We start from the raw sequence: 112277 nt of genomic DNA, 5'->3' as shown, positions 1-112277 counted from the left end.
AGGCGTCGTGAAGTCGAAATATGGCGATTGGGAAATCCGTTGCGAAACGCCCGCCGGCGCCTCCGCGGAACAGTGCGCGCTGATCCAGAGCGTCGTCGCCGAGGACAAGAGCAACGTCAATCTCGTCGTCATCGTTTTGAAAACGAGCGACGGCAAAAGCCGTCTGCTGCGCGTGATCGCGCCCCTCGGCGTGCTGCTTCCGAACGGCCTTGGTTTGAAAATCGACGAAACGGACATCGGACGCGCCGGCTTTGTCAAATGTCTGCCAACCGGTTGCGTCGCTGAAGTCGTGATGGACGACAAGCTGATCGATCAGTTGAAGAGCGGCAAGACGGCGACCTTCATCATTCATCAGGTGCCCGAGGAAGGGATCGGCCTGCCGCTCACTCTTCAAGGCTTCAAGGAAGGCTATTCGAAACTCCCCTGAAGGAGCGCGTTCGCTTAGATGAAGACAGCTTATGCAGGTTGGGCGATTCTCGCCCTCGCCGCGGGTCTCGCCGCGCAAGACGCCGCCGCTTTCGAATTCCCGAAGGTCGGCGTGCCGGAAATGCTTGGGGGCGGGCAAAGCGCGCCGCAGACGCCCGGCGCCACGACGGATTGTCCCGTCATCGTGATCGAGGACGGCGCGCAAATGATCCGTTCGCCGGCCGGCGCCGACGCGGCCAATGTGCATCACCAGGTGTCGATCAAAACGACCGCGCGCGAATGCATCGTCGACGGCGCCAATTTGACCGTCAAGGTCGGCGTCGAGGGCGACGCCATGCTCGGCCCCACGGGCGCGCCCGGCGCTTTCGGCGGGACGATCCGCGTGGCCCTGCGCCGCACCAAGGACGATTCGATCGTCACGACGAAGAACTACCGCGTAAGCGCGACCATTCCTTCCGGCGCCGCGCGGGCCGACTTCCGTCTGCTCCCGGATCCGATCACGGTTCCCTCGGCCGCGAAGGCCCAGGAAGAATATGAAATCCTCATCGGCTTCACCGAAGGCGCGGCGGACCCGGTCGCCAAAAAGAAGAAGGGCCGGCGCTGACGCGCGCGGCCCCTCAATAGTTTTTCTTTTTCGCTGCGTTCAGTTCGAGACGTAGCGCGCGCGCTCCGCGAGCGACTTCACCTCGTTGATGCCGGCCGCGACGAAGTCCTTGCCGGCGACGCCCTTGCTCAGAACGCGCTCGGCGACCTTCACGGCCGCGTCGGCGGCGGCGGCGCGCACTTCGGCGGCGGCCTGCGCCTCGGCCTGGGCGATCTTCTGCTCGACCTGCTTCACGCTGCGCGCCATGAATTCGTCGAGGCGGCGCTTGCCTTCGGCGGCGATGAGCTCGGCTTCTTCCTTGGCCTGTGCGACGATGGCCTTGGCCTCCGCCTCGGCTTCCTCGCGCTTCTTCTCGAAGGAGGCGAGGAGCGACTCGGCCTCGGCGCGCAGGCGCTCGGCCTCGGCGAGCTCGCTCTTGATGCGGTTGATGCGCGCATCGATCAGCGCGGCGAATTTTGAATGGGCGCCGGCCCAGAGCAGCACGAGCAGGAAGATCGTGAAGCCGACGGCGACGTAGAATTCCGCGTCGAATTGCATGGAACGCGTCTCCTCAGTTCACGGATTTATATTCGGCGGCGAGCTTCGCCCGATCCGCCGGAGCGCCGGTCAGCTTCTCGACGATCGACGCGGCCGCGTCGAGCGCGATCGCCTCGACATTGGCGAGAGCGGAGGCCTTGGCGCTTGCGATGCGCGCCTCGGCGGCGCGGATCTTCTCGGCGGCGTCCGCCTCGGCGCGGGCGCGCTGAGCGCTCGCCGTGTCGGCGATCTTCTGCTGGGCCTCGCGGCCGATCGTCTGCGCCTCTTCGCGGCGCAGGCGCAGATTCTCGTCATTGGCGGCGGCGGCGGCCTGGGCCTTGGCCTGCATCTCGCGCGAGGCGTCGAGATCGGCGGCGATCTTCTGTTCGCGGTTCTCGATGATGCCGCCGACGCGCGGCAGCGCAAGGCGCGACATGAGAATGTAGAGGAAGCCGAAGATCAAAGCGAGCCAAACGAGCTGCGGCGCGAAATTCTCGGTCTGGAAGGGCGGGAAGACGCCTTCGTGATGGGCTTCGCCGCCCGGCGCGCCCACGGACTCATGCGTCGCGGGAGTTTCCTGCTCGGCCTCGGCGGCTTGCGCGGAGGCGGCCTGGGCGGAAGAGATGATCGCCATGGACATGATCCAAAATCTTCGACGCGGCGCGCGGTTTTCAAACGCGAAGCGCCTCTACGGGGCGTGCGGCGCAAGGCGCGGCATGAAGCGCGCGCCTTGCGAAATCTCAGGAAAGGCTCAGGCCTTCAGATACAGCAGCAGCGCGATGACGAAGGCGAAAATCCCTAAGCCTTCGGCGAGCGCCGCGCCGATGATCGCGTTGGTGAACTGGGAGGCGGCCGCCGACGGATTGCGCAGGGCGCCGTTGACGAAGTTGCCGAAGATGAGGCCGACGCCGATCGCCGCGGCGCCGGTGCCGATGGCGGCGAGACCCGCGCCAACCAGTTGCATTTCAGTAGCCATAGGACTCTCCTGCTTGTTTGGGCGACGTTTATTGTTGGATGTTTATCAGTGGCCCGGATGAATCGCGTCGTTGAGATAGACGCAAGTGAGGACGCTGAAGACGAAGGCCTGCAAGAAGGCCACGAGCAGCTCCAGCGCATAGAGCGCGACGATGGCGAGCAGCGGAATCGGCGCCAGCGCCTGATAGACGCCGCCGGCCGCGAGCAGCAGCACGACGAAGCCGCCGAACACCGCGAGCGTCACATGGCCCGCGAGGATGTTGGCGAAAAGACGAATGGAGAGCGACACGGGGCGCGACAGGAAGGAGATGATCTCGATCGGCACGAGGATCACCAGCACGGGCAGCGGCACGCCATGCGGCACGAAGAGGTTCAGGAAGCCGAAGCCGTTCCGGTAGAAGCCGTAGGCGGTCACCAGCAGAATGACGAAAAGCGCGAAGGCGCCGGTCACGACGATCTGGCTCGTCACCGAGAAGGTGTAGGGGATGAGGCCGATCAGATTGGAGATGAGTATGAAGGAGAAAAGCGAGAAGACGAAGGGGAAGAACTTCATCCCTTCCTTGCCGGCCGTCTGGCGCACCGTATTGGCGACGAATTCGTAGAGCATTTCCGCGAGCGCCTGGAAGCGGCCGGGCACGATCGCCTTGCGCGAGGTCGCGACGACCATCAGCAGCACGACGCCGAGCGCCGCGAGCAGCATGTAAAGCGAGGCGTTGGTGAAGGAGGTCTCGAAGCCCGCGATCTCGTGCGGGAAGTAGCGGTGCAGTTCGAATTGTTCGATCGGATTCGGCGCGGCCGCTGCTTCGTTGCTCATCGTCCCTGCCCGGGCGTCTCCGCCCGGCCCTCGATTGACGGCGCAAAATGCGCCCTAGGTCTCGTTCCGATCGCGCCCGCTCAAGCCTTGGGCTTCGCGACGCGATAGATGTTCCAAAAGCCGGCCGCTATGCCGAGACCGAGAAGCACGATCATCAGCCAGGGCTTGGTGCCGAGCCATTCATCCGCCTTCCAGCCGATGAGCCCGCCGACCAGCACCGCGCCCGCAAATTCGGCAAAAGCGTTGAGCCCGACGCTCAGCGCCTTCGACAGCCCCAATCGCTCGGGCGGCGGCGCCTCCTTGGCGAGTCGCTCTTCCTCGCGCTGCTTGAGCGCCGCGTCGAGCTTCTCGAGCCGCGCATTGAGCGCGTCCTGTTCGGCGTCCCGCTTGTCGTCCTCGTTCATCGGCTCTCTCCGTCGCGCCGGGAGGGGCGCGCAAAATGAACGATGGCCGGGACGGCTTGTTCGGGGGATTGTCTTATGCTTTTGGGGGCGGCTTGACCGAAAAAACCCGGCCTCGCGGCCAAGCCCTTTCGAGCCGGGCGCAACATATTGACGGGCCACGGCGAAGTCAAGGCGGCGGCCGTTTGCGCAAATAGATTGTTTTCGAAGTAAAAAGTCCGATTGCGGCGATTCGCGCGGGCTGAAACTTTGTGCATTTGCGAAGGGCGGAAGCCTCCTTTGCATCGTCGCGGCGTTGGAGATTCGATTATTCGAAAGCGTCCTCGAAATTTTCGCCGCCGCAAAAAACGCTTTCAATCAGATAGATTGCCGGACGACGGCGCTTTTTGATCCGTTCGAGGATCCGCCGTCCCCCATTCGCCGACATGCGCCTTGAGGCGGAGGCCCGCCGCACGCGCTTTGCGGTAGATTGGGACGAACGCCTCTATCGGCTGCGCCGCCTCATCGCCGGACAGGTCAAGCGTCTCGAACACCCCAAGCTCGAGAAGGGGAGTCGCCCAGCGTTCGATAGCTGCGATGCCGCAGTGGCCGTGAGATGCCGAGTTGTGGAACCCAATCGATGTCCGGTCCGCCAGCCCGATGAGCCTCTTGTAGAGTTCTCCAGACCGCCTGAGCGGAGCCCTCGTAGAGAGTTATGCTCCACACATCCTCGCCCACTTCGAGGCGCGTGACGCCATCCTTCCGCGCTTGAACAAAGGTCGCTTCGAGCGCCAGGGCGCGACCCGCGGCGCCAGCGAAGAGGGCTGAGAACTTCTCGTCCGCGAAGGCGTGCATCTCGGCCATTGAGCCGAGCACCCGGTCCACGGGGGCTATATCGACACCGGTCCTCTCACGTAGAAATGCCCGATCGCCGCCCCCGATTCCATGGATGTGGAAATCAGCTTTCGGAGCACGGCGAACGGCTTCCCGGTCACCGACTTCGAGCGCGGTCGCGAAATCGCTGGACATGGTTAGCCTGACCTGAAGGATTTACGGCGCCTTTGGCTGGCGAGTCGAAACTCAAACTGAGACACTGTCCAAAGACCGCGTTTCGCCTCGTCAACTCGCCAGCGCAAATTTCTCCGCCTGCTCCAGATCGACCGAGACGAGCTGCGAAATGCCGCGCTCGGCCTGGGTCACCCCGAAGAGCCGGTCCATGCGGGCCATGGTGATCGGATTATGGGTGATCGTCACGAAGCGCGTGTCGGTCTTCTTGCGCATTTCGTCGATCAGGTCGCAGAAGCGCTCGACATTGTAGTCGTCGAGCGGCGCGTCGACCTCGTCGAGCACGCAGATCGGCGAAGGGTTGGTGAGGAACACCGCGAAGATCAGCGACATGGCGGTGAGCGCCTGCTCGCCGCCCGAGAGCAGCGACATCGCCGCGGGCTTCTTGCCCGGCGGACGGGCGAGAATGTCGAGACCCGCCTCCAGCGGATCGTCGCTTTCCACGAGCTGCAGCTCCGCCGAGCCGCCGTCGAAGAGAAGCGTGAACAGCTCCTTGAAATGGGCGTTGACCTTGTCGAAGGCGGCGAGCAGGCGCTCGCGGCCCTCCTTGTTGAGGCTCGCTATGGCGGCGCGCAGCTTCTTGATCGCCTCGGCGAGGTCGTCGCGCTCGGCGATCATTTTATCGCGCTGTGCGTCGACTTCGGCGAGTTCGTCCTCGGCGCGCAGATTGACGGCGCCGAGGCGCTCGCGATCGGCGCGCAGGGCCTCTAACCGCTTCTCGATCTCGGCGATCTCCGGAAGCTCGTCGCCCGCCTTCACGCCCGCAAGATTGGCGAGCGCGGCCGGGGTCGTTTCGAGATCGTGCAGGATGGCGCGCTCAATATCGGCGGCGCGCTGCTTCGCCGCCTCCAATTGCGCCTCGCTGCGGGCTTTTTCCTCGCGGGCGGCGCTCATGGCGTCAAGCGCGGCGCGGGCGGCGCGGTCGGCTTCGGCGAGGCGCGTCTCGGCGCGGGCGCGTTCATCGGCGGCGTCGCTGCGGGCGGCCTCGGCGTCCGCCAGGGCGTTCATCAGCGCGCGGCGCTGGTCCAGGAAGGCGTCGGGCGATTCGGCGAGGCGCTCCTGCTCCTCGCGCGCCGATTCGAGACGCTCCTCCAGCTCGCCGAGCCGGTCCTGGGCGCGGTCGCGGCGTTCCGCCCAGGAGGCGATCTCGCGGAGAATCGCGTTGACTCGGGCGGCGCGGGCGTTGGCCTCGTTGCGCAGGCTCGTGAGCGCCGCGCGGGCCTCGCTCGCCTGGGCGCGCTCGACCATGGCGCGGGCGCGCAGGCTTTCCAGCGCCCCGGCGAGGAAGGCCGGCTCCTCCAGCGCGTCGAGCTCGGCGGCGAGATTGTCGCGCTTCTGCGCGGCCTCGTCGCGATTCGCCAGCGTCTGGGCCTTGGCGGCCTCCAGCGCGGAAAGGCGCTGGCCGATCTGGGCGAGACGGCGCTCGGCGGCGTTGTGGCGCTCGCGGGCCTCCTCCAGCCGGGCGCGGGCGCGCCGCTGGGCGTCGCGCGCCTGGGCGTCGGCCATGGCGGCGAGCCGCGTCGCCTCGCGTGCGGCCTCCTGCTCCTCGGCGAGGGCGTCGGCCTGGGCGCGGGCTAACGCCGCCTCGGCGCGCAAATCGGCGAGGCGGTTTTTCTCCGCAAGGCGGCGGGCGGCGGGGGTCGGCGCTTCGGCGGCCTGGGTGAAGCCGTCCCAACGCCACAGATCGCCCTCCTTGGAGACGAGCCGCTGGCCGGGCTTCAGGAGCTTGCGCAGATTTTCGCCCTCGACGCGCAGCGCCACGCCGATCTGGGCGAGGCGGCGGCGCAGCGCCGGCGGCGCCTCGACCATCTCGCCGAGCGCGCGCACGCCGGGCGGCAGCGGCGGATCGCCGGCGCCGGAGGTCAGCGCCCAATGGGCGGGGGCGGAGGTTTCGGCCGAGGCGTCGAGATCGTCGCCCAGCGCGGCGCCGAGCGCGGTCTCGTAACCCTTCTCGACCGTCATGCTCTCGACGACCGGCGCCCAGAGCCCGCCCGAGGCGGACTGAAGCAGGTTTTCGAGCGTTCGGACCTCGGTCTCCAGCCGCTGGGCCCTCAGCGCCGCCTGCTCCACCGGCTGGCGCGCGGCCGATTCGGCCTCGCGCGCGTCGCGCTGGACCTCTTCCGCCATTTGCGCGGCCTCGTCCGCCGCGCGCGCCTCTTCGGCCGCCATTTCGAAAGCTTCGGCGAGGCGGGCGGCCTCCTCGGCGCCGCCGCCCTGGCCTGCGATCAGCGCGAATTCCGTATCGAGCCGGGTGAGTTCCGCCTCGAATCGGGCGACGCGGCCGGTCTCGTCGCGCAACGCCGATTCGAGCGCGCCGCGGCGGGCGTTGACGCCGGCAAGCTGCTGCTGCGCGTCGGAAAGCTGCGATTCGGCCTCGGCCAGCGCCGCCTCGATCCCGGCGAGGCGCTCTTTCGCCTCGGCCTCGCGTTCGCCGTCGGACGAATCGGCGCCGATGAGCTCGGCGCGCTCCTCCTCCAGCCGTTCGGCGACCTGCGCGGCGTCCTCGATCAAGGCGCGCTCGCGTTCGAAATCGCGCATGAACTGCTCGATCTGGCGCGCCAGCTCGGAAATGCGCCGCCTGGCGCGCTCCTCGTCGGCCTCCAGCGCCTGGCGCGCGGCGACGAGGCGGTGCATGGCTGCCCCGGCCTCGGCCTCCTTCTCGCGCAGCTTCGGCAGCTCATGGGCGGCGATGGCCTGCAGCTTCGCGGCCTCGGCCTGCGCCAGCGTGCGGGCCTGCACATTGGCGATGTCGGCTTCGAGCTTTTGCGCGGCGTCGCGCAGGCTGTCGGAGGCGATCTGGTAGGAGACGAGCGCGACCAGCGCCTCGTTCTGGCGGATCCTGCCAGCGAGCTCGCGATAGCGCGCGGCCTGCCGAGCCTGGCGGCGCAGACTGTCGCCCTGGCTCTCGACCTGTTTCAGAACGTCCTCAAGGCGCGTAAGATTTTCGGAAGCCGCATTGAGCCGCAGCTCGGCCTCGTGACGGCGGGTATGGAGGCCCGCGACGCCGGCGGCGTCCTCCAGAATGCGGCGGCGCGCCTGGGGCTTGGCCGAAATGATCTCGCCGATCTGCCCCTGCCGCACCAGCGAGGGCGAGCGGGCGCCGGTGGCGGCGTCGGCGAAGAGAAGCTGCACGTCGCGCGCGCGGACTTCCTTGCCGTTGACGCGATAGGTCGAGCCTTGCTCGCGCTCGATTCGGCGCGTGACCTCGATCGAATCGGCGTCGTTGAAGGCCGCGGGCGCGAGACGCGCGGAATTGTCCAGAACAAGGCCGACTTCCGCGAAATTGCGCGCCGCGCGCGAGCCGCCGCCGGAGAAGATCACGTCGTCCATGCCGGACGCGCGCATGTTCTTGTAGGAATTCTCGCCCATCACCCAGCGCAGGGCCTCGACGAGATTGGACTTGCCGCAGCCATTCGGCCCGACCACGCCGGTGAGCCCCGGCTGGATCAGGAAGTCGGTCGGTTCGCAGAAGCTTTTAAAGCCCAGAAGCCGCAGGCGCTCGAATTTCATGACATAAAAATGCGCCACAAAAGAATGACGAATGCAAGGAAGCCCCCGCAATATGTTGTGGGAAGAACGACAGGCGCCGGGAGCGCGGCCTATCGGAAGGCCGCCGCGTTTTCGGGCGCGCCCCCGGCGCCGTCTTTTTCCTGTTGCAATGCACGGGCGCGCCCGAAAAAATGCGGGCCGGCGGGGTGAATCGCCGCGAGGTCGCGCCGATATCGGGCGGAATCGCCCGATCACGGAAAACGCGATGGATTTCAAGGTTCAGAGCGCGTTTTTCACAATAGCCGGCTTTCAACCGGCGCGCTCCAAAGGCCGCTAGTCGAGGGATAGATTGTTGGCGACGGCTTCCTGCTGCGACGAGGATCTCTGGGTTTTCGGCTATGGCTCGCTAATGTGGCGGCCGGGCTTCGATTACGCCGAAAGCGCGCTCGCCTGGATCCATGGCTATCACCGCTCGCTCTGCATCTTTTCCCATGTGCATCGCGGCACGCCGGAGCGGCCGGGGCTCGTTCTCGGCCTCGACAAGGGCGGCTCCTGCCAGGGCGTGGCCTTCCGCGTCGCCGCGAGGAATCGCGAGAAGACGATCTGCTATCTGCGCGAGCGGGAGCTCGTGACCTCGGTCTATCTCGAAAAGACGATCGGCGTCCGCTTCGCGGAGGGCGGCTGCGTCAACGCTCTGGCCTATGTCGTCGATCGCAGCCATTGCCAATATGCGGGTCGCCTGCCCTTTGACGAGATGACGCGGCTTGTCGCGGAGGGGGTCGGGATCAATGGCGACAATCCCGCTTATGTCCGCAATACCTACGAGCACCTCCTCCAGCTCGACATTCACGACGCCGAGTTGGCGGAGATCGTGCGGCGCCTCGACAAAAGCTCCTGCCGCGCCGCGCCGGAACAAAAAAAGGCCGGGGCAAGCCCCGGCCGCTAAAAGACTCGCAATGCGCGAACGCTTCACCCTTCACGCCAAGCGGAACCGACGCTCACGCAACGCCTCGAAGAACAAAGGACGCACGCAACAGACGCAACGCCACGCAAAGCTCAGTTCAGCAGCGATCCCGCAAGATCGCGGATCGCTGCGGCGTCCGGGCAAAAGTGAACATGCCATTCAGCGACGCCGAGCTCCTGGGCCAATTCGCGAAGCGCGGGCGCGCGACGGCCCTCGCCGGCGGAGAACAAGCAGACCGGCCGCAGCGCCGCCCCGTCCCGCGCCACGCCGATGATTGCGCCATTCTCGACATCCGAAACGAAACCCTCTTCTCCGCGCTGGAAAACGGAACAGACATAGCGGCGGCCCGTGACTCCGCGCCAGGAGAAGAAACGGCCGCGCAGCGAATCCGAGCCCGCAAGCGAGTCGAGTTCCTGCCCGCGGGTCGCCAGCGCCCTTCCGGCGCGGCGCAGAGAGGAAGCCGAGAAAGTGTAGCGTTGCATGACGACCCTGCCAGGGAGCGAAACTAGAACATGTTTAGAACAAACACAGCACAAAGTCAAGGCGCGCCCGCCAGAGCCCCGGGTTCCTGGACAAAGCCCCGACGGGCGCGCGCCGCGTCGCGAGAGCTTGCGACGCAAGACGGTTACCCGTCTCGCCCATCCTTATGCCCGGCGCCGCATCTCAAGAATGTGCGCCAACGCGCATGACGAAACTGGAACGCAACCATTGAACCTTACAGATGGGGGAGCCGCCCCCTGTTTCAAGCTGGAACACAGCGGAGCGCGACTGCGACATTTATTCGCATGAGTCAACATGTTTTTTGTAATCTTGCACAAAAAGCCTCATCTTTGGGCGCCCAAAGGCGCGAATTTCCGGTTTTCAGCTCCTTCCCCTGGGGATAAGCGGAGAGTCGCCCGCTCCTGCGAGGCGAGGCCCGGGAGAATGGAGCGCAGCGAGTTGATTGCCAACGCCGAACGGCGCGAGCCGCCTGAAGCCGGTCGCGCGCCGGCCGAAAGCTTTATCATCGTGGTCAATCCCGACGCGGGCGGCGAATGCCGGCGTCTCGCCTCCGCCGTCGCGGCGGAGCTTGCGGCGCGCGGCCGCCGCGTCGTCGTCGAGGACGCCGTCCGGCAGGGCCATATCCGCCGCCTCGCGGAAGCGACGCGCGCCGACGCGCTGCTCGTCGCGGGCGGCGACGGCTCGATCAACGAGGCGGTGCGCGGCCTTCTCGCCCGGCCCGCCCCGCGTCCGGCGCTCGGCGTCATTCCGCAAGGCACGGTCAACGTGCTGACCCAGGAGCTCGGTCTCCCCGAGGAGAGCGCGGCGCTCGCCGAGATTTTCGCGCGCGGCGGGACGAAGCCGCTCCATGTCGGCCTCGCCAATGGCCGGCCCTTCGTGCTGATGGCCTCAGCCGGCCTCGACGCGGCGGTCGTTCAATCGGTCGATCTCGGGCTCAAGAAGGCGCTCGGGCGCTTCGCCTACGCCATCGCCGCCGCGAAAATTCTCGCGCGCGGCGATTTTCCGGACATAGAGGCGGAGACCGACGCCGGGACGCTGCGGGCGAAATGCGTCGTGGTCGCCAAATCGAAATATTACGGCGGGCGCTTCGTCATCGACGCCGCGGCGGATGTGACGCGGCCGGGCTTGAGCCTCGTCGCGCTGACCGAGATTTCGCTCGGCGCGACGCTCGCCCTCGTCCGCTATTTCGCAAGCGGCCGGCTCGACGCGGCCGGGCGCATCCGCAAGCTCGCGGTGCGCAGGGCGACGTTGCGCGGCGGCGCGGCGCAGATCGACGGGGACTATCTCGGCCCGACGCCGGTCGATATACGCGAGGCGGACGAGACGCTCGACATTCTCGCCTGAGGTCGAGGAGCCTCAGGCGTTCGCGCCGCCGCCGGCCGTCTTCAGCCAGGCGGCGCCGCAGGCCTTGGCCAGCTCCCGCACGCGCAGAATATAGCTCTGGCGCTCGGTGACGGAGATGACGCCGCGCGCGTCGAGCAGGTTGAAGGCGTGGCTCGCCTTGATGCACTGGTCGTAAGCCGGCAGCGCCATGCGATGCATCTCGTCGCCCGAGCCCGCGCCGAAATCGAGCAGGCGCCGGCATTCCGCCTCCGCGTCCTTGAAGTCCTCGAAGAGCTTCGCCGTGTCCGCGGCTTCGAAATTATGGCGCGAATATTCCTGCTCGGCCTGAAGGAAGACGTCGCCATAGGTCACCTTCTCCGTCCCGACCCGGCCGTTGAAGTTCAGCTCCATGATGCTGTCGACGCCCTGCAGATAGCAGGCGAGGCGCTCAAGGCCGTAGGTCAGCTCGCCCGCGACGGGCGCGCATTCGAAGCCCGCGACCTGTTGAAAATAGGTGAATTGCGAGACCTCCATGCCGTCGCACCAGCATTCCCAGCCGAGCCCCCAGGCGCCGAGGGTCGGGCTCTCCCAATCGTCCTCGACGAAGCGGATGTCGTGCAGCTTCGGATCGATCCCGATCGCCGCGAGCGAAGCGAGATAGAGATCCTGCAGATTGGCCGGCGAGGGCTTCAGGATCACCTGGAACTGGTAGTAGTGCTGCAGGCGGTTGGGATTCTCGCCATAGCGCCCGTCCTTGGGACGCCGGCAGGGCTGCGCATAGGCGGCGCGCCACGCCTTGGGGCCGAGCGCGCGCAAGGTCGTCGCCGGATGGAAGGTGCCCGCGCCCATCTCCATGTCATAGGGCTGCAAAATGACGCAGCCCTGCGCCGCCCAGTAATTCTGCAGGGTGAGGATGAGGTCCTGGAAGGAATCGGCGGGGCGGAGCGAGATCATGCGTTTGTCCGGTGAAGCGGCGTCGCGCAACGGTTAGGGGCGCCGCCGCCGCCCGTCAATGCCGCTTTCCCGGCCCCGCCCAAGACTCCCCAAAGACCCGCAAGACCCCCGGGGGGCGGCGCTCGCGGCCGGATCGGCCGGGAGGCGGGCATGGCCGAAATCCGGGTTCAGAATTTCTTCACGATCCTCGAAATCGACGAAAAAACGCGCTTTTCGATAAATCCCCCGTAAACCAATCCTAAAGCTCCCCGGCGCTAGCGTCGAGCCATGCGTAACATGGTCTCGTATCCTCGCGTTTTCGCGCCTCGCGGCGTCCGCCGGATCGTTCCGGCGCTCGGCGCGCTGCTCACCAGCGTGCTCGCCGCCGGCCTTCTCTTCCCGCAGAGCGCGGTCGACCCGGCTCCGGAGGCGGCCGAAGCCGCGCCGAGCGCCGGCGGGATCGGCCTGCGCGGCTCCTATCTCTCGGATATCGGCCCGCATGCGCCGGGCGCCTTCGCGCCGCGCGGCGCATGCGCGAAACCATACAATGTCTTCGTGGCGCAGGCCGAGGCGGCGGCGTCCGCGCCCGCCGGGAGAGGCGGCGACAGGACCGCCCTGGCGCCCCTGCCCCCGATGCGGCCCGCCGAATGGCGGACGACGCTCGCCGAATCCGCGCCCGTCTATGCGGATGTCCCCATGCCCCCGCGCCGGCCGGCCGAGCTTTCCGTCGCGCTGAAGCCCGAGGCGCCCAGGGAGCAGCGCCATGAGACGGCGGCGGCCCCGGTCCCCGCCGAGCCGGTCCCGCCGGCGCCTTTGCCCGCCCCGCGCCAGATCGCGCGGCAGGACGCCCCGGCCGCGCGCACGACCATCGTGCCGGCGGCGCCCGCCGACCATCGCGGCTTCTTTGAAAGGCTCTTCGGCGGCGCGCCCCAGGCCGCCGCGCCGCAAGCGACGAGCCGCCGCGAAATGGCCTATGCCTCGACCAATGACGCAGGCGGGCTTTTCGGCGGTCTGCGCAGCGCCGTCGCGCCGGCGAATCCCGCCGCGCGCTACGACCGCTACACGGCCGTCTACGACATTTCCGCCCGCACGGTTTACATGCCGGACGGCACGCGGCTCGAGGCCCATTCCGGCCTGCGCGAGCATCTCGACGATCCGCGCTACGTCCATCTGCGGATGCGCGGCCCCACCCCGCCGCATCTCTATGAGCTGACGCCGCGCGAGGCCTTGTTCCACGGGGTCGAGGCGCTGCGGCTCAATCCGGTCGGCGGCGGCGGCGCGATCTACCATCGCGCCGGCCTCCTCGCCCATACTTACATGCTCGGCCCCAATGGCGACTCGAATGGCTGCGTGTCCTTCCGCGACTACAACGCCTTCCTGAACGCCTATAAGCGCGGCGAAATCCGGCGCCTTGCCGTCGTCGCCCATATGTAACATACTGTTACAAATCGTTTTTCATGATCGGACGGCCTCTTGGCCGTCCATCGAAGCGCCCGCTCACAGCCAGGATTTCGCCTAAATCCAGCCCAAGCAAGGCCGCGATGCTTTTCCAGAGTGTTGCTGCGGCGTTCTTGCGCGCCCGAAACGACGGATCGGAGCATTGATTCGCTCACCATGCCCCCGATCGCGGTCGAAAGGCGCAACGCAAAGATCACTCGGGGGCGGATCGTGAAGAACACCAACACGCTACATGGCTTCTTGTCTCGCGATCGCGGCCGGCTCCTCGCCTATACGGTGCTGGGCGCGGGTTCGCTTTCCCTGAGCTTGCTCGCCTGCTGGCACGGCTTCCGTCCTCGGGTTTCACCCGCGCCGTCGATCGCCGCCGCGCCGCAGCCGGCGCCGGCGGTCAATCCTTACGGCCCGATGGTGGTCGGTCTCGGTCCGTGGGCCCGCACCGCCGCCGCCGCGCCGCCCGAAACGGAGCCCGCCCGGCAGGCCGCCGCGCTCGACGCCAAAGTCGAACCCGCCGCGCCGGCCCCGCAGCAGCCGGAGACCGTCGCCGAAGCGGCGCCCGCCTATCCCGAAGCCGACGTCCCGCTGCCGCCGCGCCGCCCGGCCGAGCTGAAAAATCTCGCCAGCCGGACGGCGGAGCCCGTCCCGATGCGCGAGGCCGCGCTTCCCGCGCCGCCCGCCCAGGCGCCGGTCCCGGGCGACAATCGCAGCTTCTTCGAGAAGATCTTCGGCGGCGCCGGCGCCGGGCAGCAACAGCAGGCCGCGCAGCCGCAGCCCGCGCCGACGGGACGCAACGCCCGTCGCCAGCAGCCGGCGCCCATGCAGCAGGCCATGGCCTATGCGCCGCAGGAGCCGGCCAGCGGCGGGCTCTTCAGCGGCCTGACCAGCGCCGTCGCGCCGGCCGCGCCCGCGCAATCGGTCACGACCGGCCCCGCCTCGCGCGCCGGCGACGGCACGGCGGTCTACGACATCTCGGCCCACACGGTTTACATGCCGGACGGCACGCGCCTGGAGGCGCATTCGGGCCTGCGCGAGCATCTCGACGATCCGCGCTTCGCGCATATCCGCATGAAGGGCCCGACGCCCCCCAGCGTCTACACGCTCTCGCCCCGCGAAGCGCTGTTCCACGGCGTCGAGGCCCTGCGCCTCACGCCGATCAGCGGCAACGTCTATGGCCGCGCCGGCCTTCTCGCCCATACCTATATGCTGGGCCCGAACGGCGACTCCAATGGCTGCGTTTCCTTTCGCGACTATCAGGCTTTCCTGAACGCCTATAAGCGCGGCGAGGTGAAGCGGCTGGTCGTGGTCGCGCGAATGTAAGCCGCGCCTGCGCGCGGCTCTTCGAAGCCAACCTTCCGGCGGCGTCCTCGTTTTATCGAAAACCTCCGATTTTAGCCCAAAGGCGCGCTCGACCGCGCAGGAAGGAGACGCATATCTCTCCATGCGTCCCAGCGATCAATCGGGCGCGCGGGAGGTTGATATGCGGCGGCTGTGGCGTCTTCTCTTGCCTCTCGCCTTCTTCGCGGCGGCGCCCGCGGACGCGACCGTGCGCGTTCACATCGATCTCTCGCGCCAGCGCATGCATGTGGCCTCGTCGAGCGGCAGCTATAGCTGGCCGGTCTCGACGGCGCGGCCGGGCTACCGGACGCCGCGAGGAAGCTTCTCCGCGCGCGGGCTGCAGCGCATGCATTATTCCAGCAAATATGACAACGCGCCCATGCCGCATTCGATTTTCTTCTCCGGCGGCTACGCCATCCATGGCACTTATGCGACGCGCGCGCTCGGCCGTCCGGTCTCTCATGGCTGCGTGCGGCTGTCGCCGGGCCACGCCGCCGAGCTTTACGGCATGGTGAGACGCGAGGGCGCGCGCATCACGATCGGCCGTTAGCGCCGGCGCTTTGGTTCGATCGCGGAAAACGCGACCGAACCCAAAGTCGGAGCGCGCCTGGCGGAAGGCCGCTTCGCGCTTTTTCGCCGCGCGCTCCGGGATTTTGCTGGCCTCCGGAGCGCGCCCCGCGTAAATGAGCGCCCCGCGGCGCCGGCGCCTGGCTCGGAGAGGCGATCTCATGCATTTGGCCGAGTTGAGGCTCTTCATCGAAGACGCGCCCATTGGCGCCGCGATGTTCGACCGCGAAATGCGCTACCTCGCCTTCAGCCATCACTGGCTCGTCAATCACAGAATCGAAAGCATCGCCCTCGGCCGTTCGCATTACGAGGTTTTCCCGGAAATTCCCGAGCGTTGGAAGGAAGTGCATCGCCGCGCCCTCGCCGGCGAGACGATCCACCAAAGCGAAGATCGTTTCGAACGCGCCGACGGCTCGACGATCTGGCTGAAATGGGAGACGCGCCCCTGGCGCGACGCCGACGGCGCGATCGGGGGCGTCATCATCTTCTGCGACGACATCACGCCGCGCAAGCATGTGGAGGAGGCGCTCAAGAAGGCGCTGGCGCGCCAGCGCCTCGCGCAATCGGCGGGACAGATCGGCATTTGGGATTGGGAGATCGAGCTCAACCGCACCTATCTCAACGACGAATGGTATCAGATCTACGGGCTGACGAGAGGAGGGCCGCTGACCTACGAGGATTTCGTCGCGCGCGTGCATCCGGAGGACCGCGCCAAGGTCGAGGAATCGACCAGATCGGCGCTCGCCGGAAAAGGAGCGATCGATCTGGACTTCCGTATCCTGCGCGCCAATGACGGCGCGCTTCGCTGGGTGAAGTCGAGGGGCGAAGCGCAGTTCGACGCAAAGGGCAAGGCGGTCCGCGCCATGGGGGCGGTCTACGACATCACCGAGCGCAAGGAGATGGAAAGCGCGCTGCGGGAAGCCGATCGGCGGAAATCGGAATTTCTGGCGATGCTCGCGCATGAATTGCGCAACCCGCTGACGCCGATTAGCAACGCCATCAACGTGCTTGGGCGCATGACGGGGACGAGCGGCCGCGCGGCGGACGAGAAGATGCGCGCCGTCCTGGAGATGGCGCGACGGCAGGTCGACCACCTCTCGCGCCTCGTGAACGACCTCCTCGACATGACGCGCATCAGCCACGGAAAGATTTCATTGGAGCGCAGGGAGGTCGATCTCCTCCAATTGCTCGCCCATGCGGTGGAGCTGACGCAACCAGCTTTCGACGCCAAGGGCCATACGCTCGTGACGGACCTTCCGGCCGCGCCGCTGACGGTCTTCGGCGATCCCGTCCGCCTGACGCAAGTCCTCGCCAATCTGCTCAACAACGCCGCGCGCTATACCGACCATGGCGGCCGGATCGAGCTGGCGGCGCGGCGGGAGGACGACGAGGCCGTCGTGACCGTGCGCGACAATGGGCAGGGGATTCCGCCGGAAATGCTCGGCTCGATCTTCGAAATGTTCACGCAAGCCGGCCCCGGCGACGTCGCCGCCCAGCGCGGTCTCGGCGTCGGCCTCGCGCTGGCGCGCCGCCTCGTGGACATGCATGGCGGAAAGATCGAGGCGAAGAGCAAGGGGCCCGGGCGCGGCAGCGAGTTTACCTTGAGGCTTCCGCGCCGCACGATTGCCGTCAGGGACCCGCTTGCCTAGATGTGTGACGGCCGCCAAGGTGGTCGCGATAAAGACATAGGGAGGAGACCATGCATAAGTCCGCTTTGGCCGTCGCCGCGCTGCTGGCGACGAGCGTCCCCGCTTCGGCGGCGACCTGGCTCGTGACCGAGGAGAATACCGGCGGCATCAAGGGCGCCCAGGGCTCCTGGACCGTCAAGACCGAAGGAAGCAAGGTCAGCGGCGAAGCCTCCATGCAAATGGGCAACGGCGCCCCGCTCACCTATAAATTCGAAGGCGAGGCCGAAGGCGCCAATTACACCATCGCCCTCACGGACCGCACCGACGGCAAGAAGGGCTGCGTCTGGAAGGGCCATCCGCCGGCAAGCGGCGGCGCCCAGAGCCGCGGCCTCGTCGGCTATGTCGAATGCGAAGGCGCCAAGCTCATCATCCGCGCGAGCATCGTGGAGTAGAGGCGAAGCCCTTCTCGAATCCGCCGGGTCACGCTGCGCGATCCCCTATCGCAGCGTGATCGAGGGCGCTTTCTCTATCCGGACGCATCGTCCGAGGAATCGGCGCGCCCGCATCCGATCTCCTTAATCATGTAGAGGGCGCCCGGCCCGTAACTTTCCAGCTTCCCGGCAAGCCTGTCCTCGGAGACGGCTTCGAAGCCCATTCCGCGCCAGAAGCCGTCTGTCCCGCCGACAGAGGCCAGTGCGAAGCAAGCGAGGCCCTCCTTTCGGGCGACCCCGCTCAAACGCCGAATCAATCGCGCCGCGGCTCCGTATCCCCGCGCGGCGGGCGTCGCCGCGACATCGTGCAAGTAGAGGCAATCCGGCGGCGAGGGCAGCCTTTTCAGAAAGGCGTCGAGCGGCGGAATCTCATAGAGCTTCCAGGGATGGGAGATGCCGTAGCCGGCGAGCGCGCCGTTCAGCTCCAGCGCAAAACAGCCGGCGGGAAACAGACGGAATTTCTCCTCGAAAACCTCCCGCCGCTCCGGCAAGTCCGGATGGACGCTTCCGGCGACGCGGCAGACATCCGCGAGATCGTCCCGCCGCATCCCGCGCCAGACGGGCGCCGTGCGGTCAGCTTCCACGTCCCGCGCGCTCACGCCACCCGCCCCTCCAGCACCGCCGTCGGCGCTTTCGAGCCCTTCACTCCCGTGACCAATATCCGCGCCGCGGGCGCGCCGGGCTTCGAATAGACCGGCTGCACCGTCACGCCGCCGAGCCGCCCCCGCGCCGCCGCGAGGCACTCGTACAGAGCGTCGGCGCGATGGATCATGGCGAAGGTTCCGCCGGGGGCGAGCAAAGCAAGCGCGCCGCGCACCCATTCGGCGAGAGGAACAGCGGCGACATGGGCGCGGGCCCTGGCCCGGTCAGGCGTCACGCGCACCCGGCCTTCTTCGTAAAAGGGCGGGTTGGTGAGCACCAGGGCGGCCCTTTCATCGGCAAGCCCGGAGGCGCGGCGGGACTTGGCCGAGGTCACGTCCGCCTCATGCACGGCGACCCGCGCCGAGAGCCCGTTCAGCGCGACATTCTCCCGCGCCAGCGCGCAGCTCTCGGGGTCGATCTCGACAAGGCCCACGGCCGCGCCCGGCGCCAGCGCGGCCGCCATCAACCCGACCGCCCCCGCCCCGGCGCCGATATCGAGGATCAGCCCCGTCTGGTCCGGCGGCGTGAGGGCCGCGAGCAGCGTCGCGTCATGGCCGGCGCGATGGCCCCGTCCCTGTTTGAGGCGCAGCCGCCCGCCGAGAAAACCGTCCGCCTCGTCGCCGCTCATCGCCCGGAAAGTCCCATGTCGCCCTTTTTTCCACAATCGCAAAATTTTTGCCGGCCCGCCCCGCTCTCGGCGCGGCCCCCGGCGCGCCGGCGCTTTCGCGGCGCGCGAACGGAAATCTTCCGCGATCGAATAAGATTTTAACCTTTCGCTTAACCCTGCGCTTGGCGCCGCCGTGGCAAGAAGTCGCGGCGCTTGGGGCCAAACCCTCGAAATCACAGGTTCGCCATGACGATCCGCCTCTATGGCAAAGTTAAAGACGACGGCCTCGTCGAAGAGGCGGAGCTCGGCAGAAGGCTCGGCGAATTGGCGCTCTGCTGCCGGGGACTCGAATTCGCCATCGGCGATTTCTGCGCCGGCGCGGAGGACGACTCGGCGCGACGGCTCGCCTTGCTTGCGACGCGCGTCGCCGAGCAGAGCGAGAGGCTCGCCCGCGCCATCGCCGCGTCGGCGCGGGAGCCTTTGAATTAGGCCTGCGCTCGTCAAAAAAGGTCCCGCCGGCGCCTTGCCCGGGCTGCGACTTGCCGGTAAGTGCGCAAGGACGTAAATTCCCGGCCGTTAAAAGTTTAGGCCGTAGGGGGGCCCGTGGGTATAGTCATTCCGCTCGAAGAGAAGAAAGCCGCGGGCCTCGACAGCCTTCTCGAACTGATCCGCCCGGACCTCGAGCGCACCAATCAGCTCATCATCCAGCGCACCGGCTCGGACGTCACCACGATCCCCGAGGTCGCGAACCATCTGATCTCGGCGGGCGGCAAGCGCCTGCGGCCCATGCTCGTGCTCGCCACCGCCGGCATGTGCGGCTACAAGGGCGACGGCCACCTCAAATTCGCCGCCGGCATCGAATTCATGCACACGGCCACGCTGCTGCATGACGACGTGGTGGACGAGTCGAACATGCGCCGCGGCAAGATCGCCGCCCGCATGCTCTGGGGCAACCAGACCTGCGTGCTCGTCGGCGACTTCCTGCTCGGCCACGCCTTCAAGATGATGGTCGAGCCGGGCATGATCCCGCCGCTCACCGTCGTATCGCAGGCCGCCGCGGTGATCGCCGAGGGCGAGATCCTCCAGCTCAACGCCGCCAAGGACACGACGACCACCGAGGACGCCTATATGGGCGTCATCCGCCGCAAGACCGCCGAGCTTTTCGCGGCCGCGGCCGAGGTCGGCGTCATGCTCGCCGGCAAGCCCAAGGCGGACGAGGCCGCCGCGCGCAGCTACGGCATGAATCTCGGCGTCGCCTTCCAGCTCATCGACGACGCGCTGGACTATGGCGGCTCCTCCGCCAAGCTCGGCAAGAATGTCGGCGACGATTTCCGCGAGGGCAAGATCACGCTCCCCGTGGTGCTGGCTTTCCGCCGCGGCACGGACAAGGAGCGCGAATTCTGGCGCCGCACGCTGGAAAAGGGCGAGATCAAGGACGGCGACGTCGAGACCGCCTGCGGCCTGATGAAGAAGCACAAGGCGCTCGACGACACGATCGAGCGGGCCGCCCATTACGGCGCGATCGCGCGCGACGCGATGGAGATCTTCCCGGCCTCGCCCTGGAAGAACGCGCTGCTCGAAGTGGTGGATTTCTGCATCGAGCGCGTCTACTGACGCGCCGAAAAGGAAGAGAAAAACGCCGGCCGAGCGTCGCTTGAGGCCGGCGTTTTTACGTCACGACTTCAGGCACTCGGCCTTGAACTGCTTCTTCGCTTTGCCCTTCAGGGCCTTGGCGGCGGCCTGCTCGCTGCAGCTCTTTTCCTTGTCGGCCTTGGAGACCGGGGTGGCCGGGGCCGCGGCGGGAGCGGCGGTCTCGGCGGTCGGAGCGGCGGCGGCGCCCGTTTCGGCGGCCTTCGGCGCGATTTCCGCCGGCGGCTTCCACACGGTCTCCGCATGAGCGGAAACGCCGACAAGCAGCGCGGCGCAAGCGCCGGCGGCGAAAACAATCTTGATGCTCTTCAACATAACGTCTCTTTTTCGTTGCAGAAGCCGGCCGCGCGGCTTCACGACTCTCCCTCGGCCGTCGTCTTGCGCGCGGCGGCCGGGGCGAGACTATGACATTTTGGTGAAAATGTCTCGGCGACGACCGGCCGATCCGGGAAACGCCCGCGACGTTTCCTTCCACCGGCGAACCGTGAGAATCGCGGCGAAAGCCGAGAGGAACAGGCGCAAAAAGACATGGGCCGGCATGACGCCGTATGATTTCGGGCCTTTCGAAGGGCGGCCGGTCCCGCGCGGGCCCGCCGGCTCATTGCATTCGACGTCCAGATTCATGTAGGTCATGGCGAATTCCCACTCGCAAAGCCGCTCTGTCGGGCTTTAAGGCTAACGGCTCAAATCTTGCCGGGAGCTTGCGCGAATGACGCGGTTTGCGGCGCGGAGGGACGCGCGAGGGCGCAAGGACGGAAGATGGTCGAGCCGAGGAAAAGCAAAAGGGCGCAATTTGATCTGTCCGCGACGCCGCCCGTCGCGGAGCGGCGCCCGTCGCGGAAAGTCACCCATGGCCGCGCGCTCGACGACCCTTACGCCTGGCTCGCCGCCGAGAATTGGCGCGACGTGCTGCGCGATCCAAAGGCGCTGCCGAAAGACATCGCCAAACTGGTGAAGGCCGAGAATGATTATTGCGCCAGGGTCGTCGCGCCGCTGAAGGAACTGCGCGAGACCCTCGTCAGGGAGCTGCGCGGCCGCATCAAGGAGGACGATGCGGACGTTCCGGACAATGACGGGTCCTATGCCTATTACGGCCGTTTTCGCGACGGCGCCGAGCATCCGCTCTATTGCCGCACGCCGCGCGGCGGCGGCCCGGAGACCGTGCTGCTCGACGGGGAGGCGCTGGCGAAGGGTTGCGATTTCTTTGACATTGGCGAGACGGCGCATTCGCCGGACCACGCCCAGCTCGCCTGGAGCGTCGACGATATGGGCTCCGAGCTCTACGCCATCCGCACGCGCGCTTTCGCTGACGGGATCGACCGATCCGACATTGTGAGGGACACGGACGGCTCCGTCGTCTGGAGCGCCGACTCCAAGTCGTTCCTTTACGTCCGCGTGGACGAAAACCATCGCACCGCGCAGGTCCGCCGCCATGAGGTCGGCGCCGATCCGGCGACCGACCGGCTGATCGTCGAGGAGAAAGACGGCGCCTGGTTCGTGAGCTTGGAGGAGAGCCGTTGCCGGCGCTTCGCGATTGTCGCCATTCGCGGCCATGACGCCTCCGAATGCTGGCTCGTCGATCTGCGCGACGCCAATTCCGCGCCGCGCCTCGTCGCAAAGCGCGAGCCCAGATTGCGCTACGACGTGGAGCCGCATGGCGATCTGCTTTACATCCACAACAATGCCGACGGCGCCGACGATTTCCGCCTTTCCGTCGCGCCGCTCGCCGCGCCCGGGCGCGCCAATTGGCGGGACGTCGCGCCGCATAGGGCCGGCGCGATGATCGTCGCCTTCACGGTCTATGCGCGCTATCTCGTCTGGGCGGTACGCGAGAATTCGCTGCCGAGCGTCATCGTGCGCGATCTCGCGACCAATGAGGATCACGCCATCGCCTTCGAGGAGGAGGCCTATGCGCTGGGGCTGGATTCAGGCCTCGAATTCGACACGGACACGCTGCGCTTCGTCTACGCCTCCATGACGACGCCGGAGGAAACCTACGACTACGACATGGGCGCGCGCACCCGCACGCTCCGTAAGCGGCAGGAGATTCCTTCGGGCCATGATCCGAGGAACTACGTCACGCGCCGGCTCTATGCGGCCGCCGACGATGGCGAGCGCATCCCGGTCACGCTGCTGCATCGCGCCGATTTCGCGCCGGGCGGCGCGGGCGCGCCGCTGCTGCTCTACGGCTACGGCGCCTATGGCCATTCGCTCGCCGCGGATTTCGACGAGGACGCCTTGTCGCTGGTCGATCGCGGCTTCGTCTATGCGCTCGCCCATATACGCGGCGGAACCGACAAGGGCTGGGCCTGGTACGAGTCCGGCAAGCTCGAGAAGAAGACGAATACATTCTCCGATTTCATCGCCTGCGCGCGCCATCTGATCGCGGCCGGCTATACGCGCGAGGGCGCCGTCGTCGCGCAGGGCGGTTCGGCCGGCGGCATGCTGATGGGCGCCGTTCTGAACGAAGCGCCGCAGCTTTTCGCGGGCGTCATCGCCGGCGTGCCCTTCGTCGACGTGCTGAATACGATGCTGCGCGACGACCTGCCGCTCACGCCGCCCGAATGGCTCGAATGGGGCGATCCGATCGCGGACGCGGAGGTCTATGACCGCATCGCCGCCTACTCGCCCTACGACAATGTGCGCGCGCAGAATTATCCGCCGATCCTTTCCATCGCCGGCGTGACCGATCCGCGCGTGACCTATTGGGAGCCCTTGAAATGGATGGCGAAGCTGCGCGCGACTATGACCGGCGGCGGGCCGGCGCTGCTCCATACCCATATGGGCGCGGGCCATGCCGGCGCCTCGGGGCGCTTCGAGGCGCTGGCGGATACGGCGCTGGAATACGCCTTCGCGATCGCATGCGCGCACCGCGCCGGCGGTTAGAAACCAGGATCGCAACTCCCGACAGATTCGAGTCTCGAGCATGAGCCACTCCGGTCGCGGCCTCGACCGCTTCGCGCACCTCGTCCATCGCTACTTCATCTGGATCGTCGTCGCGTCCTATGCGGCCGCGGCGCTCGCGCCCGCCGCGGGAATCGCCTTGCAGAAGACCCGCCTCCTCGACGTCGGCGACGGCGACCGGCATGTGACGGCGACGGCGACGACCCTGATGTTGTTCCTGCTGCTCTTCAATGCGGGCCTCGGGACCAACGCCCGGGAAATCCGAACGCTCGCCCGCACGCCCGCCGTGCTGGCGGTCGGCGCGCTCGGCAATTTTCTCGTGCCGCTGACGTTCATCCTTGCGGCGAGCTTCCTGCTGGGCCGGTGGCACAATAATGACGAGACGCAGCAAATCCTCACGGGTCTCGCCTTTGTCGCCGCCATGCCGATCGCCGGGGCGTCGACGGCCTGGGCGCAATCGGCGAACGGCAACATGTCGCTGAGCGTCGGCCTCGTGCTGACGACGACGGCGCTCAGCCCCCTGCTCACGCCGGCCGTCCTTCACGCCGTCGCCGGCATGACGACCGGCGACTATAGCGAAGACCTTCACGAGCTGGCCGCGAGCGGGTCGATGAGCTTTCTCGGCATGTGGGTGCTTGCGCCGTCCGTGCTGGGCGTCTCGGCGGGTCGCCTGATCAGCGAGGCGGCGTGGGCGCGCGCCAGGCCTTACCTCAAATTGTCGAACTATGCGATGGTCGTTCTGCTCAACTATTCGAACGCCTCGCTCTCGCTGCCCGAGGTCGCGGGCAATCCCGACATGGACTTTCTGGCGCTCATGCTGGCGGTCATTCTCTTCCTGTGCGTGACCGCCTTCGCCGCCGGCTGGCTTTGCGCGCGCGCCAGCGGCGCCGACGGGGAGGAGACGGCGTCGCTGACCTTCGCGCTCGGCATGAACAACAATGGGGCGGGGCTGTCACTCGCCTCAACCGCGATGCCGAACCACGCCGGCGTGCTGCTTCCCGTCATCCTCTATAATCTCGCGCAGCATTTCGTCGCCGCCATCGTCGACCGCGCATTTTTCCAGCAAGGCGGCGCGGGCAAATCCTGACGCTTACATGGACGGCTTCCTGCGCTGGATCTCCTCCGGCGGAAGCCATTCGCGTCCCGCCTGGGTGCCTGGCTTCGCCTCGATGCCCGGCGCGCCGGCCGCCGTGCCGCTGGGACCGGAGACCCCCGCGGGAGAGGCGTGCTCCTGCGCCGCGGGGTTTTCCTTCTGCACCACCGTCGGCGGAATCACATTGGTGCCGGCGGCCGGCCCCGACGTATGGCCGATGTCTTCCGCGGCGGCGGAAGGCGGCGGCGCCTGTTCTGTTTCCTCGTTCAGCGCCGGCTTGATCTCCCGGGGCGGCTGGCCCTCCATTCGAGGCGGATTGGGATCGCCCTGGTCCTGCGCCCGGTCCTGCGCGAGCGCGGGCGCGATGGCGCCCGCCGACAGCAACAAGGCGCCAATCAACAGCTTCTTCATGACGGTGACTCCTGCCCTCGCCCCGAGTGAATCCGTAAAGCGCTAGATGGGAGGGCGGGCTTCTCCGGCAAGAAAATATCGCCTCGCGCGCGCTTTTCGTTTACTCAGCTTCGCGGGAGGAAACGAACATGGCTATTGAAACGAAACATCCGGAAACGCTTGCGCTCCATGCCGGCTGGCGCGCCGATCCGACGACCGGCGCCGTCGCCGTTCCGATCTATCAGTCCACGTCGTTCCAGTTCCGCGACACCGAGCACGCGGCCAATCTCTTCGCCTTGAAGGAGCTTGGGCCGATCTATACGCGCATCGGCAATCCGACGACGGACGTTCTCGAACAGCGTCTCGCGGCGCTCGACGGCGGCGTCGCGGCGCTCGCGCTTTCCTCGGGACAGGCGGCCTCGGCCTTCGCGGTTCAGAACCTCGCCAAGGTCGGGGACAATATCGTCTCCTCCACCGATCTCTATGGCGGCACCTGGAATCTCTTCGCCAATACGCTGAAGGACCAGGGCGTCGAGGTGCGCTTCGTCGATCCGGCCGACCCGGAGAATTTCCGCCGCGCCATTGACGACCGCACGCGCGCCTTTTACGGCGAGACCCTGCCCAATCCCAAGCTGACGGTCTTCCCCATCGACGAGATCGCGGCGATCGGCCGCGAATACGGAATTCCGCTCATCGTCGATAATACGGCGGCGCCGATCATCGCGCGCCCGCTCGACCACGGCGCGGCGATCGTCGTCTATTCGACGACGAAATATATTGGCGGCCACGGGACCTCGATCGGCGGCGCCATTATCGACGGCGGCAATTTCGACTGGGAAAAATTTCCCGCGCGCCAGCCGGCGCTCAACACGCCGGACCCGAGCTATCACGGCGCCGTGTGGGTCGAGGCGGTCAAGCCCCTGGGGCCCATCGCCTATATCATCAAGGCGCGCACGACATTGCTGCGCGATCTCGGCTCCTCGCCCTCGCCTTTCAACGCCTTCCTCACATTGCAGGGCGTCGAGACGGTGACGCTGCGCATGGAGCGCCATGTCGCCAATGCGCAGAAGGCCGCCGATTTCCTCGCGAGCCGCGGCGAGGTGACGAAGGTGATCTATCCCTCGCATCAAACCGGCGAAGCGCGGAAGCGCGCCGATAAATATCTCAAGGGCGGCTACGGCGCGCTGCTTGGCTTCGAGCTGAAGGGCGGCGCGGAGGCGGGACGCCGCTTCATCGACGCGCTGGAGATGTTCCACCACGTCGCCAATATCGGCGACGCGCGCAGCCTCGCCATCCATCCCGCGACGACCACGCATTCGCAGCTCTCCGAAGAGTCGCAGCTCGCGAGCGGCGTCACGCCCGGCTATGTGCGCCTCTGCATCGGGCTGGAGCATATCGACGACATCATCGCCGATCTGGAGAAGGGGCTGAAAGCGGCGGGAGCGTGAGCGGCCTTTTCAAGCAAGAGCGGCGCGCCCTTCCCCCTCTCCCCGCAAGCCTAGCAGATTCACACATCTGTGTTGGTTAGCGGCGGCGTTGGTTGGGTGACGGCGATGGCGTATTTTCCGTGCTGGAATTTGAGCCATCCGGCGAGCATGACGACGGGGCCGGGTTTTCCGTAATAGCCGGTCCAGCCGCCGAGGCGGGCGAGCACCCAGGACGCATAGGCCAGGGACCCTCGCGGATGTGGGTTCTTCTGACGCTGCGTCTTGCCTTCGAGGGTGGCGCAATAGGCTTCCAGCAGCGGTTGGTCCTTGGGCTCGAAGGCGTCGAGGAGCGGGCGCAGACGTTGCGGATCGCCGCCGTCCCGGGCGTGGACGAGTTGTTGGATCGTCACGGCCGCGATCAACGTCGCGGCCGCCAGGGTCTGGCGCGGCGCGTCGTCTTCCATCCGCACGGCCTCGATGTCGAAGCCGCCGGTCTTCATCGTGCGGAACAACTGCTCGATCGCCCAACGGCGTCGATACAGATCGACGACCTCGAGCGCTTGCGCGAGGCGGTCGACGGGGCGCGTCGTGATCAGACGCCAATGGACGTTTTCGCCTGGGGGCGGGTCGATCTCGCGCACGTCGACGAGATGGACCGCGATCGTCGAGGGGTCGTTCTGGGCCGCGCCGTTCCGGGGCCGCGCGAGATCAAAGCGCCCATGCCGGACGGCCAGTGTCGCTTCGCGCGCCGGCCGTCCGGGCCTCGCCGGAAGCGACAGCGTCGCCCGCCCGGCCTCCTCCAGCGCATCCAGGCGCGCAAACAGCCGCTCGCCATCCTCCAGCGCGCGGTCCTGCGCGGCGCGCACGAGGAGGTGAACTCCCGGCGGGCGCCGCGCGAAGGCGGAATAAATATCGCTCTCGCGATCGGCCACGACCGTGACCTCGCGCGCCAAAGCGCAAACTTTCGCCGCCGCCGCCGCGCCCTCCAGCCAGCGCCGGCTTTCCTTGTCCTCGATCGGCCGCTGACGCCGATCCGCCTTGCGTCCCGTCGCGCGTTCAAGGAACTGCGCGTGCGCCAGACCCACGATCGAACCGTCCTCGGCGTCGACGACGAGGGTCGGATGCAGATAGAGCCCGCCGCCGCCCTCGGACTTGACGACCGTCGTGTCCTGTATCGCCAGGACCGCGCGCCCGGCGCAACGCGCCGACGCGCGCGCGGCCGCCGTGGCGAACATCTCCGCGCCGGTCACCGCCCGATTGCGAAGAAAGCGCGTGATCTTAATCTCACCGGCCCGGTCGCCGCCGAGCCGACGAATGCGTATGCCCCCGCCGCCCTCCGCCACCAGCCGGGAAAGCAGAAAGGCCCCCCTTTTTCCAGTCGCGCGTCGCCAAAGCGACCCAGCGTCCGTCCGTCCATCGTCCGTCCCTCCGATTCCTTCAAATGGAATCAGACGCCCAGGCCACATGCAACCAAGATGTGTGAATGCGGTAGCCCCGCAAGCGGGGAGAGGGCTGGGGTGAGGGGCGAAGCCGAGTTAGCAATCGCCGGTTATTTACCGGACACAACAGAGGCGGCCGATGAGGCCTTGCCCCTCACCCTGACCCTCTCCCCGCGCGCGGGGAGAGGGAATGAGACGCCTCATTTCACCTTTACCGGATAGCCGGCCACCACCAGCGCCACATGCGCGGCGATCTTCGCGACCTCCTGATGCAGCAGGCCGGCGGCGTCGCGAAAGGCGCGGGCGAGCGCGTTTTCGGGAACGATCGACAAGCCGACTTCCGGCGACACGACCACGGTCGGCGCCTTGCGCGATCGCAGCGCCGCGACCAGCGCCGCTCGGTCCGCCACGAGATCGGCTTCCGCAAACATTCTGTTCGAGAGCCAGATCGCCAGGCAATCGATCATCAGCGGCGCGTCCGGCGGCGCGTCGCGCGCCGCCTCGGGCAAGCGTTGCGGCGCCTCGATGGTGCGCCAATCGCCGCCGCGCCGCGCCTGATGCGCCGCGATGCGTTCGCGCATCTCGTCGTCGAAAGCCTGCGCCGTGGCGATATAGAACCACGGGCCCGGATGCGTCATGATCAGCCCTTCGCCATAGGCGCTCTTGCCCGACCGCGCGCCGCCGAGGATGAAGGTGAGATGCGGGTTCTCGATCATGCGCGGCCTCTGCGTCCCAGGCGAACCCCGTCCTTGCGAGGCGCGCAAGCGACGAAGCAATCCACAGTCGCGTTGGCCGCCACTGGATTGCTTCGCTTCGCTCGCAAGGACGGTTGACGCCTATTCATCGGCGGCCTTTCCGAAAGGCGCTTGCGCCAGCAACCGTCCTTCCCTGTCGAAGACGATGATCTCCAGCGCAGTATCGGCGGGGCCGAGCGCCCTAGCCGCCGTCTCCCACGCGCCGCGCGCGACGGGCGCGGCGAGATCGACGCCTTCCGCGCGCGCGATCAGCAAAGCGTCGAGCGCGCTATTCGCATGCTTCACGCGGGCGACGGTTTCATCATCCGCCCCGGCGCCGCGCGCGGTCTCCGCGAGACGCGCGAAATCGATGCTCGAGCGCCCCGAATGCAGATCCAGCCGCCCCTGGGCGAGCTTCGTCATCTTGGCGAAGCCGCCGCCAATGGTGACGCGGCGGACCGGATGGGCGCGCAGATATTTGAGAAACCCGCCGACAAAGTCGCCCATTTCGATCAGCGCCGCCTCCGGCAGATCGTGGAGCTTTCGCACGGCGGCTTCCGAGGTCGAGCCCGTCGTTCCCGCAAGGTGCGTCAGACCGCTCGCGCGCGCGACGTCGACGCCGCGATGAATGCTGTCGATCCAGGCGGCGCAGGAGAAAGGCGTGACGATTCCCGTCGTGCCCAGGATCGACAGGCCGCCGACAATGCCGAGCCGGCCGTTGAGCGTATGCTTCGCCATCTCCTCGCCGCCGGGAACGGAAATCTCGATCTCGGCGTCCGCGCCAACGCCGAGCTTGCGCGCCGCCTCCTCGATCGTCTGGCGCATCATCCGGCGGGGCGCGGGATTGATGGCGGGCTCGCCGGGCGGCAAGGGCAGGCCCGGCCGCGTGACGATCCCCACGCCTTCGCCCGCCTTGAAGGTCACGCCGGCGCCCGGCGCCGCGCGGCGAACGGTCGCTCGGATCAGCGCGCCATGCGTCACGTCGGGATCGTCGCCCGCATCCTTCACCACGCCCGCGCGCGCGAAATCCTCGCGTCTTTCGCATTCCGCCAGCGCGAAAGAAACCCGCCGGCCCGAGGGCAGCGCGATCTCCACCGGATCGGGCGGCGGCCCGTCGGCGACGAGCGCCTCGAAGGCCGCGCGCGCCGCCGCCGTGGCGCAGGCGCCGGTGGTCCAGCCCCGGCGCAACGGTCGATCTTTGGACGCTTCCGTCATGCGCCTCCTTTAGCACCCGGCGCGACAGGGACCCAACGATCCGCTACAAGGGGCGCCGGATTCAGGAAGCAGGGAGCTTGGCCCATGAAGCGCAGCCTTTCATCCTTCTACGCCTTCGCGGCGCTCTCGGCGGCGGAGGCCGGCGGCGCGTCGGCTTTCACGCTCAGAAGCCCCGACATCGCCGAGGGCGGCAGAATCGACATGAAGCATGTCTACGACTCCTTTGGCTGCACGGGAGAGAATCTCTCGCCGGAACTCATATGGAGCGACCCGCCGGCGGGCGCGAAGAGCTTCGCCGTGCTGGCGCACGACCCTGACGCGCCGACCGGCGGCGCCGGCTTCTGGCACTGGCTCGTCGTCGACATTCCGCCCGATGTGCGCGGCCTCAAACGGGGCGCGGGCGACGCCTCTGGCAAGAATCTGCCAGCCGGCGCCCATCAGCTCGAGAATGATTTCGGCGACCAATCCTATGGCGGCCCCTGCCCGCCGCCCGGCGCGCCGCATCGCTATATCTTCACCGTCTATGCGCTGAAGATCGAGAAGCTCGGCGACGCCGCCCATGGCCGCACCGCCATCGCCGGCTTCACGATCAACGCCAATGCGCTGGCGAAGGCCTCGATCACCGGGCTGTTCGGACGGTGACGGATTGACGCGCAGAATCGTCATTGCGAGCATTTTTCTCGAAGTCGGGCATGCCCGACTTCGCAAAAGCGCGAAGCCATCCAGAGGGGCAATGGCCGCCTCTGGATCGCAATGACCGCCCATGTCCTTCGCGGTCGCCCTCCTCGCGCTCGCGATCGAAGCGGGCGCCGGCTATCCGGACCGGCTTTTTCAAGCTGTCGGCCATCCGGTCACCTGGTTCGGCGCGCTGATCTCGACGCTGGACAAGCGCCTTAATCTTGAAACCGACTCCTTCGCGCTTCGCCGGGCCAAGGGCGCCGCCGCGCTCGCCGCGCTGCTCGCGACCGCGCTCGTCGCGGGAATGCTTGCGGAAAGCCTCGCGCGCGCCCTGCTCTTCGGCGCGCTCGCGCTCGCCCTCCTCGGCTCGACGCTCATCGCCCAAAGAAGCCTTCACGACCATGTCGCCGCCGTGGCGCGGGGCCTGTCGGTCTCGCTCGAAGACGGCCGCCGCGAAGTGGCCAGGATCGTCGGCCGCGACGTGACGCAGCTTGACGAGGCCGGCGTCGCGCGCGCGGCGATCGAGAGCCTCGCCGAGAATTTCTCGGACGGCGTCGTGGCGCCGGCGCTTTTTCTCGCCGCCTTCGGCCTTCCGGGCGCCCTGCTCTACAAGGCGGCGAACACCGCCGACAGCATGATCGGCCACAAATCCGAGCGCCATCTCGCTTTCGGCTGGGCGGCGGCGCGATTCGACGACCTTCTCAATCTCGTCCCGGCGCGTCTCGCGGCCGGGCTGATCGTCGCGGCGGCCTGGGCGGCCGGCGCCGAGGCGCGCGAGGCCGTCGAGACGACCCTGCGCGACGCAAGCAGGCACGCCTCGCCCAATGCCGGCTGGCCGGAGGCGGCGATGGCCGGCGCGCTCCGGCTTGCGCTCGGCGGGCCGCGCGCTTATCGGGGAAGGCGGGTCGACGGGGCGACGCTCGGCGGAGGGACGCGGGAGGCGACCGCCGAAGACATTGGCCGCGCCCTGACAATTTACAGATGCGCGGCGGCCGGGCTTTGGCTTATGGTGCTCGCCGGCGCGCTTGGAAGCGCTAGATAGGTTGATTTTCAACCACAATCCAAAGACCCCCGTTCTCCTTGGGGCGGGGTTGAGCTTGCCCTTTCATTTTTCTGGATATCAAATATTTTAGATGGGAATTGTGCAGCGCAACATCGGGGAGTGGCCAGGGGTGTCGGGAGAAGCGTGATTATGGACCGTATGTCGTACCATGTATACGAAATGCTGCATCTGGCCTTCGCGCCCGCGCGCGCGGCCACCGACGCGCTGCTGCATACGATCAAGAGCCCGCTCAACCCGCTCTATCACACCTCGCTCGGCCGCAGCATCGCCGCCTCCGCCGAGCTCTTCGAGCGCATGACGCGCCGCTACGGCAAGCCCGTCTTCGGCCTCGACTCCACAAAAGTCGACGGCGCCGAGGTCGAGGTCGTCGAAGAGATTGTCTGGATCAAGCCTTTCTGCAGCCTCCTGCGCTTCAAGCGGCAATTCGGAGACGACGCCCCGAGGCAATCGAAGCTCCTGATCGTCGCCCCCATGTCGGGCCATTACGCGACGCTTCTGCGTGGAACGGTCGAAGCCTTTCTGCCGAGCCACGACGTCTACATCACCGACTGGGCGGACGCGCGCACCGTGCCGCTGATCGAGGGGTCCTTCGATCTCGACGACTATATCGATTATCTCGAGGAGATGCTGAAACATCTCGCGCAGGATGGAATCCCCGTCCATACGCTGGGCGTCTGCCAAGCCTCGGTGCCGCTCATTTGCGCGATCGCCGCGATGGAAGCCGCGGACGATCCGGCCGCGCCGGATTCGATGATCCTGATGGGCGGGCCGATCGACACGCGCGTCAATCCGACGGCGGTGAACAAGCTCGCGGAAAAGCGCGGCATCGAATGGTTCCGCCGCCATTGCATCCATACCGTGCCCTTCCCGCATGCCGGCATGGGCCGCGACGTCTATCCGGGGTTCCTGCAGCTTTCCGGATTCATGGCCATGAATATTGAGCGCCATGTCACGGCGCATATGGAGATGTTCAACCATCTGGTCGAAGGCGACGGCGACTCCGCCGAGAAACATCGCGATTTCTACGACGAATATCTCGCGGTGATGGATTTGACGGCGGAATTCTACCTGCAAACCGTCGAGCGCGTCTTCATCCGGCACGAAGTGCCGCTGGGCCTGCTGCGCCATCGCGGCGAATTGATCGACCTGAAGAAGATTCGGCGCACGGCGCTGCTCACGGTCGAGGGCGAGAAGGACGACATTTCCGGCGTCGGCCAGACGATCGCCGCGCAGGATCTGTGCTCCGGCATTCCCCCCGCCCGCAAGGCGCATCACCTGCAGGAGGGCGTCGGCCATTACGGCGTCTTCAACGGCTCGCGCTTCCGCCGCGACATCGCGCCGCGCATCGTCGCCTTCACGCGGGAAATGGAGAAGGTGGAGGCGTAACGCCATCGCTTCGCGACGACGCTCACGGAGTCATTGCGAGGAGGCGAAGCGACGAAGCAATCCAGGGGCCGCGATATCGCTCTGGATTGCTTCGTCGCTTCGCTCCTTGCAATGACGGAGCGCGCGCAAATCCGAACCGGCATGACGCGCGACGCCGCTTACAACGTCGGCGCCAGCCCCGCCTTCAAATTCTCGCGCGCGAGCTTGATCACAAAATTCTTCGTGCTCTCATCGGCGAGCCAGGCGTCGACGCGCGGATTGGCGAGATGTTCCGCGCCCGTCTTCTCAAAGGTCTTGAAGGACGATTGGAGATATTGGGGCAGCGTCAGAAAATCGCCGACCGAATGGGCGAGATGGTGGTTCTGCAGCTTGAAGAGATAGCCGCCCTGCGCGCCGAAAACCTTGGCGACCGCCGGATAGACCGGGAAAATCTCGGCGCGCGCGAGATCGTGAATTTCGTAATAGCCGAAATCCGTCTGCGGCGGCTTCAGCCCGGCCTTTTCCCACATGCGCCGCGCAATGTCGAAGAGCACGAAGCTTTTCGGATGCACGATGCTGTACATGAAGACGCCGCGCCGCGACCAGTTCATGAGATCGGTCGAGAAATCGACGCCGTAGAGCCTGGCGTTCTCGAGGAAGCCGGTCGCGGCTTCGTTCCACAGATCGAGATAGCCGAGCGCCTGGAAGACATTTTCGTTGAAGGCCGCGCGCGTCTCCTCCAGCGTGAGTCCGGCGCGATAGCAGAAGAGGCCGACCGCGGAATGATAGGGACCGAGCGGGCCGAAGATGAAGCCGTGCAGCGGCTCGGATTTGTCCTGGATGTAGATGAGATCGGGATGGAAGGCCGCGAAAGTGACGGCCGGCGTCTTGATCGCCTTTCTGGGCAGGCGGCGCAGCAATTCCTCGGAGTCGCCGCCGCCGCGCACATGGCCGGCGAGAAAATCATGCGTGAAGACGTAATCGTAGGTGTCCAGCGTCTTGACCAGCATATCCATATTGGCGACGCGCGAGCGCCCGATCGCCGAGAAGTGATCGACCGTGGTGCTCGGATCCATGACCTTCATGGCGTAGGCCAAGCCGAAAGCCTGACAATTGCCGAGCACCGCGATGCGCGGACCCGTGCTGCGCAGCGTCCGCCCCGTGAGCCTCGCCAGGCGCGGCTCGACCGCATATTGGCGCCACGACTTCAGAATCTGCTTGTCGATCTGGGAAAACATAGGGGCATTCACCGGTTTGGCCGCGGCGCGACATGTCGTCCGGCCTCGGGCTGGTGACAAGCGGCGGCGCCGCGTCTATGGTCCGCACACAAGCGACGGCGCGCCAAGAGCGCTGCAGAAGTCCGTTTGCGACGATCGATTCTCATCGACGAGGAGTTTGCCCTTGGCGGACAACCCCTATAGCTCCCTACCCGACCATCGTTTCTGGCGCAAGGCTGTGACCGGACTGCCGCCTTTCGCCATCGATCCGCTGATCTCGACGCCCTTCAAGATCGCGCGCGACGACCGCGTGGCGACGGCCGGAAGCTGCTTCGCACAGGAGATCGCGCATCGCCTCCAGACGAGCGGCTACACCTATTATCTCGCCGAAAAGCCGCCGGAGGGCATGACCGCCGCGGAAGCGCTGCGCCGCAACTACTCCATGTATTCCTGCCGCTACGGCAATTTGTACACGACGGCGCAGTTCCGTCAGCTCATCGAGCGCGCCTATGGCGAATTCACGCCCGCGCTCGATTACTGGAACCGCCCCGAGGACGGCCGCTTCGTCGACGCCTTCCGCCCGCGCATCGAGCCCGAAGGCTATGAGACCGTCGAAGAAATGCGGGCCGATCGCGAGAAGCATCTCGCCGCCGTGCGCCATATGATCGAGACGATGGACGTCTTCGTCTTCACCTTCGGCCACACGGAGACATGGCGCCACAAGCCGGACGGCGCAATTCTGCAGCTCGCGCCCGGCGTCGCCGGCGGGACGTGGGATCCCGACGTTTATGAGTTCTACAACATGACGGTAAGCGAGGTCGTTCGCGACTTCCTCGCCGCCGTCGACCGGATACGCGCGGTCAATCCCAAGGTTCGCATCGTGCTCAGCGTGTCTCCCGTGGGCATCATCGCGACCTATGAGGACCGCCATGTCGTCGTGTCCAACACGGCGGTGAAATCGATCCTGCGCGCCGCCGCCGACGAAGTCACGCGCGCAAGGCCGAACATCGCCTATTTCCCGTCCTACGACCTCGTGAACGTCTCGCCCAACGCCGGACGCTTCTACCGGGACGATACAAGACGCATCAATCCGCATGGCATCGACCGCACGATGAAGATGTTCTTCGATCATTTCACCGACAAAGCGCGCGAGGAAGCGGCGGTCAGATCTCTCAAGGTCGACGTCGCCGCCGAGGCCGAAGCCAGCGCCCGCGTCGTTTGCGACGAGGAAGCAATCGAGTCGGCGTGACCCTTTTCTCCCTCTCCCCGCAAGCGGGGAGAGAGTTGGAGTGAGGGGCAAGGCGACAGGGACAAAGCTCGTTGCGCTCACCGCCGCCGAACGCCCGGCTATCGGGGAACGGCTTCGCCCCTCACCCTGGCCCTCTCCCCGCGAGCGGGGAGAGGGAATGATTTTCACCCAGCAGGAAATAGACAATGATCATCGGCTCGCTTGCTCTTGCCGCCGCCGGCGCGTTCACCGGCGCGTCTCTCTACGTCAATTATGTCGAGCAGCCCGCGCGGCTGGCGCTCGGCGACGACGCGCTCATCAAGGAATGGGAGCCCTCCGACCATCGCGGCTTCATCGTGCTCGCGGGATTGGCGGCCATTGCCGCATTATTCGGCTTCATCGCCTATCGCGAGCTGAACGACGTGCGCTGGGCGCTGGGCGCGCTGGTCATTCTGGCGTCATGGCCCTACACCTATTGGGCGATCGTGCCGCTCAACAATCGCATACTCGGCCTCATCGCCGCCGACGCCGCGCATGACGCGCGGCAGGTGATCGATCTTTGGGGCAAGCTCGAAATCGGCCTCACGGGCATTGGCGTGCTGGCCGTTGCGATCTTCGTCTGGGCGGCGGGCTGAAGAAGCGCTTTCCGCTGATGGAGCGGTTGCGGCGCCTTTCTTGAAGAGCGGCATTCATGACTTATGATCTCGTGGTGATTGGCAGCGGACCGGGCGGCTATGTCTGCGCGATCCGCGCCGCGCAATTGGGCCTGAAAACCGCCATCGTCGAGAAGGACGCGACCTATGGCGGGACCTGCCTGAATGTCGGCTGCATTCCCTCCAAGGCCTTGCTTCACGCCTCTCATATGTTCGAGGAGGCCGGACACGGCCTCGCGCCGCTCGGCGTGATCGTCGAGCCGCCGAAGCTCGATCTCAAAGCGATGATGAAGCACAAGGCCGACACTGTCGGCGCGAACGTCAATGGCGTGGCCTTTCTCCTGAAGAAAAACAAGGTCGACGCCTATCGCGGAATCGGACGCCTCGCAGGCGCCGGCAAGGTCGACGTGACCGGCGCGGACGGCGCGATCCAGACCATCGAGACGAAGAACGTGGTCATCGCCACTGGCTCCGCCGTGGCGCCGCTGCGCGACGCGTCCGGCGCGGAAATCCCGATCGACGAGAAGATCGTCGTCTCGTCGACCGGCGCGCTCGCTTTGGAGAAGGTTCCGCAAAGGCTCGTCGTCATCGGCGCGGGCGTGATCGGGCTCGAGCTCGGCTCGGTCTGGCGCCGCCTCGGCGCCGAGGTGACGGCGATCGAATATCTCGACCGCGTGCTGCCGGGCTTCGATCTCGAAGTTGCGACCCGCTTCCAGAAGCTTCTCGAAAAGCAGGGCTTCGCCTTCAAGCTTTCGTCCAAGGTCACCGGCGTGACGCGGAAGGGCGACGGCGTCGTCGTCTCCTATTCCTCCATCGACGGCGCGACCTCTGACGCCGTTGCGGCCGATGTCGCGCTCATCGCGACGGGGCGCATTCCATATGCGCAGGGGCTCGGGCTCGAGGAGGCGGGCGTCGCGCTCGAGCGCGGCCGCGTCGTCATTGACGATCATTTCGCGACCAGCCTTCCCGGCGTTTACGCGATCGGCGACGTCGTGCGCGGGCCGATGCTCGCCCATAAGGCCGAGGACGAAGGCGTCGCGGTCGCGGAAATACTGGCCGGGCAGGCGGGACATGTGAATTACAACGTCATTCCCGGCGTCGTCTACACTTCGCCCGAAGTCGCTTCGGTGGGGATCACCGAGGAGGAAGCCAAGGCGAAGGGCCTCGACGTCGCCATCGGCAAATTCCCCTTCTCGGCCAATGGCCGCGCGAGGTCCATGCGCGAGACCGAGGGCTTCGTGAAGTTCATCGCCGACGCCCGGACGGACCGCGTGCTGGGCGTGCATATTCTCGGCGCCGGCGCGGGGGAGCTGATCGCCGAGGCCGCCGTGCTGATGGAGTTTTCAGGCTCATCCGAGGATCTGGCGCGCACGTGCCACGCTCATCCCACCATGTCGGAGGCGATGAAGGAAGCGGCGCTCGCCGTCGCCAAGCGGGCGATCCATATCTGAGGCCCGGCTGAAAGCCGGGCGACGACGGCCGCCCGCCATCCTCGCCCTCATGCTGAGGAGGCTCAGCAGGAGCCGTCTCGAAGCACGAGGGCGAGTTCCAGATTTCGGGAAATGAAGGTTTCCTCGTCCTTCGAGACGCCGCCTTTGGCGGCTCCTCAGCATGAGGAAGCCTTCACGCGATCGCCCGGCTGGAGGCCGGGACCTTGGGTCTTGCCGATCAAGCGATTACATTCCCGCGAGGGCCGCAGAGAAGGAACGCCCGGATGGAAAGAGTGAAAGCGCTGATCGGCGCGCTGAAGCCGCGCCTCGCCCGCGCCTTCTGGTTCACGCTCGCGCTCATCTTCCTGGTCGAGAGCTGGCTATGGGACAATGTCAAGGAATGGCTGCGCCGGCTCGAACGAGCCTTGGGACTGGAGAGGCTGGAGCGCCGGCTCGAAGCGGTGGTGGCGAAATCGTCGCCGCTGACGGCGCTCGCGCTTTTCGCCGTCCCCGTGATCGGCGTGCTGCCGTTCAAAGTGGCGGCGCTCGCGCTTTTCGCGCGGGGACATTTCCTGCTCGGCGCGATCTTCATCTTCGCGGCGAAAGCGCTGACCCTCGGCGTCGAGGCCTTCCTGTTCGACATCTGCCGCGACAAGCTCCTGCAAATGCAGTGGTTCGGGCGCATTTACGTCATCGTCCTCGATATTCGCGCCTGGGCCTCCCTGCTGGTGAAGCCCTATAAGGCCCGGCTCGTCGCGCTCATCCGCGAGATCCGCGCCTATGCGGGGCGCCACATCGGCGGGGATGGCGCCGAACTGACGCGGAAAATCGCGCGGCTTCGCGAATTTGCGAGGCGGAAACGTCCCGTCTGACCTATTCGCAGATGGCGTAGCCGAAGCAGAAATCCGCCTCGGCCTCGGCGCTGGATTTGAAGACGGACGACGCGCTGGCGAAGCTCGCCGCCAGCAGGAAAAGCATCAATCCAAACAATGCGGCTTTGCTCATCGTTTCCTCCCACCCATCCGCGCCTCGAAATAAGCGTGCGCTGGAATATGAAGGGGTCGGCGAGCGCTGCCGCCCAACGCGCGGCCAGGCCGCCCCTGGCCTAGTTAACGCCGATCATCCATTCTCGTTCCTGGCGGAAGCGCAAAGCGGCGCTCAGCGGCAGATCGCATAGCCAAAGCAGACGTCGCCCGGATCGGCATGCGCGCTCGTCACCGCATAAGCGCCAGCCCCGGCCAGTTCGAGCGCAAGGACAATGGCGACCGCGAGGAAAACGCCAAGACCAGCCGTCTGTTTCATAGGAACCTCCCTTTTTCGTCTTCGCCGCCCATTGGCGACTGTCGCGACATTAGGAGGACAAGGCGGGCGCGGCGGTGCGACGCCGCACGTCGGGCGACGGGAACGCGGCGAAAAAGCGCGAGCCGAGCAGGCGCGCAAAAGAAAGAGCCCCTCTCCCGCGCCGGGAAAGGGGCTCCTCGAAAACGGGCCGCGAAAGGCTTAGATGACCACGACCTTCGTGCCGACCTTCACGCGGTTGTAGAGGTCGATGGCGTCGATGTCGCGCATGCGGATGCAGCCCGACGAAACGCCCTGGCCGATCTTCTCCGGCTCATTGGTGCCGTGAATGCGGTAAAGCGTGTCCTTGCCGTTCTGGTAGAGATAGAGGGCGCGCGAGCCGAGCGGATTGTCGGGGCCGCCCGGCAAGCCGCCGGCGTCGGCGGTCGGCTGCAGATGCGGCCAGCGCTCCAGCATGTCCTTCGGCGGAATCCAGCGCGGCCATTCCTGCATCGCGCCGACATAGGCGCGGCCAGTCCAGCCCATGGCGTCCTGGCCCGTGGCGACGCCGTAACGCACCGCCTTGCCGCCCGGCATGACGTAATAGAGGAAATGCGCCCGGCTATCGACGATGATCGTGCCGACGGGCTCCTCCGACTTGTAGTCGACGAGATAGCGGTCAAATTCGGCGCCGATCTGAGCCTTGGGCGCGAGCGCCATGAACTCCGCGTCGCGGCCGGAGAGCTTCGGATCAGGCAGGGGGGTTCCGCTGTAGCAGCCCGCAAGGGCGAGCGCGGATAGCGCTGTCACAAATAAAAGCTTTGAATACATTACAACGCTCCTTTCCGCCGCAAGACCCGGTTCTTGAAAAAGGCTTACCACGAACTTGCCCGAGACAATCCGCCTCAGCGTCACGTAAGGGCCAATATTCTCCCGGTGTTGCCAGGGCGCCACGGAGTCGCCGCGCGCAAAAAACCGGCATTGCGCGCGCAAGGCGCTTGACGTCTTTCATTTTTCATAGACATGGGCCAGAAAACGGCGGAAATGGAATGCGGGCCGCGCAAGCGGCGACCCGCAAAGCGGCGGTCTGGTGAAAACCCTTCTTTTCACGCATGCGAGCGGTCTCGACCACGAAATGGGCCCGGGCCATCCCGAGCGGCCCGATCGCCTGCGCGCCATTGAACGCGGACTCGAGGCGGAGCGCTTTCAATCCCTTGTGCGCGTCGACGCGCCGAGCGCGCCGCTCGAGGCCTTGCTGCGCGTGCATCCGCAGGCTTATCTCGACGCGCTGGAGGAGGCGCAGCCCCGCGAAGGCTACGCCGCGCTCGACAGCGACACGGTGATGTGCCCGAAAACGGTCGCAGCCGTCTGGCGCGCCGCCGGCGCCGCCGTCGCGGCCGTGGACGAGGTCATGACCGGCGCCGCGGACACGGCCTTCGTCGCCGCGCGCCCGCCGGGGCACCATGCGGGCGCGCGCAATCCGATGGGTTTCTGCTTCGTCAACAATGTCGCCGTCGCGGCGCGGCACGCCCTGGCGGCGCATGGGGCGGAGCGAATCGCCATCGTGGATTTCGACGTCCATCACGGCAACGGCACGCAGGACATCTTCTGGTCCGAGAAAAACGTCTTGTTCTGCTCCACCCATCAGGCGCCCTTCTATCCCGGCACGGGCGGCTATAACGAGACCGGCGAGCACGGAACCATCGTGAACTGCCCTTTGCTCGCGGGCTCGACGGGAGACGCCTTCCAGGAAGCGCTCCTCGACCGCATCCTGCCCCGGCTGCGCGATTTCAGCCCGGACCTCATCCTCGTCTCCGCCGGCTTCGACGCGCATGAGCGCGACCCGCTCGGCGGCCTGCGGCTCACCGAGAAGGATTTCGGCGAGGCGACCAAGCGCCTGATGGACGTCGCGGACCGGAAATGCCGCGGCAGGATCGTCTCGCTGCTCGAAGGCGGCTACGACCTAGAGGGCCTGAGCCGCAGCGTCTCGGCCCATATTCAGGCCCTGATGGGCGCCTGAGACGGCGGGGCCGCCCGTTCGGCCGCCGCCTCCGCCGCGAGATGGGCCATTTCGGCGCGCGCCAGAATGTCGATGAGCTTGGCGCCTTCCTCGCGGGGCTGCTCCTCCTCGCGCGGCTGTAGACGCTGCTGCCGCGCCGCCTCCAACGCGCCGGCCGTCACCTGGCTCGCGGCGCGCTCCTTCTCCAATTGCTCGGCGAGATCGCGGATCGATTGTTCGAACTGCGCCTTCTGGTCGGCGAAGCGGCTCGTCTCGGCGTTCAGCCGCTCGCCGGCGAGCGCCGCCTTCTGCTCGGCCTTCTCCAGCCGCGAGGCGAGATCGCGCATGGCGCGGATCAAGGCCCGCGCGCGCTTGCCCAGCCTTGCGTGAGCGCGGCCGCGCGATTCGAGCTTTTCCTTCACCTGCGCGGCCTCGGCCGCGATCGACTCCGAATGTTCGGAGAGCCGCAGCAGCTTCTGCTCCATCTCGGCCGCCTGGCGCTCGCCCAGGCGGCATTGCTCCGACTTCTCCTGCAACGCGCTTCGCGCCTCGGCGAGAAGGCCCTCGGCGGCCTGGGCGCGGGTGGTCTGCTCCCGCAGCCTGGCCTCAAACCCGGCGAGCCGCCGGCGGTCGTCCTCCTTCTCCGCCCGCCACGCCGCCTGCGCATCCGCGAGATTGGCCTGCAGCATTTCGGCGCGCTGGCGCATGAAGACGGTTTCGTCCTGCGCGGCCGCAAGGTCGCGCTGAAGCTCCGCGACGAGCGCGTCGTTCTTGGCGACGGCGCCTTGCAGGTCCTCGACCTCGCCGCGCAAATGATAGGCCTGGGCGCGCTCGGCCTCGTAGACGTCATGGAATTGCGCGCCGATATTCTGGGCGTCGCGCAGATCCGCTTCGAGCTTTTCGATGCGGCCCTCATTGAGATGCAGGATGGCGCGAAGGCGTTCGTTTTCGGACTGGAGCAGGCTGTTCTCCGCCCGCGCCTCCTCCCGCCCCTCGTAAAGCGTGCGGTTCTCCTCCTTCGCGTCGGCGAGCGCGCCCTCGACCATCGCGGCCATCATGCCGCGCTCGACCAGCGCCGCATTGGTCGCCTCTCGGGCGGAGAGGATATGGCCGATCCAATTGGAGATCTCGACGAAGCGCTCCCGCACCTGCGTCAGCTCCTCGATCTTCTGGACGAGATCGATGCAGCGATTCTTGATCTCCTCGTCCTCCGCGCCGATCTGGTCGAGAGTCCATTCCGGCAGCGGCGGCGGCCTTTGAGGCTCGGCCTGCGCATGGCCGGACCATTGCGCGAGACGCGCAAAGGCCGCGGCCGTGTCCGACGACGCGTGAACGGGGGCACGGAGATGATTGTTCATCGCAAGCTTTCCCCTTTCGCCGCGGCGTCTCGCCCGGGCGCCGTTCGGCGGCTTCCAGTGGGTCCGAAAGCAAGAATATTCGGGAAGCCGGAGGGGACGGAATTTGGCCTTTCGGCTATGGCCGATGCCGCAATTGACCCGGCGCGGCGGGCGCATCCGATGAAAATACTTAATCCAACCGGACAAGGAAAAAGCCGCGACGCTCGACGGTCGCGGCTTTTTTTCAAAAACTCGGTCGCTCGGGGCGCGCGGCCCCGGCGGCTCAGCCCTGGCGCGCCTTATAGCGCTTCTGGACCTTGTTGATGACGTAGACGCGGCCCTTGCGGCGCACGATCTGGTTGGCGCGGTGGCGCGAACGCAGGGATTTCAGAGAATTGCGGACTTTCATCGGTCTATCCTCGGCAACAGAACACTGGCCGGGATAACGCCCAGCGCCTCGTTGGCCGCGCATATGCCAAATTTTGCGCCGCCGATCAAGTCGAAACCGCCCGCTCAGAAGAGGACATTGGCGAAAAACCTCAGATTTGCTCCCGGCAGCAGCGTCTCGTTCTTGCGGAAAGAGACGCTGTTGCGAATGTCGTCATTCAGCAGATTGTCGCCGACGAGTCCGACCGTCATCTCCTTGCCCCAGGCGCCGTCCGGCGCAAGCGGCGCCCGATAGCTTACTTCCGCCCGCAGGAGATTATACCCCTTGGTGGGCGTTTCGCCGGTCAAGGCGACGTCGTTCTGCGCGAAGGCGTGCAGCAGATTGGCCCGCGCCAGCCAATTGGCGTCGCGCCAATAGAGGCCGCCGCCGAGCCGCGCGGGCGGAATGCGGGGGACGTCGCCGCCGCTCGTGAAGCTCGCCCGCACGACGTCGAACTGATTTTCCACGCCGAGCGTCCCGCCCAGGAGCGGCGCGACGTCGAGCTGGCTCTGGAACTCCGCGCCGCGGAAGACGGCGTTGCGCTGGGAATAGACCGCGAGGCGCAGATCGCCCTCCCCGCCGATCGCGCAACTGGCGAAATCGGCCTCGCAGACGGGCCCCGCAAGATTGCGGAAGATGAAGCCATCGAAGCGCGTGACGTAAAGCGCGGCCTCGAAGCGGAACGGTCCCGTCGCGCGGCGCAGGCCGAGTTCGAGCGTCTTCGCCTTTTCGACGCCGAGATTCGGATTGCCGACGTCGAAGGTTCCGGTCGCCTCATGGACGCCGCGCGAAAGCAGCTCCGGCGCGCGCGGCGCGCGCTCGACATATTGCGCGGAGAGGCTCGCGACCAGATCGTAAGGCAGGTCGTAGAGAAGGCCGAGGGCGCCGCTCGCCGGGGCGAAGCGGCGATTTCGCGCGATCGGCGTCGCCGGATCGACGAGGAAGTCGGGCAAGGAGCCCGTCGCCTGCGCATGCTCGATGCGGCCGGCGAGCTGCATCTTCAGCGCGTCGGCGAGCTTCAGCTCGTTGAAGAGATAGCCTGCGACCGCCTTCGTGCGGTTCGGATCGTAGAGTCCGCCTTCCAGACCCGGAGAGGTGAGGAACTGATGCGTTCCCTGCACGCCGACGGCGCTAGTCAGCGTCCCGAAAGGCAGCGCGATCGGCATGAGCTGCGTTTCGACCCGAACCTCCAGATCCTTGTTGGTGAAAATTTGCTGAACGCCGTCGAATCCGTCTTCATTGGCAAGTTCGCGATGCTTGTAATCGGTCAAGCCCGCCCAGAAGCGGATCGTGTCGACATAGGCCGACTGAATGCGGAATTCGCCCTTGCCGGAGACGCGCGTCTGGCGCATCTCGATGCGGGTGTTCGTTTCCGTCGGCTCTATGCCCGGAATGCGATATCGGCTGTCATACCGCGTGACCGCGAAGCCGACAAAGCCGCCGCTCGGCAGGAGATAGCTCGCGCCGAGCGACGCGCCGCCCGAGCGGTTCGACGAATTGGGCTGGCGGCCGGCGACATAAGGCGGCGGCTCCGGCGGGAAGAGATAGGGATAGCCGGGGATGCGATAATCGCTGGCGCGCCGGCCATGAATGTCGGCGTGAACGAGGAAGTTTCCGCGCCCCGCGTCGAGCAGAGTCGCGTCTTCGAGCAGATTGTCGACCGTCGCGATCGCCGCGCGAGTCTCGATCTTTGCGCAGCCCCTATCGCGAAAGACGGAGTCCGCGGCGCAGGGCGGCGCCTCGGGGATGCGGTTGTTGGCGACGTTGACGACGCCGCCGATCGCCTGCGAGCCCCAGCGAAGCGTCGCGGGTCCGCGCACCACCTCCACTTGGCTCGCGACGAGCGGATCGAGCGGCGCGCCATGGTCCTCGCCCATCTCCGAGACGCCGCTCGCCCCGACGCCGTTCTCCTGAATCCGGACGCGGTAATTATCGAGGCCCCGCACGATGGGACGGCTCGCCGCGCCGGGCGCGAAGCTCGAGCTCGTGATCCCGGGCCTGGCAAAAAGAACGTCGCCGAGAGTCGTTCCGGTCGAGGCCCGGAGCTCCTCATTCGTCACGACGGTCACGGCGGCGAACTGATCCGGCGCGATCGCCAGCACGCCGCGCGGCGCGGCGGCGGCCGGCGCCGGGGCGGACGGCCCGACCGGCGAGGCCGCCGCGGAGCGAGCCGGCGCGGCGGAGGGCGCGCGCGCCTGTTCGACCCCAGGGGCGGGACGCCGTTTGATCGGGCTCGCGGCGCCGACCTCGATCGTGGGGAGGGATTGTTGGGCGGCGGCGGGCGCGATCAGGCCCAGCGTCCCCGCAAAAAAGACGACGGTTCCCCAACGCGCCTTGACGTCAATCCCCCAGCCCATAAGCGCCTCCTGATATGTAATGTTATAACACTCGCGTTATAATATTACATGCCCTGGCGCGGTCAAGAGCGCCGGGCGGCGTTCGGGAAGGACGAGCCCCCTGCGCGGTGGGCGCGGGCCTCGGCCGCTCAGGCCGCCGCCGCCACGAATTTCTCCCACCCCGCCGCGCGGAGCTGGCAGGCCGGGCATTCGCCGCAGCCATAGCCCCAGTCGAAGCGCTTGCCGCGCGCGCCGAGATAGCAGGTGTGGGTCTCCTCGACGATGAGCGACACGAGCGCGTCGCCGCCGAGCTCCCGCGCGAGCTTCCAGGTCGCCGCCTTGTCGATCCACATCAGCGGCGTATGGATTTCGAGATCCATCGCCATGCCCAGCGTCAGCGCCCGGCTCAATGCGCGGATCGTTTCGTGCCGGCAGTCGGGATAGCCGGAATAATCCGTCTCGCACATGCCGCCGACAAGATCGGCGACGCCGCGCCGATAGGCGAGGGCCGCCGCGAAGGTGAGGAAAAGCAGATTGCGTCCCGGCACGAAGGTCGTGGGCAGACCATCCTCGCGCAAGGCGATCTCGACATTGCGCGTCAGGGCCGTATCGGAAATGGCGCCGAGCGCTTCGATCGAGACGGTATGGTCGTCGCCGAGCCTTTCGCGCCATTGCGGCGACAGGCGGGCGAGCCCGTCGCGCAACGAAGCCCGCCTATCGAGTTCGACGCGATGGCGCTGCTTATAATCGAAGCCGACCGTCTCGACGCGCCCGAATCGCGAGAGCGCCCAGGCGAGACAGGTCGTCGAATCCTGTCCGCCCGAGAAGAGAACAAGCGCCGATCCGCGCTCGAATTGATCTTGATCGGAGGCCATGGCGGGTCGCTTTCCGGAAGGCGATTGCGCGGATGAGGGGCGTCGCCGGCCTCATTCTACGTCCGCGCCCGAAGCCTTCAAGCGCGCGCTGCGCGTCATGGACGCGCGCTCGACATTCATCGTCGGCGCCGCCGGAACGACAGGCGCCAGGCTCAGGCCGCGACATGCACGAAATTTGTGCGTGGTTCCCGAGCGCTCTTTCCCGCGGGCCAATGTTTTGAAGCTCATTGTATCCGCAGGCGAATCCCAAGCCGGAGCCACAGCGCAAGCTTCCGCGCGAGCCCTTGCGAGGGAAGATTTGCCGCGATTGGCGTTGCCGCAGCCCCAGCCGGGCACAGTTTACGAACTGTTCAGCAACCGCCAAGGAGGCGAAGATGGGACAGTCCAGCTATAAGGGCTTTGCGTCGATGGATCACGAGAAGCATCTGGAGATCGCCCGCAAGGGCGGAAGATCGGTGCCCGCCGAAAAACGCAGCTTCTCCCAGAATCACGACTTGGCGGCGGAAGCGGGGCGCAAGGGCGGACAGAACGTCGCGGCGAAGGACCGCAGCTTCTTCCGCGACCGGACGCTCGCCGCGACCGCCGGCCGCAAGGGCGGTCATGCGTCGCACGGCCATCGGCCCCAGGGGTAAGCGCCCCTTTGCGCCAATTTACGGAGCGCTTCGAGCGCATTCCGCGAATGGGAAACCGTCGCGAGGAGAATGCGCTCCGGCGCCGTCGAGGAAGGCGCCCTAGCTAGGCGGCGGGACGGCGGGCGGCCTGCTGCTGGGACGGCGTGTCGAATTTCGGCAGAGCGTTCATCACGCGCTGCGGCGGGAAGATGACGATGGCGTCCGTGCCCTCGCGCACCTTCGATTTCAGCATGAACTGACCGCCATGCAGCTCGACGAGGCCCTTGACGATGGGCAGGCCGAGGCCCGTGCCTTCGTCCGCGTTCTTCTGCGCCAGCGCGCCGCGGCCGAAAGACGACATCACCACGGCGATTTCCTCTTCCGGAATGCCGGGGCCCGTGTCCTTGATGGCGATATATTGGCCGCCCGTGCTGGTCCATCCCACCTTCAACGTCACCTGGCCGCCCTGCGGCGTGAATTTGATGGCGTTGGTGAGAAGGTTGAGGATCACCTGACGCACGGCGCGCTCGTCCGCCCAGATGCGCGGCAGACTGGGCTCCACGGATTCGATGAGCTTGATGTCGCGCTTCTGCGCGCGGATCGTCAAAAGGTGCCGGCATTCCTGCGCGATATTGACGAGCGACACGCTCTCTTCCTTCAGCTCGTAGCGGCCCGCCTCGACGCGCGACAGATCGAGAATCTCATTGATGAGCATCAGCAGATGCTGGCCGCTCGAATGAATGTCGTTCGAATAATCGCGATAGGCCGGATTGGCGTGCGGACCGAAAAGCTCGCCCTTCAGCACCTCCGAAAAGCCGAGAATCGCGTTGAGCGGCGTCCGCAGCTCATGGCTCATGGTGGCGAGGAAGCGCGATTTGGCGAGATTGGCCTCCTCCGCGCGCCGGCGCGCTTCGTCCATATTGGCGTTCGCCTGCTCCAGCTCCGCGATCAGCTCGCTTTTCTCCGCGCGGAAGAACAGGCTTTCCGAGGCGAGCTGGTGGAAGCGCCTGGCCAGGACGTAAACGAACACCTGCGTCGCCACGATCGTCGCGAGCAGCGCAATGAAGGCGTCGCCGCCGCGATTGACGAAGGCGATATATCCGATCGCCGTCAGCGAGCCGGGCGCGATGGCCGCGTAGACCGCCGCCGGCACGGTCGCCGCAATCATGGCGTTGTAGGCCGACGACAGCAGCAGCATCACGATGACGAGCGTGCGCGCATTGGGATCCGTCGCGTTGAGCAGCATCGCCGCGACGCCGGCCCAGACGACCCCATGCGCCAGCTCGGCGCCGACGAATTTCGTGCGCCATTGCTTGACCGTCACTTTCGCGTCGTCGAGGGCCTGAAGATTCTTGGCCGTTCCGTAGCAGAGGATGAGGCTCGAAAAGGCGAGCACGAGCCAGATGATGACCCTTTGGGCCGGCAGCCAGTAGAGCGCCAGGAACGACATCATCAAGATGAGCGCCACCGCCGAGACCGCGGAATTGACCCGCGCGTCGGCATAGGCGCGCAGCAATTCGAGATCGGCGCCGCGATGTCCCGTGTCGGATGTCGTCAAGCGTTCGCGCGCCTGGCGCACCCGGGCGCCGAGGCGACGCTTCTGCGTCGCCGTCTGCGGATCGAGGCCGCGGCCACGCTCGATCATTTCAGCGGTGATTTCACTCATTCTTCACACGCGCGCAAGGCGGAACACAACTGAAACGGACGACCGCGATAATCGCCAGGAAACATTAACAGCCCACTCACAAATCGCCACGATTTGGACCATATTTACGTTCTCCGACCAAGAGGAAAGGCATGATTCTCTACGACTCGCCGCTCGCGCCGAATCCGAGGCGCGTGCGTATTTTTCTCGCCGAGAAGGGCGTCGCCGTCCCGACGCGCGGCGTCGACCTGATGGCGCTGGAGCATATGCAGCCGGATTATGCGCGCATTAACCCCATGCGCGCGGTTCCGGCGCTCGTTCTCGACGACGGCGCCGCGCTCACGGAGACCGTGGCGATCTGCCGCTATATCGAATATCTTCATCCCGAGCCGCCGCTTCTCGGGCGTGACGGCCGCGAGCGGGCCTTCGTGGAGATGTGGCAGCGGCGGATGGAATTTTCCCTCTTCATGCCGGTCGCCTTCGCCTTCCGCCACAGCCATCCGAGGCTCGCCGTGCTGGAGAACCCGCAATTTCCCGAATTCGCGGAAAGCCAGCGCCCGCGCGCGGTCGCGGCGATGCGCTTTCTGGACGGAGAATTGTCGGGGCGCGAATTCGTGGCCGGAGACGCCTTCACGATCGCCGACATCACCGCCTTCGTGGCGCTGGAGCTGACCAGGCTGGCGCGAATCGAGATTCCGGCGGAGCTGCCTCATCTCTCCCGCTGGCGGGAGGCCATGGGCGCCCGGCCCAGCATGGCGGCCTGATGGTGGGCGACGCGGCGAAAAGGCTGGAGGCGCTTGCGGCTCGCATCCGCGCCTGCCGCCATTGCGCCGAGGCGCCCGCGCCCCTGCCGCATGAACCGCGCCCGGTGCTCCGCGTATCGCCGACCGCGCGGCTCCTCGTCGCGAGCCAGGCGCCGGGCAATCTCGTCAATCAGACGGGCATCCCCTTCAACGACCCCTCCGGGGAGAGGCTGCGCGACTGGATGGGCGTCGATCGCGACACCTTCTACGACGTTTCCCGCATCGCCATTGCGCCCATGGGCTTCTGTTTTCCCGGCAATGACGCCGCCGGCGGCGATCTTCCGCCCCGCCCCGAATGCCGCAAGCTCTGGCACGACAAGCTCTTCGAGGCGCTGCCGCGGATCGAAACCGTGCTCGCCATCGGCCGCTACGCGCAGGATTATCATTTCGCGCGGCTCGGCCATGATCTGCGAAAGGGCGCAAGCGTCTCCGAGACGGTCGCCCGCTGGCGGGAATTCCAAAGCGCACGGCCGCTGATCTTCCCCCTGCCGCACCCCTCCTGGCGCAACACGGGCTGGTTGAAGAAAAATCCCTGGTTCGAGTCCGAAATCCTGCCCGCCCTGCGCGCCGAGGTCGCGCGGCTCGTCAAAAAGCGGGATAAGAGGACGTGAGCGTCGTCGCCGTCGGAAGTGGACCGCGCGCCGTCGCCCTCGGCAATGAACGGCCCTTGGCGCTGATCGCCGGCCCCTGCGCGCTCGAAAGCCGCGAAATGGCGCTGGAAGTCGCCGCGGAGCTGGCGCGAATTTCCGACCGCCTCGGGATCGGCGCCGTCTTCAAGGCGTCCTTCGACAAGGCCAACCGCACGAGCGGCGCGTCGCAACGGGGGATCGGCATGGAGACCGGCCTTCGGATCTTGGCGGAAATCAAGGAAACGACCGGCCTGCCCGTTACGACGGACGTGCATGAGAGCTGGCAATGCGCGCCCGTGGCCGAGATCGCGGACCTGCTGCAAATACCCGCCTTTCTCTGCCGGCAGACGGACCTCATCGTCGCGGCGGCGCGCACGGGCCGCCCCGTGAACATCAAGAAGGGGCAGTTTCTCGCGCCCTGGGACATGGCGCACGCCGTCGCGAAAGCCCGGGCGGCGGGCGCTGGCGGCGCGCTCGTCACCGAGCGCGGGACGAGCTTCGGCTACAACGCCCTCGTCGTCGACATGCGGGCGCTCCCCATTCTCGCCGAGACCGGCGCGCCGGTGATCTTCGACGCGACCCACGCCGTGCAGCAGCCGGGCGGACTCGGCGCGTCGTCGGGCGGCGAGCGCCGTTTTGCGGCCACGCTGGCGCGCGCGGCCGTGGCGGCCGGCGTGGCGGCGCTCTTTGTCGAGACCCATCCCAACCCTGACGCCGCCGTCTCCGACAGAGAAACGCAGATTCCGCTGCGGGAGCTGGAGGCGATGGCGGCGGAGCTGTCGGCGTTCGACCGGCTGGCCAAAAGAAGCGTCCCGCGCGGGCGGGACGAAGCAGGCTAAGCGAACGCCTTCAGCGGGTTTGGGCCAGGGCCGGCCCCGGCGCGTCCGAATAATCGGTCAGCCAGCCGACCGCGATGATGACGAGACCCATGGCCGCGAAGAAGGCGAAAGCGGGCTCGACGCCGCGAAATTCGGGGAGGAACGCCACGGCCAGGAGAGCCGGGCCGACGATCCTCTCCACCCAGCCATGAATCGGGAAGGGCAGCCGGCGAATGAGCCCAAGCGGGAAATCCGTGACGAGCGTCATGGCGAGATGCACGGCGGCGAGCAGCCAGGCGAGCATGGCCGGCGCGCCGCCGAAGCCGAGAACGATCGGCGCAGCCAGAAACAGAACCACCGTAAGATAGTCCAGATAGCCATGCGCAAGCGGCGTGATGCGTTTCATGATCTCTCTCCCTCTCGGATTGGAGCGGACGACGTGAAACGCTAGGGCCTCCCGCTCTTCCCGTCTGTCATCCCGGTTACAGAGCCGGCGGCTTCCCGCCCGCGACCGACCGGAGGGCGGCGTGGTTGACGCATATCATATCGCGCCGGTAATCGAGCGCGCCGCGGCGTCGCAAGGCGCCCATGATCTTGGCCACGACGGGGCGGGCCGCATGGACGAGATCGGCAATATCCTGCTGGGTGAGCGGGATATCCAGGGAATAGCCATGCGCGCAGGGCGCGCCGAACATGAGCGCCAGTTCGTAAAGCGTCTCGACGATCCGGACTTCGACCGTCTTCGTTTCGCGGTCGATCAATTTGCGCTCCGCCCGCTCTCGCGCCGTCTCGAGCCCGGCGCTCAGAAAGGCCGCGAAAGGCGGATCCTCGCTGACAAGGCGCGCGACCTCCGCCGGCGCCAGCCTGACGACGCGGGCCTCGCCGATCGCGGTCGCGGCGCAATTCGAGGTTTTCCCGGGCGAAACGCCGCCGAACAGGCTTTCCGGCCCCAGCACGGCGATTGTGAGCTGGCGGCCCTGATCAGTGACATGCGAAAGCTTTACGGCGCCGCTCAGCAGGCAAAACAGCCCGGCGAGCTCGTCTCCCTGCGCGTGAATCGTCTCCTTGTCGCGAAAGGCCGTGACGAGCAGCGACGGCGCGATCAGCCGCCAGGCCGCAATTCTCGCTTCCGCCGGCATCCGTCCCGCTCCGAAATCCCAGCGCCGCATCCAGGGGTCGTCCGATCACCCGCGCCCGCGATAGGGCGGAACGCCCTGATCCGGCAGCCACAACCCCTCGGGCGCGGGTCCCGTCTGCCAGAAGACGTCGATCGGGATTCCGCCGCGCGGATACCAGTAGCCGCCGATGCGCAGCCATTTCGGCTTCATGGCCGCGACGAGGTCGCGGGCGATGCGCATGGTGCAGTCCTCATGAAAGGCGCCATGATTGCGGAAGCTCCCGAGATAGAGCTTGAGCGATTTGGACTCCACCAGCCATTCGCCCGGAACATAGTCGATGACGACATGCGCGAAATCCGGCTGGCCGGTCACCGGGCAGAGGGAAGTGAATTCCGGGGCGGTGAAGCGGACGAGATAGGCCGCGTCCCTGTGCGGATTGGGCACGAGGTCGAGCTCGGCCTCGTCCGGCGAAGCGGGCAGCAACGCCTTTGCGCCGAGAAGCAGCGCGCCTTCATGGGTCTTGGTCATGAGGGCTTAAAGATAACGCCCCGCCCCGGCCGTCAAGCGGGCGCTCAGCCCCCCTTTCGTCATTGCGAGCGGAGCGAAGCAATTCAGAGCCGCCGCGCCGCCCCTGGATTGCTTCGTCGCTTGCGCGCCTCGCAAGGACGGGCGCGGCGAAACGCGCCTACGGGTCCCGGTCGTCGGCGCATTCGCCGGTGCGCAGCGTGATCGGATGCGCCGTCATCCAGCCGGAGAGAAAGCGGTTGCCGTCGGCCTTGAGCGCCGCCTGCATTTCGGCGCGGATGATCTCCAGCCATTTCTGCCGCCGGTCGGGCGTGTTCATCTCCGCCGGCACGCCGAGATCGATGGCCTTGACCGCGAACTGGAAAGGCATCGTATGCCAGAAGGCCACCGCGCCCCCGCCCTGCATCGCCTCGACCGCGCTCTCCGGCGTTTTGGCGAGCTTCTCCTGTTCGGCGACAGGGACGGCGTCAGGCTTGCCGTTATGCGGCGTGGCGATGACGACGCCGTTGCGGAAGAACATGTTGGTGACCGCGCCCTTGCGCTCGGCCGCCAGATTGCCGCCGATGACGAAGGTCGCGCTCGACTTCTCGACGGCGCATTTCACCATGCGGTCGAAGCACGCCGCGACGCCCGACATATGGGCGTTGCAGCCGGTCTCGATCCATTTCGCCATGGTCTCGGGCGCCACGTCGAGAATATAGGCGACGCCCTGGGGATATTCGCAGCGCTGCGCCAGCGCCGCGGGCCAGCCGAGGAAATCCTCCGAAACGGGCGCGCAGCTCCCGGCGCGGACCGGCGATTTGTCCATCGCCGCCTTGACCGCCGCGACATGCTCCGCGGTCTGCGCCCACGCGCCGGGCCCCACGGCCGGGCCCCAGAACGCAAGCGCGGCGGCGGCGAGCGCGAGCTTTCTCCTGTCGAACGCCATGTTTCTCTCCCGCTTTCCAGTATTGGCGAGGCCGCGCGGGGCTTTTCTGCGCTTTGCTGTTCGCAAGAAGGCTTGAAAACCGACCGTCGTCTCGCGTTTTTCTTTGATAAAGCTCAAGTTAGCGGCCCCTGAGCGCCAGTCAACCGCTTTCGGCGCCGGGCCTTTGCCGGGATGCCGCGGGCTTTCCCGGCGCGCCGGAGGGAAAGCCGCGCTAATCCGTCCCGTCAGGCTTTTCCGCGCCGCCTAATAAGGCTAAAAGGCGGCGCTGCTCCGCGCCGCATCATAAAGAGGCCCCTATATGACCGAGATCATCGACATCCACGCCCGTGAAATTCTCGACTCGCGCGGGAATCCGACCGTCGAGGTCGATGTGACGCTCGAGGATGGGTCTTCGGGCCGCGCCGCCGTTCCCTCCGGCGCCTCGACGGGCGCGCATGAGGCTGTGGAGAAGCGCGACGGCGACAAGAGCCGCTATCTCGGCAAGGGCGTGCTGCAGGCCGTCGACAATGTGAATGACGAGATCGCCGGCGCCCTGCTCGGCCTCGACGCCGAGGATCAGGTCGGCATCGATCAGGCGATGATCCGGCTCGACGGCACGCCGAACAAGAGCCGGCTCGGCGCCAACGCCATTCTCGGCGTCTCGCTCGCCGTCGCCAAGGCGGCCGCCGAAGCCGCCGCCCTTCCGCTCTACCGCTATGTCGGCGGCACGCAGGCGCGCGTCCTGCCCACGCCGATGATGAACATCGTCAATGGCGGCGTCCATGCGGACAACCCCATCGACTTTCAGGAATTCATGATCATGCCGACGGGCGCGGAGAGCGTGCGCGACGGCGTTCGCTGGGGCGCGGAGATATTCCACACGCTGAAGAGCGCGCTGAAGAAGGCCGGGCTTTCGACCTCGGTCGGCGACGAGGGCGGCTTCGCGCCGAACCTTCCCTCCGCCGAAGCCGCGCTCGACTTCATCATGAAGGCGATCGAGGACGCGGGCTTCAAGCCGGGCGTCGACGTGCATCTCGCGTCGGACTGCGCCGCGACCGAATTCTTCAAGGACGGCAAATATGTCTATGAAGGCGAGGGCGTGACCCGCTCGATCGACGAGCAGGTCGCCTATCTCGCGAAGCTGGCCGAAAGCTATCCGATCGTCTCGATCGAGGACGGCATGGCCGAAGACGATTGGGAAGGATGGAAGAAGCTCACCGACGCCATCGGCAAGAAGACGCAGCTCGTCGGCGACGACGTTTTCGTCACCAATGTCGATCGCCTGTCGCAAGGGATCAAGGGCGGCGTCGCCAATTCGATTCTCGTGAAGGTCAATCAGATCGGCTCGCTCACCGAGACCATTTCGGCGGTCGATATGGCGCACCGCGCGGGCTACACCAGCGTCATGTCGCACCGCTCCGGCGAAACGGAAGATTCGACGATCGCCGATCTCGCCGTCGCGCTGAACTGCGGCCAGATCAAGACCGGCTCGCTCGCCCGCTCCGACCGCACCGCCAAATACAACCAGCTCATCCGCATCGAGGAAGAGCTGGGCGACGCCGCGATCTATGCCGGCAAGAGCGCGCTGAAGGCGCTGGCGTAAGCTAGTTCCCTCTCCCCGCACAGCGGGGAGAGGGTTAGGGTGAGGGGCGAGGCGTCAATACAAGCGCCTGCGATAGCTTCCGCTCTATAAGACAGATTTTCGTTGGGCTTTGCCCCTCACCCCTACCCTCTCCCCGCGCGCGGGGAGAGGGAGTATGGCCCGCCATGGAAAAAACCTTCGATCCCGCGTCCATCGAGTCCCGCATCCGCGATGTCTGGGAAGGCGCCCAGGCCTTCCGCGCCGGCCGGCCCGAACGCGCGTCAGCCGCGCCCTATTCCATCGTCATTCCGCCGCCAAACGTCACCGGCAGCCTGCATATGGGCCATGCGCTTAACAACACGCTGCAGGACATTCTCGTGCGCTACCACCGCATGAAGGGCCTCGACGTGTTGTGGCAGCCGGGCACGGACCATGCGGGCATCGCCACGCAGATGGTGGTCGAGCGGCAGCTCATGGAACATCAGGAGCCCGGCCGCCGCGAGATGGGCCGCGAGAAGTTCCTCGAGCGCGTCTGGGCCTGGAAGGCCGAGTCCGGCGGCAAGATCGTCGAGCAGTTGAAGCGGCTCGGCGCCTCCTGCGACTGGTCGCGCGAGCGCTTCACGCTTGATGACGGCCTGTCCCGCGCCGTCGCCAAGGTCTTCGTGCAGCTCTATCGCGACGGGCTGCTCTATAAGGACAAGCGCCTCGTCAATTGGGATCCCGTGCTGCACACGGCGATCTCCGATCTCGAAGTGCTGCAGCAGGAAGTGAAGGGCCATCTCTGGCGCTTCAAATATCCGGTTGTGGACAATGCCGGGAAAGAGACCGGCGAATATGTCGTCGTCGCGACGACGCGCCCGGAGACCATGCTCGGCGACACGGCGGTGGCCGTGCATCCGGAAGACGAGCGCTACAAGTCGCTCGTCGGCAAGAAGCTGCGCCTGCCGCTCGTCGGACGTTTGATCCCGGTCGTCGCGGACGAATATTCAGACCCCGAAAAAGGCACGGGCGCGGTGAAGATCACGCCGGCGCACGACTTCAACGATTTCGAGGTCGGCAAGCGCCACGGCCTGCGCCTCATCAACGTGCTCGACGCGCAGGCGCGCATGGCGCTCGGCGCCAACGCCGAATTCCACGAGGGCGTCGAGCCGTCCGAGGAGCTCGCGGCGACCGTCGCGGCGCTCGACGGCCATGACCGTTCCGCCGCGCGCAAGCTCGTCGTCGAGATGATGGAGGCGAAAGGCCTGCTCGACGGGATCGACGAGCACAGGCACATGGTTCCGCATGGCGACCGCTCGCAGGCGGTGCTGGAGCCGCGCCTGACCGACCAATGGTATGTCGACGCCAAGACGCTCGCGCAGCCGGCGCTCGCCGCCGTGCGCGAGGGCGCTACGGCCTTCGTGCCGAAGAATTGGGAAAAGACCTATTTCGACTGGCTCGAAAACATCCAGCCCTGGTGCGTCTCGCGCCAGCTCTGGTGGGGCCATCGCATCCCCGCCTGGTATGACGCCGACGGCAATGTCTATGTCGAGGAGACGGAAGAAGCCGCGCATGTCGCGGCGCGCTCGCGCACCGGCGCGGATGTGGCGCTCACGCGCGACGAGGACGTGCTCGACACTTGGTTCTCCTCCGCGCTCTGGCCCTTCTCCACGCTTGGCTGGCCGGACGAAACGCCGGAGCTCGCGCGCTTCTATCCGACCAATGTCCTCGTCACGGGCTTCGACATCATCTTCTTCTGGGTCGCCCGCATGATGATGATGGGCCTGCATTTCAGGAAGGAGATTCCCTTCCGCGACGTCTATATCCACGCCCTCGTCCGCGACGAGAAGGGCGCGAAGATGTCGAAATCCAAGGGCAACGTCATCGACCCGCTGCATCTCATCGACGAATATGGCGCGGACGCGCTGCGCTTCACGCTCGCGGCGATGGCGGCGCAGGGGCGCGACATCAAGCTCTCGACGCAGCGCGTCGAAGGCTATCGCAACTTCGCGACGAAGCTGTGGAACGCCTCGCGCTTCGCCGAGATGAACGGCTGCGCGCGCGTTTCGGGCTATGACCCGCGCGCCAACAGGATCACGCTCAATCGCTGGATCGTCGGCGAAGCGGCGCGCACGGCGCGCGAGGTCTCCGCCGCGATCGACGCCTATCGTTTCAACGACGCCGCCGGCGCCGCCTATCGCTTCGTCTGGAACGTCTTCTGCGACTGGTATGTGGAGCTGTCGAAGCCGCTCCTGACCGGCGCCGACGGCCCCGAGAAAGAAGAGACGCGCGCGACGACCGCCTTCGCGCTCGACCAGATCTATGCGCTGCTGCATCCCTTCATGCCCTTCATCACCGAGGAGCTGTGGGCGATCAAGGGCGCGGAAGGGCCCGCGCGGGAAAGCCTGCTCGTCCTGGCGCAATGGCCGTCGCTGGAGGGCCTTGAAGACGCCGAGGCCGAAAGCGAAATCGGCTGGGTGGTCGATCTCATCTCGGAGATTCGCTCCTTGCGCGCCGAGATGAATCTCAACACCGAGACGGAGCTTCTGCTCATCGGCGCCGACGCGGCGTTGCAGGCCCGCGCGACGCGCTGGGAGGAGACGATCCGCAAGCTCGCGCGCCAGTCGAAGATCGGCTTCGCCGACGCCGCGCCGAAATCCTCGGCGCAGATCATCGTTCGCGGCGGCGTGGCCGCGATCCCGCTCGAAGGGGTCATTGACCTTTCCGCCGAGAAGGCGCGCCTGGCCAAGGAAATCGGCAAGCTCGAGGGCGAGGTGAAGAAGGTCGACGCCAAGCTCGGCAATCCCGGCTTCCTCGCCAAGGCGGACGAGGAAGTGATCGAGGAGCATAAGGAGCGTCGCGAAGAAGCGCTGGCGCGGATCGAGAAGTTGACGGCGGCGCTGGCGCGGCTGGGGTAAACGCTCGCCCGCTTGCGCGGTCGTCGCCTTCATACACAGCGCGAGCCACGTTTCCCTCCCCCTTGCGGGGAGGGACCAAGGGTGGGGGTCGACGATCTAGATCGTGATTGGGGCTCCCCCACCCTGCCCTCCCCGCAAGGGGGAGGGAAAGTCCGTGGCCTTCATCAAGGCTGCGGACCGCTACCCTCCCGAACCATGACCGTCATTGCGAGCGGAGCGAAGCAATCCAGAGCCGCGGCGTCGCCCCTGGATTGCTTCGTCGCTTGCGCTCCTCGCAATGACGGGAAAGGGCCTCGCATGCCCGGTCGGAGCCGGCCGGGAACGGCCCAGTCGATTGCCGCCATTGCGCGCGGAGCGAAGCAATGACGGAAGACGACGCGGCAAGTCGGCGCTACAATGCGGCCATGACCCTCACGCACAAACCCGTCGGCCCCGGCTCTCACGTCTTCCTTGTCGACGGCTCGTCCTTCGTCTTCCGCGCCTATTTCCAGTCGATCCGGCAGGACGCGAAATACAATTATCGCTCGGACCGCCTGCCGACCGGCGCCGTTCGCCTCTTCTGCACGAAGCTTCTCCAATTCGTGCGCGAGGGCGCGGCCGGCATGACGCCGACCCATCTCGCCATCATTTTCGACAAGAGCGAGAATTCCTTCCGCAAGGAAATCTACCCCGACTACAAGGCGCATCGTTCCGAGCCGCCGGAAGACCTCGTTCCGCAGTTTCCGCTCATGCGCGCCGCCGTGCGCGCCTTCGGCCTCACGCCGATCGAGCAGGACGTCTATGAGGCCGACGACCTCATCGCGACCTACGCCGCACAGGCGCGCGAGAAGGGCGCGGACGTGCTCATCGTCTCCGCCGACAAGGATCTGATGCAACTCGTCGGCCCCGGCGTGACGATGTACGACCCGGCGTCGGGAACGGCGGGAGCAAAGGGCGCGCGCGAGGAGCGGCTGATAAAGGAAGCGGAGGTCGTCGACTATTTCGGCGTCACGCCCGACAAGGTCGTGGACGTGCAGGCGCTCGCGGGCGACTCGACCGACAATGTGCCCGGCGCCAAGGGCGTCGGCGTCAAAACCGCCGCCCAGCTCATCAACGAATATGGCGATCTCGACACGCTTTTGGAGAAGGCGCCCGGCATCAAACAGCCCAAGCGCCGCGAGGCGCTGACGGACCCGGAGGCGGTGAAGCTGATCCGCCTGTCCAGAAAGCTCGTGGAGCTGGTGCGCGACGCCCCGGTGGAGACGAAGCTCGAGGATTTGGGCCTTCATCAGCCCGACGCGGCGAAGCTCGTCGCCTTCCTGCAGGCGATGGAGTTCACGACCATCACACGCCGCGTCGGCGAGCTTTATGGCGTGGACATCCACGAGATCGAGCCCGATCCGCATTTCGTCGGCGCAGCGGGCTGGCGCGCGCGCAATGGCGAGGTCGATCATGCGGCGGCTCCGAAGCCGGCAGAACGGAAGGAGCCGGCGGCCCACAAGCCTTTCGCAGACGGCTACGCCCCTTCATCGCTCGCCGCCGCGCGAAAGGCCGAGGCCCTCGCCTCGAAAATCGACCGCTCGACCTATGAGACGGTCATGTCGGTCGAGCGGCTCGACCAATGGATCGCCGACGCGTTCGAAGCCGGCCTTGTCGCGCTCGACACGGAGACGACCTCGCTCGACCCGATGAGTTGCGAGCTCGTCGGCGTGTCGCTCGCGCTCGGACCGGGCCGCGCCTGCTATATTCCCGTCGGCCATCGCGAAGGCGGGCATGACGACCTTTTCGGCGGCGCCGATCTCGTCGCGGGGCAAATCCCGCTTGAAACCGCAATCGGGAAACTCAAGCCGCTTTTCGAGGACGACGCCGTCCTGAAGGTCGCGCAGAATATGAAATATGATCTGCTCGTGCTCTCGCGCTACGGCGTCGCCGTCGCGCCGATCGAGGACACGATGCTGATCTCCTACGCGCTCGATACGGGGCGCAACAATCACGGCCTCGACGAGCTGGCGAAGAAGCATCTCGCCCACGAGAACATCACCTTCGCGCAGGTTGCGGGAACGGGCCGCAATTTCATCGGCTTCGCGCGCGTGGCGCTCGACAGGGCGACGGAATACGCCGCCGAGGACGCCGACGTGTCGCTGCGCCTGTGGCGCGCGCTGGCGCCGCGCCTGCCCGCCGAACATAAGACCGCCGTTTACGAGACGCTGGAGCGTCCCATGGTCGAGACGCTGGCGCGCATGGAGCGGCGCGGCGTCGCCATCGACCGCCAAATGCTTTCGCGGCTCTCCGGCGAATTCGCGCAGGACATGGCGCGTTTCGAAGCGGATATTTTCGAGCTGGCGGGCGAGAGCTTCAATCTCGGCTCGCCCAAACAGTTGGGCGACATTCTCTTCGGCAAGATGGGCCTCCCCGGCGCGAAGAAGACAGCGACCGGCGCCTGGTCGACCTCCGCCAGCGTGCTCGAGGATCTTGCGGCCGAGGGCAATGAATTTGCGCGCCGCATCCTCGACTGGCGCCAGCTCTCGAAGCTCAAAAGCACCTATGCCGACGCCCTGCCCGGCTTCGTGAACAAGGAGACGGGCCGAGTCCATACCTGCTATTCGCTCGCGGCGACGACGACGGGGCGTTTGTCTTCGTCGGAGCCGAATTTGCAGAATATCCCCGTGCGCAACGAGGCGGGACGCAAGATCCGCAAGGCTTTCATCGCGGCGCCCGGCCATGTGCTGATCTCGGCGGACTATTCGCAGATCGAATTGCGGCTGCTCGCGCATATCGCCGACATACCGCAATTGAAGAAGGCCTTCGCGGACGGGGTCGACATTCACGCCATGACGGCGTCCGAGATGTTTGGCGTGCCTGTAAAGGACATGCCGCCGGAAGTGCGCCGCCGCGCCAAGGCGATAAATTTCGGCATCATCTACGGCATTTCCGCCTTCGGCCTCGCCAATCAGCTCTCCATCCCGCGCGAGGAGGCGAGCGCCTATATCAAGAAATATTTCGAGCGCTTTCCCGGCATTCGCGACTATATGGACGCGACGAAAAAAACGGTGCGCGAGAAATTATGCGTGACGACCATTTTCGGCCGCTCGCTGCATTTCCCGCGCATGTCGTCGGCGAACCCGTCCGACCGCGCCTTTTACGAACGCGCCGCGATCAATGCGCCGATTCAAGGAGCGGCCGCCGACATCATCCGCCGCGCCATGGTGCGGATGGATGAAGCGCTGGAAGATGCGGGCCTGAAAGCGCAAATGCTGCTGCAGGTGCATGACGAGCTTGTGTTCGAGGCGCCGGAGAGCGAGGCGCAAGCGACGATCGCGGTGGCGCGCCGCGTGATGGAGCACGCGCCGCTCCCCGCCGTGCAGATGAGCGTGCCGCTGCATGTCGACGCGCGCGCGGCGAAGAATTGGGACGAGGCGCATTGAGGGCGGCCGCTCAGATTCCCGGATCGACGCCCCGCGCCGGCAGTTCCTTCTTCTCCTCCAGCCCGTAGGTGTAGCGGGTCCAGAAGCGCTCGTGAAAATAATAGAGCGCGAAGATCGCGATCATTTCGACGCCGGTGATCTCCGCCGCGAGCGAGACGTCATGGACGAAGGCGTTGACGATCGCGAAGGTGGAGACGCTCGCCGGCGCAAGCCAGGAGAAGGCCTTGGCGAGGCTGCGCTGGCGGCTCGGCCGATAGCTCTCCCGCTCGATCTCGACCCCTTCCATCGAGGCGTAGCTGAGGTCGGCCAGCGGCGCCTCGGCGCGGCGCTCGGAGGCCGCGACCGCTTTCACCATGCCGACCGCCACGGTCTCATTAGTGATGCGGTCGATGAGGATGAAGCCGCCCGTCTCGCGGTTCTCGACATAGGGATCGCAGGCGACGACGGTCTCGAGCGAAAGTTTCGCCTCGCCGATCTCGTTGAAGGCGAGCGTTTCGCCCGCCGCGATCGGCGCGGCAAGTCCGGATTCGATCTCGATGCGGGACTCGACCTCGCTCACATTCGCGGGCGTCGTCCTTGTCCCGATCTTCAGCAGATAGCTCTTGCCGGTGGCGAGCGGCTCCCGCACGAGCCAGAGAATTTTCGCGTCGAGCCGGTCGCCGACTTTCGCGGGAGACACGGGCGAGGAGAGAAGATCGCCGCGCGAGCAGTCGATTTCCTCCGCGAGCGTGATCGTCACGGACTGGCCGGAGACGGCGCTTTCCAGATCGCCGTCATAGGTGACGACGCGCGAGACGCGCGTGTCTCGGCCCGAGGGCAGGATGCGGACAATGTCGCCCGGGCGGATATTGCCGCCGCTGATGAAGCCCGAAAAGCCCCGGAAATCGAGGTTCGGACGATTGACCCATTGCACCGGCATGCGGAAGGGCGCGATGCGCATCACATCCTCGACCGCGACGCCTTCGAGATAGGTCAGCAGAGGCGGGCCGTCATGCCAGGGCATGTTGGCGGCGCCGTCATGCACGAGATTGTCGCCGTCCTTGGCGACGAGCGGCAGGACATAGATGGAAGCAAAGCGCAGATGCTTCGCGAATTCCCGGAAATCCGCCTCGATCTTGCGAAAGACGTCCTCGCTATAGCCGACGAGGTCCATCTTGTTCACCGCGACCACGACATGGCGCACGCCGAACATCGAGGTGATGACGCTGTGGCGGCGCGTCTGCGGCAGGATGCCCTTGCGCGCGTCGACGAGCAGGATGGCGAGATCGGCCGTCGAGGCGCCGACCGCCATATTGCGCGTATATTGCTCGTGGCCGGGCGTGTCGGCGACGATGAATTTGCGCTTGTCCGTCGCGAAATAGCGATAGGCGACGTCGATGGTGATGCCCTGCTCGCGCTCGGCGGCGAGGCCGTCGACGAGCAGCGCGAAATCGAGATCGTCGCCCTGCGTGCCGTGCTTCCTGGAATCGGCTTCGAGCGCGGCGATGAGATCGTCCGGCGCGAGATCGGCGTCATAGAGCAGACGGCCGATCAGCGTGGATTTGCCGTCATCGACCGAGCCGCAGGTGATGAAACGCAGAAGCGGCTTGTCGGCGGCGTGACGCATGGCGACCGGCGCGGGCGCGTCGAGAACCTCGGCGCTCTGCATCAGAAATACCCTTCCTGCTTCTTCTGCTCCATGGAGCTGGACCCGTCATGGTCGATCAGGCGGCCCTGCCGCTCGGAGGAGCGGCTCTCGCGCATCTCGGTGATGATCTCGTCGAGCGTCTCGGCCTCGCTCTCAATGCCGCCCGTGAGCGGATAGCAGCCGAGCGTGCGGAAGCGCACCATCTTGCGCTCGATCGTCTCGCCCGGCTCAAGGCGCATCCGGTCGTCGTCGACCATAATCAGCGTGCCGCTGCGCCGCACGACGGGGCGCTCCTTGGCGAAATAGAGCGGCACGACGGGGATGTTCTCGCGCGCGACGTAATCCCAGATGTCGGCCTCCGTCCAATTGGACATGGGGAAGATGCGCAGGCTTTCGCCTGGCGCCTTGCGGGTGTTGTAGAGGCGCCAGAATTCGGGGCGCTGGTTCTTGGGGTCCCAGCGATGCTGCGCCGTGCGGAAGGAGAGCACGCGCTCCTTGGCGCGCGACTTCTCCTCGTCGCGGCGCGCGCCGCCGAAGGCCGCGTCAAACTTGTATTTGTCGAGCGCCTGCTTCAGCGCCTCCGTCTTCATGATCTCGGTGTGCAGCTTCGAGCCATGGACGAAGGGATTGATGTCCATCTCAATCCCTTTGGGATTGATATATTCGATGAGCTCCAGCCCCCATTCCTTGACGATCCTGTCGCGAAACTCGATCATCTCGCGGAACTTCCATGTCGTATTGACATGGAGCAGCGGAAAGGGCGGCTTGGACGGATAGAAGGCCTTCCGGGCGACATGCAGCATCGCCATGGAATCCTTGCCGATCGAGAACAGCATCACCGGCTTTTCGCATTCCGCGACAGCCTCGCGCATGATGTGGATGCTCTCGGCTTCGAGACGATCGAGATGGCCGAGCGAACGTGTCGGAAGCGCGCTCATCCAAACACCTCCGGAGAGGCGGGCTTGGAAGGCGCGGGGCCGCGGCGGAGAACGCCGTCCTCGCCGACATGCAGGCCGCATTCCTTCTTGTCGTCCTGCTCCCACCACCAGCGGCCGGCGCGTTCGTCCTCGCCGGGCTCTATGGCGCGCGTGCAGGGCGCGCAGCCGATGGAGAGGAAGCCCTTGGCGTGCAGCGCGTTCACGGGAATCGAAAATTCCTGCGTCGCGTCCACGATGGCGTCGCGCGTATAGTCGATGACGGGGTTGATCTTGAGCACCTTGCGTCCGGCGTCGAAAGCGATGAGCGGCGCGTCGGCGCGCGCCGCGGATTGGTCGGCGCGCAGGCCCGTGATCCAGCCCGAGACGCCGTCGAGCAGGCGCGACAGCGGCTCGACCTTGCGCACATGGCAGCACGCCTTGCGCGCCTCGACGGATTTATAAAAGCCGTTGACGCCCTGCTCTTCCACGAGCGCCTCCAGCGGCGCGGCCTGCGGATAGGCGGCGCGGATGCGGCGCGCGTAGCGGGCCTCGGTCTCCTCCCACAGCGCATAGGTCTCGGGAAAGAGCCGGCCCGTGTCGATCGTCGCGACGTCGATGTCGAGTTCCTGCGTGAAGATCGAATGCGTGATGAACTGATCCTCGACGCCGAAGCTCGTCGTGAAGACGATGCGGCCGGGGATGAATTCGCGCACGAGCCGCAGGCGATGATCGAGATCGAGCGGCGCAAGGCGGGGCGCGAGAATGTCAGCGATGGAAGCCGTCATTTCCCCGCCGCCTTTCGCCGCGCGTCGAGGATGGAGCCCGCCGCGACATAGCCGCGCTGATAGGTGCGGGAATAAGCCGCGCGGGCCGCTTGCCACTGCGCTTCGTCCTGCCGCTCGGCGAGATCGTCGGGAATCTCGATCGTGTCGAAGCCGCAGCCGAGCGCATGGGCGTATTGATCGGCGAGAATGCGCCCGCTCGCGCGCAGCTCGCCATCGAACCCCGCGCGACGGATCAGGCCCGCGAGCGAAAAGCCGCGACCGTCGGCGAAAGCCGGAAAGGCGATCTCGACGAGTCGGAGACGCGGCAGCGCCGAGGCGAGCGCGGAGGGCTCGGTCGTGTTCGGAATATTCACGCCCAGGGAGACGCCCTCGGGAAGATGGGCGAGCGCGTGCTCCAGACGCGCGAGCGACACCACGACCTTGCCGCTCTTCGGCAAAGCCTCTTCCTCCGCGAGGCGGCGCCAGCCGTCTTCGATGAAGCGGCCGTCAGATATCAGCGCCATCTTCGCCCTCCCGACGCAGCACGTCCTTGAAGCGGGCGTGGCCGATGCGCCGCCATGTTTCGATGAAGGTCTCGCCCTCCTGGCGCTCGGCCAGATAGAAGTCGACAATGTGCTCGATCACGTCCGGCGCCTGCTCCGCCGTCACGCCCGGACCCAGTATCTCGCCGACATGCGCCGAGAAGGTCGGATCGCCGCCAAGCGTGATCTGATAGGATTCCTGGCCTTTCTTTTCGAGGCCCAGAATGCCGATCGCGCCGACATGATGATGGCCGCAGGCGTTGATGCAGCCGGAAATCTTGACGCCCAGCTTGCCGATGCGGCGCTGGCGCGAGAGGTCCGAGAAGCGCTTGGAGATCGCCTGCGCGATGGGAATGGAGCGCGCCGTGGCGAGCGAGCAGTAATCGAGGCCCGGGCAGGAGATGATGTCCGAGACGAGGCCGGCGTTCGCGGTGGCGAGGCCGGCGGCGTCGAGCGTCTTCCAGAGATCGAAGAGATCGTCCTGCTTCACATGCGGCAGAATGACGTTCTGCTCATGGCTGACGCGCAATTCGCCGAAGCCGAAGCGCTCGCTGGCGTCGGCGAGAACGCGCATCTGCTGCGACGTGGCGTCGCCGGGAATGCCGCCAATGGGCTTCAGCGAGACGGTGACGATGGCGTATCCCGGAACCTTGTGGGGCGCGGCGTTGACGTCCACGAAATTGCCGAAGGCCGGATGCGCGACGCGCTCGGTCCGCAGCTTCGCGGATTCCGCCGGCAGGGCGTCATAGGGCGGCGGCGCGAAGAAGGCCGCGATGCGCTCGAACTCGGCCGGATCGTAAGAGAAGACCGAGCGGTCCATCGAGGCGAATTCCGCCTCGACGGCGGCGCGCACCTCGTCGATCCCCTTTTCGTGAACGAGGATCTTGATGCGCGCCTTGTATTTGTTGTCGCGGCGGCCGAAGCGGTTGTACACGCGCATGATCGCTTCGAGATAAGCAAGGAGATCGGCGCGCGGCGCATAGTCGCGAATGACCTTGCCGACGAAGGGCGAGCGGCCGAGGCCGCCGCCGACGACCACCCGATAGCCGATCTCGCCCGCATCGTTCTTCACGATCGCCAGGCCGACATCGTGAACCATGATCGCCGCGCGATCATGGTCGGCGCCCGTCACCGCGATCTTGAATTTGCGCGGGAGGAACGAGAACTCCGGATGGAAGCTCGACCATTGGCGCAGGAACTCCGCCGTAGCGCGCGGATCCTCGATCTCGTCCGGCGCGACGCCGGAAAAATGGTCGGCCGTGACGTTGCGGATGCAGTTGCCGGAGGTCTGGATGGCGTGCATCTCGACCTCGGCCAGCGCCTCGAGAATGTCGGGCGTGTCGACGAGCTTCGGCCAATTATATTGAAGGTTCTGCCGCGTCGTGAAATGGCCGTAGCCGCGGTCATATTTGTCGGCGATGTCGGCGAGGCGGCGCATCTGCCGCGCCGTGAGCGTGCCATAGGGAATGGCGACGCGCAGCATGTAAGCGTGAAGCTGAAGATAGAGGCCGTTCATCAGGCGGAAGGGGCGGAACTCTTCCTCCGTCAGCGACCCTTCGAGGCGCCGGCGCACCTGCTCGCGAAACTCCGCGACGCGCTCCTTCACGAAGGCCGCGTCATATTCGTCGTAGCGATAGGTCGTCGTCGGGGCGTTGGGCCGCGCCAGACTGGGATCGTGAGCGGTCATTTACGCGGCTCCTCGCGCCTGCTTGCCGAGATCGCGGCGCACGCTCGGCCCCTTGATGCGCATCTTTTCGCGATAATGCAGCGGCGTCGGAACGCCGTCCGCGCCAACTTCCACATCGGCGAGATAGACGTCGACGACGCGGTTGGCGGCGATCTCGGCCTTGCCGAAAGCCTCCAGCGCGCCGGCCTCTTCCTTATCGCGCGCGACGCGCGCGCGCCGATGGTCGCGCTCCCAGCCCTGTTGTCCCAGGAACATCACCTCGCCGTCGGCGAGATCGGAGGCGAGCAGGATCTGCGGGTGCTTGAGCGCCGGCATCACGTCTCCTGCGCCAGTTTGAGCGAGAGGCCGCTCATCTCGTCCGACCAGACGATCTGGCAGGACAGGCGGGAATTTTCGTAGAGCATAGGCAATTCGTCGAGTTTCTCCAGCTCATCCTCGCGCGGCGGCGGGACGCGGGCGGCTGATTTGGCGTCGAGCACGACATGGCACTCCGCGCAGGCGAGCGCGCCGCCGCATGTGTTCTCCATGCCAATGCCATAGTCGCGCAATATTTCCATCAGCCGCCATCCTTCGACAGCCACGAGCTCATGAACGACGCCGTTGCGGTCTTCGACGCGCAGGAAGGGCGTCTCAGGCTCCGACGGCGTGGCGGGCGGGTCGACGACAATGTCCAATGCAATACTCATGCGCTCGTTTCATTCAGGGGCGTCCGCGTCGCGACGCGGTGGCGTTCTGTATTTCGAACGGGTAGATACTCTAAATCGCCCGGAAGTCAATTCACCTCCAAAAAATGCTTTATTCCGCTTTTCACTCTATGAAGTTGTGAAAATCCTGCGAGCTCAAATTCGCAGCTGGGACATGACAAGCGCCCATAATCTATGTTTGTTAAGAATCGGGTGACCAATCGGAACGGCGGCGCGCAAGCGCCATAGGAGACCGCATGGTAAAAAGGCCGATCAAAACCACGAAGGAAACGCCGTCTCCGAAGCGGGAGCCGGAACCGCGTCGCGAGGTCAGGGAAATCGCCCCCGCGCCGCCGCAATCTTCAGGAGCCATTATGAAACCAACGGTCATTGTCGTCGGCGCCGATAAGGGGGGCGTCGGGAAGACGACAATTGCGCGAGCCGTTCTCGACTTCATCTCCCTCAACAATATCCAGGCCCGCGCCTTCGACACGGAGACGCCGCGGGGCACGCTCTACCGTTTCCATCCCGAGGAAACGATGATCGTCGATCTGACGTCGACCGCCGACCAGATGAAGATCATCGACACGCTGAACGCGTCCCAGGCCAGGGTGAGCGTCATCGACGTGCGCGCCGGCGGCTTGAGCCCCGCCCTCGAGGCGCTCGACGAGATCGGCTTCTTCGACGCGGTGAAGGCGGGCGAGTTCCGCTTCATCCTGCTGCATGTCATCGGCCCGTCCATCGCCTCGCTCGAGGAGATCGCCGAGATTGCGCCCTATATGACGGACGCCAATTATTTCATGGTGAAGAACCATGTGAACGATACGACGTTCTTCGAGTGGGACCCGCAGACTCACGCGAAATATTTCGAGGACGTGAACACGACGGGCGAGATCACCATCCCGAAGCTCGGCGAACTGGCCTATGAGCAGGTGGAGCTGGCGGGCACGCCCTACTCGACCTTCATCGCCAATCAGACGGCGGAGGGCGAGCCGGCGGAGCATTCCTTCGTCCTGCGCGGTTATGTCCGCACCTGGCTTGCCCGGGTCGCCGACGAATTCGAGCGGGTCGGCCTCCTCGACCTCATCAACGGCGCAGGCAAGGGGCGTTAAGGCGAGGGCGGCGCCGCCCTCGCCCGCGAGGAATAAATGAGCCGCCGCACCCTCGTCTTCTTCATCTGCTCGCCGCACTCCCGCACTGGCGTGACCACCGCGGCGCGGCTCCTGACCGACTATTATCTCTCGCGCGGCGTGCCGGTCGAAGGCTTCGACACGGATTCGCGCGAGCCCTGCTACGCCCTGCGTTTTCCCGGCCTGTCGCAAGTCGTCGACATTTGCGACGTCAAGGGACAGATTTCCCTCTTCGACCGGCTCCTCCTGGCCGACGACACGCCCAAGGTCGTCGATGTGTGGAGCCGGTCCTTCGACCAGCTCTTCGCGACCATCGCCGAGATCGGCTTTCTCGAGGAGGCGCGCCGCGCCGGGGTCGAGCCGATCATCCTCTATCAATCGGACAGCTCGCAGACGGCCGCCAGCAATGCGCGGATGCTGAACACGACCTGGCCGGATCTGTGGATGACCGTCATCCACAATGAGGGCGCCGCCCCGCTGGGGCCGGACGCGCTGCAATTCCTCTCCCGCTATCCCTCGCGCGGCAAGCTCGTCATCCCGCGGCTCGAAAGCGCCATTGCGCGGTCGCTCGACGATTTCGATCTTTCTCTCTCGGCCTTCCTGCAGAACCCGCCCGCCTCCATGTCGATCGTCGTGCGCGCGGCGCTGAAGGCCTGGCTCCTCCCTATTTTCACCCAACTCCAGAGTTTCGAATTGCGCTTCGATCTGCAGTCGAGCGAATTCCTGCGATAAGCCAGGCTGAAAGGACGAGGCCGCCCATGGAATACCGAAAGCTCGGCCTCACCGACCTCTCCGTCTCCGCCATCTGTCTGGGCTCCATGACCTGGGGCCAGCAGAATACGGAGGCCGAGGGCCATGAGCAGCTCGACTACGCCGTCTCGCGCGGCGTGAATTTCATCGACACGGCGGAAATCTATTCCATCCCGCCGCGCCCCGAGACCCAGGGCTCGACCGAGCGCATCATCGGCTCCTGGCTCGCCAGGCGGAAGAACCGCGACAAGATGATCATCGCGACGAAGGTCGCGGGGCGCGGCGAGGCGCGCTGGCTGCGCGAGGACGGCGCCGGCACGGTCCTCGACCGCAGGAATATCCATTACGCCATCGAGGGCTCGCTGAAGCGGCTGCAGACCGATTATGTCGATCTCTACCAATTGCACTGGCCCGACCGTTCGCTGCCGCTCTGGGGCGCGGGCGGCACGATCTATCGCCGGCCCTCGAAACGCGCCGAAGTCCCCATCGAGGAAACGCTCGACGCGCTGAGCGATCTGGTGAAGGCCGGCAAGGTCCGCCATGTCGGCCTCTCCAACGAGACGCCCTGGGGCGTCGCCCGCTTCCTGCGCGCCGCGGAGCTGGGCCACGGCCCGCGCGTCGTCTCCATCCAGAACGCCTACAATCTCATCAACCGGACCTTCGAGACGGGCCTCGCCGAATTCGCCGAGCGCGACGCCGTCGGGCTGCTGGCCTATTCGCCGCTCGCGCAGGGCTATCTCACCGGCAAATATCAGCGCGGCGCGCGTCCGCCCGGCGCCCGCACGACGCTGTTCGAGCGCGCCCAGCGCTATGAGAAGCCGGGCGTCGAGACGGCGATCGACGCCTATCTAGCGCTCGCGACGGCGCTCGGCGCGGACCCGTCGCAGCTCGCCATCGCCTATGTGACGTCGCGCCCCTTCGTCACGTCGAACATTATCGGCGCGACGACCATGGCGCAGTTGAAGACGGATTTGGATTCGATCGATTTGAAGATCACGCCGGAGATCGAGGCGCGGATCGACGAGATCCACCAACTCCACAGCAATCCGGCGCCCTAGCAGCGGCCGCAGCCGCTCGTCCTTGCGAGCGCCACGTCACGACTCCGGATTGCTTCGTCGCGCAGCCCCCGCACTGACGCCGGAAGCCGTCATTGCGAGCGGAGCGAAGCAATCCAGCGCCACGTCACGGCTTCTGGATTGCTTCGTCGCTGACGCTCCTCGCAATGACGAGCGCTGTTAGGCATGCCCCGCGCTGGACGAGAGCCGCTCCAGATCGATGCCCATCGATCGCAATGCGCGCGTATATTTACCGCCGAGATCGCGATCGAAGAGCAGTTCCGGATCGGCGGGGCAATGCAGCCAGCCGTTCCGCTGGATCTCGTCCTCGAGCTGTCCCGCGTCCCAGCCCGCATATCCCAAGGCGAGCAGCGCGTGATGCGGCCCTTCTCCGGCGGCGATGGCGCGCAGAATGTCGATCGTCGCGGTGAGCGAGACGCCGTCGTCGATGGGCAGCGTCGAATTATCCAGGAAGAAATCCGGCGAATGCAGCACGAAGCCGCGATCGGTCTGCACCGGCCCGCCGGAGAGCACCTGTATCTCCTCGGCGCCGCGCGGCAGGCTGATGCGCTCCTGCGGCGCGATCACCTGCAACTGCACGAGCAGATCGGGAAAGTTCTTCACCCGCGCCGGCTGGTTGACGACGATGCCCATGGCGCCTTCTTCCGAATGCGCGCAGAGATAGATGACCGAGCGCGCGAAGCGCTCATCGGCCATGCCGGGCATGGCGACGAGCAATTGCCCGTCGAGATAGCGCCGCCCGGAATTGCGGGCGCCGCTCCCCAAGGGCCGCTCGGAAACTTGCTTTGATCGCCGCACGCTCATAGGGTCATGCTACGCCCCCATCGTCCCCTTAACAAGCGGCGTGGATCCAACGGGCGCTTCAACCGCCCAGAAATCAAGCCAATGATAACGACCAAGCCGAAGACGCGCGCCCTTGCCGCCTCGACCGCCGCCCTGATCGTCTCGCTGACCCAGTCACCCGCGCCCGCCGCCGACGCCGGCTTCGCAACCGCGCCGGCCAAGGGGAGCGTCTCGTCCGTCCGGCTGCTCTCCGCCGGCCCGATGCAAGGCGGCGCCTATCGGGCCGGGGTCGAGATCCGCCTCGATCCCCATACCGTCACCTATTGGCGCCAGCCGGGCGAAGCGGGTTCGCCCCCGATCTTCGATTTCTCGAAATCGACCAATGTCGCCACGGTCGAGACCGCCTTCCCCGCGCCCAAGCATATCGATGAAGCGGGCACGGTCGTCGCCGGCTATGACGAGACGGTGATCTTCCCGCTCAAGGTGACGCCGAAGGACCCCAAGACGCCTGTGACGCTCGATATGAAGCTCGATTACGCGGCCTGCGGGAAAATCTGCCTGCCCGCCAAGGCCGATCTTTCCCTCGCCTTGCCCCAGGCGGGCGCCTCGCCCTTCGCCGCGGCGATCGCCGGCGCGGAGAAGCGCGTGCCGGCGAGGATCAGCGCGGCCGAGGCCGGGAAGCGGTTCTCCCTGAAGAAGAATGGCGAAGGCTGGCGGCTCAGCGTGACGGGCCCCGGCAAGGCGCAGGACGTTTTCGCGGAGGTTCAGGAGCCGCTCTTCATCGAGAGCAGGCGCGAGGGCGCGGAATTCTCGCTGACGCTGTTTTCGACGGGCGCCACGCCCAAAAGCGCCGACGCGACGCTGACGGTGATTACCGACAAGGAGGCCTTCGAGGCGCCCGCGCATCTGGAGTGACGCGCGCGCGCCCTCTCCCCCAAAGGGCGTCGAAAAACGCCCTTTGGGCTCCGCCTTATTCCGCCTCCGCATCCGCGGGCGCCGCCTCGGCCGCCGCGGTTTCCTGCTTGGGCGTGCGCTTGAAGGTCGATTTGCGGCCGCGGATCGTCTGCAAAATCTTCGCGCCATTGGCGAAGGCGAGATAGATGAAAAGCGGCGGCACCGAGCCGACGGTCTTCGCGTAATCGACCACTGTGCCGCGCCTGAGCGCCAGATAGGGCGCGAGCGTGACGCCGAGCGCCACCATCAGGGTCATGACCAGGATCAGCTCCAGCAGCCCGGAATAGGGCGCGAGCGAGCCGTGCAGGAACGCGCCGAGCGCGAAGGCGATGAGGCCGATCGCCGCCGCCGGGAAGAAGATTTGATGGGCGATGAGGGAGATCGCCATCACGCGCTTCACGAGCGGCCAGGGGGCCTCCCAGATCGGCAGGATGGTCTTCTGCGCCACCTGCACGAAGCCGTTGGACCATCGGCGCTGCTGGCGGCGGAAGTCGCGAATGCCGTCCGGCACCTGGCCGGGGATCGGCGGTTCGGACACGAAGAGGCCATGCCAGCCCTTGAGCTCGGCGCGGACGGTGAGATCGAGATCCTCGCAGAGCGAATAATCGGACCAGCCGCCGGCGTCCTCGACCGTGGCGCGGCGCCAGATTCCGCCCGTGCCGTTGAACTGGAAAAGCCAGCCGGCGAGCGCGCGCGAGCGCTGCTCGACCATATAGTGACCGTCCTGGATGAGGCCCTGGGCGCGGGTGAGCCAGTTCGTCTCATAGTTCTGGAACTCGCAGCGCGACTGCACGAAGCCGGCGCGGGGGTCCGTGAGGAATAGCGGCACGGTGCGCTTGAGCCAATCGGGCGGCGGACGGAAATCCGCGTCCAGCATGGCGATGAAGGGCTCGTCCGTCAGTCTCAGGCCATGGGCGCAGGCGCCGGCCTTAAAGCCGGAGCGATCGGCGCGGCGGACATGGTCGATGACCGTCCCATGGGCGCGCAGCTCTTCGGCCACCCGCTCGGCGCGCACGCTCGTCTCGTCGGTCGAGTCGTCGAGAAGCTGGATGCGGAGCTTGTCCTTCGGCCAGTCGAGCTGCGCGACGCAGCGCAGCGACTGTTCGGTCACGAGCGGCTCGTTGAAGACCGGAATCTGCAGCAGCACATGCGGCAGGTCGGCGTCGGGAAGCGACGGCGCCTCCGGATCGCGCGCGCCGCGCGCCCAGTCGTAGAGGAAGCGCCCGATGACGACGAGATAGCCGAGCCCGATGGCGACGAGGATCGCGGCGCAGAGATAGGCGGCGGCGTCGACGAGAAACAGAAAGAGTCCGAGCAGCAAAAGGTTATCCTTCTTCATGCGCGGGAGGCGCCTTCTGCGCCGCGACGCGCGCGTGAACTTTATCCTTCGCCCAGACCACCCGGTCGGTCATCCAGGCGTTCACCCAGACCGCAAGCATCACAGCCTCGCGGACAATGAAAACCGCAGGCGCCGCGTAGGATAACTGCCATCCTTTGGCCATGGAAAGCAATGTCTCGAGCGCGAACCAGAGGCCGAAGGTCGCGGCGAGGCCCGCAAGGGGCGTCATTCCGATACGCGGCGCGGCGAGGGCGCCTGCCACAAGCGCCGGAAAGGCTTGGCAAATCGGCTCCGCCAGGAAGGAAAGCAGCTCGTCGTTGCGGCGAATCACGCTCCAGCGCAATTGTCGTTGATAAACATCGTGGAAACTGCGGGCGCCGAGCTCCTGACGGACGGGCCGGTGAGAAAAAACAGGACGTTGACCGATTCGCCGCATGGCCTTGGCGAGCGCATTGTCCTCGCCCACCGTGTGCGAAATGGCGTCGAACCCGCCCGCGCGCAGAAAATCGGACCGGCGAAAGAGCATGATCTTGCCGACGCCGTGCCCCTGCCCCAGGCAGGAGGCCAGAAACAATATGCGGGCGTGGGGCCCGTTGATGATCGCCGCCTCGACATGCGCGGCGAAATTTTCGAGCCCGGCGCAATAGGGAATGGCGCAGACGAGGCCGACATCGTCGCCGAGCTGGCGCAGATGCTCGGCGAGCGCGTCGGGCTCCAGAAGGACATTGGCGTCCTTCATCAGGATCACGTCGTTTTCCGCCTGCATGAAGGGCGCGTAAAGATTGTCGACCTTGGGGCTCGCGGCGAAGCGGGCGGTCGAGGCGAGAAGGCGGGACGGAATAGTCGGATGGCGCGCGAAGAGCTCGCGCATCTTGCGCGCGGCGGGGGAGTCGACGTCGACGGCGGAAGCCGTGACGTCGAAGCGCGGATAGTCCTGCGCGAGAGCGGATTCCTGCGTGCGCTCGAAATCCGCCTCCAGCAGCTTCACCGGCAGGACGATGGAGACCGGCGGCTGGTCGCGCCGCCGCGCGCGCCGCCCGGCGATATAGGGCTGCAGGACGGTGGCGGCGCTGGACAGGAGCAGCAGCGCCGTGACGGTGAGCCAATAGCCGGCGGCGATCCAGCTCAGCGCGTCAATCATCACGCCGACCGCGCGCCTTCAGGGTCGCCCCGCGAACAGCGGCGCGCCTGAAGGCGCGCGGTCCGAGTTGCGCGCCGCCCGTCATTGGCCGCGCTCCACGGTCTCCGGCACTTCGGCGGGAAAGCGCCGCATCACGCCGTCGACAAGCGCCGCCGGCAGGAAAGAGAAGAAGCGCAGCGCCCAATACATATACAGCGGAAAGGCGATGACGTCGCGGCGACGGTCGAGGCCGCGCTTGATGATCCGCGCAGCCTCCTCATCGGAAATCTTGCCGGGTTGCCAGGATTCGGCGCTCATCGACAGGGGCGTCTTCACGATGGTGCGCGCCGACATCGGCGTCTGCACGTAACCCGGCACGATCAGCGCGACATGCACGCCATAGGCGGCGAGCTGGCCGCGCAGGCAATCGGCCCACATGTGAACGCTGGCCTTCGTCGCGCAATAAGCCGGCGAATGGGGGAGCGCGCGCACGCCCGCCATCGAGCCGACAATGGCGATCTCGCCGCGCTTGCGCGCGCACATCGGCGCGATGATCGGCTCGACTGTGTTGAAGACGCCCATGACGTTGATCGCCACGGCCGCGCGTACGGCGTCCGGCGTCTCGGCGATCTGCCCCGGCGACAGCCCCGTCGCGACGCCGGCGTTGGCGACGAGAATGTCGATCGGCCGCGACGCATGGGCCGCCGCGACGATCGCCGCCATGACTTCGCGGTCGCGAACGTCGGCGACGCGCGTCTCGACCTCGCAGGCCCCGGCGGCGCGGCAGGCTTCCGCCGTGGCGTCGAGCCGCGCCTCATCGCGGCCGAGAAGACAGAGACTTGCCCCATCCCCGGCATAGGCGACGGCGAGCGCCCGGCCGATGCCGGAGGAGGCGCCGGTGATGAGAAGGCGTTGGGTCACGGAAAGCTCCCACGCGGCTTTGGGCGGGAGGGGCGCATTCCATTCGTGCTCGCGGCCTCGCCCCTCACCCCAACCCTCTCCCCGCGATGCGGGGAGAGGGGGCGTGACTCGCGAGCCGCTTTGTCGATGAAGGCCCGAATCTCGCTCCTCTCCCCGCTTGCGGGGAGAGGCTGGGTGAGGGGCGAGGCCGCTATCGACGAAGACTGAAAAACCCGCCTCATCTTTCCATCTCCCGCCGCAGCGTCGCCTCGCCGATGATCCCCGGCGTGCGCGCGGCGCCATGCGCGAAGAGGCGGACGAAGATCTCCGTCTCGGAAGCGCGCAGCACGCGGCCGGAGAGCGTCACCGTCTCGCCCCGCAGGATCGGCTGGATGAATTTGGCGGCGAGACCGACAAGGAAGAGGTCAGGACGCCAGCTCTTCAGCATCGGCTCGAAGGAGGCGAGCAGCTTCATCCCATGCACCGGCGGCGCTGAAAGCCCGATCCTGGCGGCGAGCGCGTCGTCGAGATGAAGCGGATTGTCGTCGCCGGAGACCTCCGCATAGCGCGCGAGCGCCTGCGCGTCGAAGGGGCCGATGATCGTCTCCGGCAGCTTGTCGCCGACCTTGATGGGTTCGCTCATGACGCCGCCCCGAAGCCCGCGCGCGGCACGAGACGCAGCATGGTCTCGCTCCGCGCGACCGTCGCCCCGTCGAGGGCGCGGATCGTGGCGTCGACGATCAGGCGCGGCGGCGTCTCCTCGCGCCGCATGGCGACGTTCACGTCATAGCTGTCGCCGGCGACGAGCGGCGTCTCATAGGAGAAGCTCTGCGACTCATGCACGGGCACGACGTCGAGCGCCGCGCAGAGGCTTCGCACGGAATCGAAGAGCGTGGGATCGGTCAGCCAGACGGCCGGGAAGGACAGCGGCACGCTCGCGGCGTCGCCGCCCGTCTCGCGCGAATAGGCGGCCGCCCGCGCCGGATCGACGCGCAGGCGGAAAGGGCCGAGGCTCTGGGGCGCGTCAATCGGCATGGCGGACGATCAGCACGGCGTTGACGCCGCCGAAGGCGAAGGAGTTGGACATGGCGGCCTCGATCCTGTGGGGTCGGGCGACATTGGGCACCGCGTCGATCGGACAGCGCGGGTCGAACTCAAGGAAGTTGATGGTCGGCGGCGCGATTTGCGCGCGCAGCGCGTCGATCGTGATGGCAAGCTCCAGCCCGCCGGATGCGCCGAGCGCATGGCCATGGATGGGCTTGGTAGAGGAGACCGGAACCTCGCGCCCGTAATCGCCGAAGACGCGCAGGATCGCTTCCGACTCGGTGATGTCGTTGGCGTGCGTCGCCGTGCCATGGGCGTTGACGTAATGAATGTCGGTCGGCGCGAGGCTGGCGTCGTTCAGCGCCTGCGCGATGCAATTGGAGGCGCCGTCCAGATCGGGCCGCACGGGGTCCTTGGCGTCGCTGGTCGTGCCATAGCCCGCAAGCTCGCATAAAGGCTCATGTCCCCTCATGCGGGCGGACTCGGCCGTCTCCAGAACGAAGACGGCGGCGCCCTCGCCAAGCGACATGCCATTGCGCCCCATGGAGAAGGGCCGGCAGAAATTCGGGGTCATCACGCGCAAGCCCTCCCAGGCGCGGATGGTGGCGTTGATGACGCAGGCCTCCGCGCCGCCGACAATGGCCTTGTCCACCATGCCGGAGCGGATCATCTGCATGCCGATCCCGACCGACTGGCTCGCCGAGGAACAGGCGCTGCCGACGGCGAAAGTGGGGCCCAGCGCGGAAAAACGCGCGCCGAGCGTCGTCGGCATGGCGCTCGGGATGAGCTTGGGCACGCTCAACGTCTCGGGCCGCGTCTTCTCGACATAATAGCGGTAGATGCCGTCCTCGATCGTCGTCATGCCGCCAATGCCGGTGCCCATGATGACGGCGGTGCGCGGCCCGGCGAGGTCCTTGCGGCCGAAGCCCGCCTGCGCCATCGCCTCGTCGGCCGCGACGACGGCGAATTGCGTGAAGGGATCGCAGAAGGGAAGGACGCCGGGCTCGATATAGGCCGCCGGATCGAAATCCGGGACCTGGGCGGCGATCCTGATGCGGCCGTCATAAGGCCGCTGGGTCTTCAGCTCGCGAATTTGAGCGACGCCGTCGCGCGCCGCCTCCCATAGCTTGCGCGCGCCGACGCCGGAGGCGCAGACGGCGCCCATGCCGGAGACGACGACGCGACGCCCTCCGTCGCCCCGCAGCGAAGCCGCCATTTACTGGTTCTCGCGCTCTTTCTGGATATGGTCGGCGATCGCGTCGATAAGGCTTTCGACCGTCTTCGCTTCCTGAAGCGAACCGTCCATCGGGATATAGACGTTGAACTTCTCCTCGAGCGCCGTCAGGATCATGACGATATCGACCGATTTCAGGTCGAGGCTCTCGATCGTGGCGTCGGGCGTCACCTTGGAGCGGTCGACCATGCCCTCCGACGCAATCACTTCGATGATCTCTTCCTTGAGCGCGGCAATGTCCTGAGGATGATCTGTCACGAAATCCCTCCCTTAAGGGTCTCCGCCGTCCCGAGAAGGAGCGGGCGCCGCCGCGCGGCGCATTGACGCAGGGCGCGGCGGCGCGCGCCAGCCTCGAATGGACGGCGCGCCTTGGTTACGGGTTTTGGACGCGAAAATAAAGCCCGGCTCAACCATGCCGCCGCATGGGCCCGCTTCCCCAAGAGGGCGCTTTCTGGCAAAAGGCCCCGCAAAACATGAGGGGTCAGCACCAAATGAGCGCCAATGAGACAGCGATCGCCGGGGTTTTTCCACAGCCGACCGAGGAGCAGTGGCGCAAGCTCGTCGATAAGGCGCTGAAGGGCGGCTCCTTCGATTCCCTCGTCTCCAAGACCTATGACGGCGTCGCCGTCGCCCCGCTTTACTCCCGCGCCGAGGCGGATGCGCCGCGCGCCCTGCGCCGCACGCCCGGCCGCTGGTCGATCCTCGGCCGCGTCGATCTCGCCGACGCCGACGCCGCCAACAAGCTCGCCCTCGAGGATCTCGAAGGCGGCGCGGACGGCCTGCACATCGTCTTCGCCGGCTCGCAGGGCTCCTATGGCGCGGGTCTGACGAGCGACGGCGACGAGACGATCGCCCCTCTCCTCGAAAATATCCGTCTCGATTACGGCGTTCCGGTTCTCGTCGAGGCCTCGCCGCGCGCGCCGAACGCCGCGAGCGCCATCATGCGATATGTCGACAGCCGCCATATCGAGCCGTCGATCACCCGCATTTCCCTCGGCCTCGATCCGCTCGGCCTTCAGGCGCTCCACGGCTTCGCGCCGGCGCCCTGGGCGCTGGAATCCAAGGCTTTCGCCGCGTCGGCCGGGACCGTCGCCAAGGCGGGCTTCGCCAATGGCGCGGTCGTCGCCGACGCCCGCGTGATCCACGCCGCGGGCGGCTCCGAGACGCAGGAGCTCGCCTTCGCGCTTGCGGCCGCCGTCGCCTATCTTCGCGCGCTGACCGACAATGGCGTGGACATCGAGACCGCCCGGTCGCTCATTGCGTTGCGCTTCGCGGCGGACGCCGACGAGTTCATGGGCGTCGCCAAGTTCCGCGCGGCGCGCCGCCTCTGGGCGCGCGTGGAGGAGGCCTGCGGCCTCGCGCCCAAGCCCGTTCTGATTTTCGCCGAGACCGCCTGGCGCATCATGTCGCGGCGCGATCCGTGGAACAACATTCTGCGCGGGACGCTCGCGGCCTTCTCGGCCGCCATCGGCGGCGCCGATACGATCACCGTGCTGCCCTTCACCCAGGCGCTCGGCGCGGCGGACGGCTTCGCGCGCCGCCTCGCCCGCGACACGCAGCTCGTGCTGCAGGACGAGTCGCATATCGATGTGGTCGACGACCCGACGAACGGCGCCGGGGGCTTCGAGGCGCTGACCGAAGCGCTCTGCGAGCGCGCCTGGGCTTCTTTCCAGGAAATCGAGGCCGAGGGCGGCCTTCCGGCGTCGCTCGAAAAGGGCGGCTTTCAAGGACGGGTGGCGGCGACCGCCGGCGAGCGCGCCAAAAAGGTCGCGCGCGCGAAGGAAAAGGTTATCGGCGCCAATGAATTTCCCGACATTCACGAGCAGCCGCTCGATATCGTGACCCCCTTCGACGCGGCGCGCCAGTCGGCCGAGGCGCCCGCCGGCGCCGTGAAGACCGCGCCGCTCGCGCCGCGTCGCCTCTCCGAACCCTTCGAGCGGCTGCGCGACGAGTCGGACGCCCATGCCCAAAAGACGGGCGCCCGCCCAAAGGTCTTCCTCGCCACGCTCGGCGCGATCGCGGCCTTCACCGCCCGCGCCAACTACGCCAAGAATTTCTTCGAAGCCGGCGGCGTGGAAGCGATTTTCGGCCCGGAGACGGAGTCGGCCGCCGACATGGCCGCGGCCTTCAAGGCCTCTGGCGCGAAACTCGCTTGCCTGTGCTCGTCAGATAAAGTCTACGCGGACGCAGCGGAGCCGGCGGCCGCCGTGTTGAAGGGCGCGGGCGCGACGCTATTTTCCGCCGGCCGTCCCGGCGATCTGGAGCAAAAGCTCCGCGATGCGGGCGTAACCGGATTTATTTTTGTCGGATGCGATATGTACGACGTTCTTCAGCGGGCGTTGGAGGAGGCCAAATGAGGTTATGGGCAATCGCCATTCTGGCGTCTTTCGCGGCGAGCGGCGCGCTGGCGAAGGTGGGGCATGCGCGCCAGGCGCAACCGAAAGAGGCGGAGAGCGCGGCGCCCGCCCGCGATCCGAACGGCGCCTGGGCCGTGGAGGCGACGACGAGCGTGGGGAATTGCCCTTCGCTCATCCCGACGACGCTCCAGATTGCGGACAATAAGATTTCCTCGGCCGAGGGCGCCTCGGTCGAGTCGTGGGGCTATGTGGACGACGGCGGCAATATCGTCGCGCGCTTCACCGGCGCCGGCGAGCATATCGCCCGTTTCCACGGCACGCTGAAAGGCGGCAAGGGCTCGGGCGCCTGGTCTTCCTCCACCGATATGTGCGGCGGCACCTGGAAGGCGGCGCAGCAGTAAATTCCGTCGCCGCGCCGAAGCGCGGAGGGGGCGTCCCTTTCCAATGTAATTTCGAGGGCTAGCTGTTCCCGGATCCACATCCGGGAGCCGGCCCATGCATGCGCCAGACCGAGCGCCTCGCGTCGTCATCATCGGCGGCGGCTTCGCCGGCGTCGCGGCGGCCCAGGGTCTCGCCGGCGGCGGCGCGAACATCCTGCTGCTCGACGAGAGGAACCATCACTGTTTTCAGCCCTTGCTCTACCAGGTCGCGACCGCCGCCCTCGCCTCGGCCGATGTCGCTTGGCCCATCCGCTATGTCCTGCGCGGGCGCGACGACGTGACGGTGCTGATGCTCGCCGTGGAAGGCGTCGACCGGGCCCGCAAGGTCGTGAAAACGCGCATAGGCGACATCGCCTATGATTTTCTCGTCGTCGCCACGGGGGCGACGCATTCCTATTTCGGGCATGAAGGCTGGGCCAGGGCCGCGCCGGGGCTCAAATCCGTCGAGGACGCGGCGCTCATCCGCAACAAGCTGCTGCTCGCCTTCGAGCGGGCCGAAGCGAGCGCGGATATGGAGGAGCGCGCGCGGCTCCTCACCTTCGTCATTATCGGCGGCGGGCCGACGGGGGTGGAGCTCGCCGGCGCCATTGCGGAGCTCGCGCGCGGCGCCTTGCCCCCGGAATTCCACCGGGCCGATCCCCGCCACGCGCGCATCCTGCTTCTTGAGGCGGGGCCGCGCATTCTGCCGGCCTTCCCGGAGCGGCTCTCCGATTATGCGCGGCGCGCGCTCGGGCGCATGGGCGTGGAGGTGCGGACGCATACGGCCGTCGAAGAAGTCCATGACGACAGGGTCGTCGCCGGCGGCGCGAATATTTCGGCGGGCGCCATCCTCTGGGCGGCGGGCGTGCGCGCCTCGCCCGGCGCCAATTGGCTCGGCGTGAATGCGGACAAGACCGGCCGCATCGAGGTGACCCCGGAGCTGACGGCTCCCGGCCTGCCCGACATCTATGTCGTCGGCGATCTGGCCCTCGTCAAAGGGCCGGACGGAACGCCGGTTCCCGCGCTCGCGGCCTCCGCCAAGCAGATGGGCTGGTACGCCGGCCGCGCGATCCGGCGGCGCCTGCGCGGGCAAAAGCCGCGAAAGCCGTTTCGCTACCGCGACCATGGCAGTCTTGCCGCCATCGGGCGCAAGGCGGCCATCGTAAAGCTTGGACGCCTCGAACTGACGGGATTTCCCGGCTGGCTCTTCTGGAGCGTCGCCCATGTGTATTTTCTGGTGAATTTGCGTAGCCGGATTCTGGTCGCCGTAAGCTGGATCGCGGCCTATTTCACCTATCATCGCGGCGCGCGGCTCATCACGCGGTGACCTTGCGCCATTATGAGCAAGGCGACGCCTTCCGAGGGCGGCTATGACGGCCCTGGATTGCTTCGTCGCTTTGCTCCTCGCAAATGACGGCGAGACGCTAAAAACATAGAGAGCGCGCCGGCTCCGTCATCGCGCCATGAGGGAGCCGGAGCGTCGCCAGGAGAGCCCAGGTTCGATCCCAGCAATCATGCTTTACTGTTCGTCGCGCGGCAGCAGGGGCTCGCTGCGCAGCGACCGTTGTCCCTGCGCCTGCGGCGCCGCCGCCTGAGTCACCGGCATTTGCGAGTAATCGGCCGGCTCGGCGCGCGACGCCGTGAGTCCGTCGCGCTGATACATGTCCTCGCGGAACTGGGTGACGCCGTCCGGCGTGCCCCAGGCGGTGATATAGACCCAATAGACCGGCACGGCCGGATTGATCTTCACGTCGAGGCGTTCGCCCGAGGCGATGGCGCGGTCGATCGCGTCGCGGTCCCAGCCGGGCGTCTCCCGCAGCAGGAAGGCGACATAGTCGCGAACGTTCTGCAAGCGGATGCAGCCCGAGGAGACGAAGCGGAAGTCGTCGCCGAAGACGCCCTTGGCGGGCGTGTCGTGCATATAGACGCCGTAAGGATTGGCGATGTCGATGCGCACGACGCCGAGCGAGTTGAAGTCGCCGCCAATGTCCTGCCGGAATTTGTAGTTCAGCGCGTCGAGCGAGCGCCAGTTGATCTGCTCTGGCTGCAGCTCCTGGCCTTCCTTATTGTAGACGCGGATGTGGTTGTCGCGCAGATAGTTCGGGTCCGCCTGCATCTTGGGGATGAGATCCTTGCGGATGACCGAGGCGGGCACCGTCCAGAACGGGTTGAAATTGACCTGATAGGCCTTGGTCTGCATCACCGGCGACTGGCGGTCGATCTTGCCGACGCCCGCAATGTGATGGCTGACGACCTGCCCGTTCTCCACCGTCTCGACTTGCGCCGCGGGAATATTCGCGGTGACGTAGCGAGCGCCGAGATCATGCGAGAAGCTGCGCAGGCGCACGAGATTGGTCTCGAGCTGGCGCAGGCGCGTCTCCGCCGGCACGTTCAGCGCCGTGAGCGTCTGCTGATTGACGACCCCGGTCTCGATGACGCCGTGGCGGGCCTGAAAGCGGCGCACCGCCGCCTCGACATAGGAATCGAAGACGGGGCTCGTGCCGGTCTCCGGCCCGATGTCGCCGGAGACGATCAGACGCCGGCGCAGCGCCGACACGGCGGGCCCGTTGGAGCCGAGCCGCAATTGCTGGCCCGGCACCTGCGGCCAGCCGCCATTATTCACAATCTCGCGATAGCGCTCGATCGCCTGCTCGGTCGCGGCGACCGTGGCTTCCGAGAGGATGGGGGTCGTCGAGCGCGAGACGGTCAGGCGCGCGGCGGCGTCGTAGCTCTGAGCCCATTCGGCCTGCCCCGTCTCAGCGCGCGCGGCGTGAACCGCGCCGAATGCAAGGCCAAGAGAAAGCGGAAGGATCGCTAGTTTTTGCAACGTTCGCTCCAGTCGCAGTGGATTCCGCGGCCGCGGAGGGAAAACATTCGCTCAGGCGCACGCCCGAGGCTGCGCCGGCTGAGGGTTTACATCATGTGCAGCTTCTGGGTTAACAAGGCGCGAATAGGCGGCGATTTTGTGGCCTGGAAGCTCAATTCGCCGGCGCGGCGCGGCTTGGTTCGGCTAAAGCCTCGCGGCGCAAGTTCTTTTGGTCGAGCAAGAGGCGGATTCAATACGCTCTCCGCGCGACATTCGTTTGAAGGCGCCTTATCTCAAGCGCGTTTGGATCGATTCGGGGCGGATCGAGAATGGGGGCGCGACGCTGCTCGGCCTCGACCGGGGCGGCCGATCGCGCTGCGCGAGACCGCGCATTTCAAGCTGCTGCGCGAGTTCTGCGCGGATCCCGAAAGTTTCGTCAAAGCGACGCTCGAAACATGAAAGCCGTTTAGCCGATCCGCATCCAGCCCTCCGGCCCCAGCCGCTCCTGCGGCAGGAAGCGCGCCTTGTAGTCCATCTTGCGCGAGCCCTCGACCCAATAGCCGAGATAGAGATGCGGCAGGCCGGCGCCGCGCGCGCGCCGCATGTGGTCGAGGATCATGAAGGAGCCGAGCGAGCGGGGCTCGAAATCGGGCTCGTAGAAGGAATAGACCATGGACAGGCCGTCCGCGAGCCGGTCGGTGAGGCAGCAGGCGACGAGGCGGTCGGCGTCCCCGCCCGGCGAGTCGGGCGCAAGGCGATATTCGATCAGCCGCGTGTCGACATGGCTGTCCTCGATCATCATCTGATAGTCGACCATGTTCATATCGGCCATGCCGCCATCGGCGTGACGGGCGCCGACATAGCGCCGGAAGAGCGCATATTGCTCGGGCGTCGCGCGCGCCGGGCGGCCCTCCCCCGCAATGTCGGCGTTACGGCGCAGCAGCCGGCGCTGCGTGCGGTCCGGCGCGAATTCCTCGATCCTCACCCGCACCGACACGCAGGCCCGGCAATGCTCGCAGGCCGGCCGATAAGCGATGGTCTGCGAACGGCGGAAGCCGGATTGCGTCAAAGTGTCGTTGAGCGCGGGCGCCCGCAGGCCGATGAGGTGGGTGAACACCTTGCGTTCCGCGCGCCCGGGCAGATAGGGGCACGGAGCCGGCGAGGTGAGATAGAATTGCGGCGCGTCGCGAGGCTCTTTGGTCACGCTCGTCTCGGTCCCTGAATGACCTGACAATAGGGCGAGAAGCGGCTTTGCGCCAATCCGGAAATCAAGCCGACCGCCTCAGGACGATGACATCCGCCAGCATGTCGTGCAGGCAGCGTTTGTCGCTCGTGACGAAGGAGACGAGCAGCAGCGGCGGAAACATCCAGGTCACGTAGAACAGGACCGCATGGACCGCCGCCTGCAGGAAGGGGACGGGCTCGCCCTGCATGGTGCGCATTTCGAGATCCATGAAGGCCATGCCGGGCGTCGCCATGCGCCAGCCGGAGACCGTCAGGCCGTTATAGAAGAAGGCGACGATCGGAAAGAGCGGCGGCAGCAGGATGGCCGACATGCCGAAGCTCAGGATGAAGAGGCCGAAGAACAGCGTCACCGACAGGCCCGTCACCAGAATGAGGTCGAGGCCCACCGCCATGACGCGGCGGGTGCGCACGCCCTCCAGCGCCTGGGGCGGGATATAAGGCGGCGGCGCCGCGCGCAGCTCCGGCGCGCGCCTGGAATAATCGCCGCGAAAATCGCGATCGCTCATGTCGTCGTCCTCCGCGCGCCGACCGCGCGCGTCTCGCAATGTCGGACGCTGCGGGGCCGGTTTCAAGACGCCCCTCGCGGCGGCCGCGCGCCCGCGGGGAACAGGCGGCCGGACGCAGTCCCGGGCCGGAACGCGCGAATTGCGGATTGTGGGGATTATGCGCGCCCCCGCCTTGACGAGGCCGCGAAGCTGTCGCAAGCCTCGCGGAAGACGGCCGGCGGACAAAGCTTCGCGCGCCCTCCACCTCTCGCGGGAAAACGCCATGAACAACGACGCCGTCGACGGCGGCCATCTGCGCGCCTTCATCGAGCGAATCGAAAAGCTCGAGGAGGAGAAGCGCGCCATCGCCGACGACATCAAGGACGTCTACGGCGAAGCCAAGGGCACGGGCTTTGATCCGAAGATCCTCCGCAAGATCGTTTCGCTGCGTCGGCAAGACAAGCATAAGCGGCAGGAAGAGGAAGAAATTTTAGGGCTTTACCTCTCCGCGCTCGGCATGGAGTGAGAGGCCCGATAAGCTCCCGTTAACCATAAGGCCCTAACCCTAGGCCGACGCGCCTCCCGCCCTTCCACGCGGGCGAGGGCGCATGGGCGAGGGAAAATGGCGCCGTCGGGAAGCTTGGGAAGCCGCGTCGCGCTGGCCGCGCTCTGCGCCGCATGGGCGGCGCTCGCGGCGACGCAGGCCGCGGGCCAGGCCTTGTCCGATCCTGGAGAAAGCGGCAAGCAGCCGGCGCGCGGCGCCAGGAAGGCGGCGACCTCGCCCGCGCTGGCGCCGCCGGGCTCCAGAGGCCGGCCCGCGCAGCCGCTCGACCTCGCCATTCCCGCCGAGCCGGCTTTGCTGATGCGCGGCCCGATCGCCGAGAAGGAGCCGCGCGTTTCGACCTCGGCCAATTACGGAGCGCCCGTGAAAAGGGAAAAGCTGCCGCGGCCCTATCCGCCGCCGCGCCCGCTTTATCCGCCGTCTTTCTCGCCGCGGAACGCTCTGCCGGCGCTCGAGCCCTACAAGACCTCCTATGTCGCCAGACAGCGCCTGCGGCTGCGCCCGACCGCGCAGCCCAACGCGCCGCTCCCGCCCGTCCCGCCGCCGCCCGTAACGGTCGCGGTCGAGCCGCCGATCAAGGCGAAGCCAAAGCCGAAGGTTGAGTTGAACCCCTATGATCCGCTTGGCGTTCCCGTCGGCTCGACGCTGATCTTCCCCTATGTCCAGACCGACGGCGGCTATGACGACAACCCCAATCGTCTCGCGCCGACCTACAATCCGCGCGGCTCGTTCTTCTTTCGCGGAGAGGGCGGCGTGAAGGTCAAGTCGAACTGGGCGCGCCACCGCCTCGAAGGCGAATTGCGCGGCGGCTATTCGGAATATTTCGATTATCCGGCGGCGAGCCGGCCGGACGCGTCGGGGACGATGGCCGCTCGCTACGACGTGACGCAGGATACGGCGCTCGATCTTCGCGGCCGCCTGCTCCTCGACACGCAGCGTCCCGGCGCGCCGGCGATCCAGCCCGGCCAGTCGAACATTTACGTCGTGAACCGGCCCATCGTCCTGGGCGTCGGGACGCAGGCGGGCGTATCGCAGAAATTCGGCCGCATCGGCGTCGAGCTGCGCGGGACTTACGACCGCGTCTGGTACCAGGACGCGCAATATTCCGACGGCTCGACGCTCAATCTGGCCGCGACGAGCTATAATGGCTTTGGCGGGCTCCTGCGGACATCCTATGAGGCGACGCCGGACCTGAAGCCCTTCGTCGAAGGGACCTTCGACGCGCGCGTGCACGACTCGCCGACGGACTTCAACGGATTCTATCGCGACAGCACCGGCTACATCGTCCGCGGCGGCGCGCAGTTCAACGTCACCGAGATGGTGAAGGGCGAGGTTTCGGGCGGCTATGGCCGGCGCGACTATGACGATCCGCGCCTCGTTCCGCTGCGCGGCCCGGTCATCGACGCGGCGCTCATCTACACCCCCTCCGCGCTGACGACGCTGACGCTGCGCGGCTCGACCTCGATGAACGAAACGACGCTCGCCAACGCCAGCGGCGTGCTGACGCGCTCGGTGACGGCCACGCTTTCGCACGATCTCCTGCGAAATTTAAACGTCACGGTCACGGGAAATTATTTCAACAACAATTATCAAGGGGCGGATGTCCAGGAACGGGGCGGCTCGGTCGGCGTGGCGCTCGACTATAAGGTCACGCGCACCGTCTCGCTGCGCGGCGGCTATCGCTACGAGCTTCTCGACACTTCTTTCCCCAACGCCGACTACACGGCGAATGTCTATCTCGTGGGCCTGAGGTTCCAGCTTTGAGAACGCGCCGAAATCGCGGCCGGGAGGGCGCGCCGCCATGTGGATGATGATTCCCTTCATCCTGAACAGCCTGCTCAATTTCGTCGTCAGCCTGCTCGTCGCGAGATTTCTCGGCCCCGCGGAATATGGCCGCTTCGTGCTGGCCCTCTCCGTCGCCGTCGTCGTGCAGACGCTCGTCTTCGACTGGCTCCGCCTCGCGGCGACGCGTTTCTACTCCGAGCGCGACCGTCTCGAACGTCCGCAGATCCGCGCGACGCTCGACGCCGCCTTCGCGGCGCTCGCCGCGCTCGTGATTCTCGCCGCTTTTCTGCTCTGGGCGCTGCGCCTCGATTTGCCGCTCAGCCGCGATCTCGCGGCGCTCGCGGTGGGCGTCTCCATCGCCAACGCGCTTTTCGATACGGCGACGGCGCTCATTCGCGCGCGCTTCCACGACAAGGCCTATGGCGCGCTGGTGATCGCCAAGAACGCGCTCGCCTTCACGCTCACAGTGGGCGGCGCCTTTCTCTTCCATTCCGCCAATGTGGCGCTCGTCGGGATGATGGCGTCCGTCGCCGGATGCCTCCTCGTCGCGCGCGGCGAGCTTGTCGACCCCAATGCCGGCTTTCGCGTCGCCGAGCGCGCGCTCGCCCGACGCTTCCTCGCCTATGGCCTGCCGATCATCATCGCCGCCGTGCTTTATCAGAGCATTCCGCTCATCAACCGCACGCTGCTCTCACAACAGCATGGCTTCGCCGATGTGGGCCAGCTCTCTCTCGCCTTCGAGACCGGCATCCGCATTGTCGGCGCGATCGGCTCCGCCGTCGACGTCATCCTCTTCCAGCTCGCCGTCCATACGGAGAAGACCGCCGGCGCCGGCGCCGCGCGGGCGCAGATCTCGCGCAATCTCGGCGTCGTCTTCGCCGTCGTCACGCCCGCCGTCGCCGGCTGCTGGCTGATCCTGCCGAGCTTCGAGGCGCTCTTCGTGCCGGAGAATTTCCGCGGCCCCTTCGCCCATTATTTCGCGCTGATGGCTCCGGCGCTCTTCGGCTTCGCAATGATGAACTACGGCGTCAACACCGCCTTCCAGCTCGCGCACAAGCTCATGCCGCTCATCGTCGCGGCGCTTGTCGCCTCCGCCGCCAATGCGCTCGCTGTCCTGCTGCTGCCCGCGACGCCGGATGCGACGCGCTTCGCCTATGCGCAGTCGATCTCGACCATGAGCGGCCTCATTGCGCTCGTCGCCATGCTTTTCCTGCTCGAGCCCATGTGGCCCCGCCTCCGCGACATTCTCGGCGCGACCGTCGCGACAGGCGCCATGCTCGCCATCGGCGCGCCCATGCGCCTGTGGCAACCCGGAATTCTCACCATGCTCCTGCAGGTGGGAGCGGGCGTCGCCGTCTATGGCGCCGTCGTCTACGCTTTCGACGTTGCCGGCGTTCGCAGCCTCGTCGGCCCCAGGATCATGGCGCGGCTGCGCCAGCCGCAATTGCAGTAGCGCTCAAAGCTCCAGCGCGCGGCGCGGATGAGATCGCCCACGCGCCGCGTCGGCGAGCGCGACGAGATTGCCGCGCAAGCGGCCGAAACGATCGATATGGGGCTCCGGGCGCGCCGATTTCACGAAATTGGCGATCATGTTGCGAAGCGCGAGATTAAGCGCGAAGCCTGGCGTGACCGTGCCCTTGCGGACGAGATAGAGCGGATTGGCGATCTGCGAATAGCCGAGCCTGACGCCCGAGGTGCGGCCCGACATGACGCCGAGATGAACGCCGAGGAAATGGTTCGTTTGCACGACGCGCCCGACGCGCGCATATTGCGCGGAGAAATCGGTGTCCTCCAGCCAGGCGTAGAGCGGCAGGTTTTCGTCGAAGCGCAGATGCGGCGCGGCGGCGAGCCGAAAGGCCATGTTGCAGCCATAGGTCCCCGTCGCGTCGAAGACGTAAGGCGGCCGCTCCGACACGAAGCAGGAAATCAAACGGTCGGCCAGATCGACGCTGACGCCTCCGCGATTGATTCCGTCCGCGATAAGCGCGCCGGAACAAGCGACAATGTCGGGGTTTTCCGCGAATAAGCGTTCGACGCCCTCGACGAAGCCCGGAGCGGGAAAGTAGTCGTCGTCGACGAAGACCATGACGTCCGCGTCGCTTCCGACCAGATCGAGCGCGAGATTGCGCTGGATCGGCAAGCCCCGCGCGCGCGCAACGTGAAACTCCGCGGCGTGGGGCGCGCTGGGCGCATCCTCTGGCGCGGCGCCGATGACGAGGAGACGGTCGGGCTGGCGCTTTAGCCGCGCAAATCGTTGAAGGCTGGCGCTCACGATTTCGGGACGCCCGGTCGTGGCGATGGCGACGACGATCTTCATATCGGCCTACGAGAACGCCGCCGCGCGCGCCGCGGCGTTCGGCGCCCTGCGCCAATCGGCGCGCGCCCTTTCATAAACCGCCGCGACGGCGTCGAGATGACGGTCGAGCGTCAGCGGATCGGCCCAGTAGCGCGCATAGGCCGCCTGCGACATGCGCCGCGCGAGATCATCGTCCTTCAGCCGCGCAATCGCCTCCGCAAGCGACTGCGCGTCGGCGCATCTGAACCAGAAGCCGGTCTCGCCGTCGGACACCGCCTCGCGTCCGGCGCATATGTCGCTCACGACGACGGGCGTGCCGAGCGCGAGCGACTCATAGACCGTGAGCGGCTGTCCCTCGTACCAGACGGACGGGAAAACCAGCGCGCGCGCGGCGCGCAGAGTCTCCCTCACATTGGCGGGATTTCGCCAGCCCAGAAATTGCGCCTCCGGAAATTCCTTCTCCAGCGCCGCGCGCTCCGGCCCGTCGCCGACGAAGACGGGCGCAACCCCCGCGAGCCGGGCGCCTTGCGCGAAGTAGCGCGGCCCCTTCTCGGCCGAAAGACGCCCGACAAAAACAAAGTCGCCCGGCGCATGATCGCCTTTCGGACCGCAATCCGCCACGTCGATCGGATTGCCGACCTCGTAGAAGGTCGCGTCCTTCGGCATATAGGGCGCGATGGCGGCGCGCTGCAGCTTCGAGATGGTGATGAGATGGCGCGCCGTGTCGTAGAGGCCGCCGCCATAGCGCATCAGCGCATGGCGCCCGACGCGCATCAGCTTGCGGTGATAGCCGCGCGAATCGCAATCATGCGCGACGCAGCCAAGCGACATGGCCTTGTAATCGCAATTGCGCGCCGCGCCGTAGTCGTAGAATCCGCCATTGGGGCATGCGAGATAATATTCGTGCAGCGTATGCACGACCGGCAGTCCCGCCCCCACCAGCGCCCGGCCGATCGACGGAGAGAGCGCCTTCGCCCAGCCATGCATATGCACGATGGCGTCAGCCGGGTCGCAGGAGGCGAGAAGCGCGGACAGCGCCCGCGCCGCCGCGCCGTTCCAGAGCCATTGCGCGCCGAAACGCGCGAGAGACGCCGTCGACTGAACGTCCGGCTGACCGAGCAGCGTGACCGTCACCCCCGCTTCTTCGAGGCTCGGCTCGATCGGCCCGACGGCTGCGAAAAAGTCGACGCGATAGCCGCGCCGCGCAAAGCCCTTGGCGCTGTCGATCGCGACCTTGGCGAGGCCGCCATTGATATGCGCGTGATCCGCGACGACGACGATGCGCATCGTCATTTGGAAATATCGTTGAGGGTCACGCTGAAGCCATGGGCCGCGACCTCCGGCGGCAGGAACAAGGGATCGCGTCCCCCGCCAATTTCGAGATGCCGCGTTAACCCTTTTCGCTGCGCGATCTCGACGATCGTCCGCTTATAATTGTCCCAGGCCCAGTTGAAATCCGGATCATAATCCAGCCGCGCGACGATCTCGCGAAGATCCGGCGCCTTGCGATCGGCGGCCTCGTCGAGGGAAATCGGCTGAGCGCTCATGGCTGGGCTTTCGTCACGGAAAAGGTGCTGTATCTTAATGTCGCGCGGTTACGCGATCATGAATCGGAAAGCAGGCAGGCCGATGAATTTCAGCGTCGCCGGGGAGGACGACTCGATCCGCGCAGCGCTGCGCAAGGCCGTCATGAGCGATCTCGACGCGCTTTATCGCGCGCTCGGCTCCTCGCCTGCCGGGCTCGATGAAACGCAGGCCGCGGCGCGCCTCAAGCGCTACGGACCCAACCGCGTGGCGCAGGACGCCGGCGCGGGCGTTCTGCGCGAATTGGCGCGCCATGTCTTCAATCCGCTCAACGGTCTTCTGCTTGCGCTCGCGGGCGCGTCCTGGGCGCTGAGCGACCGGCGCGCGGCCATCGTCATTTCCGCGATGGTCGCGCTCAGCGTGCTGCTCGCCTTCGTGCAGGAGCATCGCTCAAACGCCGCCGCCGCCAAATTGCGCGCCATGGTGCGCACCCACGCCTCCGTCCGCCGGCCGGGCGCGGCCGAAGATCCTTTCGTGGAGACCTCGCTCGACAGGATCGTGCCCGGCGATGTCATTCGCCTGACCGCCGGCGATATGGTTCCCGCCGACGTCCGGCTGATCGCGACGAAGGATCTTTTCGTCAATCAATCGGCGCTCACGGGCGAGTCCATGCCGGTGGAGAAATTCGCCCGCTCCCTCGACCGGGCGGACGAGCCTTTGGAGGCGGAGAACCTCGCCTTCATGGGCTCGAACGTCGTGAGCGGCTATGGCGAGGCGCTCGTCCTCTTTACCGGCTCGCGCACCTTCTTCGGCGCCATCGCCGACAGGATCGCCGAGGCGGAGCCCTCGACCGCCTTCGACGAGAGCGTGCGGCGTTTCACCTGGCTCATGATCAGCTTCATGGCGGCGATGGCGCCGCTCGTCTTCTTCGTCAACGGCTATTTCAAGGGCGACTGGCTCGGCGCCTTTCTCTTTGCGGTTTCGGTCGCGGTCGGCCTCACGCCGGAGATGCTGCCGATGATCGTCACGGTCAATCTCGCAAAGGGCGCCATGGCCATTTCGCGGGAGAAGGTCATCGTCAAGCGCCTCAACGCCATCCAGAATTTCGGCGCCATGGACGTGCTCTGCACGGACAAGACCGGCACGCTGACGCAGGACCGCATCATCCTCAAGCGCCATCTCGACATTTACGGCGAAGACTCGGAGCGCGTTCTGGAATTCGCCTATCTCAACAGCCATTTCCAGTCGGGCCTTCGCAACCTGCTGGACGTTGCGGTGCTCAAGCACGCGGAGATCGAGGAAAGGCTGGCGCCGCAGCACAGCTTCCAGAAAATCGACGAAATTCCCTTCGATTTCCAGCGCCGGCGCCTATCCGTGATCGTCGAGCGCGACGACGGCGAACGCTTGCTCATCTGCAAGGGCGCCGTCGAGGAAATCTTCGCAGCAGCGACTCGCTTCGAAGCAGCCGACGCCGAAGGAGCGCTCGACCCCTCCCATCTTGAAACCGCGAAGCGGGAAACCGCCCTGTTGAACGCCGACGGCTTCCGCGTCATCGCGGTGGCTTATAAGCGTGTCGCGCACGACCAAAGCGTCTATGCTCCCGCAGACGAAAGAGAGCTGATCCTTCTCGGCTATATCGCCTTTCTCGATCCGCCGAAGGACAGCGCCGCCCGCGCTATCGCAGATTTGCGGAAAGCCGGCGTCTCGGTCAAGATTCTTACCGGCGACAATGACATCGTCACCCGCAAGGTCTGCCGCGACGTGGGCCTCGAAATCAACGAACTTGTTCTTGGAGCCGATATAGACGCGATGAATGACACGGCGCTTGCGGCGCGCGTTTCGAACGTCACGGTCTTCGCGAAGCTGTCGCCGCCGCAAAAGGCGCGCGTCGTCGGGGCGCTGCGAAAGAACGGCCATGTCGTTGGCTATCTCGGCGATGGCGTCAATGACGGCCCGGCGCTCAAGGCCGGGGATGTCGGCATTTCGGTCGACACCGCCGTCGACATTGCGCGCGAATCGGCCGACATCATCCTGCTGGAGAAAAGCCTCGCCGTTCTGAACGACGGCGTGATCGAGGGCCGCAAGGTCTTCGCGAATATCCTCAAATATGTCCGCATGGGCGCGAGCTCCAATTTCGGCAACATGTTCAGCGTGCTCGGCGCGAGCGTCTTTCTCCCCTTCCTGCCCATGACGCCGATCCAGATTCTGACGAACAACCTGCTTTACGACTTGTCGCAAACGGCGATCCCGACGGACAATGTCGATGAAGAATTTCTCGCAAGCCCGCGCAAATGGGACATTGGCGGCATTGCGAGGTTCATGCTGTATGTGGGGCCGGTCAGCTCCATCTTCGACTATGCGACCTTCATTCTGCTGATCACGGTCTACGGGGCCTGGGACAAGCCGTCGCTCTTCCAGACCGGCTGGTTCGTCGAGTCGCTTTTCACGCAGACGCTCATCGTTCACATCATCCGCACGCGGAAAATTCCCTTTCTCCAAAGCCGGGCGAGCGGCCCGCTGCTGCTGACGACGATTATCGTCTGCCTGATCGGGGCGGCGCTGCCCTATTCGCCGCTCGCGCCGATCTTCGGCTTCACGCCCTTGCCGCTGAGCTATTGGCCGGCGATCGCGTGCTTCATCGTCGGCTACGCCATTCTCGCCCATCTCGCCAAGACGGCCTTTTTCGAACGCTTCGAAGACTGAACATTGCGAGCGCCACGATGACCTCCGATCCCCAAGCCGAGATCGTCGCCTTTCTCGCCGGCCTCCTTGGCGCCGCCGAGAGGGTCGACACGCATATTTCGACCGTGCTCCTCGGGAGCGACCGAGTCTTCAAGATCAAGCGCCCGGTGCGCTTGCCCTATCTCGACTTCTCGACGGCCGATTTGCGTCTGCGGATGTGCGAGCGCGAGATCGCGCTCAATCGGCGCTTCGCGCCGGCGCTCTATCTCGGCGTGAGGCGCGTCACGCGAGAAGCGGATGGGCGCCTGGCGCTCGACGGCGCCGGCGATTTCGTCGAAGCCGTCGTCGAGATGCGCCGCTTTCCCGACGACGCGCTTTTCGACCGCATGGCGCGCGACGGCCGCCTGACGAAAGACATGATCGAGCGGCTCGCCCGCCGCGTCGCCGAGGCGCATGACGCGGCGGCGCCCGTCCGCACGCAAGGCGGCGCGCCCGCGATGCGCAAGATCATCGACGGCATGGAAGCGAGCTTTCGTGAAGCGGCGCCCGCGCCCGCGAAGGAGATCGAGGCGCATCTCGCCGACCTTCATCGCTGGCTCGGCGCGCATGCCCCGCTTATCGAGGCGAGGCGCGCGCATGGCGACGTGCGCGGCTGCCACGGCGATCTCAATCTGCGCAATGTCTGCCTGTTCGAAGGCGAGCCGACGCCCTTCGATTGTCTCGAATTTTCCGACGAGATTTCGACGATCGACGTTCTCTACGACCTCGCCTTTCTGCTGATGGATCTCTGGCGCGTGGGGCTTCCCGATCTCGCCAATGCGGCGCTCAACCGCTATCTCGACGCGCGCCTTGAGAATGAGGAAGAAGGCTTGCCGCTGCTTCCCTTCTTCATGTCGCTGCGCGCGGCCATCCGCGCGCATGTCGAGGCGTCGCAGGGGCGCGCGGAGATCTCGCGCGGCTATTTCGATCTCTCGCGCGCGCTGCTCGAGCCGGCCTGGGGCGTCGTCGTCGCCATTGGGGGATTTAGCGGCTCGGGCAAATCGAGCGTCGCCGCCGCGCTCGCGCCGGTTTTTCCGCCAGCGCCGGGCGCGCGCATTCTCAACAGCGACCGAATCCGCAAAAGAATGTTCGGCGCCCCGCCCACGGCTCGCCTGCCGCCGGAAGCCTATCGCAACGAGATTTCCGAAAGGGTCTATCGCGACATGTTCAACGCTGCCGAGCGCGTCGCCAAAATCGGATGGCCCGTGATCGTCGACGCCGTCTTCGACCGGCCGGCGGATCGCGCATCGATAGAGGCCGCGGCGCGAGAGGCCGGCGCGCCCTTCTTCGGCGTCTGGCTCGACGTCGATCTCGCGCAGAGAATCGCCCGCGTCGGCAAGCGCGCAAATGACGTTTCCGACGCGACGCCCGAAGTGCTGCGAGCGCAACTCATGAAGGAGACGGGCGAGATCGCCTGGGCGCACGTCGACGCCGGCGGGGGTCTCAATGAGATCGTCAAGGAAATCGGCGCGGCGCTGCCGCCCGCCTTCCATCGAGAGCCTTCATAAAGATTTACGGCCCGCCCCTGCGAACAGGAACGGGCCGTCGGCGGCTGTCCCTGGATCGCGAATGAACGCTTTCCTCGAACCGCGCTCGTCAAAACGCGCAAGAGCGCGGAATGTTCGCGACGGATCAAAAAATCTTCGAGGCTCGCGGCTCAGGGAAGAAGCACCGCGGCGCCCTGCAAGCGCCCGTCGCGCAGATCGCTCAGCGCCTCATTCGCCTGCGCCAAAGGATAAGGCGTCGCGTGCATCTTGAGCGGCAGGCTCGGCGCGAGAGACAGGAACTCCCGCGCATCCTCGCGCGTGAGATTGGCGACGGAGAGGAGACGACGCTCTTCCCACAAGAGCAAATAGGGAAAGCTCGGAATGTCGCTCATATGGATGCCGCCGCAGACGACGGCGCCGCCCTTCTTCACGGCCGCGAGCGCGCGCGGGACGAGGGCGCCGACGGGCGCGAAGATCAGCGCCGCGTCGAGCTTTTCCGGCGCCGGCGCATCCGAGCCTTGCGCGCTCGCGGCGCCAAGCGACAAAGCGAATTCCGCCGCCGCCGCGTCGCCCGGCCGCACAAAGGCGTGAACGCGCTTGCCTTGCAGGATCGCGACCTGCGCGATGATATGCGCTGCGGCGCCAAAGCCGTAAATGCCCATGATCTGCGCCGGTCCCGCCATCTTCAGCGTGCGCCAGCCGATGAGCCCCGCGCAGAGCAGCGGCGCGAGAGTCGCGGGATCGCCGCTTTCCGGCAGCGGGAAACTGTAAGACGCGTCAGCGATGGCGTGGGTGGCGTAGCCGCCGTCGCGCGTATAGCCGGTGAAGAGCGGGTCGTCGCAGAGATTCTCGCGCGCGCTGGCGCAATAGGGACAATGGCCGCATGTATGGCCGAGCCAGGGGACGCCGACGCGGCTCCCCGGCGCGAAGCCCGTGACGCCCGCGCCCGCCGCCTCGACCCGGCCGACGATTTCGTGGCCGGGAATGATAGGGAGCTTCGGCCGCGTGAGTTCGCCGTCGACGACGTGAAGATCGGTGCGGCAGACGCCGCAGGCCTCGACGCGCAGACGCAGCTCGCCCGGGCCGGGCGCGGGGAGCGGACGCTCCGCCATCACAAGCGGCGTCTTGGGAGACCGCAGGACCATGGCTTTCATGGGTTGGGGCATCGACGCTTCCTCGCCTGTGATCTCTCCCTTCTCCCGCGTGCGGGAGAAGGTGTCGCGCCGAAGGCGTGACGGATGAGGGCGCCCTCACCCAACCCCTGCTTACGCAGGGGCCACCCTTTCTCGCGAGCGGGATTCAACTCGCGAGCCGTTTGCTCAGATAAATTCGCCGACCCCCAGGAGGAAAATCGGCAATCTCTCCATAGCGCGCATAGCCCAGCCGCTCGTAAAAAGCCGCCACGCGCGGATCGAAAGTGTCGATATAGGCGCCGACCGCGCCGACCGCGCGCGCGGCGCTTTCGGCGGCGTCCATGAGCCGCCGGGCGAGTCCCTGCCCGCGATGCGTCTCCGCCACCCACAAATGCCTTATATAAAGCCAGCGCCAATGAGTGACGCCATTGAGCCCGCCGATCAGCGCGCCGCTTTCGTCGCGAAGCGCGAAGGAAAGCGGGGTTTCCTCGCGGGGCCCGAAGCGCGCGGCGATCTCCGCGCCGAGACGCGCCGCGACCTCGGGCGATTCCGCGCCCGCCGCCTCGATAGCAAGCTTCTCAATCGGAGTGTTTCTGCTAAACATCGCGCCCCGTGAAACCCGCTCTTCCATTCATCCTATTCTGCGCAAGCCTCGCGGCCGCCGCAACGGCGCGCGCGCAGGAAGATTGCGGCCCGGCGGCGATTGCGCCGCAGGCGGGCGCGCGGGTTCATGACTATGCGGCGGTCTTCGAGAGCTGCGCGAAAGACGGCGAGACGCGCCTCGCCACGCGCCGCATGAGCGTCGACGGCGAGAAGCTGCTGCTCACCGTCGATCCGCAGACGCTCAAAACCTCGCTCGAGCGCGCCTCCTGCTGGCGCTGCGCGGAGACCAGCGGCGAGGAACAGGCCGAGACGCGCTTCATGCGGACGGTGCGCCCGCCCGCCGATCCAGACCGACCGCCGGCGCTCGCCAATGCCGGGCTCATTCACGGCAAGGGCGCCGGGGCCTTCGTCACCGGCGATCTCTGCCCGAGCCACAAGCCGCTCGACCGCGCCTTCATCGAGGAGGTCGCGGCGCAGGGACCGGGAACGCCGCTGACGCTCGCCGTCTCCGGCGCCTGGATCGCCCATCACGCGCAGGATTTCGCCTGGCTTCAGGAGAAGGCCCGCTCGGGCGCGCTGGACATCGCCTGGGCCGGCCACTCCTATTCGCACCCTTATGTGGCGGGGCTGAAGGATTCGCAGAATTACATGCTGCGCCCCGGCGTCGATCTCGACCGCGAGATTTTCGAGACGGAGAAAATTTTGATCGCCCAAGGCGAGACCCCATCCATCTTCTTCCGCTTTCCCGGCCTTGTGGCGGACGGCGCGCTGCTCGAGAAGCTGAAGGAGCGCCATCTCGTGGCGCTCGGGGCGGATTCGTGGCTGGCGCTGGGACCGCCGCCGAGGGCGGGATCGATCGTGCTGGTGCATCCCAACGGCAATGAGCCTGGGGGGTTGCAGATTTTCTCGCGGCTCTTGAAGAGCGGGCGGATGCCGAAGCCGTTCCGGGGGATTACCGAGGCGCCATAATTGGTTGCTACGCCCTAACGCAACAGCCATTCGACCGGGACGTCGAGCGCACGCGCAATATTTTCCCGCGCCTTCGGGGATCCCTGCGTCCGACCTCTTTCGATGTCGCTCAAATAGCCTTGCCCAAGCCCCGCGCGCGCGGCCAGCTCTTGCTGGCGGACGCCCCGCCATTCGCGAAGCGCCCGAATGAGCGTCGCGCCTCTCAGCAGACGCGCGCTCACTTCCCCAGGCAAGACCTCATGCTGTTTCTCGACAAGCTCGGCGACGCGCCGGTCGAAGATGGCGACATCCTCGGCGTTTTCCTCATCGGCGGCGGCGCCGGCCTCGGCGACCAGCGCCTCGTAATCGGCGCGCGGCAGGACGACCAGTTCCTCGCCTTCCGGCGTGCGGATGATCTGAACCTTGCTCATATCAGCTCCTGGAATAGGTCTTTGTCTGTCTGCGCCCAACATAGATTGCGAGAATCGTCGTTATGTCCTGGGTGAACAGGACCTGATAGGCGCCGACCCGCAATCGATAGCCTTCGCGGCCGGAGAGCTTCTTCACATCGCCGCTCCCATCGATAGCCAAACGGGATAGCGCCTCAACGATCTCCTCCCGCGCCTGAGTTGGAAGCGCATCGAGATCCTTGGCGGCCGCAACCGTAAATATAAGCGTTTTCATCCGAAACCTAACGATAATATCGCAAAATATCGCCGAATGCGACTATACGGTCAAGCTGCCACCGGTCCGGCGCATTATCTTCCCGCGCTTTCAACCCCGGCTTTCCAAGGCAACCCTTACATTGACAAGGGTTCCCCGCCCTCTTATCTCTCCGGCGGAAATGCCGCGTCGGCCCTGACGCCCGGAGTCCCGGTCACCGTCACAAGCGGTTGCTTTCCAAGACATTGCGACGCTCCGCCCCGCCCGCCGACACCGGCGCCCGCGCGGCGGCGGCGCGCCATCAGAAAGGTTCGCGGGAATGCTCGGCGCCCTCGCCAAGAAGATTTTCGGCACGGCAAACGACCGCCGCCTCAAGACCTATGCGCCGAAGGTCAAGGCGATCAATGCGCTGGAGCCGCAGGTCGCGGCGCTCTCCGACGAGGAGTTGCGCAACCGCACGGTCGAGTTTCGCGAGCAGTTCGCAAACGGCAAGACGCTCGACGACCTCCTCGTCCCCGCTTTCGCCACCGTCCGCGAGGCGGCCAAGCGCACGCTGGGCCAGCGCCATTTCGACGTGCAGCTCATCGGCGGCATGGTGCTGCATGAGGGCGCCATCGCCGAGATGCGCACGGGCGAAGGCAAGACGCTCGTCGCGACGCTCGCGGTCTATCTCAACGCGCTCGCCGGCAAGGGCGTGCATGTCGTCACGGTGAACGACTATCTGGCCAAGCGCGACAGCGAGTGGATGGGCCAGATCTACCGCTTTCTCGGCATGAGCGTGGGCTGCGTCGTCCATGACATTTCGGACGAAGAGCGCGCCGCCGCCTACGCCGCCGACATCACCTACGGCACCAACAACGAATTCGGCTTCGACTATCTGCGCGACAATATGAAATATGAATTCGCGCAGATGGTTCAGCGGGGCCATAATTTCGCGATCGTCGACGAAGTGGACTCGATCCTGATCGACGAGGCGCGCACGCCGCTCATCATCTCCGGCGCCATCGACGACAAGTCGGATCTCTACAACACGATCGACCGCCTGATCCCGAAGCTGAAGGCGGAAGACTACGATCTCGACGAGAAGCAGCGCTCGATCAGCCTCACCGACGCCGGCAATGAGCATATGGAGGAGCTGCTGACCGAGGCGGGCGCGCTCACCGACGGCGCCCTTTATGAGGCGCACAACGTCACGCTCGTTCATCACGTCAATCAGGCGCTGCGCGCCCACAAGCTCTTCCAGAAGGACAAGGATTATATCGTCCGCAAGGGCGAGGTGGTCATCATCGACGAATTCACCGGCCGCATGATGCCGGGCCGCCGCTATTCGGAAGGCCTGCATCAGGCGCTCGAGGCCAAGGAACGCGTGCAGGTCCAGCCCGAGAATGTGACGCTCGCCTCGATCACCTTCCAGAATTATTTCCGCCTCTATGACAAGCTTGCGGGCATGACCGGCACGGCGGCGACGGAAGCGAACGAATTCGCCGAGATCTACAAGCTCGACGTCGTCGAAATCCCGACCAACCGCCCGGTTCAGCGCCGCGACGACGACGACGAAGTCTATCGCACCGCGAAGGAGAAGCTCGGCGCGATCCTGGAAGAGGTCAAGGACGCCAATTCCCGCATGCAGCCGCTGCTCGTCGGCACGACCTCGATCGAGAAGTCGGAGCAGCTCGCGGAATTTCTGGTCCAGCAGGGCTACAAGATGATCGACTTCGCCGATCCCAAGGGATTGTCGAAGCTTTACGAGGCCGCGCGCTCGGGCGAGCCTTCCAGGATGTTCGCCGTGCTCAACGCGCGCTTCCATGAGCAGGAAGCCTATATCGTCGCGGAGGCCGGCGTGCCGGGCGCGATCACCATCGCGACCAATATGGCGGGCCGCGGCACGGACATTCAGCTCGGCGGCAATGTCGAGATGCGCGTCGCGCATGAATGCGCCGACCTCGAAGGCGCGGCGCGCGAAGCCAGGGAAGCGGAAATCCGCGAGGAAGTCGCGGCCTTCAAGGAGAAGGCGCTGGCGGCGGGCGGCCTCTACATCATCGGCACGGAACGCCATGAGAGCCGGCGCATCGACAATCAGCTGCGCGGCCGCTCCGGCCGCCAGGGCGATCCCGGCCGCTCGAAATTCTTCCTGTCGCTGCAGGACGACCTCATGCGCATTTTTGGCTCCGAGCGCATGGACGGCATGCTGGTGAAGCTCGGCCTGCAGGAGGGGGAGGCGATCGTCCATCCCTGGATCAACAAGGCGATCGAGAAGGCGCAGCACAAGGTCGAGGCGCGCAATTTCGACATCCGCAAGAACATCCTGAAGTTCGACAACGTCATGAACGACCAGCGCAAGGTCATCTTCGAGCGCCGGCGCGAGATCATGGCGGAGGAGAGCGTGGAGGAGCAGGCCTCCGACATGCGCGCGGAGGTCGTCGAAAACCTCGTTTCGCTGCACATCCCCGCCGACGCCTATGCCGAGGCCTGGGATGTCGAGGGCCTCGCCGAGGATGTGCGCGCCAAGCTCAATCTCGACGAGCCTGTCGCGGATTGGGCGAAGGAAGAAGGCATCGCCGACGAGGAGATCAAGGAGCGCCTGCTCGAGGCGGCCGACAAATCCTATGAAGAGCGCGTCGAGAAGAACAGCGCGCCGCTGATGCGCATGATCGAGAAGCAGGTCGTGCTGCAATCGCTCGACACGCTATGGCGCGAGCATCTCGTCGCGCTCGACCATCTGCGCCAGGTCATCGGCTGGCGCGGCATGGCGCAGCGCGATCCGCTCAACGAATACAAGTCCGAGGCGCTGGAGCTCTTCCGCAGCCTGATGACCCGTTGGGACGAGGCGGTGACCGCGCAGCTCATGCGGGTCGAGGTCAGCTTCGAGGCGCCGCCCTCGGCGCCGCCGGAACTGCCGCCGATGGAAATGTCGCATCCGAACCCCGTCCCGCTCTCGGGCGGCGTCAGCGTGGAAATGACCGCGCTGGAGGATTTGAACGCGCGCCTCGCCGCGGCGGATTTCTCGCCGCAGGCGCTGGCTCCGGCGCCGGAGCGCGATCCGGCCGATCCCAATAGCTGGGGCAAGGTCGGCCGCAACGAGCCCTGCCCCTGCGGCTCCGGCAAGAAATACAAGCACTGTCACGGACAGTTGGTGTAATCGGCGTCCGATCAGCGGCTTGTGCAAAGCAGCCGCTGATTTTTCCGCCATCCCGATCGAGCTCTTCCGCTTGCGGGCCCATGGCCGCCGGCATGCGGCCTGTCGTCGCAGTCGGCGACAATCGCGCTCCGCAGGGTTGAATGTGAACGCGGACTGCCTTCTTTGAGATTTTCGCTCACTCCTTGAGCGTTCTCCCCCGACTTGGACCGCTGCTCGGCAGCGGTCCTTTTTTTTGCGCTTTTGATTACGGTTTCCGCTCCCATCGCTTCGCGGCGACATTGCGAGTGAATCAAACGAAGCCGGCGTCAGACGCCGAGGCGCATGGGCGGCTGAAGGGCCGGCGGACCGGAAATGCGCGACTGCGCGAGCCGCGCATTCAGGAGATTGATTTTGCGATAGGCGGGATCATCCGTGATTTCGCGGCCCGCCCAGTCCGGCAACGGCACGAATTCTTTTTCGTGCGTCAGTTCGACTTCCGCGACAATCACGCCGGCCAGCGCGCCGTCATATTCATCGATTTGCCAGACGAGACCCATGTAATCGACGGAATGGCGCGTCTTGACGACGACCTTGTCGCCGCAGAGCTTGCCGATCATCTCAGCCGCGTCCGCCATGGGGATCTCATATTCGAATTCCGCCCGCGCCGGACCTTCCCTGGCGCCTTTGACGGCGAGCGTCGCCCGGTCCTCATAGAGTCGGACGCGCGCTTTGCGCCCTTCCGACGCGGCGACGAGGCCGTCGATTATTTTTTCGCGCTTGTGGGAGAGGCCTCGCCACGAATCGCCGACGACGAGATATTTGCGCTCGATTTCGACAGACATGCGCCCACCCGGAAGAACGCCGCGCCCAAGCGTAAGCCATGTCTTTGGAGAAAGCAGCCGCCATTTTGCCGCGGCGCGCCCGCTCAGCGCAGCGCCGGCCTGCGGCCTTCCGAGCGGCCGAAGAGCTCATAATGCGCGAGCGGATTCATGCCGCTCGCGGCGACGTCGGGATTTCGTTCCATATATTGGGCGGTGGAGAAAAAGGGTCCCGGATCGAAGCTTTGGCGCGCGCCGTCCAGCAGGTAATGCGTGGCGGCGTCGCCGACGCCGCCATAGATTCGCGCATAGAAGCCGGCGTCGAAGAAAACGGAATTGCAGATCGCGAAATATTGCCGGGCCAAGGCGACGTTCCGGCTCTGCAACAATAGCCGGAGCCCCCGCGCCGCGACGATCGGCGCGTTCCATCCGATCCGGCGATAGCGCGCGCGCACATGCTCGAAGACGTCGAGCTGGCGACCGCTCGACGCGACGCTCGACTCTTCGCTGACCGCGTCGCGCAGCATTTGCTGCCTTGCGGCATAATATGCGCGGGTCTCCTCCGGCGAGAAGGTCTTGTAGCCGACATGGCGCAAATGCGCGTAGAATTCGGCGGCCGCCGTGTCGGTCACCTCCTCGACCGCGAAAGGCGAGAGGCCGAGGAAGAAAAGATCGGAAAGCAGCGCGCGGAAGCTGCTCGGCGTGAACGCCCAGCAGTGAACGTCGTAATAGGCGGCGTCATTGGTCTCGCGCTTCTGTTTCCAGGCCGCGAAGGCCTCGTGCAGCGTCGGCGAGACGGAAATCCGCTCGACGTCTTCATCGAGGAAAAAGGTGATCGCCGACCTGCCGCCGATCGCCGCATTGGCGATGAGCCCGTCCTGGTCGAAGATCTGCGCATGGGTTGGCCGCTCGCGCCTTTCGAAAAAGGCGTCGATCCAGGCGGAGAGGCTGGTGCGAGGCCGAAAAAAATCGAAACAGGCGCGCTTGTCCGGCAGCGCCATCGACAGATAGCCGCCCTTTTTGAGGACGCGCCCGCAAGCCTGCAGAAAGGCGACCGGATTGGGCAGATGCTCGAAATTATGTGACGAGACGATATAGTCGAACCCAAGTTCGACGCCGCTCGCCTGGCAGAGGGCGTCGATCGTCACCGCGCTGCCGACGAGATCGACCGCCTCGATGTGATCGACCTTTTCCTGCGGCACGCTGGGGTCCATCGTCGCCCGATGCGTGAGGGTCTCCGTATCGAAGACGTCGAGCGACAGGCAATTGTAGCCCTCCCGCTTGGGCGCCAATGGCGAAAAATAGGGGCCGATCTCAATTCCCCGCGCCTCCTTCGAAATATGCTTGAGAAGCTCCGTCTGACGATCCATCGGCCCACCGGGTAGAAGGGCGGTCGCGCCCGCCCCGCGTTCCAGTCTTATAGAAATTTTGCGCTATTGATAATAAGAGTGTCGCGCGCGGCCAGGGCCGTTCCCCCCTCGGGAGAAGGCCGTCACGGTCGCGCCGGGCCAGAGCCGCCCGCCCGCCTTGATCGCGGGATGCGAAGTCAGCAGAACTTGGACAGGAGCCTCGCGTGTCGTCCATTGATTTCTCCAAAGTCGTCGTCGCGCAGGGCGGCGGTCCGACCGCCGTCATCAACCAGTCCCTCGTCGGAGCGGTGCTCGAGTCGCGCAAGTTTCGCGAGGTCGAGCGCATTTACGGCGCCTTCCACGGCGTGCGCGGCATCGTCAACGAGGATTTCGTCGATCTGACGCAGGAGACCACGCATAATCTCGAAATGGTCGCGAACACGCCCTCTTCCGCGCTGGGCTCCACCCGCGACAAGCCGGACCTGAAATATTGCCAGGAAATTTTCAAGGTTCTGCGCGCGCATGGCGTCGGCTGCTTCTTCTATATCGGCGGCAATGATTCGTCGGACACGGTCCGCATCGTCTCCGAGGAAGCCCGGAACGCCGGCTATCCTCTGCGCGCGATTCATATTCCGAAAACCATCGACAACGATCTGATGGTTAACGACCACACGCCGGGATTCCCTTCCGCCGCGCGCTGGGTGGCGCAGGCCTTCGCGGGCGCCAATCTCGACAATTGGGCGCTGCCGGGCGTCTATATCGCCGTCGTGATGGGCCGCCACGCCGGCTTCCTCACCGCCGCCTCGGCGCTGGGCAAGAAATTTCCCGACGACGGCCCGCATCTCATCTACGTCCCGGAGCGCGCCTTCGTCGTCGACAAGTTCCTCGCCGACGTGAAGGCGACCATGGACAAACATGGCCGCTGCGTCGTCGCCGTATCCGAGGGCGTCTGCGACGAGAACCATGCGCCGGTCGCCGAGAGGCTCGCCAAGCAGGTGGAGCGCGACGCCCATGGCAATGTGCATCTCGGCGGCGGCGGCCTGGCCGACGAGCTGACCGAGCTCGTCAAGAAGCGGCTGGGCTTCAAGCGCGTCCGCGCCGACACTTTCGGCTATGTGCAGAGGAGCTTCGTCGGCTGCGTCTCCGACGTCGACCAGCGCGAGGCCCGCGAGGTCGGCGAAAAGGCGGTGCAATATGCGCTGTGGGGCGACCGCGACGGCTCCGTGACCATCCACCGCACGGGCTTTTATTCGGTCGACTACCAGCTCACCCCACTTGAACAGATCGCCGCCAAAACAAAAGTGATGCCCGACGAGTTCATCAGCCCCTGCGGCACGGACGTGACGGACGCCTTCCGCCTGTATCTCCGGCCCCTGCTCGGCAGCGGCATGCCCGACGCCTTCCGGCTGAGGCTCAACAGGGTCCCTAAGATCCTGACATAAAAGGTCTTACGGCTCCGCCCGGCCGGGCCCGCCCCGGCCGGGCCCCGCGCCGCCAGGGCCAGGGCGCCGATCTTGCTAACCTCTCCGATTGTGACAAGGTTGCAAATCCCGGCGCGCCTAAAATAAAGTGGAGCCGCGCGGAGGAGCGAGCGGCCCGCGCGGTTGGACGGGCGCCGGGTATGCGCCAGAGGCCTGACCCTCGAGAGGGGGAGAGACGCAAGGCGACCCTCTCCACCTTTTGTTAGGCCAGGGCCGTTAGATCATATGTTTGGATCGATTCGCGCGGCGAGTTGATTCATCAGGAGAAAATCATGAGCAAGGTCGGCGGCGGCGATTCCAAGAATACGCTTTACTGCTCGTTTTGCGGCAAGAGCCAGCATGAAGTCCGCAAGCTCATCGCCGGGCCGACTGTCTTCATCTGCGACGAATGCGTCGAGCTCTGCATGGACATCATCCGCGAGGAGAACAAGTCCTCGCTGGTCAAGCAGCGCGACGGCATTCCGACGCCCCGCGAGATCTGCAAGGTTCTGGACGATTATGTGATCGGCCAGGCGCAGGCGAAGCGCGTCCTCTCGGTCGCGGTCCATAATCATTACAAGCGCCTCAACCACGCCACCAAGCATGGCGATGTGGAGCTCGCCAAGTCCAATATCCTGCTGATCGGCCCGACCGGCGTCGGCAAGACAATGCTGGCGCAGACGCTCGCCCGCATCCTCGACGTGCCCTTCACCATGGCCGACGCCACGACGCTCACCGAAGCGGGCTATGTCGGCGAGGATGTCGAGAACATCATCCTCAAGCTGCTGCAGGCCTCCGACTACAATGTTGAGCGCGCCCAGCGCGGCATCGTCTATGTCGACGAAATCGACAAAATCTCGCGTAAAAGCGACAATCCCTCCATCACCCGCGACGTGTCGGGCGAGGGCGTCCAGCAGGCGCTGCTCAAGATCATGGAAGGCACCGTCGCCTCGGTGCCGCCGCAGGGCGGGCGCAAGCATCCGCAGCAGGAGTTCCTGCAGGTCGACACGACCAATATCCTCTTCATCTGCGGCGGCGCCTTCGCCGGCCTCGAGAAGATCATTTCCGCGCGGGGCCGCAGCACCTCCATCGGCTTCGGCGCGACGGTGCAATCGCCCGACGAGCGCCGCACCGGCGACATCTTCCGCCAGGTGCAGCCGGAAGACCTGCTGAAATTCGGCCTCATCCCCGAATTTGTCGGCCGCCTGCCGGTCATCGCGACGCTCGAGGATCTCGACGAGGACGCGCTCAAGAAGATTCTCACCGAGCCCAAGAATGCGCTGGTCAAGCAGTATCAGCGCCTCTTCGAGATGGAGAATGTCGAGCTGACCTTCCAGGACGAGGCGCTCACCTCGGTCGCCCGCAAGGCCATCGAGCGCCATACGGGCGCGCGCGGCCTGCGCTCGATCATGGAGGGCATTCTGCTCGACACCATGTTCGATCTGCCGGGCCTCGAGGGCGTGGAGCAGGTGGTCATCGGTCCGGAAGTCGTTGAAGGCAAAGCGCGACCGCTGTATATCTACGCGGAGCGCAGCGAGAAAAGCGGCGCTAGCGCTTAAAGCGCGCGCCGTCGCTTATGTTTGCGCGGCGCCCCGGGGAAAGCCCCCCCGGGGTCTTTCATATCGTCCTTGAATCGACCGTTTGCGTATCCCATTTCCTGCGTTACCGGGGCCGTGCGGGCATTCGACGCCGCAGCTCCTATGGCGTGAAGGCGCTTGAGCGAGCGTCTCGCGGCCAAAGTCTGGCTCAAGAGCGCCGGCCGGGTTGCACGGCCTAAGTCTTGCTAGTTCCGACTGATACTCGTTCGCTCGCATTTCTTCGCATTGCCGCCGGGCGGGATGCGCAAACGAAAGCAGGACACGAAGATGAGCAATGAAAAGCGCGACGCCATAACGCCGGGAGCCATCGAAAGCTACCCCGTCCTTCCCCTGCGCGACATCGTCGTGTTTCCTCATATGATCGTCCCGCTTTTCGTCGCGCGCGAGAAATCCATCCGCGCGCTCGAGGAGGTGACCAAGAGCGATCGCCTGATCCTGCTCGCGACGCAGAAGAACGCCGGCGACGACGATCCGGCGACCGACGCCATCTATCCCATCGGCACGCTCGCCTCCGTCCTGCAGCTTCTGAAGCTGCCCGACGGCACGGTGAAGGTGCTCGTCGAGGGCGTGGCCCGCGCCGCCGTGCGCAATTACTCGCGCGCCGATGATTTCTACGAGGCGGACGCCGAAGGGCTTGCCGACGATCCGGGCAATCCGGTCGAGGTCGAGGCGCTCGGCCGCTCGGTGATCTCCGAGTTCGAGAGCTATGTGAAGCTCAACAAGCGCGTTTCCTCCGAGATCGTGGGCGCGGTGACGCAGATCGAGGATTTCTCGAAGCTCGCCGACACGGTCGCCTCGCATCTCTCGGTCAAGATCGCCGACAAGCAGGACGTTCTGGAGACGCTCAGCGTCTCCAGGCGGCTGGAGAAGTGCCTCTCTCTGATGGAAAGCGAGATCTCGGTCCTCCAGGTCGAGAAGCGCATCCGCACGCGCGTCAAGCGGCAGATGGAGAAGACCCAGCGCGAGTACTATCTCAACGAGCAGATGAAGGCGATCCAGAAGGAGCTGGGCGACGAGGACGGCAAGGACGATCTCGCCGAGCTCGAGGAGCGCATCAAGAGCACCAAGCTCTCGAAGGAGGCGCGCGACAAGGCGACCGCCGAATTCAAGAAGCTGCGCCAGATGTCGCCCATGTCGGCGGAAGCGACCGTCGTGCGCAACTATCTGGACTGGATCCTGTCGATCCCGTGGGGCAAGCGCTCAAAGGTGAAGCGCGACCTCCAGCAGGCGCAGGACGTGCTCGACGCCGAGCATTTCGGCCTGGAGAAGGTCAAGGAGCGCATCCTTGAATATCTCGCGGTGCAGAGCCGCGCCAACAAGCTGACCGGCCCGATCCTCTGCCTCGTCGGCCCGCCCGGCGTCGGCAAGACCTCGCTCGGCAAGTCGATCGCCAAGGCCACGGGACGCGAATTCGTCCGCATGTCGCTCGGCGGCGTGCGGGACGAGGCGGAGATTCGCGGCCACCGCCGCACCTATATCGGCTCGATGCCCGGCAAGATCATCCAGTCGATGCGCAAGGCCAAGACGTCCAACCCGCTCTTCCTGCTCGACGAGATCGACAAGATGGGCATGGACTTCCGCGGCGATCCGTCCTCGGCGCTGCTCGAAGTGCTGGACCCCGAGCAGAACCAGACCTTCAACGACCATTACCTCGAGGTCGATTACGACCTGTCGAATGTGATGTTCGTGACGACGGCGAACACGCTGAACATCCCAGCGCCGCTGATGGACCGCATGGAGATCATCCGCATCGCCGGCTATACCGAGGCCGAGAAGCTGGAGATCGCCCGCAAGCATCTGATCCCCAGCGCCGTCCACAAGCACGGCCTCGCGCCGGAAGAGTGGATGGTCACGGAAGACGGCTTGATGGAGCTCATCCGCCGCTATACGCGGGAGGCGGGCGTGCGCAATCTCGAGCGCGAAGTCTCCAACCTCGCGCGCAAGGCGGTGAAGGAGATTCTGCTCAAGAAGACGCAGAAGATCGTCGTCACGGCGGAAAACATCGCCGACTATCTGGGCGTGCCGAAATTTCGCTACGGCCAGGCGGAGCTCGAGGATCAGGTGGGCGTCGTCACGGGCCTCGCCTGGACCGAGGTCGGCGGCGAGCTTCTGACCATTGAAGGCGTGATGATGCCCGGCAAGGGCAAGATGACCGTCACCGGCAATCTGCGCGACGTGATGAAGGAGTCGATCTCGGCGGCGGCGTCTTACGTCCGCTCGCGCGCGGTGGATTTCGGCGTCGAGCCGCCGCTCTTCGACCGCCGCGACATCCATGTGCACGTGCCGGAAGGCGCGACGCCCAAGGACGGCCCCTCGGCGGGCGTGGCGATGGCCACCGCCATCGTCTCGATCATCACCGGCATTCCGGTGCGCCGCGACATCGCCATGACCGGCGAGATCACGCTGCGCGGCCGCGTGCTGCCGATCGGCGGCCTGAAGGAGAAGCTGCTCGCGGCGCTGCGCGGCGGCATCAAGAAGGTGCTGATCCCCGAGGAGAACGCCAAGGATTTGGCGGAAATCCCGGACGCGGTGAAGAACGGGCTCGAAATCGTTCCCGTGGCTCGCATGGAGGAAGTGCTGCAGCACGCCCTCGTCTCCCAGCCGACTCCGATCGTCTGGGAAGAGGACGCGACGGCGCTCTCCAAGCGCGCGGCGGCCCTGGCGGAAGACGACGCGGGCGTACGCGCGCACTGATCGCCCGCCGCTTTGAATATGAAGCCCCGTCCCCCGGACGGGGCTTTTTTTGTCGCATCAACCTGCGGCGCCTCCGATAAAGGCCACATTTTCTCAGGTTTCCCGCAGCGCAGCGCCTGATTCGCCCGGTTTTCCGGCATTTTCTAGCGGGCGCCAGCTCCAATCCCTTGCCTTTCCAGCGATTCGGACTCAACACTCCGCTTCGCTACACGCCGACGATTCGAGGCCGCCGCCCGCGCGCGGACGCCGTCGGCCTCGCAGCGCGCTAAAATGAAGGATAAGACCATGAACAAATTGGAACTGGTCGAGCACGTCGCGAACGAGACGGAATGCTCGAAGGCCGCCGCGGCCGCTGCGATCGACGCGATCATTGACGGCATCACCAAGGCGCTCAAGAAGGGCGACGAGGTGCGTCTCGTCGGCTTCGGCACTTTCTCGGTCAAGAAGCGCGCCGCCGGCAAGGGCCGCAACCCCGCCACGGGCGAGGAGATCAAGATTCCCGCCTCCAAGAGCGCCCGCTTCAAGCCCGGCCAGACGCTGAAGGCCGCGCTCAACAAGGCCAAGTAGCGCCGGACATCCGGTCCCGGGCGCGGCCGTCGGACGTCTCCGGCGGCCGTACCGTTTTTTGGCGTCCCGGAGCGCTTGCCTCCCGTTCCCGCCCTCTCTAAAACCGTGCCCGCCGCTTCCTCCTGGAAGGCGGCGCGGGCGGTTAGCTCAGCTGGTAGAGCATCTCGTTTACACCGAGAATGTCGGGAGTTCGATCCTCTCACCGCCCACCAAGCTTTTCCTGTTCCAACCACGCCGGCGGCGAATGGTTGAATTGCCGGCGGCGCGCGCAAGATGAAGTTGCGCGTCAAGGTCCGGGAGAAGCCGATGAGCGCGCTGATCGAGATCGTGGAATGGTGCCGCCAGGAGCGGCAGAGGGTGAGAAAACTGGCGGCCTCGCTCGAATCCGGCCGGATGAGACATGCCGAAGACCGCGGCCATGGCTGGGTCGACACGACGGCGGCGACCATTTCCCGTCTGCGCCTTCATCTGGAAGAGCTCGACGAAATGCTCGATCAATATGAGTCCGAGCGCGCCCGCGACTGGCGGACGGACGCGCTCCGGGAGCGCCCCTATAGTCCGAAGGGATAGGTCTCGGGCGCGCCTTGCGGGCGGGCGGCGGGGAGCGGCGTCACGGCCCTCGTCTCCTCGATCCAGAGATAGGCGTCGAACTGCTCGGCGAGAACGGCCTCGAAGTAATGGCTCAGCAATTCGCTGTCGGGGCGATAGACCACGCCGATGGCGCGCTCCAGCATGGGTTCGCTCAAGGCGTCGGCGAGCGCTGGATCGCGGCGGCGCCGCCAGTCCGCCAAAGCGCGGGCGCGGCCGGTCTTGCGGAAGGCGCATTCGTAGCTGTCCTCGCGCGCGGGCCGCACGCTCTTCACCTCCATCGGCGCGCCCCAGTCGCTGGCCGCGGCGACCGTCCCGCGATCCGTGCCCATGCCGATCAGAACGGCGTCGTCGCCGAAGGAGGCGCGACAAAGCTCGCCAATGTTGAATTCCCCCGCCCATCCCATGGCGGTCGCCCCCGCATCGCCGACATGGGAATTATGCGCCCAGACGACGGCCTTCGTCTCCGGCCCGCGATGCGCGAGGAGCGCCTGGAGCGTGTCGAACATGTGCCGGTCGCGCAGATTCCACGACTCCCGCGCCCCGCGAAACATGAGCCTGTAATATTGCTCCGCGGCCCGGACGATGCGCGCATTCTGCGCCGCGTCGAAAAAGGCTTCTCCGTCCGCCTTCATGTAATCGAGGCGCCGGGACAAGAGCTCGACGAGTTGCCGGGCCGCCTCGTCCTCGCAGGGCTTTTGCCAGCCACGCAGCACGGCCCGGCCGTAATCGGCCGGCTCGTCCTGCCAGGGAGTCAGGCAGGCGTAGCGCTGGCGGGCGACCCCGGCGGCGCGGGGGTCCACCTGGTCGAGATAGTCGACGACAGCGTCGATCGAGGCGCCGAGGCTGTAGACGTCGAGGCCATGGAAGGAGACCCGGCGCGCCGGCGGCTCGTGGGCGTTGTGGTCGCGCAGCCAATCCAGAAACGCCATGACCTCGACATTGCGCCACATCCATGTCGGAAAGCGCGCGAAAGCCTCGCTTGCCCCGGCCATGGGGGCCTGATGGCGGACATAGCGGTCAATGCGCGCGGCGTCCGGCCAGTCGGCTTCGACGGCGACAACGCCGAAGCCGTGCCGCGTCACCAGCTCGCGGGTGATGGCCGCGCGCGCCCAGTAGAATTCAGACGTGCCGTGAGTCGCCTCGCCGAGCAGCACGACGCGCGCATCGCCGTAACGGCCGAAACGCCGGCCGAACTCCTCGGCCTTTTCGGGCGGCGGGAGAGATTCGCTCGCGCCGGCGAGCGCGCGCGTGATCGCGGAACGAACCTCGTCGCGGCGAAGCGTCGTCGGGGCGATGGGCGCCATGGCCGCTCTCCTCTGCACCGGTCTCCCCGAACGGCTGGCCAGCGGTCTTGTTCCCGCCGGGGCGGGGGGATCGGGCGCCTGGCGCGACCGCCAATCCGGCGGCGGCTTGACGCGGCGCCCGAGCCCCCTTAACTCGGCGTCCGAGAAGCAACCGCCCGGCGGCGCTCGCGAAGTGGGAAATGGCGATTTCCGACCGAATCATTTCCGCCTGCACACGGATCCTCGACGGTTTTTCCGGCGACCGTCCGGGGCGTCCCGCCGCGAACCGGCGTGTCGCGGCGCAGTGCGAAAGTCCTTTGCCGCTCGCGTTTTGGGAGTTAGGCTGGGTCCGGCGGAGATTCACGAGGTGCGGGCGACCATGCGGAAACTGAGGACCCTGGCTCTTGCAGCGCTCGCCCTCGTCGCGCAGGCCTTTCTCTCCTTAAGCGCCGCCCGGTCCGAGGAGATGAGCTTCCGGGTCGTGGGCCTCAATGGCGGCAATTGCGGCGCGCGCTGCCCGCAGGTGATCGCCGCCCAGGGCGAGATCGCGGAAGGCACGCCCGACGCATTTTTGAGCTTCGTCCGGCAGAGCGTCGGCGGCGGCAATCTGCACGGCATCGTGCTGCTCGATTCGCCCGGCGGCAAGGTCGTCGCCTCCATGGAGCTCGGGCAGGCCATGCGCCGGCTGGGCATGGCGGTGATCGTGGCGCGTCCGGCGGCGGAGCGGTCGTCCGACGCCATGTCGCTCGTGTCGGGCCGATGCTACTCGGCCTGCGTCTATGCGCTGATGGGCGGGAAGAAGCGGGTCATCCCGCCGCAGAGC

At 66.2% G+C, this 112277-nt stretch carries 108 protein-coding genes and 1 tRNA gene (2 of these 109 running past the window's edge); 51 read left to right on the top strand and 58 right to left on the bottom strand.

Annotation, left to right across the window (positions count from 1 at the left end):
* Both ACV7JP_RS10635 and ACV7JP_RS10630 read left to right on the top strand, forming a co-directional pair.
* Positions 1-427, top strand: partial view of an invasion associated locus B family protein gene (locus ACV7JP_RS10635; protein ID WP_457795654.1) — the 3' portion only. It extends 107 nt beyond the left edge of the window; the window shows 427 of its 534 coding nt (coding positions 108-534); its start codon lies beyond the left edge, outside the window; the stop codon is at positions 425-427.
* An 18-nt stretch (positions 428-445) separates the two neighbouring features.
* Positions 446-1030 (top strand): hypothetical protein, encoded by a 585-nt coding sequence (locus ACV7JP_RS10630; RefSeq protein ID WP_457795653.1) that lies wholly within the window; start codon positions 446-448, stop codon positions 1028-1030.
* Positions 1031-1069: 39 nt separating this feature from the next.
* Here the strand turns inward: ACV7JP_RS10630 and ACV7JP_RS10625 are convergent, their stop codons facing one another.
* The 8 genes from ACV7JP_RS10625 to ACV7JP_RS10590 all read right to left on the bottom strand — a co-directional run bounded on the left by ACV7JP_RS10625 (position 1070) and on the right by ACV7JP_RS10590 (position 8290).
* Positions 1070-1567, bottom strand: coding sequence for a F0F1 ATP synthase subunit B family protein (locus ACV7JP_RS10625; RefSeq protein ID WP_457795652.1), 498 nt, complete (start codon positions 1565-1567; stop codon positions 1070-1072).
* A gap of 13 nt (positions 1568-1580) precedes the next feature.
* Positions 1581-2186 carry a F0F1 ATP synthase subunit B family protein gene (locus tag ACV7JP_RS10620; protein WP_457795651.1) on the bottom strand — a complete coding sequence of 202 codons (606 nt, stop codon included), beginning with the start codon at positions 2184-2186 and terminating at the stop codon, positions 1581-1583.
* 111 nt (positions 2187-2297) lie between these two features.
* Positions 2298-2522, bottom strand: a complete 225-nt coding sequence (locus ACV7JP_RS10615; RefSeq protein WP_424361346.1) for a F0F1 ATP synthase subunit C — start codon at positions 2520-2522, stop codon at positions 2298-2300.
* Positions 2523-2567: 45 nt separating this feature from the next.
* Entirely contained in the window at positions 2568-3335 is a 768-nt protein-coding gene (locus tag ACV7JP_RS10610) for a F0F1 ATP synthase subunit A (RefSeq protein WP_457795650.1), read from the bottom strand.
* Positions 3336-3415: 80 nt separating this feature from the next.
* Positions 3416-3739: an AtpZ/AtpI family protein gene (locus ACV7JP_RS10605; RefSeq protein WP_457795649.1), complete on the bottom strand. Its 324-nt coding sequence runs from the start codon at positions 3737-3739 to the stop codon at positions 3416-3418.
* Between the two features lie 350 nt (positions 3740-4089).
* Positions 4090-4269: a hypothetical protein gene (locus ACV7JP_RS10600; RefSeq protein ID WP_457795648.1), complete on the bottom strand. Its 180-nt coding sequence runs from the start codon at positions 4267-4269 to the stop codon at positions 4090-4092.
* Positions 4253-4744: a hypothetical protein gene (locus tag ACV7JP_RS10595; RefSeq protein ID WP_457795647.1), complete on the bottom strand. Its 492-nt coding sequence runs from the start codon at positions 4742-4744 to the stop codon at positions 4253-4255. Before ACV7JP_RS10595 ends, ACV7JP_RS10600 begins: the two co-directional genes overlap by 17 nt.
* 90 nt (positions 4745-4834) lie before the next feature.
* Positions 4835-8290: a chromosome segregation SMC family protein gene (locus ACV7JP_RS10590; RefSeq protein ID WP_457795646.1), complete on the bottom strand. Its 3456-nt coding sequence runs from the start codon at positions 8288-8290 to the stop codon at positions 4835-4837.
* Positions 8291-8618: 328 nt separating this feature from the next.
* Between ACV7JP_RS10590 and ACV7JP_RS10585 the strand changes: the two genes are divergently transcribed.
* Entirely contained in the window at positions 8619-9215 is a 597-nt protein-coding gene (locus ACV7JP_RS10585) for a gamma-glutamylcyclotransferase (RefSeq protein WP_457795645.1), read from the top strand.
* Between the two features lie 110 nt (positions 9216-9325).
* On the opposite strand, the gene ACV7JP_RS10580 is transcribed toward ACV7JP_RS10585, so the two are convergent.
* On the bottom strand, positions 9326-9715 hold the full coding sequence (locus ACV7JP_RS10580) for a hypothetical protein (RefSeq protein WP_457795644.1): 390 nt from the start codon (positions 9713-9715) through the stop codon (positions 9326-9328).
* A 457-nt stretch (positions 9716-10172) separates the two neighbouring features.
* Between ACV7JP_RS10580 and ACV7JP_RS10575 the strand changes: the two genes are divergently transcribed.
* Entirely contained in the window at positions 10173-11078 is a 906-nt protein-coding gene (locus tag ACV7JP_RS10575) for a diacylglycerol/lipid kinase family protein (RefSeq protein WP_457795643.1), read from the top strand.
* Between the two features lie 12 nt (positions 11079-11090).
* Here the strand turns inward: ACV7JP_RS10575 and ACV7JP_RS10570 are convergent, their stop codons facing one another.
* Complete coding sequence (locus tag ACV7JP_RS10570; RefSeq protein ID WP_457795642.1) at positions 11091-12011, bottom strand: glycine--tRNA ligase subunit alpha; 921 nt, start codon at positions 12009-12011, stop codon at positions 11091-11093.
* Between the two features lie 267 nt (positions 12012-12278).
* Between ACV7JP_RS10570 and ACV7JP_RS10565 the strand changes: the two genes are divergently transcribed.
* From ACV7JP_RS10565 to ACV7JP_RS10545, 5 genes are all read left to right on the top strand, one after another.
* A complete protein-coding gene (locus tag ACV7JP_RS10565) occupies positions 12279-13424 on the top strand; it encodes a DUF2778 domain-containing protein (protein ID WP_457795641.1) in 1146 nt (381 codons plus the stop codon).
* Between the two features lie 234 nt (positions 13425-13658).
* Entirely contained in the window at positions 13659-14762 is a 1104-nt protein-coding gene (locus ACV7JP_RS10560) for a DUF2778 domain-containing protein (protein ID WP_457795640.1), read from the top strand.
* Positions 14763-14883: 121 nt separating this feature from the next.
* Entirely contained in the window at positions 14884-15330 is a 447-nt protein-coding gene (locus ACV7JP_RS10555; protein ID WP_457795639.1) for a L,D-transpeptidase, read from the top strand.
* A gap of 178 nt (positions 15331-15508) precedes the next feature.
* Complete coding sequence (locus tag ACV7JP_RS10550) at positions 15509-16996, top strand: PAS domain-containing sensor histidine kinase (RefSeq protein ID WP_457795638.1); 1488 nt, start codon at positions 15509-15511, stop codon at positions 16994-16996.
* A gap of 50 nt (positions 16997-17046) precedes the next feature.
* Positions 17047-17427, top strand: a complete 381-nt coding sequence (locus ACV7JP_RS10545; RefSeq protein WP_457795637.1) for a hypothetical protein — start codon at positions 17047-17049, stop codon at positions 17425-17427.
* Positions 17428-17501: 74 nt separating this feature from the next.
* Here the strand turns inward: ACV7JP_RS10545 and ACV7JP_RS10540 are convergent, their stop codons facing one another.
* Positions 17502-18065 (bottom strand): GNAT family N-acetyltransferase, encoded by a 564-nt coding sequence (locus tag ACV7JP_RS10540; protein WP_457795636.1) that lies wholly within the window; start codon positions 18063-18065, stop codon positions 17502-17504.
* Positions 18062-18736 carry a tRNA1(Val) (adenine(37)-N6)-methyltransferase gene (locus tag ACV7JP_RS10535; RefSeq protein WP_457795635.1) on the bottom strand — a complete coding sequence of 225 codons (675 nt, stop codon included), beginning with the start codon at positions 18734-18736 and terminating at the stop codon, positions 18062-18064. The genes ACV7JP_RS10540 and ACV7JP_RS10535 overlap by 4 nt, the downstream gene beginning before the upstream one ends.
* 225 nt (positions 18737-18961) lie before the next feature.
* Between ACV7JP_RS10535 and ACV7JP_RS10530 the strand changes: the two genes are divergently transcribed.
* Entirely contained in the window at positions 18962-19204 is a 243-nt protein-coding gene (locus ACV7JP_RS10530; protein WP_457795634.1) for a hypothetical protein, read from the top strand.
* 114 nt (positions 19205-19318) lie between these two features.
* On the top strand, positions 19319-20329 hold the full coding sequence (locus ACV7JP_RS10525) for a polyprenyl synthetase family protein (RefSeq protein WP_457795633.1): 1011 nt from the start codon (positions 19319-19321) through the stop codon (positions 20327-20329).
* Between the two features lie 60 nt (positions 20330-20389).
* Here ACV7JP_RS10525 and ACV7JP_RS10520 read toward each other — a convergent pair whose 3' ends face one another.
* Positions 20390-20680: a PsiF family protein gene (locus ACV7JP_RS10520; protein WP_457795632.1), complete on the bottom strand. Its 291-nt coding sequence runs from the start codon at positions 20678-20680 to the stop codon at positions 20390-20392.
* Between the two features lie 444 nt (positions 20681-21124).
* Here ACV7JP_RS10520 and ACV7JP_RS10515 point away from each other — a divergent pair, with 444 nt between their 5' ends.
* Together ACV7JP_RS10515 and ACV7JP_RS10510 are read left to right on the top strand one after the other, a co-directional pair.
* A complete protein-coding gene (locus ACV7JP_RS10515; RefSeq protein WP_457795631.1) occupies positions 21125-23251 on the top strand; it encodes a S9 family peptidase in 2127 nt (708 codons plus the stop codon).
* 40 nt (positions 23252-23291) lie between these two features.
* Positions 23292-24356 (top strand): bile acid:sodium symporter family protein, encoded by a 1065-nt coding sequence (locus tag ACV7JP_RS10510; RefSeq protein WP_457795630.1) that lies wholly within the window; start codon positions 23292-23294, stop codon positions 24354-24356.
* Between the two features lie 3 nt (positions 24357-24359).
* Here the strand turns inward: ACV7JP_RS10510 and ACV7JP_RS10505 are convergent, their stop codons facing one another.
* Positions 24360-24773, bottom strand: coding sequence for a hypothetical protein (locus ACV7JP_RS10505; RefSeq protein WP_457795629.1), 414 nt, complete (start codon positions 24771-24773; stop codon positions 24360-24362).
* 128 nt (positions 24774-24901) lie between these two features.
* Here ACV7JP_RS10505 and ACV7JP_RS10500 point away from each other — a divergent pair, with 128 nt between their 5' ends.
* A complete protein-coding gene (locus tag ACV7JP_RS10500; protein ID WP_457795628.1) occupies positions 24902-26200 on the top strand; it encodes an O-acetylhomoserine aminocarboxypropyltransferase/cysteine synthase family protein in 1299 nt (432 codons plus the stop codon).
* Between the two features lie 59 nt (positions 26201-26259).
* Here the strand turns inward: ACV7JP_RS10500 and ACV7JP_RS10495 are convergent, their stop codons facing one another.
* From ACV7JP_RS10495 to ACV7JP_RS10485, 3 genes are all read right to left on the bottom strand, one after another.
* Positions 26260-27522 carry an IS4 family transposase gene (locus ACV7JP_RS10495; RefSeq protein ID WP_457795627.1) on the bottom strand — a complete coding sequence of 421 codons (1263 nt, stop codon included), beginning with the start codon at positions 27520-27522 and terminating at the stop codon, positions 26260-26262.
* A gap of 296 nt (positions 27523-27818) precedes the next feature.
* A complete protein-coding gene (cobU, locus tag ACV7JP_RS10490) occupies positions 27819-28334 on the bottom strand; it encodes a bifunctional adenosylcobinamide kinase/adenosylcobinamide-phosphate guanylyltransferase (RefSeq protein WP_457795626.1) in 516 nt (171 codons plus the stop codon).
* A gap of 120 nt (positions 28335-28454) precedes the next feature.
* A complete protein-coding gene (locus ACV7JP_RS10485; protein WP_457795625.1) occupies positions 28455-29567 on the bottom strand; it encodes a cobalt-precorrin-5B (C(1))-methyltransferase in 1113 nt (370 codons plus the stop codon).
* Positions 29568-29651: 84 nt separating this feature from the next.
* Between ACV7JP_RS10485 and ACV7JP_RS10480 the strand changes: the two genes are divergently transcribed.
* The 3 genes from ACV7JP_RS10480 (at position 29652) to ACV7JP_RS10470 (ending at position 32694) form a co-directional block, all read left to right on the top strand.
* The gene (locus ACV7JP_RS10480; protein ID WP_457795624.1) at positions 29652-30209 is read left to right on the top strand and encodes a YbhB/YbcL family Raf kinase inhibitor-like protein; all 558 of its coding nucleotides are present in this window, start codon (positions 29652-29654) and stop codon (positions 30207-30209) included.
* 121 nt (positions 30210-30330) lie between these two features.
* On the top strand, positions 30331-31287 hold the full coding sequence (cbiB, locus tag ACV7JP_RS10475; protein ID WP_457795623.1) for an adenosylcobinamide-phosphate synthase CbiB: 957 nt from the start codon (positions 30331-30333) through the stop codon (positions 31285-31287).
* A gap of 150 nt (positions 31288-31437) precedes the next feature.
* Positions 31438-32694 (top strand): polyhydroxyalkanoate depolymerase, encoded by a 1257-nt coding sequence (locus ACV7JP_RS10470; protein ID WP_457795622.1) that lies wholly within the window; start codon positions 31438-31440, stop codon positions 32692-32694.
* Between the two features lie 158 nt (positions 32695-32852).
* Here the strand turns inward: ACV7JP_RS10470 and ACV7JP_RS10465 are convergent, their stop codons facing one another.
* The gene (locus ACV7JP_RS10465; protein ID WP_457795621.1) at positions 32853-33911 is read right to left on the bottom strand and encodes a WcbI family polysaccharide biosynthesis putative acetyltransferase; all 1059 of its coding nucleotides are present in this window, start codon (positions 33909-33911) and stop codon (positions 32853-32855) included.
* A gap of 163 nt (positions 33912-34074) precedes the next feature.
* Between ACV7JP_RS10465 and ACV7JP_RS10460 the strand changes: the two genes are divergently transcribed.
* The 4 genes from ACV7JP_RS10460 to ACV7JP_RS10445 all read left to right on the top strand — a co-directional run bounded on the left by ACV7JP_RS10460 (position 34075) and on the right by ACV7JP_RS10445 (position 38073).
* Positions 34075-35139, top strand: coding sequence for a GSCFA domain-containing protein (locus ACV7JP_RS10460; protein WP_457795620.1), 1065 nt, complete (start codon positions 34075-34077; stop codon positions 35137-35139).
* 185 nt (positions 35140-35324) lie between these two features.
* Complete coding sequence (locus tag ACV7JP_RS10455) at positions 35325-35753, top strand: anthrone oxygenase family protein (protein WP_457795619.1); 429 nt, start codon at positions 35325-35327, stop codon at positions 35751-35753.
* A 56-nt stretch (positions 35754-35809) separates the two neighbouring features.
* Positions 35810-37222, top strand: coding sequence for a dihydrolipoyl dehydrogenase (gene lpdA / locus ACV7JP_RS10450; protein ID WP_457795618.1), 1413 nt, complete (start codon positions 35810-35812; stop codon positions 37220-37222).
* A 263-nt stretch (positions 37223-37485) separates the two neighbouring features.
* A complete protein-coding gene (locus ACV7JP_RS10445; RefSeq protein ID WP_457795617.1) occupies positions 37486-38073 on the top strand; it encodes a hypothetical protein in 588 nt (195 codons plus the stop codon).
* Between the two features lies 1 nt (position 38074).
* Here ACV7JP_RS10445 and ACV7JP_RS10440 read toward each other — a convergent pair whose 3' ends face one another.
* From ACV7JP_RS10440 to ACV7JP_RS10430, 3 genes are all read right to left on the bottom strand, one after another.
* Positions 38075-38206 (bottom strand): hypothetical protein, encoded by a 132-nt coding sequence (locus ACV7JP_RS10440; protein WP_457795616.1) that lies wholly within the window; start codon positions 38204-38206, stop codon positions 38075-38077.
* 153 nt (positions 38207-38359) lie between these two features.
* Positions 38360-38503: a hypothetical protein gene (locus tag ACV7JP_RS10435; RefSeq protein ID WP_457795615.1), complete on the bottom strand. Its 144-nt coding sequence runs from the start codon at positions 38501-38503 to the stop codon at positions 38360-38362.
* 198 nt (positions 38504-38701) lie between these two features.
* Positions 38702-39310: a L,D-transpeptidase gene (locus ACV7JP_RS10430; RefSeq protein WP_457795614.1), complete on the bottom strand. Its 609-nt coding sequence runs from the start codon at positions 39308-39310 to the stop codon at positions 38702-38704.
* Between the two features lie 304 nt (positions 39311-39614).
* Here ACV7JP_RS10430 and ACV7JP_RS10425 point away from each other — a divergent pair, with 304 nt between their 5' ends.
* Positions 39615-40499, top strand: a complete 885-nt coding sequence (locus tag ACV7JP_RS10425) for a histone deacetylase family protein (protein WP_457799068.1) — start codon at positions 39615-39617, stop codon at positions 40497-40499.
* Here ACV7JP_RS10425 and ACV7JP_RS10420 read toward each other — a convergent pair.
* From ACV7JP_RS10420 to queC, 4 genes are all read right to left on the bottom strand, one after another.
* The gene (locus ACV7JP_RS10420; RefSeq protein WP_457795613.1) at positions 40478-41836 is read right to left on the bottom strand and encodes a hypothetical protein; all 1359 of its coding nucleotides are present in this window, start codon (positions 41834-41836) and stop codon (positions 40478-40480) included. The two genes, ACV7JP_RS10425 and ACV7JP_RS10420, sit on opposite strands and share 22 nt — an antisense overlap.
* Positions 41837-42098: 262 nt before the next feature.
* Entirely contained in the window at positions 42099-42224 is a 126-nt protein-coding gene (gene ykgO, locus ACV7JP_RS10415; RefSeq protein ID WP_036283477.1) for a type B 50S ribosomal protein L36, read from the bottom strand.
* A 104-nt stretch (positions 42225-42328) separates the two neighbouring features.
* Entirely contained in the window at positions 42329-44599 is a 2271-nt protein-coding gene (locus tag ACV7JP_RS10410) for a TonB-dependent receptor (RefSeq protein WP_457795612.1), read from the bottom strand.
* Positions 44600-44727: 128 nt separating this feature from the next.
* Entirely contained in the window at positions 44728-45453 is a 726-nt protein-coding gene (queC, locus tag ACV7JP_RS10405; protein WP_457795611.1) for a 7-cyano-7-deazaguanine synthase QueC, read from the bottom strand.
* A gap of 374 nt (positions 45454-45827) precedes the next feature.
* On the opposite strand from queC, the gene ACV7JP_RS10400 reads away from it, so the two are divergent.
* Positions 45828-46085 (top strand): general stress protein, encoded by a 258-nt coding sequence (locus tag ACV7JP_RS10400; protein ID WP_457795610.1) that lies wholly within the window; start codon positions 45828-45830, stop codon positions 46083-46085.
* A gap of 103 nt (positions 46086-46188) precedes the next feature.
* On the opposite strand, the gene ACV7JP_RS10395 is transcribed toward ACV7JP_RS10400, so the two are convergent.
* Positions 46189-47730 carry a sensor histidine kinase gene (locus tag ACV7JP_RS10395; protein ID WP_457795609.1) on the bottom strand — a complete coding sequence of 514 codons (1542 nt, stop codon included), beginning with the start codon at positions 47728-47730 and terminating at the stop codon, positions 46189-46191.
* Between the two features lie 131 nt (positions 47731-47861).
* On the opposite strand from ACV7JP_RS10395, the gene ACV7JP_RS10390 reads away from it, so the two are divergent.
* The 3 genes from ACV7JP_RS10390 to kdsA are packed head-to-tail and all read left to right on the top strand — an operon-like array spanning position 47862 to position 49980.
* A complete protein-coding gene (locus ACV7JP_RS10390) occupies positions 47862-48473 on the top strand; it encodes a glutathione S-transferase family protein (RefSeq protein WP_457795608.1) in 612 nt (203 codons plus the stop codon).
* Positions 48473-49123, top strand: a complete 651-nt coding sequence (locus ACV7JP_RS10385; protein ID WP_457795607.1) for a uracil-DNA glycosylase family protein — start codon at positions 48473-48475, stop codon at positions 49121-49123. Before ACV7JP_RS10390 ends, ACV7JP_RS10385 begins: the two co-directional genes overlap by 1 nt.
* Positions 49120-49980, top strand: coding sequence for a 3-deoxy-8-phosphooctulonate synthase (gene kdsA / locus ACV7JP_RS10380; protein ID WP_457795606.1), 861 nt, complete (start codon positions 49120-49122; stop codon positions 49978-49980). Before ACV7JP_RS10385 ends, kdsA begins: the two co-directional genes overlap by 4 nt.
* Positions 49981-49990: 10 nt before the next feature.
* Here the strand turns inward: kdsA and ACV7JP_RS10375 are convergent, their stop codons facing one another.
* From ACV7JP_RS10375 to ACV7JP_RS10360, 4 genes are all read right to left on the bottom strand, one after another.
* Positions 49991-50365: a hypothetical protein gene (locus ACV7JP_RS10375; protein ID WP_457795605.1), complete on the bottom strand. Its 375-nt coding sequence runs from the start codon at positions 50363-50365 to the stop codon at positions 49991-49993.
* 76 nt (positions 50366-50441) lie between these two features.
* Positions 50442-51098: a Crp/Fnr family transcriptional regulator gene (locus tag ACV7JP_RS10370; protein ID WP_457795604.1), complete on the bottom strand. Its 657-nt coding sequence runs from the start codon at positions 51096-51098 to the stop codon at positions 50442-50444.
* A gap of 45 nt (positions 51099-51143) precedes the next feature.
* Positions 51144-51605 (bottom strand): preQ(1) synthase, encoded by a 462-nt coding sequence (gene queF, locus ACV7JP_RS10365; protein WP_457795603.1) that lies wholly within the window; start codon positions 51603-51605, stop codon positions 51144-51146.
* A 157-nt stretch (positions 51606-51762) separates the two neighbouring features.
* The gene (locus ACV7JP_RS10360) at positions 51763-52530 is read right to left on the bottom strand and encodes a hypothetical protein (RefSeq protein WP_457795602.1); all 768 of its coding nucleotides are present in this window, start codon (positions 52528-52530) and stop codon (positions 51763-51765) included.
* Between the two features lie 298 nt (positions 52531-52828).
* On the opposite strand from ACV7JP_RS10360, the gene eno reads away from it, so the two are divergent.
* From eno to polA, 3 genes are all read left to right on the top strand, one after another.
* Positions 52829-54112 (top strand): phosphopyruvate hydratase, encoded by a 1284-nt coding sequence (gene eno / locus ACV7JP_RS10355; RefSeq protein ID WP_457795601.1) that lies wholly within the window; start codon positions 52829-52831, stop codon positions 54110-54112.
* 164 nt (positions 54113-54276) lie between these two features.
* Positions 54277-56988: a valine--tRNA ligase gene (locus ACV7JP_RS10350; RefSeq protein WP_457795600.1), complete on the top strand. Its 2712-nt coding sequence runs from the start codon at positions 54277-54279 to the stop codon at positions 56986-56988.
* A gap of 404 nt (positions 56989-57392) precedes the next feature.
* Positions 57393-60392 carry a DNA polymerase I gene (polA, locus tag ACV7JP_RS10345; protein WP_457799067.1) on the top strand — a complete coding sequence of 1000 codons (3000 nt, stop codon included), beginning with the start codon at positions 57393-57395 and terminating at the stop codon, positions 60390-60392.
* A gap of 10 nt (positions 60393-60402) precedes the next feature.
* Here polA and cysN read toward each other — a convergent pair whose 3' ends face one another.
* Genes cysN through ACV7JP_RS10310 form a run of 7 tightly spaced genes read right to left on the bottom strand, consistent with a single transcriptional unit; the run spans position 60403 to position 66615 of the window.
* Complete coding sequence (gene cysN / locus ACV7JP_RS10340; protein ID WP_457795599.1) at positions 60403-62040, bottom strand: sulfate adenylyltransferase subunit CysN; 1638 nt, start codon at positions 62038-62040, stop codon at positions 60403-60405.
* On the bottom strand, positions 62040-62957 hold the full coding sequence (gene cysD, locus ACV7JP_RS10335) for a sulfate adenylyltransferase subunit CysD (protein WP_457795598.1): 918 nt from the start codon (positions 62955-62957) through the stop codon (positions 62040-62042). The genes cysN and cysD overlap by 1 nt, the downstream gene beginning before the upstream one ends.
* Positions 62954-63721: a phosphoadenylyl-sulfate reductase gene (locus ACV7JP_RS10330; protein ID WP_457795597.1), complete on the bottom strand. Its 768-nt coding sequence runs from the start codon at positions 63719-63721 to the stop codon at positions 62954-62956. Before ACV7JP_RS10330 ends, cysD begins: the two co-directional genes overlap by 4 nt.
* Positions 63718-64224: a DUF934 domain-containing protein gene (locus ACV7JP_RS10325; protein ID WP_457795596.1), complete on the bottom strand. Its 507-nt coding sequence runs from the start codon at positions 64222-64224 to the stop codon at positions 63718-63720. The genes ACV7JP_RS10330 and ACV7JP_RS10325 overlap by 4 nt, the downstream gene beginning before the upstream one ends.
* Positions 64208-65929 (bottom strand): nitrite/sulfite reductase, encoded by a 1722-nt coding sequence (locus ACV7JP_RS10320; RefSeq protein WP_457795595.1) that lies wholly within the window; start codon positions 65927-65929, stop codon positions 64208-64210. Before ACV7JP_RS10320 ends, ACV7JP_RS10325 begins: the two co-directional genes overlap by 17 nt.
* Positions 65930-66244 carry a DUF2849 domain-containing protein gene (locus ACV7JP_RS10315; protein ID WP_457795594.1) on the bottom strand — a complete coding sequence of 105 codons (315 nt, stop codon included), beginning with the start codon at positions 66242-66244 and terminating at the stop codon, positions 65930-65932.
* Entirely contained in the window at positions 66244-66615 is a 372-nt protein-coding gene (locus ACV7JP_RS10310) for a 2Fe-2S iron-sulfur cluster-binding protein (RefSeq protein ID WP_457795593.1), read from the bottom strand. Before ACV7JP_RS10310 ends, ACV7JP_RS10315 begins: the two co-directional genes overlap by 1 nt.
* Positions 66616-66983: 368 nt before the next feature.
* Between ACV7JP_RS10310 and ACV7JP_RS10305 the strand changes: the two genes are divergently transcribed.
* The 3 genes from ACV7JP_RS10305 to ACV7JP_RS10295 are packed head-to-tail and all read left to right on the top strand — an operon-like array spanning position 66984 to position 69550.
* Positions 66984-67724 (top strand): hypothetical protein, encoded by a 741-nt coding sequence (locus tag ACV7JP_RS10305; RefSeq protein ID WP_457799066.1) that lies wholly within the window; start codon positions 66984-66986, stop codon positions 67722-67724.
* A 36-nt stretch (positions 67725-67760) separates the two neighbouring features.
* Positions 67761-68474 carry a hypothetical protein gene (locus tag ACV7JP_RS10300; protein WP_457795592.1) on the top strand — a complete coding sequence of 238 codons (714 nt, stop codon included), beginning with the start codon at positions 67761-67763 and terminating at the stop codon, positions 68472-68474.
* Between the two features lie 26 nt (positions 68475-68500).
* Positions 68501-69550: an aldo/keto reductase gene (locus ACV7JP_RS10295; RefSeq protein WP_457795591.1), complete on the top strand. Its 1050-nt coding sequence runs from the start codon at positions 68501-68503 to the stop codon at positions 69548-69550.
* Positions 69551-69727: 177 nt separating this feature from the next.
* Here the strand turns inward: ACV7JP_RS10295 and ACV7JP_RS10290 are convergent, their stop codons facing one another.
* Positions 69728-70372, bottom strand: coding sequence for a YqgE/AlgH family protein (locus ACV7JP_RS10290; protein WP_457795590.1), 645 nt, complete (start codon positions 70370-70372; stop codon positions 69728-69730).
* A gap of 81 nt (positions 70373-70453) precedes the next feature.
* Between ACV7JP_RS10290 and ACV7JP_RS10285 the strand changes: the two genes are divergently transcribed.
* Positions 70454-71266, top strand: coding sequence for a protein-disulfide reductase DsbD domain-containing protein (locus ACV7JP_RS10285; protein WP_457795589.1), 813 nt, complete (start codon positions 70454-70456; stop codon positions 71264-71266).
* A gap of 55 nt (positions 71267-71321) precedes the next feature.
* Here ACV7JP_RS10285 and ACV7JP_RS10280 read toward each other — a convergent pair whose 3' ends face one another.
* From ACV7JP_RS10280 to ACV7JP_RS10250, 7 genes are all read right to left on the bottom strand, one after another.
* Complete coding sequence (locus tag ACV7JP_RS10280; RefSeq protein WP_457795588.1) at positions 71322-72644, bottom strand: glycosyltransferase family 2 protein; 1323 nt, start codon at positions 72642-72644, stop codon at positions 71322-71324.
* On the bottom strand, positions 72631-73785 hold the full coding sequence (locus ACV7JP_RS10275) for a glycosyltransferase (protein ID WP_457799065.1): 1155 nt from the start codon (positions 73783-73785) through the stop codon (positions 72631-72633). Before ACV7JP_RS10275 ends, ACV7JP_RS10280 begins: the two co-directional genes overlap by 14 nt.
* Before the next feature lie 81 nt (positions 73786-73866).
* Positions 73867-74685 (bottom strand): SDR family NAD(P)-dependent oxidoreductase, encoded by an 819-nt coding sequence (locus ACV7JP_RS10270; RefSeq protein WP_457795587.1) that lies wholly within the window; start codon positions 74683-74685, stop codon positions 73867-73869.
* 217 nt (positions 74686-74902) lie between these two features.
* Positions 74903-75307, bottom strand: a complete 405-nt coding sequence (locus ACV7JP_RS10265) for a MaoC family dehydratase (RefSeq protein WP_457795586.1) — start codon at positions 75305-75307, stop codon at positions 74903-74905.
* Complete coding sequence (locus ACV7JP_RS10260) at positions 75304-75699, bottom strand: hypothetical protein (RefSeq protein WP_457795585.1); 396 nt, start codon at positions 75697-75699, stop codon at positions 75304-75306. The genes ACV7JP_RS10265 and ACV7JP_RS10260 overlap by 4 nt, the downstream gene beginning before the upstream one ends.
* Positions 75689-76924 carry a beta-ketoacyl-[acyl-carrier-protein] synthase family protein gene (locus ACV7JP_RS10255; protein WP_457795584.1) on the bottom strand — a complete coding sequence of 412 codons (1236 nt, stop codon included), beginning with the start codon at positions 76922-76924 and terminating at the stop codon, positions 75689-75691. Before ACV7JP_RS10255 ends, ACV7JP_RS10260 begins: the two co-directional genes overlap by 11 nt.
* Positions 76925-77200, bottom strand: a complete 276-nt coding sequence (locus ACV7JP_RS10250; protein ID WP_457795583.1) for an acyl carrier protein — start codon at positions 77198-77200, stop codon at positions 76925-76927.
* A 233-nt stretch (positions 77201-77433) separates the two neighbouring features.
* Between ACV7JP_RS10250 and ACV7JP_RS10245 the strand changes: the two genes are divergently transcribed.
* From ACV7JP_RS10245 to ACV7JP_RS10235, 3 genes are all read left to right on the top strand, one after another.
* Entirely contained in the window at positions 77434-79299 is a 1866-nt protein-coding gene (locus tag ACV7JP_RS10245) for a methylmalonyl-CoA mutase family protein (protein ID WP_457795582.1), read from the top strand.
* On the top strand, positions 79296-79700 hold the full coding sequence (locus ACV7JP_RS10240) for a hypothetical protein (protein ID WP_457795581.1): 405 nt from the start codon (positions 79296-79298) through the stop codon (positions 79698-79700). The genes ACV7JP_RS10245 and ACV7JP_RS10240 overlap by 4 nt, the downstream gene beginning before the upstream one ends.
* 94 nt (positions 79701-79794) lie before the next feature.
* Entirely contained in the window at positions 79795-81045 is a 1251-nt protein-coding gene (locus ACV7JP_RS10235; protein ID WP_457795580.1) for an NAD(P)/FAD-dependent oxidoreductase, read from the top strand.
* A gap of 192 nt (positions 81046-81237) precedes the next feature.
* Here ACV7JP_RS10235 and ACV7JP_RS10230 read toward each other — a convergent pair whose 3' ends face one another.
* The gene (locus ACV7JP_RS10230; protein ID WP_457799064.1) at positions 81238-82530 is read right to left on the bottom strand and encodes a L,D-transpeptidase family protein; all 1293 of its coding nucleotides are present in this window, start codon (positions 82528-82530) and stop codon (positions 81238-81240) included.
* Positions 82531-82638: 108 nt separating this feature from the next.
* Here ACV7JP_RS10230 and ACV7JP_RS10225 point away from each other — a divergent pair, with 108 nt between their 5' ends.
* The gene (locus tag ACV7JP_RS10225) at positions 82639-82983 is read left to right on the top strand and encodes a hypothetical protein (protein WP_457795579.1); all 345 of its coding nucleotides are present in this window, start codon (positions 82639-82641) and stop codon (positions 82981-82983) included.
* Positions 82984-82990: 7 nt separating this feature from the next.
* Here the strand turns inward: ACV7JP_RS10225 and ACV7JP_RS10220 are convergent, their stop codons facing one another.
* Positions 82991-83728 carry an arginyltransferase gene (locus tag ACV7JP_RS10220; RefSeq protein ID WP_457795578.1) on the bottom strand — a complete coding sequence of 246 codons (738 nt, stop codon included), beginning with the start codon at positions 83726-83728 and terminating at the stop codon, positions 82991-82993.
* 64 nt (positions 83729-83792) lie between these two features.
* On the bottom strand, positions 83793-84275 hold the full coding sequence (locus ACV7JP_RS10215; RefSeq protein ID WP_457795577.1) for an RDD family protein: 483 nt from the start codon (positions 84273-84275) through the stop codon (positions 83793-83795).
* Between the two features lie 262 nt (positions 84276-84537).
* Here ACV7JP_RS10215 and ACV7JP_RS10210 point away from each other — a divergent pair, with 262 nt between their 5' ends.
* The 3 genes from ACV7JP_RS10210 (at position 84538) to ACV7JP_RS10200 (ending at position 88054) form a co-directional block, all read left to right on the top strand.
* Positions 84538-84780, top strand: coding sequence for a DUF2312 domain-containing protein (locus tag ACV7JP_RS10210; RefSeq protein ID WP_457795576.1), 243 nt, complete (start codon positions 84538-84540; stop codon positions 84778-84780).
* 96 nt (positions 84781-84876) lie between these two features.
* Complete coding sequence (locus ACV7JP_RS10205; RefSeq protein WP_457795575.1) at positions 84877-86580, top strand: outer membrane beta-barrel protein; 1704 nt, start codon at positions 84877-84879, stop codon at positions 86578-86580.
* A 37-nt stretch (positions 86581-86617) separates the two neighbouring features.
* Positions 86618-88054 carry a lipopolysaccharide biosynthesis protein gene (locus tag ACV7JP_RS10200; RefSeq protein WP_457795574.1) on the top strand — a complete coding sequence of 479 codons (1437 nt, stop codon included), beginning with the start codon at positions 86618-86620 and terminating at the stop codon, positions 88052-88054.
* A gap of 3 nt (positions 88055-88057) precedes the next feature.
* On the opposite strand, the gene ACV7JP_RS10195 is transcribed toward ACV7JP_RS10200, so the two are convergent.
* The 3 genes from ACV7JP_RS10195 to ACV7JP_RS10185 are packed head-to-tail and all read right to left on the bottom strand — an operon-like array spanning position 88058 to position 90444.
* Positions 88058-88918 carry a glycosyltransferase family 2 protein gene (locus ACV7JP_RS10195; protein ID WP_457795573.1) on the bottom strand — a complete coding sequence of 287 codons (861 nt, stop codon included), beginning with the start codon at positions 88916-88918 and terminating at the stop codon, positions 88058-88060.
* Between the two features lie 6 nt (positions 88919-88924).
* Positions 88925-90184 (bottom strand): glycosyltransferase family 4 protein, encoded by a 1260-nt coding sequence (locus tag ACV7JP_RS10190; RefSeq protein ID WP_457799063.1) that lies wholly within the window; start codon positions 90182-90184, stop codon positions 88925-88927.
* A 2-nt stretch (positions 90185-90186) separates the two neighbouring features.
* Complete coding sequence (locus ACV7JP_RS10185) at positions 90187-90444, bottom strand: hypothetical protein (protein WP_457795572.1); 258 nt, start codon at positions 90442-90444, stop codon at positions 90187-90189.
* Between the two features lie 58 nt (positions 90445-90502).
* Between ACV7JP_RS10185 and mgtA the strand changes: the two genes are divergently transcribed.
* Complete coding sequence (gene mgtA / locus ACV7JP_RS10180) at positions 90503-93124, top strand: magnesium-translocating P-type ATPase (RefSeq protein WP_457795571.1); 2622 nt, start codon at positions 90503-90505, stop codon at positions 93122-93124.
* Between the two features lie 17 nt (positions 93125-93141).
* Complete coding sequence (locus ACV7JP_RS10175; protein ID WP_457795570.1) at positions 93142-94650, top strand: bifunctional aminoglycoside phosphotransferase/ATP-binding protein; 1509 nt, start codon at positions 93142-93144, stop codon at positions 94648-94650.
* 149 nt (positions 94651-94799) lie between these two features.
* Here ACV7JP_RS10175 and ACV7JP_RS10170 read toward each other — a convergent pair whose 3' ends face one another.
* Together ACV7JP_RS10170 and ACV7JP_RS10165 are read right to left on the bottom strand one after the other, a co-directional pair.
* The gene (locus ACV7JP_RS10170) at positions 94800-95783 is read right to left on the bottom strand and encodes a zinc-dependent alcohol dehydrogenase family protein (RefSeq protein WP_457799062.1); all 984 of its coding nucleotides are present in this window, start codon (positions 95781-95783) and stop codon (positions 94800-94802) included.
* A 145-nt stretch (positions 95784-95928) separates the two neighbouring features.
* Positions 95929-96366, bottom strand: coding sequence for a GNAT family N-acetyltransferase (locus ACV7JP_RS10165; protein ID WP_457795569.1), 438 nt, complete (start codon positions 96364-96366; stop codon positions 95929-95931).
* Positions 96367-96374: 8 nt separating this feature from the next.
* On the opposite strand from ACV7JP_RS10165, the gene ACV7JP_RS10160 reads away from it, so the two are divergent.
* Positions 96375-97334 (top strand): polysaccharide deacetylase family protein, encoded by a 960-nt coding sequence (locus tag ACV7JP_RS10160; protein WP_457795568.1) that lies wholly within the window; start codon positions 96375-96377, stop codon positions 97332-97334.
* 14 nt (positions 97335-97348) lie between these two features.
* On the opposite strand, the gene ACV7JP_RS10155 is transcribed toward ACV7JP_RS10160, so the two are convergent.
* Together ACV7JP_RS10155 and ACV7JP_RS10150 are read right to left on the bottom strand one after the other, a co-directional pair.
* Positions 97349-97744: a helix-turn-helix domain-containing protein gene (locus ACV7JP_RS10155; RefSeq protein ID WP_457795567.1), complete on the bottom strand. Its 396-nt coding sequence runs from the start codon at positions 97742-97744 to the stop codon at positions 97349-97351.
* A gap of 1 nt (position 97745) precedes the next feature.
* Entirely contained in the window at positions 97746-97880 is a 135-nt protein-coding gene (locus tag ACV7JP_RS10150) for a hypothetical protein (protein ID WP_457795566.1), read from the bottom strand.
* A 415-nt stretch (positions 97881-98295) separates the two neighbouring features.
* On the opposite strand from ACV7JP_RS10150, the gene secA reads away from it, so the two are divergent.
* The gene (gene secA, locus ACV7JP_RS10145) at positions 98296-101115 is read left to right on the top strand and encodes a preprotein translocase subunit SecA (RefSeq protein ID WP_457795565.1); all 2820 of its coding nucleotides are present in this window, start codon (positions 98296-98298) and stop codon (positions 101113-101115) included.
* 305 nt (positions 101116-101420) lie between these two features.
* On the opposite strand, the gene ACV7JP_RS10140 is transcribed toward secA, so the two are convergent.
* Together ACV7JP_RS10140 and ACV7JP_RS10135 are read right to left on the bottom strand one after the other, a co-directional pair.
* Positions 101421-101936: a CYTH domain-containing protein gene (locus tag ACV7JP_RS10140; RefSeq protein ID WP_457795564.1), complete on the bottom strand. Its 516-nt coding sequence runs from the start codon at positions 101934-101936 to the stop codon at positions 101421-101423.
* 83 nt (positions 101937-102019) lie between these two features.
* Positions 102020-103282 (bottom strand): methyltransferase domain-containing protein, encoded by a 1263-nt coding sequence (locus ACV7JP_RS10135; RefSeq protein ID WP_457795563.1) that lies wholly within the window; start codon positions 103280-103282, stop codon positions 102020-102022.
* A 203-nt stretch (positions 103283-103485) separates the two neighbouring features.
* Here ACV7JP_RS10135 and ACV7JP_RS10130 point away from each other — a divergent pair, with 203 nt between their 5' ends.
* The 6 genes from ACV7JP_RS10130 (at position 103486) to ACV7JP_RS10105 (ending at position 110150) form a co-directional block, all read left to right on the top strand.
* A complete protein-coding gene (locus tag ACV7JP_RS10130) occupies positions 103486-104703 on the top strand; it encodes a 6-phosphofructokinase (protein WP_457795561.1) in 1218 nt (405 codons plus the stop codon).
* A 311-nt stretch (positions 104704-105014) separates the two neighbouring features.
* Positions 105015-106280: an ATP-dependent Clp protease ATP-binding subunit ClpX gene (gene clpX / locus ACV7JP_RS10125; RefSeq protein WP_457795560.1), complete on the top strand. Its 1266-nt coding sequence runs from the start codon at positions 105015-105017 to the stop codon at positions 106278-106280.
* A 306-nt stretch (positions 106281-106586) separates the two neighbouring features.
* Positions 106587-109013: an endopeptidase La gene (lon, locus tag ACV7JP_RS10120; protein WP_457795559.1), complete on the top strand. Its 2427-nt coding sequence runs from the start codon at positions 106587-106589 to the stop codon at positions 109011-109013.
* Between the two features lie 285 nt (positions 109014-109298).
* Complete coding sequence (locus ACV7JP_RS10115) at positions 109299-109580, top strand: HU family DNA-binding protein (RefSeq protein WP_457795558.1); 282 nt, start codon at positions 109299-109301, stop codon at positions 109578-109580.
* Positions 109581-109716: 136 nt separating this feature from the next.
* Positions 109717-109792: transfer RNA gene (locus ACV7JP_RS10110), tRNA-Val, on the top strand.
* Between the two features lie 61 nt (positions 109793-109853).
* Positions 109854-110150, top strand: a complete 297-nt coding sequence (locus ACV7JP_RS10105) for a hypothetical protein (RefSeq protein ID WP_457795557.1) — start codon at positions 109854-109856, stop codon at positions 110148-110150.
* Here the strand turns inward: ACV7JP_RS10105 and ACV7JP_RS10100 are convergent.
* A complete protein-coding gene (locus ACV7JP_RS10100) occupies positions 110132-111475 on the bottom strand; it encodes an erythromycin esterase family protein (protein ID WP_457795556.1) in 1344 nt (447 codons plus the stop codon). The genes ACV7JP_RS10105 and ACV7JP_RS10100 overlap by 19 nt on opposite strands.
* 358 nt (positions 111476-111833) lie before the next feature.
* Here ACV7JP_RS10100 and ACV7JP_RS10095 point away from each other — a divergent pair, with 358 nt between their 5' ends.
* A protein-coding gene (locus tag ACV7JP_RS10095; protein WP_457795555.1) for a hypothetical protein crosses the window boundary here: on the top strand, positions 111834-112277 show its 5' portion. The gene runs 237 nt beyond the window's last position; the window shows 444 of its 681 coding nt (coding positions 1-444); its start codon is at positions 111834-111836; its stop codon lies off the right edge, out of view.

Source organism: Methylocystis sp. S23, from assembly GCF_054106005.1.
This window is presented reverse-complemented; position numbering and strand designations above follow the sequence as displayed.

Bases quoted from the DNA above. Each gene is read 5' to 3' on its own strand.
- ACV7JP_RS10630 (WP_457795653.1), top strand. From the start codon at position 446: ATGAAGACAGCTTATGCAGGTTGGGCGATTCTCGCCCTCGCCGCGGGT.
- ACV7JP_RS10625 (WP_457795652.1), bottom strand. From the start codon at position 1,567: ATGCAATTCGACGCGGAATTCTACGTCGCCGTCGGCTTCACGATCTTC.
- ACV7JP_RS10620 (WP_457795651.1), bottom strand. From the start codon at position 2,186: ATGTCCATGGCGATCATCTCTTCCGCCCAGGCCGCCTCCGCGCAAGCC.
- ACV7JP_RS10615 (WP_424361346.1), bottom strand. From the start codon at position 2,522: ATGGCTACTGAAATGCAACTGGTTGGCGCGGGTCTCGCCGCCATCGGC.
- ACV7JP_RS10610 (WP_457795650.1), bottom strand. From the start codon at position 3,335: ATGAGCAACGAAGCAGCGGCCGCGCCGAATCCGATCGAACAATTCGAA.
- ACV7JP_RS10605 (WP_457795649.1), bottom strand. From the start codon at position 3,739: ATGAACGAGGACGACAAGCGGGACGCCGAACAGGACGCGCTCAATGCG.
- ACV7JP_RS10595 (WP_457795647.1), bottom strand. From the start codon at position 4,744: ATGTCCAGCGATTTCGCGACCGCGCTCGAAGTCGGTGACCGGGAAGCC.
- ACV7JP_RS10590 (WP_457795646.1), bottom strand. From the start codon at position 8,290: ATGAAATTCGAGCGCCTGCGGCTTCTGGGCTTTAAAAGCTTCTGCGAA.
- ACV7JP_RS10580 (WP_457795644.1), bottom strand. From the start codon at position 9,715: ATGCAACGCTACACTTTCTCGGCTTCCTCTCTGCGCCGCGCCGGAAGG.
- ACV7JP_RS10570 (WP_457795642.1), bottom strand. From the start codon at position 12,011: ATGATCTCGCTCCGCCCCGCCGATTCCTTCCAGGACCTCATCCTCACC.
- ACV7JP_RS10565 (WP_457795641.1), top strand. From the start codon at position 12,279: ATGCGTAACATGGTCTCGTATCCTCGCGTTTTCGCGCCTCGCGGCGTC.
- ACV7JP_RS10555 (WP_457795639.1), top strand. From the start codon at position 14,884: ATGCGTCCCAGCGATCAATCGGGCGCGCGGGAGGTTGATATGCGGCGG.
- ACV7JP_RS10550 (WP_457795638.1), top strand. From the start codon at position 15,509: ATGCATTTGGCCGAGTTGAGGCTCTTCATCGAAGACGCGCCCATTGGC.
- ACV7JP_RS10545 (WP_457795637.1), top strand. From the start codon at position 17,047: ATGCATAAGTCCGCTTTGGCCGTCGCCGCGCTGCTGGCGACGAGCGTC.
- ACV7JP_RS10535 (WP_457795635.1), bottom strand. From the start codon at position 18,736: ATGAGCGGCGACGAGGCGGACGGTTTTCTCGGCGGGCGGCTGCGCCTC.
- ACV7JP_RS10530 (WP_457795634.1), top strand. From the start codon at position 18,962: ATGACGATCCGCCTCTATGGCAAAGTTAAAGACGACGGCCTCGTCGAA.
- ACV7JP_RS10520 (WP_457795632.1), bottom strand. From the start codon at position 20,680: ATGTTGAAGAGCATCAAGATTGTTTTCGCCGCCGGCGCTTGCGCCGCG.
- ACV7JP_RS10515 (WP_457795631.1), top strand. From the start codon at position 21,125: ATGGTCGAGCCGAGGAAAAGCAAAAGGGCGCAATTTGATCTGTCCGCG.
- ACV7JP_RS10510 (WP_457795630.1), top strand. From the start codon at position 23,292: ATGAGCCACTCCGGTCGCGGCCTCGACCGCTTCGCGCACCTCGTCCAT.
- ACV7JP_RS10505 (WP_457795629.1), bottom strand. From the start codon at position 24,773: ATGAAGAAGCTGTTGATTGGCGCCTTGTTGCTGTCGGCGGGCGCCATC.
- ACV7JP_RS10500 (WP_457795628.1), top strand. From the start codon at position 24,902: ATGGCTATTGAAACGAAACATCCGGAAACGCTTGCGCTCCATGCCGGC.
- cobU (WP_457795626.1), bottom strand. From the start codon at position 28,334: ATGATCGAGAACCCGCATCTCACCTTCATCCTCGGCGGCGCGCGGTCG.
- ACV7JP_RS10485 (WP_457795625.1), bottom strand. From the start codon at position 29,567: ATGACGGAAGCGTCCAAAGATCGACCGTTGCGCCGGGGCTGGACCACC.
- ACV7JP_RS10480 (WP_457795624.1), top strand. From the start codon at position 29,652: ATGAAGCGCAGCCTTTCATCCTTCTACGCCTTCGCGGCGCTCTCGGCG.
- cbiB (WP_457795623.1), top strand. From the start codon at position 30,331: ATGTCCTTCGCGGTCGCCCTCCTCGCGCTCGCGATCGAAGCGGGCGCC.
- ACV7JP_RS10470 (WP_457795622.1), top strand. From the start codon at position 31,438: ATGGACCGTATGTCGTACCATGTATACGAAATGCTGCATCTGGCCTTC.
- ACV7JP_RS10465 (WP_457795621.1), bottom strand. From the start codon at position 33,911: ATGTTTTCCCAGATCGACAAGCAGATTCTGAAGTCGTGGCGCCAATAT.
- ACV7JP_RS10455 (WP_457795619.1), top strand. From the start codon at position 35,325: ATGATCATCGGCTCGCTTGCTCTTGCCGCCGCCGGCGCGTTCACCGGC.
- lpdA (WP_457795618.1), top strand. From the start codon at position 35,810: ATGACTTATGATCTCGTGGTGATTGGCAGCGGACCGGGCGGCTATGTC.
- ACV7JP_RS10445 (WP_457795617.1), top strand. From the start codon at position 37,486: ATGGAAAGAGTGAAAGCGCTGATCGGCGCGCTGAAGCCGCGCCTCGCC.
- ACV7JP_RS10440 (WP_457795616.1), bottom strand. From the start codon at position 38,206: ATGAGCAAAGCCGCATTGTTTGGATTGATGCTTTTCCTGCTGGCGGCG.
- ACV7JP_RS10435 (WP_457795615.1), bottom strand. From the start codon at position 38,503: ATGAAACAGACGGCTGGTCTTGGCGTTTTCCTCGCGGTCGCCATTGTC.
- ACV7JP_RS10430 (WP_457795614.1), bottom strand. From the start codon at position 39,310: ATGTATTCAAAGCTTTTATTTGTGACAGCGCTATCCGCGCTCGCCCTT.
- ACV7JP_RS10425 (WP_457799068.1), top strand. From the start codon at position 39,615: ATGGGCCCGGGCCATCCCGAGCGGCCCGATCGCCTGCGCGCCATTGAA.
- ACV7JP_RS10420 (WP_457795613.1), bottom strand. From the start codon at position 41,836: ATGAACAATCATCTCCGTGCCCCCGTTCACGCGTCGTCGGACACGGCC.
- ykgO (WP_036283477.1), bottom strand. From the start codon at position 42,224: ATGAAAGTCCGCAATTCTCTGAAATCCCTGCGTTCGCGCCACCGCGCC.
- ACV7JP_RS10410 (WP_457795612.1), bottom strand. From the start codon at position 44,599: ATGGGCTGGGGGATTGACGTCAAGGCGCGTTGGGGAACCGTCGTCTTT.
- queC (WP_457795611.1), bottom strand. From the start codon at position 45,453: ATGGCCTCCGATCAAGATCAATTCGAGCGCGGATCGGCGCTTGTTCTC.
- ACV7JP_RS10400 (WP_457795610.1), top strand. From the start codon at position 45,828: ATGGGACAGTCCAGCTATAAGGGCTTTGCGTCGATGGATCACGAGAAG.
- ACV7JP_RS10395 (WP_457795609.1), bottom strand. From the start codon at position 47,730: ATGAGTGAAATCACCGCTGAAATGATCGAGCGTGGCCGCGGCCTCGAT.
- ACV7JP_RS10390 (WP_457795608.1), top strand. From the start codon at position 47,862: ATGATTCTCTACGACTCGCCGCTCGCGCCGAATCCGAGGCGCGTGCGT.
- ACV7JP_RS10385 (WP_457795607.1), top strand. From the start codon at position 48,473: ATGGTGGGCGACGCGGCGAAAAGGCTGGAGGCGCTTGCGGCTCGCATC.
- ACV7JP_RS10375 (WP_457795605.1), bottom strand. From the start codon at position 50,365: ATGAAACGCATCACGCCGCTTGCGCATGGCTATCTGGACTATCTTACG.
- ACV7JP_RS10370 (WP_457795604.1), bottom strand. From the start codon at position 51,098: ATGCCGGCGGAAGCGAGAATTGCGGCCTGGCGGCTGATCGCGCCGTCG.
- queF (WP_457795603.1), bottom strand. From the start codon at position 51,605: ATGACCAAGACCCATGAAGGCGCGCTGCTTCTCGGCGCAAAGGCGTTG.
- ACV7JP_RS10360 (WP_457795602.1), bottom strand. From the start codon at position 52,530: ATGGCGTTCGACAGGAGAAAGCTCGCGCTCGCCGCCGCCGCGCTTGCG.
- eno (WP_457795601.1), top strand. From the start codon at position 52,829: ATGACCGAGATCATCGACATCCACGCCCGTGAAATTCTCGACTCGCGC.
- ACV7JP_RS10350 (WP_457795600.1), top strand. From the start codon at position 54,277: ATGGAAAAAACCTTCGATCCCGCGTCCATCGAGTCCCGCATCCGCGAT.
- polA (WP_457799067.1), top strand. From the start codon at position 57,393: ATGACCCTCACGCACAAACCCGTCGGCCCCGGCTCTCACGTCTTCCTT.
- cysN (WP_457795599.1), bottom strand. From the start codon at position 62,040: ATGCAGAGCGCCGAGGTTCTCGACGCGCCCGCGCCGGTCGCCATGCGT.
- cysD (WP_457795598.1), bottom strand. From the start codon at position 62,957: ATGAGCGCGCTTCCGACACGTTCGCTCGGCCATCTCGATCGTCTCGAA.
- ACV7JP_RS10330 (WP_457795597.1), bottom strand. From the start codon at position 63,721: ATGACGGCTTCCATCGCTGACATTCTCGCGCCCCGCCTTGCGCCGCTC.
- ACV7JP_RS10325 (WP_457795596.1), bottom strand. From the start codon at position 64,224: ATGGCGCTGATATCTGACGGCCGCTTCATCGAAGACGGCTGGCGCCGC.
- ACV7JP_RS10320 (WP_457795595.1), bottom strand. From the start codon at position 65,929: ATGACCGCTCACGATCCCAGTCTGGCGCGGCCCAACGCCCCGACGACG.
- ACV7JP_RS10315 (WP_457795594.1), bottom strand. From the start codon at position 66,244: ATGCCGGCGCTCAAGCACCCGCAGATCCTGCTCGCCTCCGATCTCGCC.
- ACV7JP_RS10310 (WP_457795593.1), bottom strand. From the start codon at position 66,615: ATGAGTATTGCATTGGACATTGTCGTCGACCCGCCCGCCACGCCGTCG.
- ACV7JP_RS10300 (WP_457795592.1), top strand. From the start codon at position 67,761: ATGAGCCGCCGCACCCTCGTCTTCTTCATCTGCTCGCCGCACTCCCGC.
- ACV7JP_RS10295 (WP_457795591.1), top strand. From the start codon at position 68,501: ATGGAATACCGAAAGCTCGGCCTCACCGACCTCTCCGTCTCCGCCATC.
- ACV7JP_RS10290 (WP_457795590.1), bottom strand. From the start codon at position 70,372: ATGAGCGTGCGGCGATCAAAGCAAGTTTCCGAGCGGCCCTTGGGGAGC.
- ACV7JP_RS10285 (WP_457795589.1), top strand. From the start codon at position 70,454: ATGATAACGACCAAGCCGAAGACGCGCGCCCTTGCCGCCTCGACCGCC.
- ACV7JP_RS10280 (WP_457795588.1), bottom strand. From the start codon at position 72,644: ATGAAGAAGGATAACCTTTTGCTGCTCGGACTCTTTCTGTTTCTCGTC.
- ACV7JP_RS10275 (WP_457799065.1), bottom strand. From the start codon at position 73,785: ATGATTGACGCGCTGAGCTGGATCGCCGCCGGCTATTGGCTCACCGTC.
- ACV7JP_RS10265 (WP_457795586.1), bottom strand. From the start codon at position 75,307: ATGAGCGAACCCATCAAGGTCGGCGACAAGCTGCCGGAGACGATCATC.
- ACV7JP_RS10260 (WP_457795585.1), bottom strand. From the start codon at position 75,699: ATGCCGATTGACGCGCCCCAGAGCCTCGGCCCTTTCCGCCTGCGCGTC.
- ACV7JP_RS10255 (WP_457795584.1), bottom strand. From the start codon at position 76,924: ATGGCGGCTTCGCTGCGGGGCGACGGAGGGCGTCGCGTCGTCGTCTCC.
- ACV7JP_RS10245 (WP_457795582.1), top strand. From the start codon at position 77,434: ATGAGCGCCAATGAGACAGCGATCGCCGGGGTTTTTCCACAGCCGACC.
- ACV7JP_RS10240 (WP_457795581.1), top strand. From the start codon at position 79,296: ATGAGGTTATGGGCAATCGCCATTCTGGCGTCTTTCGCGGCGAGCGGC.
- ACV7JP_RS10235 (WP_457795580.1), top strand. From the start codon at position 79,795: ATGCATGCGCCAGACCGAGCGCCTCGCGTCGTCATCATCGGCGGCGGC.
- ACV7JP_RS10225 (WP_457795579.1), top strand. From the start codon at position 82,639: ATGTGCAGCTTCTGGGTTAACAAGGCGCGAATAGGCGGCGATTTTGTG.
- ACV7JP_RS10215 (WP_457795577.1), bottom strand. From the start codon at position 84,275: ATGAGCGATCGCGATTTTCGCGGCGATTATTCCAGGCGCGCGCCGGAG.
- ACV7JP_RS10210 (WP_457795576.1), top strand. From the start codon at position 84,538: ATGAACAACGACGCCGTCGACGGCGGCCATCTGCGCGCCTTCATCGAG.
- ACV7JP_RS10205 (WP_457795575.1), top strand. From the start codon at position 84,877: ATGGCGCCGTCGGGAAGCTTGGGAAGCCGCGTCGCGCTGGCCGCGCTC.
- ACV7JP_RS10200 (WP_457795574.1), top strand. From the start codon at position 86,618: ATGTGGATGATGATTCCCTTCATCCTGAACAGCCTGCTCAATTTCGTC.
- ACV7JP_RS10195 (WP_457795573.1), bottom strand. From the start codon at position 88,918: ATGAAGATCGTCGTCGCCATCGCCACGACCGGGCGTCCCGAAATCGTG.
- ACV7JP_RS10190 (WP_457799063.1), bottom strand. From the start codon at position 90,184: ATGCGCATCGTCGTCGTCGCGGATCACGCGCATATCAATGGCGGCCTC.
- ACV7JP_RS10185 (WP_457795572.1), bottom strand. From the start codon at position 90,444: ATGAGCGCTCAGCCGATTTCCCTCGACGAGGCCGCCGATCGCAAGGCG.
- mgtA (WP_457795571.1), top strand. From the start codon at position 90,503: ATGAATCGGAAAGCAGGCAGGCCGATGAATTTCAGCGTCGCCGGGGAG.
- ACV7JP_RS10175 (WP_457795570.1), top strand. From the start codon at position 93,142: ATGACCTCCGATCCCCAAGCCGAGATCGTCGCCTTTCTCGCCGGCCTC.
- ACV7JP_RS10170 (WP_457799062.1), bottom strand. From the start codon at position 95,783: ATGAAAGCCATGGTCCTGCGGTCTCCCAAGACGCCGCTTGTGATGGCG.
- ACV7JP_RS10165 (WP_457795569.1), bottom strand. From the start codon at position 96,366: ATGTTTAGCAGAAACACTCCGATTGAGAAGCTTGCTATCGAGGCGGCG.
- ACV7JP_RS10155 (WP_457795567.1), bottom strand. From the start codon at position 97,744: ATGAGCAAGGTTCAGATCATCCGCACGCCGGAAGGCGAGGAACTGGTC.
- secA (WP_457795565.1), top strand. From the start codon at position 98,296: ATGCTCGGCGCCCTCGCCAAGAAGATTTTCGGCACGGCAAACGACCGC.
- ACV7JP_RS10140 (WP_457795564.1), bottom strand. From the start codon at position 101,936: ATGTCTGTCGAAATCGAGCGCAAATATCTCGTCGTCGGCGATTCGTGG.
- ACV7JP_RS10135 (WP_457795563.1), bottom strand. From the start codon at position 103,282: ATGGATCGTCAGACGGAGCTTCTCAAGCATATTTCGAAGGAGGCGCGG.
- clpX (WP_457795560.1), top strand. From the start codon at position 105,015: ATGAGCAAGGTCGGCGGCGGCGATTCCAAGAATACGCTTTACTGCTCG.
- lon (WP_457795559.1), top strand. From the start codon at position 106,587: ATGAGCAATGAAAAGCGCGACGCCATAACGCCGGGAGCCATCGAAAGC.
- ACV7JP_RS10115 (WP_457795558.1), top strand. From the start codon at position 109,299: ATGAACAAATTGGAACTGGTCGAGCACGTCGCGAACGAGACGGAATGC.
- ACV7JP_RS10105 (WP_457795557.1), top strand. From the start codon at position 109,854: ATGAAGTTGCGCGTCAAGGTCCGGGAGAAGCCGATGAGCGCGCTGATC.
- ACV7JP_RS10100 (WP_457795556.1), bottom strand. From the start codon at position 111,475: ATGGCGCCCATCGCCCCGACGACGCTTCGCCGCGACGAGGTTCGTTCC.